This is a genomic window from Pseudomonas sp. Marseille-Q5299, assembly GCF_943737035.1.
Taxonomy (GTDB): domain Bacteria; phylum Pseudomonadota; class Gammaproteobacteria; order Pseudomonadales; family Pseudomonadaceae; genus Aquipseudomonas; species Aquipseudomonas putida_E.
The window spans coordinates 1-112470 of the sequence record NZ_CALSFR010000012.1 but is presented as its reverse complement, the minus strand read 5'-3'; the positions used below and the strand labels follow the sequence as shown (position 1 = coordinate 112470).

Below are 112470 nucleotides of genomic sequence, written 5' to 3'. Positions count from 1 at the left end.
AGTTGTCTGGTAGCGCCAGCCTGCCGGCAGAACAGGCACCGATCGCCCTGCTGCTCAAGGGCAAGGTAGATGCCAAAGGGGCGAACGTTCAGGCGTTGGACCTTTCTGCCAGCGACGCTCAGCACGTGAAGCTGCAGGCCAGCGCCGACTGGCAGCAAGGCCTGGTGGCCGATGCTCAGCTCGACTGGCAGGATTTCCCGTGGCTACGTCTGTACCCGTTGGACGCGCCGCCAGATGTCACGCTCAAGCGCTTCAACGCGCAGGTGCAATACCGCGATGGCAGTTACCAGGGTACTTTCAATGGCGACCTCGACGGCCCAGCCGGAGCCTTTACGTTGGCCAGCCCTTTCGAGGGTGACCTTGGCCAGGTGCGCCTGCCGCAATTGGCCCTGACCGCCGGGCAAGGCAAGGCAGCCGGCAGTGTCGCGGTGCGCTTTGCCGATACCCTGGCCTGGGATGTCGACCTGCAGTTGTCGGCACTCGACCCCGCCTACTGGCTCGCCGAACTGCCCGGTACCCTGGCCGGTCCGTTGCGCAGCAAAGGTGAAATGAAGGGTGAGCAGCTCACCCTCGATGCCCAGCTTGATCTAAAGGGCCGCCTGCGCGGCCAGCCTGCGATGCTCAAGGTACAGGCCGAAGGCGCCGGGCAGAACTGGACCCTCGGTGCGCTGGCCGTGCAGTTGGGTGACAACCGCATCAACGGCAGTGGCAGCCTGCAGCAGCGCCTGGCCGGGCGTGTCGACCTCGACCTGCCCCGGCTCGGGCAACTGTGGCCCGGGCTGCGAGGCCAGGCCAAAGGGCGGCTGGATGTCAGCGGCACGCTGAGCGCTCCCCAGGGTACCCTCACCCTGCAAGGCCAGCAGTTGGCGCAGGAGCAGAACCGTATCCAGCGGCTTGACCTCAATGCACGCCTGGACAACGCCCAGCGTGGCGTGATCAACCTCAAGGCCAATGGTATTCGCCTGGGCGATACGGCGTTGGGCACCTTGCAGGCCAACGGCAAGGGCGATATCCGCCAGCAAGCCCTGACCCTGGGCCTCGATGGCCCGCAGTTGAAGCTTGACCTGGGGCTCGACGGCCAGTTGAACAAGGGGGATTGGCGTGGCCGGCTGGCCAGCGGCAGAGTCCAGGCCGGTGGCCAGGACTGGCAGTTGCAGGCGCCGGCCCGCCTGCAGCGCCTGGCCAGCGGCCAACTGGACTTCGGTGCCCACTGCTGGCGCTCCGGTCAGGCCAGCCTGTGTGGCGAGGATCAACGCCTGGCACCAGAGCCACGCCTGCGTTATCACCTCAAACAGTTCCCGCTGGACAGCCTGGCCCAATGGCTGCCGAAGGATTTCGCCTGGCAGGGGCTGCTCAATGCTGACGTCAATCTGGACATTCCAGCCAGCGGCCCCAAGGGTGTCGTGCGTATCGATGCCAGTGGCGGCACCCTGAGGGTGCGGGACAATGGGCGCTGGATCGATTTCCCTTACCAGGCGCTGCGCCTGGACAGCACCCTGGCGCCTCGCCGCATCGATACACGGCTGAATTTCCGTGGCGAGCGCCTCGGCGAGTTGAGCCTGAACGCCCGTCTCGACCCGCTGGGGAAAGACAAGCCGCTGTCGGGTGACTTCCGCCTCGCCGGTCTGGACCTGTCGGTTGCCCGGCCTTTCGTACCGATGGTCGAGCGCCTGGCAGGCCAATTGAATGGCAGTGGCCGATTGTCCGGCACCTTGCTGGCGCCAAAGGTCAACGGCAACCTGATGCTCAGGGGTGGCGAGGTCAGTGGTGCTGAGCTGCCCGTCAGTTTGCAGGACCTGTCGCTGCAGGCCTTGATCGCTGGCGAGCAGGTTCAGCTCAACGGTGGTTGGCGCAGTGGCGAGGCGGGCCGTGGCCGGCTGAGCGGAGACCTGACCTGGGGCCAGGCCCTGGGCATGAACCTGCGCCTGCAGGGCCAGCAGTTGCCGGTTACCGTCGAACCCTACGCAACACTTGAGGTTGCGCCGGACCTGAGCCTGCGCCTGATCGACGACAAACTGGCGGTGACCGGCAAGGTGCTGGTGCCCAAAGGCAAGATCACGGTGCGCGAACTGCCGCCATCGACCGTGAAAGTATCGGACGACACCGTCATTGTCGGCCACCAGACCGAGGAAGGCAAAACGCCCATGGCGATGGCCATGGACATTGATGTAGAGGTTGGGCAAGACAAACTGTCGTTCAGCGGTTTTGGGCTTACCGCCAACTTGCTCGGTCATGTACACATCGGCGACAACATGGACACCCGTGGTGAGTTGAGCCTGGCTGACGGACGCTACCGCGCCTACGGTCAGCGCCTGACCATTCGCCGTGCGCGCTTGCTGTTCGCCGGGCCCATCGACCAGCCTTACCTGGACATCGAAGCCATTCGGCAAGTTGATGACGTGATCGCCGGTATTCGCCTGAGCGGCAGTGCCGAGCAGCCTACTACCAAGGTGTTTTCGGAGCCGGCGATGAGCCAGGAACAGGCGCTGTCCTACCTGGTGCTGGGCCGACCGCTGGGCACTTCGGGCGAGGACAACAACATGCTTGCCGAGGCGGCCCTGGGCCTGGGCCTGGCTGGCAGCGCAGGAATCACCGGCAGCCTCGCGTCAAGCCTGGGTATTGACGATTTCCAGTTGGACACTGAGGGCTCGGGCAACTCCACCAGTGTGGTGGCTAGCGGTAACCTGACCGAGAAACTGAGCTTGCGATATGGGGTAGGGGTGTTCGAGCCGGCCAATACCATTGCGTTGCGCTACAAGCTGAGCAAGAAGGTCTACCTTGAGGCGGCGAGTGGCCTGGCCAGTTCGCTGGATATTTTCTACAAGCGCGACTTCTGAAGGGGCGCCATCACCGCACGGTGGCGGCCTCGATGAACTCATTGGTTTCAGGGGCAGGCGCAGTGGGCGGCTTGCGGGTGGGGTTGATCAGCTTGGTATATTCCTCGATCAGCCGGTTGAGCGCCTCGGGTGGCTCGCTGGCTTGAAACTGCATGCGGATCTGTACCTCGTCCGGGTCTCGCGTTTCCCCCTGGCGGCCCTGGGCGCCAATGGTGACCTTGAAGGCCGCAGCGCCGCCGGCCTCCTCATTCGCCTGCATCGCACGCAGCGCCTCCGTGCCATTGACCCGCACAGAGAGGTCGACCTGCATGCGCTCCAGAGCCAGCCCCTTGGGTGAAACCAGGGCGAACAACGGCACGCGTATCACATGCTTGTCGTCCATGGCGACCTCGACCATCTTGGCTTTCATAGGAGCCCCGAGCGCCTGCGGATCGATGTCGAAAAAGTGATCGAACAGATTGATGTACTGCTGGGCAATCAGGCTATTGGTTGCCGCAGCGGCTTCCTGCAGGCCACGGGTGATATCCCGCAGGTCAATCGCGGTCATGGGGGCAGGGTGGTTGTCCACTCACTTGTCTCCTTGGTACACGGGGAGCCCCGCTGTGTTCAGCGAGGCGGACATTTTGAGACAGGGCGAAGGATCAGGGAGTGGTGGCACCTGCAGAGGCGGTGCTCGCTGTATCGTCCTTCAGTACGTCAGCATCGGAAATCGCATCCGTGCTTATCAGGGTCGAGTTGGGTACCACCGTCGGTTTGGTGGCAGCATCGGTGAGGAAATCGATGACCCTCATCACCGCCTCTGGTGGATCCTGGCGGCGCAAGGTGGTGTTGAATGCATAGCGGGCACGGGTATCGGACTTGCGGGTCTGCGTGGACTTGTGGCTGATACTGCCCTTCATGTCCAGCTTGAAAGGGCCCCAGCCCAGCGAGGCGGCCATGTCACCACCTTTGCTGGACTCACTGAAATCCTCGGCCGCTTGGCTGATGGTCAGTTCGAACTCGACCTTGCCTTCTTCAATGACAATGTTCGGGTGGGTAATGGCCGCCAGCAGCGGGACCTTCATGGACTTGCTGACGACGCCTTTGTATTCGCCCTGTTCGTTGACGATGGTCTCGTCATAGTCGAACTGGATGGCAACCGCTTTGCCATCCTGTACGCAGACCTGCATGAGGAAGTCCGCATAGGATTTGCTCGCAGTGACCTGAGCCTGAACCATGGCTTGTAGCGGCCCGGCGATCATACGGTCCATGGGCAAGGCGTTGATGACCGATCCGATAAGGCTGTTGTCTAGGGACATTGCTGGATTCTCTTTCTCTGTTGGATGATGCAAATACGGCCGTCAATGCGGCCGGGTGGGGGTCGTCAGCGCGTGCAAGGCTCCTGGCGACGGATATTGCCGATCTGGCGCAGGCTCAGGCCGTACTTGTCGGCCAGCAGGCTGCGTGACAGCCCTTCAGCGCTTTCTTTCTGGATTTGCAGGTTGCGCAACTGCCGCAGGAAGTGGTCTGGCTTGGGGATTTCCAGTGCTACACCGGCAAACCGCTTGATCAGGGCGTCCAGAGCTTCGCCAGGGAGCACGTCGGCGAGCTTGGTGCGCTCACGATGCTTGGGGATGTATTTGGGCCTTCCGCCGAAGGCGCAGGTCAGTTGGTAGGCGTTTTCTATGCCGATACATTCGATCAGTGACTGCAACGAGTGCGGCAGAAGGCTGATGTCGATGGCTGTGAGATCTGGCAATTCCATGTGGTGCTCCCTCGCGGTAGATGGGGCGCGATGCTTTGATGAGCCGCAATGGCGGGTCAGCGATTACCATCGGCGTTCTGTCGTTGGCGTGAGAGGATTGTCAGTGAGTGACGAATAACGTCGCTAGGCGCCAAGTGGTCCAGCTGTTGTAGCCTCGGGGAGCAAGATTTGAAGGCAACGATTTCGCGTGTTGTAGGACATCGCTCTGGCGTTGCCCTACAGCCGTTGATACTCAGGGGGGCACTTTTCCGTGAGGCAACTGGGTGCCAGTACCCTCAACCGCAGGGGTAAACATGCATCAAGCTCACGTTGCGCAGGTAGGCGTGGGGCCAATCGGCCATTGTTTGAGGCAGACTGCGCCAGTCGACCACGAGGCAGAGGGCACTGAGAGATTGCTTATCGTGCCGGCCCAGCACTTTACCGGGGAAGGATCGGCGATAGAGCGCAAGGGTCTTGCCCACTGCTTCGACTTGTCCGGCGTTGGCCAAGGTTTCGTAGGCGAGCCTTGGCAACTGCGGCTGCTCGATTGTGAAATGGGCGTGGCCGGGCCTTGCGAGCAGGTGCCCGGCTGCCCTTGTTCGATGCCATAACTGTTGCCATTGGTTGCTGCCGGCGTAGTCCGCCAGTTCGCGGCCCATTTTGAGCAATTGCTCAGGTGGTATCTGGCGGATATCCAGGGCGTGGGTGGGGAGAGAGGGCAGTAACAACAGAATGAGCAGGGCGGGCTTGAGCATGGAGCCTCCAGCATGGGCGGTAGGGAGGCCAATGCTTTCAGGCTTGAGGTGCCACGCTAAGCAGGAAATGCAGCGCCGAAAGCCATGGGCGTTGTATCATTGGCCCGGCTCGTTGCGAGCCATTTGCCCCCGATGTTGCAAGGAACTATCGATGACACACGTGCAGCGCCTCAAATATTCGATTCTTATCATCCTGGTGGTGCTGGGCCTCATGCTGGGCCTGTCACATCTGCAAAAACAGGGCACCATCAGTGAACAGACTTTCCAGCTGCTGGCCATCGCCATTGCGGTAGTGGTGGTCGTGATCAACGGGATCCTGCGGCGCAAGGTCAAGCCCTGACCCGTACCGGCCGGCCAGGTATGGCCGGCCATGCGCTCAGCGTGCAGAGGGTTGCTCGAGCACGGCGCGCGCTTGCGGGTTGAGGCTGTAGCACTTGTCGTTGCCCAGGTTGATCACGCCCTCTGCGCACAGCCGCTTGAGCACCTCCCGCACACTGAGAAACGACAGCGGAATATCCAGTTGTTCCAGATGCGCGTGCACACCGCGCACGCCAATGCTGCGGCCGGAGCGGCCGGCGCTGTGCAGGGCGTCGATCACTTTGAGACGAATCAGGCTGGTACGCAGCCCATAGGTGCGCAGCAACTCGCGGATCTGTTCGTTGCCGACACGCTCTTCCCCGCAGGCGTCCTGTCCATTGGCCGCTTTGGCCGGGGTTCGCCCGGTCTGAAGTGAGGATTGCGGGTTGTACATGTGAATGCTCCTTTTCGTGGACTTTCCCGAAATATGGGTGCCTCACTTACTAGGACGAATGAGAACGGAGAATCTGCAGCCTTTGCGCAAAAAAAAGATTCTCTGCCGGTCTCATGAAGACGAATCTGTTTCTCCTTGTGCGTAAAATTTTCATGTGGGCGTTCGTCTGATTGGGAATGATCCCAGAAGCCGAGGAGTGCCCGTGCTCTCAATTTCACGTCCCATGACCTGCGCTGGCCTTGCGGCCGCGCTGGTTGTCTCCAGCATGGCCGCGCAGGCGTTGGAACCCAAGTCTGATGCCACTGCGCAAATTCGCCGTACAAGTTTCGGCGTGCCGCATATCGTGGCCAAGGATGAGCGCGGCCTGGGTTACGGCATCGGTTATGCCTATGGCCAAGACAATCTGTGCCTGCTGGCCAATGAAGTGCTGACGGTCAACGGTGAACGTTCGCGCTTTTTTGGCGCGCAGGGCAAAACCCTCGAGCAGCGCGATAACCTGACCAGCGACCTGTTCTTCACCTGGTTCAATACGCCGACTGCGGTCAACAGCTTCCTGCAGGCCCAACCTGCTCAGGTGCGTGATTTGCTGGAGGGCTATGCCAGTGGTTTCAACCGCGCCTTGGCCGAGCGTCGTAGCCAAGGGCTGCCGGCAGAGTGCGGGGATGGTCAGTGGTTGCGGCCGATCACCAGCCTGGACCTGGTCAAGCTGACCCGCCGTCTGCTGGCTGAGGGTGGGTTGGGCCAGTTCGCCGAAGCGCTGGCGGCTGCCCGGCCGCCGCAGTTGGCGAGCCAGCAGGCAGCGCCCACGTTTGGCGAGGCACTTGCCCAGCAACAGCGCTTCGCTTCGGAGCGCGGCAGCAACGCCGTTGCAGTGGGTGCGGAGCGTTCGGCCAACGGCCGCGGGCTGTTGCTGGCCAACCCGCATTTCCCTTGGATGGGCGGGATGCGCTTCTATCAGATGCAACTGACCATCCCTGGCCGACTGGACGTCATGGGCGCCGCACTGCCTGGCTTGCCGGTAGTGAACATCGGTTTCAACCGTCACCTGGCCTGGACCCACACGGTCGATACGTCCAAACACTTCACCCTCTACCGACTGCAACTGGACCCCAAGGATCCGACCCGCTACCTGCTCGATGGCAAGTCCCTGCCGCTGACGCGCCAGGCTGTGAGTGTCACGGTCAAGGCTGAGGATGGCACGCTGAGCCAAGTGCAGCGCCAGGTCTACAGTTCGAGCTTCGGGCCCGTGGTGCAGTGGCCAGGGCGCCTGGACTGGGACAGCAAAGCGGCCTACAGCCTGCGCGACGCGAATCTGGAAAATACCCGCGTGCTGCAGCAGTGGTATCGCATCAACCGTGCCGATAGCCTGGCGGCACTGAAGGGCTCGGTCGAGCAGTTGCAGGGCATCCCCTGGGTCAATACCTTGGCCGTCGATGCCGGTGGCCAGGCGTTGTACCTTAACCAGTCGGTGGTGCCTTATGTGGACCAGCAGTTGCTGAGCCAGTGCAGCAACCCGGCGGCGCAAGGGCCGCTGGTGGTGCTCGACGGTTCGCGCAGCGCCTGCCAGTGGAAGGTCGATGCACAGGCAGCGCAGCCTGGCATCTTCCCGGCGCATCTGTTGCCCAGCCTTGCGCGCAACGATTTTGTGCAAAGCTCCAACGATCCGGCATGGATGACCAACCCCGCCCAGCCGTTGACGGGGTACTCGCCGCTGATCAGCCGCAGCGACCAGCCCTTGGGCATGCGCGGGCGCTTCGCGCTGGAGCGCCTGCAAGGCAAGGCCAAGCTGGGTATGGAGGACCTGCAGCGTATGGTGATGGATGACGAGGTCTACCTGGCCAGCCTGGTGCTTCCAGACTTGTTGCAATGGTGCAAAGGCGCTGAGGCCGATTTGCAGGCACTGTGTACGAGCCTGGCGAGCTGGGATGGCAAGGCTGACCTGAACAGCGGCATTGGCCTGGTGCACTTCCAGAACATCGTCGACGCCTTGGCCAGGTATCCGCAAAGCTGGCGTGTGGCCTTCGACCCGGCAGACCCGCAACACACGCCGCGTGGGTTGGCAGTGGAGCAGGCGGCGGTGCGCAAGTTGCTGCGCGAAGCGGCGCTGGCCTCACTGCAGCAGGTAGCCAAAGCCGGCGTTGCTGAAGACAGCCGTTGGGGGCAGATCCAGCAGGCGGCCGATGGCACACCGGTGCCGGGCGGCCCGCAGGGCTTGGGGGTGTATAACGCGATCTACAGCGTCCCGCATGGGCCGGGCAAGCGGCTGGTGGTCAGTGGCACCAGTTACTTGCAACTGGTCAGCTTCACCGATAAGGGGCCCCAGGCGCGCGGGTTGTTGGCCTTCTCGCAGTCCAGCGAAGCCGCATCGGCGCATGCGAGCGACCAGACCAAAGCGTTCTCGGCCAAGCAGTTGGCGCACATCCCGTTCACCGAGGCGCAAATCAAGGCTGACCCCGAGTATCGGCAGTATGTGATCAGTGAGCGGGACAAGGGGGCAGTGGCGAGCCAGCCTTAAGTTACAAACCTGTACCGGCCTCATCGCCGGCAAACCGGCCCACAGGTATCAAGGATAGTGGCGTACCTGTAGGCGCCGGCTTGCCGGCGATGAGGCCGGTATGGCGAAGCTATCAGTTTCAGGAAAACTCGAACGGCTCCAGCTGAAAGCCCTGCGCATCCACCTGCAGGGTCCAGCCGCGACGGTCCCAATCGCCCAGCACGATGCGCCGGGCAGGCTCCCCGTTCACCACCAGCTTGTGGATCGCCGGCCGGTGAGTGTGGCCATGCACCAGCGTTTTCACGCCATGTGCCGCCATCACCGCTGGTACTTCTTCTGGTGTGACATCGACAATTTCGGTGGCCTTCATGCGCGTTTGTGCACGGCTTTCGTTACGCAGCTTGCGCGCCAGCTTTTGCCGGGTGGCAAGCGGCAAGTGCCGCAGAATCCACAGGCTCAACGGGTTGCGCAGATAACGGCGCATTTTCATGTAACCGATGTCGCGGGTGCACAGGGTGTCGCCATGCATCAGCAAAACCTGCTCGCCGCCCAGGCTGATCACGCAGGGGTCGGCCAGCAGGGTGCAGCCGGCGGCCTTGCAGAAAGCCTCGCCAATCAGGAAGTCACGGTTGCCGTGCATCAGGTACACGGCGGTGCCGCTGTCGCTAAGCTGGCGCACGGCCTGGCAGATCGACTGCTGGAACGGCGTCATGGCATCGTCGCCGATCCAGGCTTCGAAGAAGTCGCCGAGGATGTACAGCGCCTTGGCATGGCGTGCGCGGCCGTCGAGCAGATCAAGAAACGCCCGGGTAATGTCCGGGCGTTCTTCTTGCAGATGCAGATCAGAGATCAGCAGTATCACTCAACGATCTCGGCTTTCTCGATGATCACGTCGTCTTTTGGTACGTCCTGGTGGCCAGCCTTGGAACCGGTGGCGACCTTTTCGATGGCGTCGACGATTTCACGGCCTTCGGTCACTTCGCCGAATACCGCGTAGCCCCAGCCCTGGGTGTTCTTGCCGCTGTGGTTGAGGAAGTCGTTGTCGGAGGCGTTGATGAAGAACTGGGCCGAGGCGGAGTGCGGCTCCATGGTGCGGGCCATGGCAATGCTGTACTTGGTGTTCTTCAGGCCGTTGTCAGCTTCGTTCTGGATGCTGGCGCGGGTTTTCTTCTGGCTCATGCCCGGCTCGAAGCCGCCGCCCTGGATCATGAAACCCTTGATCACACGGTGGAACACGGTGCCATCGTAGTGACCGTCCTTGACGTACTGAACGAAGTTTTCCGTGGTGAGCGGCGCTTTCTCGGCGTCCAGTTGCAGGACGATAACGCCGTGGTTGGTGGTCAGTTTGACTTTGGACATGCTGGAATTCGCTCTTTCAAGGCATTCGGGAATTAGGGTGCGCAGTGCGCCTGTAGTCACCTGACGCAGGATCGGGCGACCGCGACACATGGCGCGCACTGGCCATTTTGCCAGGCCGCGACAAAAAGCTGCGATAAAATCACGGCAGTTTGTCCGAGCCTGGCTGTCAGCAGCTTGACTGCTTCGGCTATGATAGGCCCTTTGATTCAATCGGCCTACCCAGGCCGGACACGTGCATTCAAGGATCCTATGAGCAAGCCCACTGCCGACAACGCGCCCAACGCCGCTGCCAAAGGCGCCCCCGCCGTCCCTGCGAACTTCCTGCGGCCGATCATCCAGGCCGACCTGGACTCGGGCAAGCACAGCAGCATCGTCACTCGTTTTCCGCCGGAGCCCAATGGCTACCTGCACATCGGCCATGCCAAGTCGATCTGCGTCAACTTCGGCCTGGCCAAGGAGTTCGGCGGCGTCTGTCACCTGCGCTTCGACGACACCAACCCGGCCAAGGAAGACCAGGAGTACATCGATGCCATTCAGCGCGACGTCAAATGGCTGGGCTTCGACTGGGCCGGCGACGTGCGTTATGCCTCGAACTACTTCGACCAGTTGCACGACTGGGCCGTTGAACTGATCAAGCGTGGCAAGGCCTATGTCTGTGACCTGACCCCTGATCAGGCCAAGGCCTACCGTGGCAGCCTGACCGAGCCAGGCAAGAACAGCCCGTTCCGTGAGCGCAGCGTCGAAGAGAACCTCGACCTGTTCGCGCGCATGAAGGCCGGCGAGTTCAAGGATGGCGAGCGCGTGCTGCGCGCCAAGATCGACATGGCCTCGCCGAACATGAACCTGCGCGACCCGATCCTGTACCGCATCCGTCATTCCCACCACCACCAGACCGGTGACAAGTGGTGCATCTACCCCAACTACGACTTCACCCATGGTCAGTCCGATGCCATCGAAGGCATCACCCACTCGATCTGCACCTTGGAGTTCGAAGGCCATCGGCCGCTGTACGACTGGTTCCTGGACAACCTGCCGGTACCGGCGCATCCGCGTCAGTACGAGTTCAGCCGCCTGAACCTGAACTACACCATCACCTCCAAGCGCAAGCTCAAGCAGCTGGTCGACGAGAAGCACGTCAGCGCCTGGGACGACCCGCGCATGTCGACCCTCTCGGGCTTCCGCCGTCGCGGCTACACCCCGGCCTCGATCCGCAACTTCTGCGAGATGGTCGGTACCAACCGCTCCGACGGTGTGGTCGACATGTCGATGCTCGAATTCAGCATCCGTGACGACCTCGACCGCACCGCGCCGCGCGCCATGTGCGTGCTGCGCCCGCTGAAGGTGGTCATTACCAACTACCCTGAAGGCCAGGTCGAGCAGCTCGAGCTGCCGCGCCACCCCAAGGAAGACATGGGCGTGCGCGTGCTGCCCTTCGCCCGCGAGCTGTACATCGACCGCGACGATTTCATGGAAGAGCCGCCAAAGGGCTACAAGCGCCTGGAACCGGCCGGTGAAGTGCGCCTGCGCGGCAGCTACGTGATCCGCGCCGACGAAGCGGTCAAGGACGCCGAGGGCAACATCGTCGAGCTGCGCTGCTCCTACGACCCGGACACACTGGGCAAGAACCCCGAGGGCCGCAAGGTCAAGGGCGTGATCCACTGGGTGCCGGCAGACGCCAGTGTCGAATGCGAAGTGCGCCTGTACGATCGCCTGTTCCGCTCGCCGAACCCGGAAAAGGCCGAGGAGGGCGCCAGCTTCCTCGACAACATCAACCCGGACTCGCTGCAAGTGCTGACCGGCTGCCGTGCCGAGCCGTCGCTGGGCCAGGCGCAGCCTGAAGACCGCTTCCAGTTCGAGCGCGAAGGCTACTTCTGCGCCGACCTCAAGGACAGCCAGCCGGGCCGCCCGGTGTTCAACCGCACCGTCACCCTGCGTGACTCCTGGGGCAGCTAAGGAACCACCGTGCTTACCATTTACAACACGCTGAGCAAAACCAAGGAAGTCTTCAAGCCGCTCGATGGCAACAAGGTGCGCATGTATGTGTGCGGCATGACCGTGTACGACTATTGCCACCTGGGCCATGGCCGCAGCATGGTGGCCTTCGACCTGGTCACCCGCTGGCTGCGCAAGAGCGGCTATGAGCTGACCTACGTGCGCAATATCACCGACATCGACGACAAGATCATCAACCGGGCCAACGAGAACGGCGAAACGTTCGACGCGCTGACGGCCCGCATGATCGATGCGATGCATGAGGACGAACGGCGCCTGAACATCCTCAAACCGGACCAGGAACCGCGTGCCACCGACCATATCGCCGGCATGCACGCGATGATCCAGACCCTGATCGACAAGGGCTACGCCTACGCGCCGGGCAATGGCGACGTGTACTACCGGGTCGGCAAGTTCGTCGGCTATGGCAAGCTGTCGCGCAAGAAGATCGAGGACCTGCGCATCGGTGCCCGCATCGAGGTCGACGAGGCCAAGCAGGACCCGCTCGACTTCGTGCTGTGGAAGGGCGTCAAGCCGGGCGAACCGTACTGGGATTCGCCCTGGGGCCCAGGCCGTCCGGGCTGGCACATCGAGTGCTCGGTGATGTCCACCTGCTGCCTTGGCGAGAGCTTCGACATCCACGGTGGCGGCAGCGACCTGGAGTTCCCGCACCACGAGAACGAAATCGCCCAGAGCGAAGCGGCGACCGGCAAGCAGTACGCCAACGCCTGGATGCACTGCGGCATGATCCGCATCAATGGCGAGAAGATGTCCAAGTCATTGAACAACTTCTTCACCATCCGTGACGTGCTCGATGTGTATCACCCGGAGGTGGTGCGCTACCTGCTGGTGGCCAGCCACTACCGCAGTGCCATCAACTACTCCGAAGACAGCCTGCGTGATGCCAAGGGCGCCCTGGAGCGCTTCTATCACGCGCTGCGTGGCTTGCCACGTGTGGCGGCCAAGGGTGGTGAGGCATTCGTCGAGCGCTTCAGCGTGGCGATGAACGACGACTTCGGCACCCCCGAAGCCTGCGCCGTGCTGTTCGACCTGGTGCGCGAAATCAACCGCCTGCGCGACAGCGACCCGGATGCGGCTGCCGGCCTGGCCGGTCGCCTGCGTGAGCTGGGTGATGTGCTGGGTGTACTGCAGCTGGAGGCCGATGACTTCCTGCGTGCAGGGGCCGAGGGCAAGGTCGATGCGGCTGAAGTGGAAGCACTGATCCAGGCGCGCCTGCAGGCGCGTGCCGATAAGAACTGGGCAGAATCCGACCGTATCCGCGACCAGCTGACCGGCATGGGTGTGGTGCTGGAGGACAGCAAGGGCGCGACTACCTGGCGTCTGGCTGACTGATGATGTGAAGGGGCCGCTTTGCGGCCCCATCGCCGGCAAGCCGGCTCCCACAGGTAGTGCGCAGGGCTTGAAGGTTGCGCGGTCGTAGTGAGAGCCGGCAAGCCGGGGACAGGTATTGCGCAGGGCTTGAAGGTTGTGCTGTCGTGGTGGGAGCCGGCTTGCCGGCGATGGGCTGCATAGCAGCCCCCGCTTTTACCTGGGCAACCCCGCCAACGCGCAATGCAACACCAGCTTAGCCCCACCCAGCTCACTGTCACCCACCTCCAGCCCAAACCCATGCAGGTCGACGATCGCCGCAACGATCGACAAACCCAGCCCGAACCCCGGGTGGCGGTGGCCTTCCTCGCTGCGATAAAAGCGCTTCAGCACGGCAGTGCGCTCTTCTTCCGCAATCCCAGGCCCACTGTCCTCGATAGCGATATGCACGCCTGCTTCGTCCTGCGTAGCCGTAATGGCCACCTGGCCACCTTCTGGCGTGAACTTGATGGCATTGCCCACCAGGTTGGCCAGCGCTTCGAACAGCAATTCACGGTCCCCATGCAGCGCCGGCAAATGCTCAGGCTGTTGCAGGTGCAGGCGGATACCGCCATCTTCGGCCAGGGGCAGGTAGAAATCGTGCAACTCCACCAGAAGCTCACGCGGGTCCAGCTGAACGAAGCCGGCGCGGCGCTGGCGATCCTCCAGTTCACTGATGCGCAACAGGCCGCGAAAACGTGCCATCAGGGTATCGGTTTCGCCGATGGCCTGGTCCAGTGCCTCGGCTTGTGCCGAGTCCAGCCCGGTCTGCTGGCGGATGCGGTACAGCTGTGCACGCAGGCGGGTGAGTGGTGTGCGCAGGTCGTGGGCAATGTTGTCGCACACGCCCTTGACCTCATGCATCAGCCGTTCTATCCGGTCAAGCATGGCGTTGACGATGGCGGCCAGCATGTCCAGCTCGTCGCGGCGGGCCGACAGCGGCAGGCGGTGGGTGAGGTCGCCGGCGACGATCAGCTCTGCCTGCGCCTGTATGGCCCGAATGCGTTTCAAAGGCCTGCGGCGCAGCAGGTACCAGCCGGCGAAGCCTGGGATCAGGGTCAGCGAGATGCCCCATAGCAAGGCGTGCAGGATGATGCGTGTCACTACAAACAACGAGCCGTTGTCGCGCAGCAGTACCAGCCAGCGGCCGTCCTGAACCTTGATTGCCACCGCGTCGCAGCTGTCACGCGGCATGTGCGGGTCATCGGCGTCCAGGCACCGCTCGAGTTCATGCACCTTGCCGTCCAGGCCGAGTTCCGGCGGAATTGCACGGATACGCCCGCCGATCGGGTTGAGCTGGGCGTCGAACAGGCCGTAGGCATCAAAGGCGCGCTCCTCGAACGCCTGGCTGGCGATCAGCGCGTCGTCCAGCTGCTTGCCGCTCATGTGCGCGAACAGGTGCTGGCGCTGCAGCATGGAGTGGCGGGTCAGCTTGTTCAGGTAGCTGGACACCTCGAAGTACAGCACCCCCATGAGGATGCTGCTCCAGGCCACGAAGAGGAAGCTGTACAGCGCCAGCAGGCGGCTGGTCGAGGAGCTCCAGCCCTTAGACGGGTTCAGCAATGGCATAGCCGGAGCCCCGTACGGTACGGATCAGCGGCGACTGCCCGGGGGCATCGATCTTCTTGCGCAGGCGGCCGATATGCACATCGATCAGGTTGGTGCCAGGGTCGAAGTGGTAGCCCCAGACTTCCTCGAAGATCATCATCCGCGTGATCACCTGGCCGCTATGGCGCATCAGGTACTCCAGCAGCTTGTACTCGGTGGGCAGCAGGTTGAGCGTCTGTTCGCCGCGGCGGGCCTCATGGCTGATCAGGTCCAGTTGCAGGTCGGCGACCTGCAGTCGGGTCTGGGTCATCGGCACGCTATTGCGCCGCAACAGCACTTCCACCCGTGCGGCCATCTCGTCGGAGGCGAATGGCTTGGTCAGGTAGTCGTCGCCACCGGCACGCAGGCCTCGCACACGCTCATCGACGTCGGACAGCGCGCTGATCATCAGGATGGGCGTTGCGATTTTCAGGTTGCGCAGGGTGGTGACGATGGTCAGGCCATCGACCTCTGGCAGCATGCGGTCCAGGGTGATCAGGTCGTAGCCGCCGCCGATGGCCTTGGCCAGGCCTTCACGGCCATTGTCAGCCCAATCCACTTCCAGACCGTGGCTGGTGAGTTCGGCGACGATTTCCTGGCCGGTGACGGCGTCGTCTTCGATGGTCAGTACGCGTGGCATGCTGGTTCCTGGGCGTCTAGTGGAGGCTTGATTGTGCCAAAGAATAGACTGCCGGGAATTTAAGAAAAATTCATCTGGCTGCAGTTCGTTTGCTGCGGGGCAAACTGTCTTGCTCAACGTCTAAAGATGACGCAATCCCTGTGGGCCGGCTTGCCGGCGATGGGGCCGGAACGCTCAGCCAAAAAAAGGGGCATGCCAGCGTCTGACATGCCCCGTGGTTCAGCGTGGCGCGATGGCTCAGGCGACCTTGACGATCCAGCCCGCCGGCGCTTCGACGTCGCCGCTCTGGATACCGGTCAGCTCGTTGTAGAGCTTCTGGGTGACCGGGCCGACCTTTTCCAGGTCGTGGAACACGTGCAGCTTGCCGTTGTACTCGATGCCACCGATCGGGGTGATCACTGCGGCGGTACCGCATGCACCGGCTTCGATGAAGCGGTCGAGCTTGTTGATTTCGACATCGCCTTCGATCACCTTCAGGCCCAGGCGCGAGGACGCCAGTTCCATCAGCGACAGGCGGGTGATGCCTGGCAGTACCGAGGCCGATTTCGGCGTGATGAATTCGTTGTTGGCGGTGATGCCGAAGAAGTTGGCCGAACCGACTTCCTCGATCTTGGTGTGGGTCAGCGGATCGAGGTAGATGGCGTCGGCAAAGTTGGCCTTCTTGGCTTCAGCGCCTGGCTGCAGGCTTGCCGCATAGTTGCCGCCGACCTTGGCGGCGCCGGTGCCTTGCGGGGCGGCGCGGTCAAAGCTGGAAATCTGGAAGTTGTGCGGTTTCATGCCGCCTTTGAAGTACGAGCCAACCGGGATGGCGAATACCGAGAAGATGAACTCGGGGGCGGTGCGCACGCCGATGTTGTCGCCGGTGCCGATCACGAACGGGCGCAGGTACAGGGCACCCTTGCCGTGTGGCGGGACGAACTTCTCGTTGGCCTTGACCACTTGCTTGCAGGCCTCGATGAACACATCGGTCGGCACGTGCGGCATCAGCAGGCGGGCGCAGCTGCGCTGCATGCGGGCGGCGTTCTGGTCAGGGCGGAACAGGTTGATCGAGCCGTCCTTGCAGCGGTAAGCCTTCAGGCCTTCGAAACACTGCTGGCCATAGTGCAGGGCAGTGGAGCCTTCACTGATGTGCAGCACGTTGTCTTCAGTCAGGGTGCCTTTGTCCCACTCACCATTGCGCCATACGGACAGGTAGCGCTTGTCGGTCTTGATGTAGTCGAAACCCAGCTTGTCCCAGTTAATGCTTTCGTTACTCATGACACCCTCGATTGTCTTGCAAGTGCCCGATCGCTCGGGCTGCTGTTATATGCGCACCTCGCCACGATAATACATCCGCTGCGGATCGGGAACGGCCAGTCACGAATTGGCGGCTATCTGGATCATGGTGACGCCGATGGCAGGTGCAGGTAAGCGTCCAGCGCCAGTTGCTGGAGAAACACTGAATCATGGGAAGCCACCAGCATCGCCCCCTGAAACTGCCGTAGCATGGCCTCCAGCGCTTCAAGCGACGGCAGGTCCAGATGGTTGCCGGGCTCATCGAGCAACAGCAGGTCCACGCCGCGTTTGCGATAAAGCACACCAGCCAGCGCTGCCTTGAGCCGCTCGCCGCCGCTGAGCAAACTGCTGGGCAGCTCGATGCGTGCGGCATCGAGGCCCAGTTGAGCCAGCCGCATGCGCAGAACGCCGGATGGCAGTGTCGGGTTAGCCTCGCGCAGGTGTGCCAGAACGGTCTGCTGCCCAGGTAATGAACTGCAGTGCTGGTCGAGCATCGCGACTTCGCCGCTCATCCGAGCGCTGCCGGCCTGGATGGGCAGCGCTTCGCACAGCACCTGAAGGAGTGTTGACTTACCACTGCCGTTGGGACCGACCAGTCCGAGCCGTTGGCCCAGGCAAAGGCGCAGGTCGATCGGTTCGGTACTGCCGCGAGGCAGCACAAGCCCCTGCAGTGCCAGCACTTCGCGACCAGGGTGCGATTGAGGTGTCGGCGCATGAAGAATGATCGCGCTGTCGCGCTCTACCTGGCGCGCCGCTTCCTGCACCTGCGTTTGCAGGGCCTGCAGGGCATCGTTGTGATCGCGACGCTGTTTGCCAGCCGTGGCCTGGCTACGTTGCTGCTGGCGGTCGATGAGTATCTTGGCCTGGTTGGCGTTCTTGGCGTGGTGGCTGGCACGTGACTGGTGGCGTTCAAGGCGCTCCCGTTGTTCGTGCAACGTTTTGGCGGTGAGTTGGTGCTCATGCTTTGCGCGGACCAGTTGTTGCTGAGCCTGTTCGCGCTGTTCGGCCTTGCGCTGGGCATAGAAGCTGTAAGGCCCCCCGAATGCCTGCAAGCCAAGGCTCGACAGTTCGACGATGCGCGACATGTGTTCGAGCAAGCTACGGTCATGGCTGATAACCAGCAAGCCCCGGTCCCAAGCCGTGATCATGGCCAGGAGCTGAGCGCGGCCTTCGCTGTCCAGGTGGTTGCTGGGCTCATCCAGGATCAGGTAATCGCTATCGCTGAGCCAGGCACCGAGCAGGGCGACGCGCATAGCCTGGCCGCCGCTGAGGTCGGTAGCGGGGTAATCGGGGGTGAGGTGACCCAGGCCGTGGCGATCCAGCAGGATGTGCAGCCGCTCACGAATGTCCCATTGATCGCCCACCGTGTCGAAATCGTAAAGGTCGATGCTACCTTTTTCGATATTCTGCAACGCAGCGATCACCTGCCCGACCTGGGCTAGATCGGCGACGGTGGCACTGTGCCGGATCACTTGCTGGTCCAGGTGATGAACCCTGCCATGGCGCGAGCAGCGGCCGCTGTTGGGCAACCGCTGGCCGGCGAGTATCTGCCCGAGCAGGCTTTTGCCCACGCCATTTCGCCCGACCATGCCGGTTGGGCGTTGGTCAAAACACGCGCTGAGGTCGGTAAACAGTGGCTTGCCATTGGGCAAAACCAGGGAGACGCTGTCCAGCGTCAAGAACGACGTATTCGTCATGCACAACTCCACTCATGCCGCGACATCTCCGGAGCAAACCAGAGGCTGAAGGCTGGCCGTCGAAGGGACGGCGGCATCAATGGCGCATTGGACGAATACCTCCTGTAGTGAGATGCAAGAGCCTAGCGCAAAGGCGAGGGGAGGTAAATCACCGCTCGCCGGTTGGCCTCAACGCCCCTGCAAGCGCTTGTTCCAGTCGCCTGCGTGGCTTCGTTCGCAGGCTTCTTCACTGTCGAAGCGCACATGCCATGCTGGGTGATCCAGCCTTATACCTGCCTCGTCCAGCGCCTGGGCCGTCAGCTTGAGCATGCGTACCTTCGCATCACCCGCCAGCGCTGCGGCCTTGTCGACCTCGCGCTCGAATACCCAGGTAATGCGCAAGCTGGCAGGGAACTGATCAGGGTCCAGGCGATGGGTCAGCCAGCTGAACCCGATGATTTGCGCCTTGGCCGTTTCGCAGGCGTCGGTCAGGCACGCCACCAGTTCACGCTCAAGGCGCGCCAATTCGCGTTTGCCCAATGCTTTCATTGCGCGGCCTCGTCATCGATCTGCTGGCAGAAACGCAACAGGTTACCGAACGGGTCACGTATCTGCATCTGCAGGCCCCAGTCGACACGCTCGGCCTGAGGGCGGGCGTAGCTGTACTGTTTGTCCAGCAGTTCACGTTCCAGCGCCAGCAGTTCATCGGTACGGGCAAACACCGTCGAACCTGGGCAGGCGTCGCCGTGATGCTCGCTCAAGTGCAGGACCAGGCCGTCGCGGTGGATTTGCGCATACAAAGGCAGGTCCGGGCTGAAGCGGTGCTCCCAGTCCAGGGTGAAGCCGAGGAAATCGAGGTAGAACTCCTTGGCCTTTTCGACCGAGAAAATGCGCAGGATGGGGATGGCTGGGGCGAGAGGCATGGCTGTTCCTTGGCCGTGGGCGGTACTCAAGTGGATTGCCAGTCTACTGATTGTCACGGCGGACTGTCTTGTTCGCGGCGCAATACCCTGGCTGATTCGAGCACCGAAACAGGGCTGGTGAGTGCCCTCGTGTCGTGCGTCATGACCCGGCATGCCCCACGCCAGAGCCTCGCGCAATATGTTTCATGTGGCTTCACCTGCGTAGTTGGCCCGCAAACTGCTATATCCCAGCCAATCGAATTTGATCGAGTGGTCAAGCCTGCAGCACGTCAGTGCGCGGCGGTGATCCTTTTAACGGCCGCCAGGCCGTGGATATCAGGGGCTATAGGATGTTGCTGGCCGAGCGCGTCGAACAATCTGAACAGGATGCAGGCTGGAGTGCCCACCTGCAGTTGCGCTTTGTCGAGCGTGGTGGTGTGACTCGTCTTGGTGCGCGCCGACATTTCGGCCCGCTTTTGGTGCAGCGACCGTTCTACCCGGAAGGTGCGCCGTGCCACGTCTATGTGCTGCACCCGCCAGGGGGCATCGTTGCCGGTGACCGCCTGGAGCTGGATATTCAGCTAGAGCCTGGCAGCCATGCATTGCTGACCATGCCCGGCGCCAGCAAGTTTTATCGAAGTATCGGCCCAACCGCGTGGCTGACCCAACGTTTCCATCTGCAAGCGGGCAGCACCCTGGAGTGGCTGCCCCAGGACAGCATTTTCTTTTCCGGTGCTCGCGCCAGCCTCGACAGCCGCTTCACCCTTGAGCCCGGTGCCCGCCTGCTGGCCTGGGAAACGCTGTGCCTGGGCCGCCCGGTGATGGGCGAACGATTCGATCAGGGCGCGCTGGACAGCCGTCTGAGCATCGAGTTGCCCGATGACCCTGGCTTGTGCGAACGCCTGCGCCTCACCGGTGGCCAGCTCGACAAGCTCGGCGGCCACCCGTTGCTCGCTACCTTCTGTGCGTCCCCGGCAGACCCATCCGTGCTGGAAAGGGTGCGGCCTCTGCTTGAGGAACTGAAAACGCCCGCCGGCGCCACCTTGCTGGGTTCGCTGCTGGTGATTCGCCTGCTGGACCACGACAACCAACATCTGCAACACACCCTGCAGCGCCTCTGGCACGTGCTGCGGCCGGCCGTTCTCGGCCTGCCGGCGTGCCCGCCGCGCATCTGGGCCACCTGAGAGAGCGCCATGGAGCTAACCCCGAGAGAGAAAGACAAACTGCTGCTGTTCACCGCCGCACTGTTGGCGGAACGGCGCCTGGCCCGTGGCCTGAAGCTCAACTACCCGGAGGCGGTGGCGCTGATCAGTGCCGCCGTGCTCGAAGGCGCCCGTGATGGCCGCACGGTAGCCGAGCTGATGAGCCTGGGCCGCGAAGTGATCGGCCGCGATCAGGTCATGGACGGTGTTCCCGAGATGCTCCATGACGTGCAGGTCGAAGCCACCTTCCCTGACGGTACCAAGCTGGTGACCGTACATGACCCCATCGTCTGACCTGGCCGAGGAGCCCAGCATGATCCCAGGTGAAATCCAGGTCGCCGCCGGCGACATCGAACTCAACGTCGGCCGTGCAACGGTCAGTGTCAAAGTGGCCAATCATGGCGACCGGCCGGTGCAGGTGGGCTCTCATTACCATTTTTACGAGGTCAACGAGGCACTGGTGTTCGACCGCGAGCCTAGCCGCGGCTTTCGCCTCGACATCCCGGCCGGCACTGCCGTGCGCTTCGAGCCGGGCCAGGCGCGTACCGTGCAATTGGTAGCCTACGCCGGCAAGCGCGAGGTGTATGGCTTTCAGGGCAAAGTGATGGGCGCACTGGAGGGCCAGGCATGAGCCGCATTTCGCGTCGGGCCTATGCCGACATGTTCGGCCCTACCGTTGGCGACCGCGTGCGCCTGGCCGACACTGCCCTGTGGGTGGAGGTCGAGAAGGACTTCACGGTTTACGGCGAAGAGGTCAAGTTCGGCGGTGGCAAGGTCATCCGCGACGGCATGGGGCAGGGCCAGATGCTTGCAGCCCAGGCCATGGACCTGGTGCTGACCAACGCCCTGATCATCGACCACTGGGGCATCGTGAAAGCCGATATCGGCGTCAAGCACGGGCGCATCGCTGCCATCGGCAAGGCCGGCAACCCTGACGTGCAACCGGGCGTCACCGTGCCGGTCGGCCCGGGCACCGAAGTGATCGCGGCCGAAGGCAAGATCGTCACCGCCGGGGGCATCGATTCGCACATTCACTTCATCTGCCCGCAACAGGTGGAAGAGGCGCTGACCAGTGGCGTCACCACGTTCATCGGCGGCGGCACCGGGCCGGCCACCGGTACCAACGCCACCACCTGCACCCCGGGGCCCTGGTACCTTGCGCGCATGCTCCAGGCGGCCGACAGCCTGCCGATCAACATCGGCCTGCTGGGCAAGGGCAATGCTTCGCGACCTGAAGCGCTGCGCGAGCAGATCGCTGCAGGCGCGGTGGGCCTGAAGCTGCACGAGGATTGGGGGTCTACCCCGGCAGCCATCGACTGCTGCCTGAGCGTCGCCGAGGAAATGGACATCCAGGTGGCGATCCACACCGATACCCTCAACGAGTCCGGTTGCATTGAAGACACCCTGGCCGCCATCGGTGATCGCACCATCCATACCTTCCACACCGAAGGGGCCGGCGGCGGCCATGCACCCGACATCATTCGCGCGGCGGGGCAGGCTAATGTGCTGCCGTCCTCGACCAACCCGACCCTGCCCTATACGGTCAACACCGTCGATGAACACCTCGACATGCTGATGGTCTGCCACCACCTGGACCCGAGCATCGCCGAGGACGTGGCGTTCGCCGAATCGCGCATCCGCCGTGAAACCATCGCCGCCGAGGACATCCTGCACGACATGGGCGCCTTCGCCATGACCTCGTCCGACTCCCAAGCCATGGGCCGCGTCGGCGAGGTGGTGCTGCGCACTTGGCAAGTCGCCCACCAGATGAAAGTGCGCCGCGGCCCGCTGGCGCCGGACAGCAGCTACAGCGACAACTTCCGGGTCAAGCGCTACATCGCCAAATACACCCTCAACCCTGCGCTCACCCATGGTATCGCCCATGAGGTGGGGTCGGTGGAAGTGGGCAAGCTGGCTGACCTGGTGCTGTGGTCGCCGGCTTTCTTCGCGGTCAAGCCGGCGCTGGTCATCAAGGGCGGGATGATCGTCACAGCGCCCATGGGCGACATCAATGGCTCGATCCCGACGCCACAGCCAGTGCATTACCGGCCCATGTTCGGCGCGCTCGGTGCCGCCCGCCATGCCACGCGCATGACCTTCCTGCCCCAGGCCGCCATGGACCGTGGCCTGGCCCACGAACTGGGTTTGCAGAGCCTGATCGGTGTGGCCCACGGCTGCCGCCGGGTGCGCAAGGCCGATATGGTCCACAACACATTGCAACCGGTGATCGAAGTCGATTCGCAGACCTACCAGGTGCGCGCCGACGGCGAACTGCTGGTTTGCGAGCCGGCCAGCGAACTGCCGCTGGCCCAGCGTTATTTCCTGTTCTGAAGGAGCGAAGATGATTGTCCTGAACCGCCGGATCGATGCATCCGACACTATCACCGGCACCGTTACCCTGGACGTCGACAGCCGTATCAAGAGCCGCCTGCGCGTAACCCTCGACGATGGCCGCGAGGCCGGCCTGATGCTCGAACGCGGCCACCTGCTGCGCGGTGGCGAACTGCTGGCCGACGCCGCCGGCAGCCAGGTGGTGCGCGTACTCGCAGCGCCCGAGGCAGTATCGACCGTGCGCTGCAGCGACCCGCACCTGCTGGCGCGTGCCGCGTACCATCTGGGCAACCGCCACGTCCCCCTGCAGATCGAGCCGGGCCTGCTGCGTTACCAGCACGACCACGTACTCGACGACATGCTGCGCGGCCTGGGCCTGACGGTCGAGGCCGAGCAGGCGCCGTTCGAGCCGGAAGCCGGTGCCTACCAGAGCGCACCGCATAGCCACAGCCACAGCCATGCGCATGATCACCCCTTCGTGCGCCTGCCAGCCCACTCCTGAACTGCCCCTTGGAGCCCACAATGAAAAAAACGCTCGCCCTTGCCCTGCTGCTGGTTGCGCTGCCGGCCTTCGCCCACCCGGGCCATGACAGCAACCCGCTGCACGATGGCCTGCTGCATCCGCTGACCGGCCTTGACCACTTGTTGATGCTGTTGGGGACTGGCGTGCTGGCGGCCTTGACCCGGCGCAACCTGGCCTTGCCGCTGGCAACCCTGGCAGCAATGTTCGCTGGTGCGCTATGCGGCCACCTGTTCGGTGATGTGCTGGGCATGGAAACCATGATCGCCGTGTCGGTGCTGGTGGCTGGCGTTGCCGTACTGCTGCCTAGCCGGCAGTTGCTGCTGGCGCTGGCCATGCCGGTGTTTGCCCTGTTCCATGGCTGGGCCCACGGCGTGGAAGCCACACCCAGCGCCTTCTGGCTGTTCAGCGCCGGCTTCGTCACCGTGAGCGGCTTGCTGCTGGTAGTGGGCTTCGCTGTCGGTTGCCTGCTGCGCCGCCACAGCGCCCTGCAGAAAGCCTTTGGTGGCGGCATGCTTGCCGGCGCCGCTGTTGTGCTGGCCGGTTGATGAACAGCGATCTGGCACTGCTGCGCTTGTTGCAGCTGGCCAGCCCCGGCTTGCCGGTGGGTGGCTTTACCTACTCACAGGGCCTTGAGTGGGCCGTCGAGGCGGGTTGGGTGCGTGACATCAAAAGCTTCAGCGCCTGGCAGCGCGAGCAGATGCACGACACCCTCGCTTACCTGGACTGGCCGGTGCTGGCGCGCCTGTACCACGCGTGCAAGGCCGATGATGCCGACGCGTTTGCGCGCTGGAGCCGCTTTCTGCTGGCCAACCGCGAAACCGCCGAGCTGCGCCTGGAAGAGCAGCAGCGTGGCGCGGCCCTGGCACGCTTGCTCGATGGCTGGCAGCTGGGCCAGGCCCCGGCCTGGCGCCCAAGCCTTGAGCTCAGCCAGTTGGGCGGCATGGCCTGGCTGGCCGTGCACTGGTCGATCCCGTTGCGCCAGCTTGCCCTCGGGCATGCCTTCGCCTGGCTGGAGGGCGCGGTCATGGCTGGGGTCAAACTGGTGCCCTTCGGCCAGCAGGCGGCCCAGACCCTGCTGCGCGACCTGGGCGAGATACTGCCCGGCGTCATCGACCAGGCCCTGGCGCTTGGCGACGACCAGCTCGGTGGCGGCCTGCCGCTATTGGCCATTGCATCATCGCGTCACGAAACCCAATACACCCGTTTGTTCCGTTCTTGAGGACTGCCTTAATGCAAAGCTATCAGCAACCCCTGCGCGTCGGCGTCGGCGGCCCGGTCGGCTCCGGCAAGACCGCGCTGCTCGAATGCCTGTGCAAAGCCATGCGTGATCACTACCAGATCGCCGTGGTCACCAACGACATCTACACCAAGGAAGACCAGCGCATCCTCACCGAGGCTGGCGCCCTGGAGCCCGAGCGCATCGTTGGCGTCGAAACCGGTGGCTGCCCGCACACCGCCATTCGCGAGGATGCCTCGATGAACCTTGCAGCAGTGGAAGCGCTGGCACGCAAGTTCGGCAACCTTGAAGTGATCTTCGTGGAGAGCGGTGGCGATAACCTTAGTGCTACCTTCAGCCCAGAGCTGGCCGACCTGACCATCTACGTGATCGATGTCGCCGAAGGCGAGAAGATCCCGCGCAAGGGCGGCCCCGGCATCACCAAGTCCGATTTCCTGGTGATCAACAAGACCGACCTTGCGCCCTACGTCGGCGCCTCGCTGGAGGTGATGGAGCGCGATACACAGCGTATGCGCCCGGAGCGCCCTTGGACTTTCAGCAACCTGAAGAAAGGCGAGGGCCTGCAGGCGGTGATCGATTTCATCGTGGAGCGGGGGATGCTGGGGGTGAGGGGCTGAGGTCAAGCACTTCGACGCGGTTGCGGCCGCTGTGCTTGGCCTTGTACAGCTGCTCGTCGGCTTGCTTGAGCACGCTGTCGGCCTGCTGTGTATCGGGCCGGCGGCAGGCAACGCCAATCGACACGCTAAGCTTGCCCACATGGGGTGAGTCAGCCTGTTCGACTGCGCTGCGTATCCGTTCGGCAATGCGCCGGGCATCGGCCAGGCCAGTGTCCGGCAGCAGCATGGTGAATTCCTCGCCGCCGACCCGGCAGGGCAGATCATCCTGGCGTGAATTGTGACGCAGCAACTCGGCGAGGTGCTTGAGCACCTCGTCGCCGGCATCGTGGCCAAAGGTATCGTTGACCCGCTTGAAGTGGTCGATGTCCAGGGCCAGCACGGCAAATGCTCTAGAGCTTTGCATCAAGGCATCCAGCGCCAGTTGCATGGCACGCCGGTTGGCAAGGCCGGTGAGGGCATCACTCTGAGCCTGCTGGCGCAGCTTGCCAAATTTTTCCTGCAGCAATTGCTCGCCTGTCAGCAAGGCGCGGCGGATGGCTGCGACCTCTACGTACCACGCGTCGATACGGCGCAGCTGTTCGCCGGTCTGGGTGGCGGACAGGTGGCTGGCGCTGTGTGCCAGTTGGCGTAACGGCAAGGTCAGGCGGTAGGTCATCCATAGCATCAATAGCAAGCCGATAATGCTGACCGGCAGGATATAAAGCAGCACCTTGCGGGTCATTTCGCCCAGTGGTGCCAAGGCCAGATCCCGCGGTGTCTGGACCACCACTGCCCAGTGCGCTTCAGGCACCGGGGCAAAGCCTGCGAGCATGGGAACGCCGATATAGTTGGGCACTTCAAGGGTGCCTGCCTCGCCACGCAAGGCCGCGCTGATCGTCGGGCTGCTGCTGACCTGGGTGCCAATGCGCGCATGGTCGGGGTGGTGCAGCAGGCGTCGATTGGCGTCGGCGACGAAAGCGAAGGTACCGTCCTGCTGGTAGTGCAGGCCAATCAACGTATGCAGTGCGCTTTCTTTCTTGAGGAACACCGAACCGCCGACAATGCCCAGGTAACGGCCATCGGCGGCAAAGACCGGCTGCGAAACGAATATCACCAGTTCGCCCCCCCGCGAGGTGTAGGCGGAACTGACCCACGGCTGACGGGCTTGCACGGCTTGGCGGATTTCACCGGAGTGCTGGTGGTGGCTGGTGACCTGTTCAATGTTCGGATAAGCCACCAGCACCTGACCTTGGGCGTTGACGATGACGATGGAGTTGAAGTCCTTGTCCTGCACCTGCAGGCGCTTGGCTTCCTTTTTCAGCATGGTCATGTCGTCCAGGCCACCGTCCAGTTGCCCGGCGGTGTAGGACAGGTGGTTGTGTGCCGAGCGCAGGAACTCGTTGATATCCGATGCCAGTTTGCTCGCATAGGCTTGGTTGGCCTTCAGCTCAAGGTCTACCAAGGCGCGGTGCTGTACCCGGTAGGCGACAGCGAGGGTGTTGCACAGGGTTGCCAGGCACGCCAGCACGACAATGCCGACAACCAGGGTTCGTAGGTGGAACATGGGCAAGCGCTTGAGCATGGGGGGCCTGTAATGCAAGGGCGACGGGCTCAAGTATGGCCGTATTCTGCCGAACTGCAGCCATTGTGCCGCCTGGGCTGTTCAGCCATGGCACAGGCGGCACTGTGGCGTGTTCAGTCATGGCAGCAATGAGGTTTGCCGGGCTGGCCTTCGTAGCGATCATGATGCCGCACCCAATCCATGGTACCAGCCTCGTTGCGCCCCAATGGCGCGATGTCGAGGAAATTGTAGGTATTGACCAGGATGTCGAGCCCGCGGGCATAGGTGGAGTAGGTATGAAAGATTGTGCCGTCCGGGTCCCGGTAGAAGGCGCTCAACCCAGGCAGCTCGCTTTCGTTGCCGGTATAGGGTTCGTAGTTGTATTGGCTGTTGCCTTCAGTGGCGACACTGACGCCGAAATCTTCATTGAAACTGCTGCCGTTTGACGAGTACCAGGGAAAACGCCAGCCCATGCGCTGGCGAAATGCCTGGAACTCAGCGTGGGGTGCACGCGAAACGGCGACCAGCGAAACATCGTGATGCGCCAGGTGCAGGTTGGCACCGTCGAAATGGTCGGCGAGGAACGAACAGCCTGGGCAACCTTCGCTCCAGCCTTCGGCGAACATGAAGTGGTAGACCAGCAATTGACTGCGCCCGGCGAACAGGTCGGCGAGGCTCAGCTGGCCGTCCGGGCCTTGAAAACGGTAGGGCTGTTCCAGCTTGACCCAGGGCAGGGCGCGGCGGGCGGCGGCCAGCTCGTCGCGCTGGTGGGTGAAGGCCTTTTCATGCAGCCATAGCTGACGGCGGGCGGCCAGCCATTGGCTGCGCGAGACGATATCGGGCTTTTGAGGGTTCATGAGGGTGACTCCGCACGGGGGTTCAAGTGTGGTCGAGCGGGGCGGGGTGAGATCGACATCAGGCCCAGTTGCTGCGACGAATGGTTGTGCGCCGCGCCACCCCAGTCACACCATGAGGCTCAATCGCCACACTGCATCGCTTCAATGACCTCCCACAACCGTGGATCGTCAAAATCATCCACCACCAGCCTGGCCCCCGCAGCCATCAGCCGTTCTGCCGTCTGTGTAGTCGCCACCCCCACGGTGAAGATCCCGGCACCGCTCGCCGCGTTCACGCCCGGCAACGAATCCTCGAACGCCAGCGCTTGCTCGGCCGTTGCCCCCAGGCGCTGCAGGCCGGTCAGGTACGGCAGCGGGTCAGGCTTGGGCCGTTCCAGCTCTTCGGCCACCAGTACATGCTCGAAGTGTGCGCCAAGGCCCATTGCATTGAGCATGTGCTCGGCATTGAGCCGGGGTGCATTGGTCACCACGCACATGTCGATACGGCTCGCCTGGGCATAGTCCAGCAGGCGCAGCAAGCCCGGCATGGGTTCAAGGGCAGGGGCCAGCTCGCGGAACAGTGCTTCCTTGCGATCAGCCAGCGCCAGGCATTCATGCGCGCCGGCGTTTGGAAACAGCTCGGCAAACAATGGCCCATTGGCCCGGCCACTGATCTGCGAATCGAACTGGGCCTGGGTCAGTTCACGGCCGTCATGGTCGCGCAACAACTGACGGAAGGCCTGCAAATGCAGGGTGTCGGTGTCGGTAAGGGTCCCGTCGAGATCGAACAGCAGTGCAGTCAGCATCAGGCATCCAGGCAGTAGAAAACTCATGTCAGGGGATGATAACCAAACCTGGCGACGAAGGGGGCTGTTCAGCCTTCGACGAAAAGAGTACAAATGTGCTCCATGGACAATCTCACCCCCAAACGCCGCGCAATCCTCGACTTCATCCGTGAACGCATCACCGATCATGGCCAGCCGCCGAGCCTTGCCGACATCGCCATCCGCTTCGGCTTTGCCTCACGCAGCGTTGCGCGCAAGCACATCACTGCCCTGTGTCAGGCCGGCTACATCGACGTCACGCCCAACCAGGCACGGGGCATCCGCCTGGCCGCACCCTTGCGCCGCCCGGAAATTCTCGAAGTGCCCGTGTTGGGCCAGGTGGCTGCAGGCGCGCCGATTGGCCCCGACCTTGGCATTCACGAGCAGTTGCTGATTGACCCCAGCCTGTTCCGACGCACACCGGACTACCTGCTCAAGGTGCGCGGCGACTCCATGATCGATGACGGTATCTTCGACGGTGACCTGGTGGGCATCCGCCAGCAAGGCGAGGCCCGTGATGGCCAGATCGTGGTCGCCCGCCTCGACGGTGAGGTCACCATCAAACGCCTGCAACGCCAAGCGGGCGGCTACCGGCTGCTGCCACGCAACCCTGCCTATGCGCCGATCGATGTGGGGCCTGAGCGCGAATTCTTCATCGAAGGCGTGTTCTGCGGCCTGTTGAGGCGCGACTGATGGGCGCGGTGGTCGATCTTGACCGGTTGCTGGACCAGCGCCAGGTCTGGCGCGGCCGGCAGGCCCGGGTACGGCCGACCGGGTTGCAGCCCACTGGCCATGCGGCGCTTGATCAACGGTTGCCGGAGGGTGGCTGGCCCGCGGCTGCGCTGAGCGAGTTGCTGCTGGCCAGCCCCGGGTGTGGCGAACTGCAACTGCTGTGGCCCTCGTTGGCCCGGCTGACCGCCGATAGCGGGCGAGTGGTGCTGGTGGCGCCCCCTTTCATTCCCTACGCACCGGCCTGGCAAGCGGCCGGGGTGGACTTGCGCTGGCTGGTCCAGGTCGATGCCGAACAGGCCGACGCGCTCTGGGCTGCCGAGCAGTGCCTGCGCTCTGGCAGTTGCGCCGCCGTGCTGTGCTGGCCGGAGCGTGCCGATGACCGTGCGCTGCGGCGCTTGCAGGTGGCGGCAGAAACCGGGCAGGCGCTGGCTTTTGCCTGCAGGCCGCAACAGGCCGCGCACAATCCATCACCGGCCGCGGTGCGCATCGCCATCGACGCGCGGCCCGCACAATGGCGTGTGCTCAAGTGCCGGGGCGGTTTACCGCCGGCTGCAGCCATAGCCTGTGCCGGGCAGGGTTGATGCAACATGCTCTGGGCCTGCATCTTATTGCCACAGTTGGCGCTGGACTCGATCCTGCGTGAACGCGATGACGCCGATGCGCCACTGGTGCTGATTGGCGGGCCTGTGCAGCGGCGTGTGGTGCAAGCCGTAAACCCCGCTGCGGCGGCGCTCGGTCTGCGCGCTGGGCTAACCCTGACGGCCGCCCGCGCCTTGGCCGACGGTTTCACCTGTGTTGAAGCAGACCCGGCGCGCATCGAGCAACTGCAGCAATTGCTGGCGGCCTGGGCCTACCGCTTCAGTGCCCAGGTCAGCCTGCACTACCCGCGTGCCTTGTTGCTGGAAGTGGGCTCCAGCCTGCAACTGTTCGGCCCCTGGCCGGTATTCGAGGCGCGCCTGCGCGGGGAACTCGCAGCCCTGGGGCTGCGTCAGCGGATTGTCCTGGCCACCAACCCGGTGGCGGCGCGCATGCTTGCCAACGGCCATGACGGGCTGGCATTGAGCTGCCCGCAAGAAACCCGGGCGGCGCTTGCGCGCATGCCCATTGCGCGGGTGGGTTTACCGCAGGACGCCGCCGAAGCGTTCGCCCGCATGGGGCTGCATCAGCTCGGCCAGGTACTGGCCTTGCCGCGTGATGCATTGGCCAGGCGCTTCAGTGCCCAGGTCCAGTTGCACCTGGACCAGTTGCTGGGCCTGCGTACGCTTGGCTTGGGTTTCTATCAGCCGCCGGACCGTTTCGAAACGCGACTGGAGCTCAACTTCGACGTCGAATCGCACCAGGCGTTGCTGTTCCCGTTGCGGCGCATGCTCAACGACCTGGCCGCTTTCCTCGCCGGGCGAGACTGCGGTGTACAGCGGTTTTGCCTGTACCTGGAGCACGCCGAGGGGCCGGACACGCAACTGCAGGTCGGCTTACTGGCTGCAGAACGTGATGCGGCAATGCTCTTCGAGCTGGCGCGTGGGCGCCTGGAGCCTCTGCGCATTCCGGCACCGGTGCGTAAACTGCGCCTGGTGGCCGATGACTTGCCGGCTTTCGTGCCCCAGCACCACGCGCTGTTCGACCCACGCGCCCAGCAGGCCCAACCCTGGGAGCAACTGCGTGAGCGCTTGCGTGCCCGGCTTGGCGACGACGCGGTCAAGGGCCTGCGCGCTGAAGCCGACCACCGCCCCGAATGTGCCTGGCAGTCCGCCGAGCAAGGCGGGCAGGGCAGCCTGCCCGCCTTGCCTGGGAGCCGCCCAGGCTGGCTGTTGCCCCAGCCAATGGCACTGGACGCCAGCGTTCACAGGGTGCTGGGCCAGGCCGAGCGTATCGAGTCGGGCTGGTGGGATGGCGGTGATGTGCGCCGCGACTATTACCGCATTGAAACCCGAGAAGGCCTGCGCGGCTGGGCCTATCGCGACCTGGCCCAGCCCGGCCCCTTGTGGCTGCAGGGCTGGTTCGCATGAGCGCACCGGGCTACGCCGAACTGCATTGCCTGTCCAACTTCAGCTTCCAGCGCGGTGCATCCAGCGCCGAAGAGCTGCTGCGCCGGGCGCGGGAACAGGGTTACCAAGCCCTGGCGATTACCGATGAGTGCACCCTGGCCGGCATCGTGCGTGCCTGGCAGGCTGCCAAAGCGCAGCAGATACGCTTGATCGTCGGCAGTGAAGTGCGCCTGCACGACGGCCCGAAGCTTGTGTTGCTGGTACAGGACCTTAGTGGTTACCAGAACCTGTGCGCCTTGATTACCCGCGCCCGTCGGCGAGCGGAGAAGGGCAGCTACCAATTGTTCCGTGACGACCTGCGCGAACTGCACCAAGGGCTGCTGGCGTTATGGCTTGCCGAGGACTCCAGCGACCTGGTCACCGGCCAGTGGCTGCATGCCCTGTTCGGCGAACGCTTGTGGCTGGGTGTGCACCTGCATCGGGGCAGCGATGACCAGGCCCGCCTGGCCCGGCTGCGCGGCCTGGCTGGGCAACTGGGCATTCGCGCCGTGGCCTGCGGTGATGTACACATGCACATACGCGGCCGGCGGGCCTTGCAGGATTGCATGACCGCTATCGGCCAGCATTGCAGCGTCGCCGAGGCAGGTCGGTTTCTCTTCGCCAATGGCGAGCGTCACCTGCGTACGCTGGAGCAACTGGCCGAGCTTTATCCGCCCGACCTGCTGAGCGAAACACTCTGCATTGCCGAACGCTGTCAGTTCGACCTCGGTGAATTGCGCTACCAGTATCCGCGTGAACTGGTGCCCGAGGGGCAAACCCCGGCCAGTTGGTTGCGCCAGCTGTGCGAGCGTGGCCTGGCGCAACGCTGGCCGTCGGGGCCGAGCGACAAGGTGCGCGAGGTGCTGGCCAAGGAGCTGGCCTTGATCGCAGAGCTTGGCTACGAAAGCTACTTTTTGACCGTGCACGATATCGTCGCCTTTGCCCGCAGCCAGCACATCCTTTGCCAGGGCCGCGGTTCGGCAGCCAACTCGGTGGTGTGTTTCGTGCTGGGTATCACCGAGCTCGACCCGATGAAGCATCGTCTGCTGTTCGAGCGTTTTCTGTCACGCGAGCGCAACGAGCCACCGGACATCGACGTCGACTTCGAGCACGATCGTCGCGAAGAAGTGATCCAGTACGTGTTCCGGCGTTATGGCCGGCACCGCGCAGCGCTCACCGCAGTGGTCAACACCTATCACGCCGCTGGCGCGGTGCGTGATGTCGCCCGTGTGCTGGGTTTGCCTGCCGATCAGGTCGATGCCCTGGCCAAGTGCTGTGGCCGCTGGAGCGATCGCATCCCGGACGAGCAACGCCTGGCCGAGGCCGGCTTCGAGCCCGGCAGCCCTTCGTTGCGGCGCATTCTGGTGCTGGCCGCGCAGCTGATAGGTTTTCCCCGTCATCTGTCTCAGCACCCAGGCGGCTTCGTCATTTCCGAGCAACCGCTGGACCACCTGGTGCCGGTCGAAAACGCCGCCATGGCTGAACGCACGGTCATCCAGTGGGACAAGGACGACCTGGACATGGTCGGCCTGCTCAAGGTCGACGTGCTCGCCCTGGGTATGCTCAGTGCCTTGCGCCGCTGTTTCGACCTGCTGCAGCAGCACCGGGGCCGGCACCTGACCCTGGCGACGATCCCCCCCGAAGACCCGGCCACCTACGCGATGATCAGCCGCGCTGAGACCATGGGCGTGTTCCAGATCGAATCACGCGCTCAGATGGCCATGCTGCCGCGGCTCAAGCCCACCACCTTCTATGACCTGGTAATCGAAGTCGCGATCGTGCGCCCGGGGCCGATTCAGGGCGACATGGTCCACCCCTACTTGCGCAGGCGCTTGAAGCAGGAGCCGGTGACCTACCCATCGCTCAAGCTCAAGGAAGTCTTCGAGCGCACCTTGGGCGTGCCGCTGTTCCAGGAGCAGGTCATGGAACTGGCCATGGTGGCGGCAGACTACAGCCCCGGCGAGGCTGACCAGTTACGCCGCAGCATGGCCGCCTGGAAGCGCCATGGCGGCCTGGAGCCACACCGCGAACGGCTGGTGCAGGGCATGCTGCGCAACGGCTACGACCTTGCGTTTGCCGAGCGCATATTCGAGCAGATCAAGGGTTTTGGCAGTTATGGCTTCCCGGAATCGCACGCGGCCAGTTTCGCCTTGCTGTGCTATGCCAGCAGTTGGCTCAAATGCCATGAGCCGGCGATTTTCACCTGTGCGCTGGTCAATAGCTGGCCGATGGGCTTCTACAGCCCCGACCAACTGTTGCAGGAGGCACGCCGCCAAGGGATCGAGGTACGGCCGGTGGATGTAGGCCACAGCCAGTGGGATTGCACACTGGAGCCAGTCGCCGAGGGTGCCTTGGCCATCCGCCTGGGGTTGCGGCAGATCCGCGGTTTCGCCGAAGCCGATGCTCGGCGGCTCGAAGCGGCGAGGGCGGTCAGGCCGTGGCGCGATGTCGAGGACCTGTGCTTGCGTGCCGGCCTCGACAGCAAAGCCCGCGCCCGGCTGGCCGATGCCGGTGCGTTGCGCGCCCTGGCACAGGATCGCCACCAGGCACGCTGGCAGGTCGCGGCGGTGCAGCCGCAACTGCCCCTGTTCGCCGAACTGCAGGCAACGCCCGAAGCCGCGGTGGCATTGCCTGTGCCTACTGTCGGCGAAGACCTGGTGGCCGACTACGCCACCTTGGGCACCACGCTGGGGCCCCACCCGCTGACGTTGCTGCGCCAGCGCCTTCGGGTGCTGGGCTGTCGCAGCTCGCAGGAACTGGCGGGCGTTGAGCATGGCGATGCAGTCGCCGTGGCTGGGCTGGTGGTGGGGCGGCAACGGCCACAGACCGCCAGCGGGGTGACGTTCGTGACCCTTGAGGATGAATTCGGCATGGTCAATGTGGTGGTTTGGCGCGAGCTAGCCGAACGGCAGCGGCGCGCGCTGGTGGGGTCTCAATTGCTCAAGGTGAGTGGCCGCCTGGAACAGGCGAACGGGGTGCGGCACCTGATTGCACGGCGGTTGGAGGATGTCAGTGTGTTGCTGCAGGGGCTGGATGTGAGGAGCCGGGACTTCCATTGATTTGGCCGGCGAACGGGCTGCAAAGCAGCCGCAGTCGCCGTTGTTGGCCGAGTTGTCAGACCATTGCCAGGTGCTGTTTGCGTGTTGGCGCCGGGAATGCCCTGTCAATGGCCCGCAAGTCCTCACTGGTCAAAGTCAAGCCTGCGGCGGCCGCATTCAACCGTACGTGCTCCGGCGCCACCGCCTTGGGAATCGCTATGACCCCGTCTTCGCGCGTCACCCAGGCCAGGCAGACCTGCGCCGGGGTGGCCCCATGGCGCTCTGCAATCTCGTGCAATAGCGGATGCTGCAGCAGCTGCCCGGCCTGGGCCAACGGGCAGTAAGCCATGGTCGGCAGCCCGCGTTGCCGGCTCCAGGGCAGCAGGTCGAACTCGATGCCACGCTGCACCGGGTTGTACAGCACCTGGTTGGTGGCGCAATCAGGGTTGTCCAGCTCGCGCAGGTCGTCGACATCGAAGTTGGAAACACCCCAGTGGCGAATCTTGCCCTGTTCGCGCAAGCGCTCGAACGCCTCGACGGTTTCTTCCAGCGGGTATTGGCCACGCCAGTGCAGCAGGTACAAGTCGATGACATCGGTGCCCAAGCGAGTGAGGCTGCGGTCACAGGCAGCGGGTACGCCGCGCCGGCTGGCATTGTGCGGGTACACCTTGCTGACCAGAAAGACCTGATCGCGCCGCCCGGCAATGGCCTGCCCGACCACTTCCTCGGCGCCACCTTCGGCATACATCTCGGCCGTATCGATCAGGTTCATGCCCAGGTCGATGCCTTGTTGCAGGGCGGCCACCTCGTCAGCCCTGCGTGCCGGGTCTTCGCCCATGTACCAGGTGCCCTGGCCAATGGCCGGCACATTGCAACCTGCCAGTTTCATGTAACGCATGTCACCTCCGGAGTCTGTGTGTGGGCAAGCAGTACCTCGAGCAGCGCCTGCGCTGCAGTGGAAAGTTTATGGTCGCTCAAGGCAATTACGCCGATCCGCCGTTCTACGGTGGGCGCTACCAGGGTAATGCAACGCGCGCCAAGCTCCTGCATCTGGTTGATGCACAGCGCCGGCACCGCACTCACGCCCAGCCCACTGGCGACCATGCGGCCAATGGTCGAGAGCTGGTGGCTTTCGAACGCCACCGCCAGCTTGCCGTGCAGTGCCGCCACGTTCTGCTCCAGCAGCAGGCGCACGGCCGAAGGGCGCTGCAGGGCGATGAAATCCTCGGCCAGCAACTGCGCCCAGCTGACTTCGGCCAGCTCGGCCAACGGGGAGTCGGTGGGCACCACGGCAACGAAACGGTCCAGGTACAGCGGGTGGAAGCTCAGGCCGTCTGTGTTTTCCGGTTCGAAGCCGATGCCCAGTTCGACGCGGCGGTGGCGCACCAGTTCCAGTACCTGCTCGTTGATCACGTCGTGCACCGTGACGTTGACCTTCGGGTAACGTTGGCGAAACACCTTGAGTGAGTGGGGCAGCAGGTTGCCGGCAAAAGCCGGCATGGCCGCCACCGACACCCGCCCCAATTGCAGGGTGAAACGCTGGCGCAGCATCTCCTCGGTGTCGTCCCAGTCGGCCAGCAGGCGCCGGGCCAGTGGCAGCAGTACCTCACCTTCGGCCGTCAGGCTGACGCTGCGCGTGGTACGGGTGAGCAGGGCGCCGCCAAGGTTGTCCTCCAGCGCCTTGATGGTAAGGCTCAATGCCGGTTGCGAGACATGCAGGTGTTCGCCGGCCTGGGCAAAACTCTGGTACTTGGCCACGGCGACGAAGGCGCGTAGTTGCTTGACGTTCATGGCGGGCTCACAGGTTGTTTTGAAAAAGTTATCAATCGATGACGAAAACAAAATTAACAAATCAGTCGCCAGCGGTGAAGATGCCTGCACACGCTCACCGACAGCCTCGTCGGTCAACAACTACAAAAGGCGGATCAGCATGGCCGGACTGGACAAGCGCGTAGCAACCTATGAACAGGCCCTTGAAGGCCTGACCGACAACATGACGGTACTGGCCGGCGGCTTCGGCCTGTGCGGCATCCCGGAAAACCTCATCGCCGAAATCAAGCGCCGTGGCGTCAAGGGCCTCACCGTGGTTTCCAACAACTGCGGCGTCGATGGCTTCGGCCTGGGCGTACTGCTGGAAGAGCGGCAGATCCGCAAGATGATTGCCTCCTACGTAGGCGAGAATGCCGAGTTCGAGCGCCAGTTGCTCAGTGGCGAGCTGGAAGTGGAACTGACCCCGCAAGGCACCCTTGCCGAAAAAATGCGCGCCGGCGGCGCCGGCATTCCGGCCTTCTATACCGCCACCGGCTATGGCACGCCAGTTGCCGAAGGCAAGGAAGTGCGCGAGTTCAAGGGCCGCAAATACATCCTGGAAGAATCGATCACCGGTGACTTCGCCATCGTCAAAGGCTGGAAGGCTGACCACTACGGCAACGTGGTTTACCGCAACACTGCTCAAAACTTCAACCCGCTGGCTGCCACCGCCGGCAAGATCACCGTGGTCGAAGTGGAAGAGATCGTCGAGCCAGGCGTGCTGCTGCCCAGCGAGATCCACACCCCCGGCATCTTCGTCGACCGGGTCATTGTGGGCACCTTCGAAAAACGCATCGAAAAGCGCACCGTCAAGGCCTGAGCGCCGTCCTCCAGAACAACAAAGAGATTCTCACCATGGCACTGACCCGCGAACAGATGGCACAACGCGTCGCACGTGAACTGAAGGACGGCTTTTACGTCAACCTCGGCATCGGCATCCCCACCCTGGTGGCCAACTACGTCCCTGCTGACATGGATGTGATGCTGCAGTCGGAAAATGGCCTGCTGGGCATGGGCGAATTCCCCACCGAGAGCACGATCGACGCCGACATGATCAACGCCGGCAAGCAGACCGTCACCGCCCGCCGCGGCGCCTCGATCTTCGATTCGGCACAATCGTTCGCCATGATCCGTGGCGGCCATGTCGACCTCACCGTGCTCGGGGCCTTCGAAGTGGACGTCGAGGGCAACATCGCCTCGTGGATGATCCCGGGCAAGCTGGTCAAGGGCATGGGCGGCGCCATGGACCTGGTAGCCGGGGCCGAGAACATCATCGTCACCATGACCCACGCCTCTAAGGATGGCGAGTCCAAGCTGCTGCCGCGCTGCAGCCTGCCGCTGACCGGTGCCGGCTGCATCCGCAAGGTGCTCACCGACCTGGCCTACCTGGAAATCGACAACGGCGCCTTCATCCTGCGCGAAACCGCGCCCGGGGTGAGTGTTGAAGAAATCATCGCGAAAACCGCCGGCAAGCTGATCGTGCCGGATGATGTGAAGGAAATGACCTTCTGATACACCCCCCCAGCCCTGTGGCAGCGGCGGCAGCTACGAATGCGATGGTCAATGCACCAACGCTTTCGCGGGTGCCGTAGCTGCCACAGGGTTTTGTGCGTTGTGCTTGAAACGTAGCCCCCCATAAAACCAATAAAAGGACGTTACCGTGGCCGCTGAAATCCAAGACAGCCGCTCCGCCCGCTTTGCCCTGCGTTGCTCCAACTGGGCCGAGCGCTGGTTCCCTGATTCCTGGGTGTTCGCTGCCCTGGCAGTGGTGCTGGTATGCCTCGGCGCCATGGTCATGGGCGCCAAACCTACCGATACCGCCAAGGCCTTTGGCGATGGCTTCTGGAGCCTGATCCCTTTCACCATGCAAATGGCCTTCGTGGTCATCGGCGGCTACGTGGTGGCCAGCTCACCCCCTGCCGCACGGCTGATCGACCGCCTGGCGCGGGTGCCGAAGAACGGCCGTTCGGCGGTGTGCTGGGTGGCGCTGATCTCGATGCTGGCATCCTTGCTCAACTGGGGCCTGTCCTTGGTGTTCGGTGGCCTGCTGGTGCGCGCGCTGGCACGGCGCAGTGACCTGAAGATGGACTACCGCGCCGCCGGTGCCGCTGCTTACCTGGGCCTGGGGGCGGTCTGGGCCTTGGGCCTGTCGTCTTCAGCGGCGCAGTTGCAGGCCAACCCGGCCAGCCTGCCGCCGTCCATTCTGTCGATAACCGGCGTGATCCCGTTCACCGAGACCATCTTCCTCTGGCAGTCCGGGGTGTTGCTGGCCGCGCTGGTCATCGTCTCGCTGGTGATCGCCTACGCGACCGCACCCGGCCCGAACAGTGCGCGCAGTGCCGAAGACTGCGGCGTCGACCCCAGCTTTACCGCGCCGCCCGCACCCCAGCGCACTCGCCCGGGTGAATGGCTGGAATACAGCCCGATCCTGATCCTGCTGATGGTGGCGCTGGCCGGCGGCTGGCTGTACCAGGAGTTCGCCACCAAACCGGCCATTACTGCAATCTCCGGGCTCAATACCTACAACTTGCTGTTCATCATGCTCGGTGCCTTGCTGCACTGGCGCCCACGCAGCTTCCTCGACGCCGTGGCGCGTGCGGTGCCGACCACCACCGGGGTGTTGATCCAGTTCCCGCTGTATGGCTCGATCGCCGCCATCCTCACCCAGGTGAAGGGGGTCGATGAGCAAACCCTTGCCCACCACATCTCGCTTTTCTTCACCCAGATCGCCACCCATGACACCTATGCCGTACTCATGGGCGTGTACTCGGCGGTGCTGGGTTTCTTCATCCCTTCGGGCGGTGGCAAGTGGATCATCGAGGCGCCCTACGTGATGCTGGTGGCCAACGACCTGCAGTACCACCTGGGCTGGGCAGTGCAGATCTACAACGCCGCCGAAGCGCTGCCGAACCTGATCAACCCGTTCTACATGCTGCCGCTGCTGGGGGTGCTGGGCCTGAAGGCACGTGACCTGATCGGCTTTTCGTTCGTGCAGTTGCTGGTGCATGTGCCGCTGGTGCTGGTGCTGCTGTGGGCGTTGGGTACGACTTTGCAGTACGTGCCGCCGGTGATGCCTTGAGCTGAACTTTCATAGAAGGCGCGGCTGAACACACCTTTTACGGGTGTGTATGATGGCGAGCCGGGTACGAAGCGTGGCTCTTGTCGCGCAGGCGTTAGCGTCTGAGCACAGGCCCGGCTACAGCAGCAGGTGAGGGCAGGGCGATGATCGAGGTGTCGCGGTTCTGGCGGGATTCGGCGTTGCCTTTTGTAGAAGCGAGGCGCGTTGGGGATGGGCGTCAGGTGTGCTATGCCGCCCATTCCCATGAGAGCTTTTCGCTCGGCGTGATCACCGGGGGGCGCAGCACCTACCTGAGTGGGACCAGCCAAGTCGAAGTGGGCGCTGGTACCACGGTGCTCATGAACCCCGGTGTGGTCCACACGTGCAATCCGATTGCAGGGCAGGGGTGGTCGTACCTGATGCTGTTCGTCGACATGCCGTGGCTGAAGGCGCTGGGTTTCAACTTGCCGGCGCAAGCCTGCAGTACCTCGCCGGCACTGTACAGTGCCGTGCTGCAAGTGTTTGCCGACCTGTTCGACGGCAACCTGGATGACCGAGAGGCCCGGCTGGCGTGTTTTTTCAATGCACTGCCAGACTACCTGCAGGCTGCTACCGGCAAAACGCAAGCTCATCACCCGCAGCTGGAGGCGGCAGCTGCGTTCATCCGGGCCCACCGCACCGACCCGCTGACGCTGCAAGACATCTGTGCCGCCAGCGGGTTGTCCCGCTCTTATCTGATCCGTGCCTTTGCCCAGCGTTTCGGCTTGACGCCGCATGGCTACCTGCTGGATCAGCGCGTGCAGTATGCCCGCGCGCAACTGCGCACGGGGCGGGCGATTGCCGAGGTGGCACTGGAGGCAGGGTTTGCCGACCAGGCGCATCTGCAGCGTGCGTTCAAGCAACATCTGGCGACGACACCCGGGCATTATCGCAAGGCCTGAAGGCCCGGCTCAGCGAGCATCAAGCGAGCAGATACAGCGCACTGATCACCAGCAGTAACGCCAAGCCTCGGTTGAACATCTGCAGGTAGCGCGGCTTGCGCAAGTACTGCTGAATCATGCTGCCTGCCCAAGCCCAGCTGGCCACCGAAACAAAACAGATCGGCCCATAGATCCAGGTGAACAGCCACAGCATCTGCTGCTCGCCACCGGTATAGGCAGCCACGCCCGCCACCGCCGCCAGCCAGGCCTTGGGGTTCAGCCACTGCATGGCTGCGCCCTCCCAGGCCGAAGGTGCACGTTGCTGCTGCTCACCACCCAACTGGCCGTCATCACTGGCCAGCTTCCACGCCAGGTACAGCAGAAACGCCACGCCGCCCCAGTGCAGCGCCACGCCCAGCAACGGCCAGCGCAACAACAGGGCGTGCAAGCCCAGGCCCACCAGCACCAGCAGCAGGCAAAAGCCCAAGGTCGCCCCGGCAACATGCGCGAGGCTGGCGCGCAGGCCGTGACGTGCGCCGCTGCCAAGGGCGACGATGTTTACAGGGCCAGGGGATATCGATGCTGCCAGCGCAAACGCAGCCATTGAAAGGTACAGGCTCATCGGAAATGTCCGTGTGAAGGGGGTGTTTGCCATGCTGCCCAGAAGCCAAACCAAGATATTGAAGAAAAGTCCCCCAAAACTGCATACAGGTTTTGTAATAGTTTGGCGCTATCAGAATATTGTTCTGCTCTTGTAGGATCATTTTCCCTATTTTCTATCAAGGTCCCCATGAGCACCTTCGCGGAACCCCCCAGTTTTCGGCCGTCCTGGTCATCCTTTCCCCGTCTTCGTGACGCTTGCTTCGTGAGTACTCGCTAATGGAATGGCTAGCCGACCCTACGGCCTGGCTGGGCCTGTTGACGCTTATCGTCCTCGAGCTGGTACTGGGTATCGACAACCTGGTGTTCATCGCCATCCTGGCCGACAAACTGCCGCCGCATCAGCGCGATCGCGCGCGTGTGATCGGTCTGAGCCTGGCGCTGATCATGCGCCTGGGCTTGCTGGCGAGTATCTCGTGGATGGTCACCCTGACCGCGCCGTTGTTAGAGGTGTTCGGCAAGAGCTTCTCCGGCCGCGACCTGATCATGCTGTTCGGCGGTGTGTTCCTGCTGTTCAAGGCCACCATGGAATTGCATGAACGCCTCGAAGGCCATGTCACGCAGGCCAGTGGCGCGGTGCGCCATGCCGCGTTCTGGCCCATCGTGGCGCAGATCGTGGTGCTCGACGCCGTATTCTCGCTGGATGCGGTGATTACTGCCGTCGGCATGGTCGAACACCTGTCGGTGATGATGATCGCAGTGATCTTCTCGATCGGTATCATGATCGTCGCCAGCAAGCCGCTGACCCGCTTCGTTAATGCCCACCCGACGGTCATCATGCTGTGCCTGGGCTTTTTGATGATGATCGGCTTCAGCCTGACCGCCGAAGGCCTGGGCTTCCATATCCCCAAAGGCTATCTGTATGCGGCCATTGGTTTCTCGATCCTCATCGAGCTGTTCAACCAGCTCGCCCGTGCCCGCCGCAAGCAAAGCCTGCAGCAGCATCGGCCATTGCGTGAGCGTACCGCGCACGCCGTGCTGCGCTTGCTCGGCGGGCGCAGGGTGGAGGCTGACGAGGTCGGCGAGGAGATCGCTGACCTGGTCGCCGGTGGTGAAGAACATGTGCTGTTCGACCGCCGCGAACGGGTGATGATCAGTGGGGTGCTGAACCTGGCCGAGCGGCCGATCCGCACGGTAATGACTGCCCGTACCGAAGTCGACGTCCTCGACCTGGCGCAGCCTGCTGCAACCATTACCGAGGCGTTGGCCAACTCACCTTACTCGCGCCTGCCGCTGATTCGTGACGGCCGCATCGATGAGCCGCTGGGCTTCGTGCACAAGAAGGAGCTGCTCAAAGAGCTGCTCTCGGGCAACCAGCCGGACCTGGAACGCATGGCCCGGGCACCGCTGAACCTGCTGGAGAGCTTCAGCATTCTCAATGCGCTGGAGCAGATGCGCGGGCAGTCGACGCACATCGCCTTCGTGGTGAACGAGTTCGGTGACTTCACCGGCCTGCTGACCATGACCGATATCCTCGAGTCGATCGCCGGTGAGCTGCCTGATGCCAGCGAGGTGGAAGGCCCGGCGATCGTCGAGGACGGTGACGGCTTCGTCGTCAGCGGTGCGCTGAACCTCAGCCAGGTGCAGGCGCGCACCGGCTTCAGCGCGCGTGCCACCGAAGACTATCAGACCCTTGCAGGCCTGGTGATGAGCCTGCTCGACCGCCTGCCGGTGGTCGGTGACCACCTGGCCTGGAACGGCTGGAGCATGACTGTGGTGGCGGTGGAGGAACGGCGGGTGCGCCAGGTGCGGCTCAAACCGAACGGCGACGTTGGCGCAGCAGGTGCCTGAAACCCTCAAGCACCAGCACCAGGACCGCGGCCCAGATCGGCAGGTAAGTCAGCCACTGATCCGGGCCGATGGTTTCGCCCAGCAGCAGCGCAACGCCCACCAGCAGCACCGGTTCGACATAACTGAGCAGGCCGAACAGGCTGAACGGCAGCAGTCGGCTGGCCAGCACGTAGGCGATCAGGGCTGACGCGCTGATCGCACCCAGCAGCGGAATCAGGCCGTAAAGGCCTGGGTGCGTGAGCAGGTCAGCGCTGGACAACGGCCCCTGGATGACGAAGTACAGGGCCCAGGGCAGCAACAGGCACATGTCGCACCACAAACCGCCCAGGTGGTCGGTGCGGCAGCGTCGGCGCAGCACGAAGTAGACGGGGTAGCCGACCATCACCAGCATGGTTTCCCAGGCAAAGCTGCCGTGCTGGTAAAGCTCATGCGCCACGCCCAACGCAGCGCAGGCCACTGCCACTTTTTGCAGGCGTGACAGGCGTTCGCCGTAAACCAGGCGGCCCGTCAGCACCATCGCCAGCGGCAGCAGGAAGTAGCCCATCGAGACCTCGAGGCTGCGCCCGTGCAGGGGCGCCCAGAGGAACAGCCACAGTTGCACGCCCATCAGCCAAGAGGTGCCGACCATGCCCAGCAGCAGCACTGGGGTCTGGCGCACGCGCGCCAGCAAGTCACCGACCCGTTTCCAGTCTTTGCTGGCCAGCATGAACAGCGTCAGGCAGGGCAGCGTCAGCAGCGTGCGCCAGCCGAAGATCTCTTCGCCATCGAGCGGGGTGAGCAGGGAGGTATAGAAGTACATCACGGCGAACAGGCAGGAGGCCATGACCGAACAGAGAATGCCTTTTGACACGAATGCCTCGAATAGCGGGATGGGCGGCTGGATCAGCCGCGCATGATCTCAGGGGCCGCGTCATGCGGCAACTGTCTCACGCCGGGGCGCGTGGCCAGTGCCTGAAGAAATTGCGCGGCCGGCATTGGCCTGGCGAACAGATAGCCTTGCTGAAAATCCACGCCATAACGGGCCAGATAGTCGCGCTGCACTTCGCTTTCCACGCCTTCGGCGACGATGCCCAGGCCTAGCTTCGCCGACAGCTCGATGATGCTGTCAAGGATGTGTTGCGACAGTGCATCACCTCCGATCATTGCCACGAAGCTCTGGTCGATTTTCAGGTAGTCGACCTTGAACTGGCGCAGATAACTGAGGCTGGACTGGCCGGTGCCGAAGTCATCCAGTGCGATCATCACGCCCATTTCGTGGAGTTTTTCGAACAGTTCGAGGGTTACCCCGGTGGCCTCGATCAGTTTGCGTTCAGTCAGCTCCAGCGTCAGCACCACGCGCCCGGGGGGGAAGTGCTCGAGGAATGAGCGGCAGTCGTCGATCAGGGCGAGGTCACGGCAGTGATCGGCCGTAATGTTGATGCCGATATGGAAGCCGTCTTCCAGCAACGCAGCGTAAGGCGCCAGGCTGTGCGCCGTGTGCTGCATCAACGCACGGGTCATGTCGACGATCTGGCCACTGTGTTCGGCATAGGGAATGAACAGGTCGGGGCGCACCAGGCCCTCGTGCGGGTGGTTCCAGCGCATCAGCACTTCGGCGCCAGCCCAGCGATAATCGCCTTTGCGCACCACCGGCTGGAAGTACGGCAGGAACTCGTCAGCTTCCAGCGCACGGCGCAGTTCGGCGCGTGGAGAGTTGGCGCGGCGGATTTGCCAGCGACAAGTGCAACCTGCTGCAACACCGAGCAACAGCAGCAAGCTGAGCAGTGCCGGGTAGCGGCTGCGCAGCACTTCGCCTCGCTTGTCGGCGGCATAACCGCCGTGAACGCTGAAAGGGTAGTGCGTCGATCCGAGCGTCACGTCGCCAATGGCTGCGGTGGGCGGTAGGCCTTGATGCACCACGCCATCCTTGCCCATCCACGCCGTGCCGACACGCAATTGCAGCGCCTCGCTGGGGCCGATAAGGCGCAGTGCGGTCAGCAGATGGTCGCCATCCACGGTGGTGATGGCGCCTCGGTCGCCGTCACTGGCCCGATACACCAGCAACGGGTGCCCGGGTGTCACCGAATTGCCGTCCATCAGCCACAGCTTGCCATCGGTGTAGTCGCGGGCGTCTACCGGCTCGTCGAACTCGCCGAACAGAGAGGTGCAGTACAGCGTGTCTTGCCGGAACAGGTTGGTCGAACGCACAAAGGCGTTGCGCGTCACTTGCCCACGCAAGGCCAGTTCGACTTGCCCGCACGGGCTGCCAGCCAACGGCAGCAAGGCCTGAGCGGCACCGGAAAGGCTGTCGAGAATATGCTCGACCTGTTCGACCACTTGCCGCGTGGTGGCCTGGCTGCTGGCGCGCAGTTCGCGCTCGATTTGCCAGTTCATCACGATCAGGCCGAACGCCAGAGGCAAGATGCCAACGCCCCAGGGGAGAAGGGTGCGCCAGCTCCAGCGGGCGGGACTTTTACTGCGCAGGGGCATGTTGGCGTAATCTTTACATGAAATGACTGAGGATAGCCGTTTGTCGGCGCGGGCGGAGAACTAATGCGCGACAAAGAAATTTACGCACTGTAGAATCGGTTTACGATTACAACAATAAGGTCTTTCTTCATTGAAGGATCAACCCCACCGAGAATGGGACTATATGACAAACCAAGGGTTCAAGCTGATCATTGGTGACTTCCTCGCCAGAAGCGTGCGCGGCATCCCCTGCTCGCCGCCATTTTCGTACCACATCCCACGCACTCAATAATTTTCGCTGCAGATGAGGACACGAACATGGCTGATATCTTCGACAATCCTATGGGCCTGATGGGCTTTGAATTCATTGAACTGGCTTCGCCAACCCCTGGCGTTCTGGAGCCGGTGTTCCAGATGCTCGGTTTCACCAAGGTGGCGACACACCGCTCCAAGGACGTGCACCTTTATCGTCAAGGTGGCATCAACCTTATTCTCAATAACGAGCCGAAAAGCATCGCCTCCTACTTTGCAGCCGAGCATGGTCCGTCGGTGTGCGGTATGGCGTTCCGGGTACGCAACGCTCATGAAGCCTATGCCCGTGCCCTGGAGTTGGGCGCCCAGCCAGTCGAGATCGAAACCGGCCCGATGGAACTGCGCCTGCCGGCGATCAAGGGCATCGGCGGCGCTCCGCTGTACCTGATCGACCGCTTCGAAGAAGGCAGCTCGATCTACGACATCGATTTCAACTTCATCGAAGGCGTCGACCGCCACCCGGCGGGCGCAGGCCTGAAGATCATCGATCACCTGACCCACAACGTGTATCGCGGCCGTATGGCTTACTGGGCCGGCTTCTACGAAAAACTCTTCAACTTCCGAGAGATTCGTTACTTCGACATCAAGGGCGAGTACACCGGCCTGACCTCCAAGGCCATGACCGCTCCGGATGGCATGATCCGCATCCCGCTCAATGAAGAATCGTCCAAAGGGGCGGGGCAGATCGAAGAATTCCTGATGCAGTTCAACGGTGAGGGCATCCAGCATGTGGCCTTCCTCACCGATGACCTGCTCAAGACCTGGGATGCGCTCAAGGGCTACGGCATGCGCTTCATGACTGCGCCGCCGCAGACCTATTACGAAATGCTCGAAGAGCGCCTGCCAGGGCACGGTGAACCGGTCGACCAATTGCAGGCTCGCGGCATTCTCCTGGACGGCGCTTCCGAGGCAGGCGACAAGCGCCTGCTGCTGCAGATTTTCTCTGAAACCCTGCTCGGGCCGGTATTCTTCGAGTTCATCCAGCGCAAAGGCGATGACGGCTTTGGCGAAGGCAACTTCAAGGCGCTGTTCGAGTCGATCGAACGCGACCAGGTTCGCCGAGGCGTGCTCGACGTTCAATAAGTGAAGTGTACCGCCGTCATGCTTTTCGGGCGGCGGTACAGTCACGCTTACCCCATTGCCTGAACAGCCCCCAGTAGAAGATCGAACCTGTGATGATGCCGATCAACGCAAGTGACGGCAGGATCTGCATCAGCATCTGGCGCCTTTCATCAGCGGCAAAGCCGTCGGGATAGCCGACCTTCACGGTGTAGCCGTACTTGTCCGATTTCCCGCTCATGAAGAACTCGGATTGAGAGGGGCGGGCAGGGTCTCGGCTGTCGCCATCTGCCCAGATGTAAAAATCTTGGAACTCCAGCAGCAACACCAGCCCGGTTTGAAATGCACGCAGTTCGTTGCGCAGCTCCATGCCGTAGGTTGACGCTATCACACCCAGATTTTCGCGGCGAAGCTGGTAGGCGACAAGCACTGCATTGGGTGCTGCAGGAGAATCGAAGATCAGTTGTACCGGTGCCTCGGAGCCAGTCGCAAACCTGTTTTTCGCACGGGGAGGAACCAGGGTGTCACAGTAGATACGGGCATCGGTGGTCAATGCCAGCGCTCGCAGGTAACGGACGTCTTGAACCTGTTTCAACAGGTGCGCCTTGGCTGTCTCGCAAGCGCTGCCAGCCAGCGGCATTGCCACCAAAGCAGCGTCGTGCAAGCGGTTAAGGGACATATCAATGGAAAAGATGGCTTCCTTCAACGATACGCGAGCCGTCTCTTTGAGCTTGTTGTCATGCTGATAGACCATCACCATCAAGCCTGACGCAACAGGTATCAAACTGATCGCCAGTGTCAGCAGCAGCGCCATCATGCTGCGACCGAGAACCCTGAATTTTGACATGGGACTGCAGCCCTCCTGATCCGAGTTGTCCGGGATGGACAGTTGACCGAAGAGCCTATGTATTCAGGGGTGCCCCTACTGTAATCCGCAACCGTGTCTGACTGAGGATTTGCATTGTCGAGACGTAAGAAGGATTACCCATTGAGCGTCTGAATTACCTTCTCTGCCAGTAAACGCGTAGAGGCGGGGTTTTGTCCCGTGATCAGGCGGCCGTCACAGACTACAAAAGGCTTCCAGGGATCATCATGCTTGCTGTAAATACCCCCTCGTGCTCCCAGTTCGTTCTCGGTGAGAAACGGCACCACCTCCTCGAGTTCGGCAAGCTTTTCTTCAGTATTGGAAAAACCGGTGACCTGGCTGTCCTTGAGCAGCAACTTGTTATCGCTGAGCTTGATGTTCAGCAGGCCTGCCACCCCGTGGCAGACAGCGGCCACAACGCCATTCTTTTCGTATATCTTGCGCGCCAGCTCCTGCAATTGCGGGTTGTCAGGGAAGTCCCACATAACGCCATGGCCACCGGTGTAATAGATGGCACAGTATTCGTCTGCTGTGACCTGGCCGGGGCTTAGCGAGGCGCCCAGCCGGTTCATGAAGGCCTTGTCGTTGTAATAGCTCCAATCCAACTCGGGGGCCATCTGCAGGCTGTGCGGATCGATTGGCACGTAGCCGCCGCCGGGGCTGACGTAGTCGACCGTAAAACCTGCCTGCTGAACCACATCGACAAAATGCACGGCTTCACCCAGCCATAAACCGGTTGCCCTGCTCAGGGTCGGATATTTGGCGGTATTGGTCAGCACCACCAGAATTTTCTTGCTCATTACTAAACTCCTGCCTGTAATCAAACGGGAAGTCAGCTCATGGCACGCAAAGCCTATAGAGCATAGCTGGCGTTTGCGGGCAAGCGTATGGGGAGTGGCCTTGTGCTGCTTCCTGCGCTGGCCGATGTTGTTTGCACTGCCCGCTCTTGGGTGCCAGAGTGCAGGCGTGGTGCCAAAGGCCTATTGCAGCAGTTAACCGGGGAGCCGATGATGCAGGATCACTTCGTCAGTCTTGAGCAACAGTGGAACCATCACTTTGGTCGCTAACAGCACACCTTACGATCCCTCGCCGAACGGCGTATTACTGACCCCTACAAAAGAGTCGGCTGGTGGCATGAGGGAGAGGATCGTGCAGTTCGACTGGCGGCATACGGACCTTGGGCCCTTGCCGCACTGGGAGCCTTCGTTGCGCATTGCGATCGACATGATGCTCCTTTCCTCTTTCCCCAGTGCCGTGGTCTGGGGGCCCAATATGACCGTTGTTCACAACGATTCCTATGTGGCGCTGCTGGGTGGCCTGGATCAGGCACTGGGCAGGCGCTTCGATTCGTTGTGGAGCGACGTTTGGGACGATATCGGTCCATGGGTGTTCAAGGCACTGCAGGGTGGTACCAGTTTTGTCGATGATCAGCCTTATGAGATCAAGTGCGCAAAGACGGGGGGGCAGGCGTGGTACGTCTTCAGTTATGCGCCAATTCGTGACGAGCACCATGAAGTTGTAGGTATGCTTCACACCGTGATCCAGAGCTCCGCCGGTGTGGCTGCACATGGCAAGTGGCGCGAGCAGGCGCAGACATTCGAGCGTCAGATAGCGCGATACATGGCTGACCGCGACTACATGTGGCGCCTGTCGCGCGATGCCATGATCACCGTGAGCCTGGACCTGAAGATGCTGGCAGCCAACCCGGCCTGGCATCGCGCCCTGGGGTGGAGCGAGGTTGAGGTGCGGGGCATGTCGATCCTGGAACTGGTTCATCCGGCCGACAGGGAAGAAGTTGAAGCGGCTGCAATCGATTTCGTCAACGACAGAGGGCCTGCAGAGCTCGAAACACGTGTGCGCCATGTCGACGGGCATTACCGCTGGTTCCACTGGAGTGGCAGCTTCGACGGCTCGGTGCTGACTGCCGTTGGGCGAGACATTACAGGCGACCGTGAGGCGGCCATGCGTCAGTCTCAGGTCCTGCTGCGCAACACCCAGAGGCTGGAGGTGGTCGGTCATCTGGCCGGGGGCATGGCCCATGAGATGAACAACCTGTTGTCGGGTATTGGCGGCAGCCTTGAATTGTTGCAGCGGCGTCTGAGCCAGGGGCGCATGGAGCGTATTGACAGTTACGTGGCGTTGGCGCGCGACTCGGTGCAGCGGGCCATGAACCTGACCCACCGCCTGTTGGTTTTCTCCCGCCATCAGCCTTTGGCCCCGGCACCGCTGGACATGAACCGCCACCTGGCTGCCATGGAACCGATGTTGCGCCATGCAGTTGGCACTGAAATGAGTTTGTCCTGGGAACTGGATGTCGACCCATGGACCGTGTGTCTGGATGTCGGCCAATTGGAAAGCAGCCTGATCAACCTGTGCGCCAATGCGCGAGAAGCCTGCCTGGGCCGCGGCAACGTTGCGATTCGCACGATCAACACCAGGCTGGCCTCGGCCTTCCCTGAAGAGGGCGGTCTGGCGCCAGGTGACTATCTTGGCTTGCAGATCATGGACGATGGCCATGGCATGCCGGCCAAGGATGTGGCCAAGGCCTTCGAGCCATTTTTTACCACCAAGCCCACTGGGCGCGGCTCAGGGATGGGGCTGGCGATGGTGCATGGCTTCGTCGGCCAATCTGGCGGTTACGTATGGATCGAGTCGTCACCGGGCCAAGGTACGAAGGTCTGCATGCTCTTCCCCCGATGCCTGGAAGCGATACCGCAAACGCCTGCTGCGGCGATGCCCCAGGTTTCCCTGGCCAGTGGGCGGCGTGTGTTGTTGATCGACGACGAGCATAACCTGCGCACGGTCATGGGCGAGTATCTGCGCGAGCGAGGTTTTACGGTGAGTGATGTGGCCGACGCCAATACCGCGATGGAGCGCTTTCGTCACGATGGCCCGTACGATCTGGTCATCACCGACATCGGGCTACCTGAAGGCTTCAGTGGGCAGCAATTGGCCAAGGTCATGCGTACGGTCAACCCTTGCCAGAAGATGCTGTTCATCACCGGCTATACCGATCAACCGCTGGAACCTGGCCTGTTGCAAGTGCCAGGCACGGCGCTGCTGATCAAACCCTTTGAATTGTCGACCTTGGCCAACCAGGCACTGCTGTTGCTGGACGACTGAGCCCGTCAGGTCTCACCGAGAATCTGCATTACTCGGGCATGAAATTGCGCCAGTTCGAATGGTTTGCACATCAGTTGCATGCCGGCGCCGAGAAAACCCTCCCGGGCCATTGCCGTTTCGGTGTAGCCAGTGATGAACAATATGGGCAGGTGAGGGTGCAAGGTACGGGCGATCTCTGCCAGTTGCCGCCCGTTCATCCCCGGCAGGCCAACGTCACTGACCAGCAGGTCGATTGCCTTGGATGAGCGCAATACCTGCAGGGCCTCACTGGCGTTGCAGGCACTGCAACACGGAAAACCCTGCTCCTGCAGGGTCTGGCACAACAACTGGCGCACATCCGGATCATCCTCGACCACCAGTACCGTGCGGCCGCCACCCTGTGAACGTGGTGGGGCTGCTTGCACCTGGGTTTGCTCCTGCTCCAGGTGGCGCGGCAGGTAAAGGTCCACGCGGGTACCTTGGCCTATCTGGCTATGCAGTACCACATGCCCCTGGGACTGTTTGCTGAAGCCGTAGACCATCGAAAGGCCCAGGCCGATACCTTGGCCCACCGGCTTGGTGCTGAAGAACGGCTCGAAGGCATGTTCGAGCGTGCTCTGCGACATGCCTTGGCCTTCGTCAGTGACGCTCAGGCACGTATAGTCGCCCACCGCCAGGCTGCCATCGGCGAACTGCGTCGCTGCTACCTCTCGATTGCTGGCTTCTACACGCACCTTGCCACCGTTGGGCATGGCTTCGCAGGCATTGAGCAGCAGGTTGTCCACGGCTTCTTGCAATTGTGTGTCGTCGCCGGCCACTGGCCAGGTGTGTTCAGGTATTTGCAGTTGCAGTAATACGCCATGCTGCAGTACGGCCTCCAGCCGTTGTGGCTGCAGCAGCGCCCGTAAGTCGATGCGACGGCTGTGCAGCGATTGTCGGGACGAAAACGCCAACAGCCGATGGGTGAGGCGCGCTGCACGCGAAACGGCTTCCTGCCCCCTGCTGAGCAGGCCTTCCAGCCCCTTGGTGCTGCCTTGTTTCAACCGCCTGTCGATCAGTTCGAAGCTCCCCCCGATACTGGTCAGCAGATTATTGAAATCGTGAGCCACCCCCCCGGCCAATTGCCCGATGGCGTCCATCTTGCGGGTCTGGTGCATAGCCTGCTCGGTGCTGTGCTGTGCCTCGCTGTGTCCATCCAGGCGTTGCTGCAGATCGATTAACTGGTCGCGAGCCAGGTATTGCCGGCGACGTTGACGCAGCGCCAACTTGATCAGTTCAAGCAACTGTTCATCTTCGAACGGAATAGCCAGCAGTGTCAGGTTACCCAGTGGATGGTCGGCGGGCGTACAGGGGCTGGCTGAGGCTTGTGGGGTTTGCGTGAGCAGCACGATGGGGAGGTCCGACCAGGGCGGTTGCTGGTCGATAAAAGCCTGCAGCAGTTCATTTTGGCTGCTGTTGAGCGTGTGTTCGTCGACGACCAGCAAGCCTGCGCCTCTGTCCAGCCCGTCCCGCAGATGGGTGATGTCGCGCGAACACACGCAATCGATGCCAGCGCTCGTCAGAAACGTCGAGGTGTGCGTGGCAAGTTGCCTGGGTGCCAGAATCAAGGCACGTTCGTCCAGCGACAGCGAGCTGGCCAATGTGATTCTCCTTAAGGGCTGCCATGCCTGGCCAAGCCGTGAGTGGTCCGTTACCCACTGGACCGCAGGCAAACCCCCAGGGTTCAACGTATCTAAAGTCCTTGCTGCAGAAATGGGTCATCCGGGTTTTGCCGCTCCAGTTCGGCAAGCAGCACCTGAACGTTCTGCAATTGACCTGTTTCTTTCCAGTATCGAATCAGCAACACCCGTGCCCGCCGGTTGGCCGGTTGCCGGCTGAGCAGGGTTTCAAGCTGCTTTTGCGCTGCATCGGACTGTTCCAGGTCGTGCAGGGTCACTGCCAGGTTATAGCGATAGTCGGCATTGTCCGGCTCCAGCTCGACCGCGCGGGACAACGCGAGCAGGGCGAATTCGCGCTGGCCATGGCGGATCAGCCAGCGCCCCAGTTCGTGTTGCAGGAAGGCCGAATCCGGTCGCAGCGCCAGTGCCTGGGCCAGTACCTGCCGGGACTGGTCGTGATGGCCTTGACGTTCGAGCAAGCGTACCTGGGTCGCCAGGGCGTCGAGGTTGTCCGGATTTGATGCAAGGCTGCGGTGCAGGGCGGCTGCGGCCTCGGTGTAGTCATTCTCATGCAGATACAGGCGTGCCAGGTGCACCTGGGCCGCCGCATCCTCAGGTTGTTTTTCCAGCGTTTGCTGGTATTGCTCCAGTGCCGCCTGCAGTGGGCCGAAGTACAGACCAATGGCGTCGGGGTCCAGGCCAAGCAAGGCATCGACGGCGGCAAAGCGTACGCTTTGCTCGTCATCATCGAGCAGGGGGCCAAGAACCAGGCTGCGTTGTGCGGCGGGCAGCAGGCGGCGGATGCTGGCGATGGCCGCGCGACGGACCAAGGGCTCATCGTTTTCCAGGTCCATGCGGGCCAGTTTCAGCGCTTGTGGCGAGGGGTAGTTGGGCAGCTCTGCGTACAGGGCTGCGCGGCGGATCGGCGCCAGGTCGTTGCGTTGCAGTTGCTGGTAGAGCACCCGCGCAGCGCCCGGTTGGCCTTCATGCGCCTGGCGCAGGGCTTTGGCGTAGCTGTGCGGGGGTAGTGTCGGTTGTGCTGGCGGGGTATCGCGGCGCAGGTAGGCGATGCCGACTGATACCAGAATCAGCAGTAAAGCAGCGATCAGGTAGCGGTGGCGTGTGGGCATCGGAGGGGGCCATGGCAGGGGAAGTGGAAGCTTGGGGCAGATTGGCGTGGGCTGCAAGGGCAGCACAGCAATCAAGGCATGCGCCCGGCCGCACCATCAGCGACCTGTAAACAAACCAAAAAAAGCCCCGCAAGCCAAGGCCAGCGGGGCAAACGGTTGGGGGAGGAGCCAACCAAAGGAGTCGTTTAAAAAGTGGGAAATCAGCGCACGCTGGCCACCGAGTCCGGCTGCCAGCCGCCGCCCAGCGCCTTGTAGATCGAGACAATGCCGCGATACAGGTCAACCTCGCCCTGCGCCTGTGCATCTTCGGCGCTCAGCCGCTCACGCTCGGCATCGAGCAGCACCAGATAATCCACCGTACCTTCGCGGTAACGCACCGAAGCCAGGTCAGCCGCCTTGCGGCTGGCCTCGCTCTGGCGCATCAGCGACAGCAGCCGCTGCTGGGTCTTGTCATAGTCGCTGAAGGCGTTGGCCGACTCTTCCAAGGCCAGCAGTACCTGTTGCTCATAGTTGGCCAAGGCCCCTTCGGCATCGGCTTTGGCACCGCGCAGTCGGGCCCGCACGCTGCCCAGATCGAACGCAGCCCAAGTGATGCTTGGCCCCAGCCCCCAGGCGTTGGCTGCCGACGAACCGATCTGCGAACCGCGCGCGGCGGTAAAGCCTAAAAAGCCGCTCAGGCTCACCCGCGGGAACAGGTCGGCAGTCGCCACGCCCACATTGGCGGTGGCTGCGGCCAGTTGGCGCTCGGCACTACGGATATCCGGGCGGCGGCGCAGCAGCTCACCCGGATCGCCCACCGGCAGGGCCTTGGCGATAGCCGGCAAGGCCTTGGGCGAGAGGTCCACGCTCAGGGCATCCGGGCGCTGGCCGAGCAGGGTGGCAATCCGGTGGCGAGCCCGTGCCTGCTCGGCCTGCAGTTGTGGCACGGTGGCTTCGACCCCGGCCAGGCGGGCGTCGGCGCGCACCACATCGAGCTCGTTGCCGACCCCGGCGTCGCGCAGGGTCACCGTGATGCTGCGCGACTCCTGCTGGGTCTTGAGGTTGGCCACGGCGATCTTCTCGCGCAGTTGTGCACCCCGCAGTTGGCCATAGGCATCGACCAGTTCGGCGATCAGGCTGACCTGCAGCTGTTGCAGGTCGGCCTGGGCGGCCGCTGCCTGAGCGTCGCTGGCCTCGATCTGGCGCTGGATACGGCCGAACAGGTCGAGCTCCCAGGCCATGTCCAGGCCCAGGTCGTAACGCTCGCTGTTGACCCGTTGATCGGTCTGGCCGGGTACCTGGCCCTTGCCGATCTCACTGCTGGCGCGGCTGGTGACCACCGGCAACTGGTCATTGGCGGCATCATCGCGGATCGCCCGCGCCGACTTGAGCCGTGCAAAGGCCACGCGCAGGTCGCGGTTGCCGTCCAGCGAAGCCTGCACCAACTGGTTGAGTACCGGGTCATCGAACTGCTTCCACCACACGCTTTCGAAGCGGCTACGGTCGAAGGCCTTGGCCTGCACGTCGCTGGCCAAACGCGCAGGCTCAGTGTCCGGCGCTTTGTAGTCCGGGCCTACCGCGCAGGCCGCCAGGGCCAGGGCCAGCAGGCTCGGGGTCAGGGGTTTGAGCAGCTTCATGCGTGGTTCTCCAGCGATTGAACGCGTTCGGCCTTGCGGGCCTGGCGACGTTCGACGAAACGGCGAATCAGGAAGAAGAACACCGGTGTCAGGAACAGGCCGAACACGGTCACGCCGATCATCCCCGAGAACACCGCGACGCCCATCGCATGGCGCATTTCCGAGCCGGCACCGGAGGAGAACACTAGCGGCACCACGCCCATGATGAACGCAATCGAGGTCATCAGGATCGGCCGCAGGCGCAGGCGGCAGGCTTCCAGCACCGCAGCCAGCGGGTCGAGGCCCTTGGCCTGTTCGTCCTTGGCGAACTCGACGATAAGGATGGCGTTCTTGCACGCCAGGCCCACCAGTACGATCAAACCGATCTGGGTGAAGATGTTGTTGTCGCCACCGGAGACGATCACTCCGGTAATCGCCGACAGCAAGGTCATCGGCACGATCAGGATCACCGCCAGCGGCAGGCTCCAGCTTTCGTATTGGGCCGCCAGCACCAGGAACGCCAGCAGCACGCACAGCGGGAACACCAGCAGCGCGGTGTTGCCGGAGAGGATCTGCTGGTAGGTCAGGTCGGTCCACTCGAAGGTCATGCCGTTGGGCAGTTCCTCGTTCAGCAGTTTCTCGATGGCCGCTTCGGCCTGGCCGGAACTGTAGCCCGGGGCAGCCGCGCCGTTGATTTCCGCAGTGATGAAGCCGTTGTAGTGCATCACGCGATCAGGCCCGGAGGTGTCGCTGACCTTCAGGAAGGTCGCCAGCGGGATCATCTCGCCCAGGTTGTTGCGCACCTTCAACTGGCCGATCTGCTCGGCATCGAGGCGGAACTGCTGCTCAGCCTGGACGTTGACCTGGTAGGTGCGGCCGAAGCGGTTGAAGTCGTTGGTGTACAGCGAGCCCAGGTAAACCTGCAGGGTGTCGAAGATGTCGGTGATCGCCACGCCGTGGGTCTTGGCCTTTTCCCGGTCGATGGCCGCATCGACCTGCGGCACGTTCACCTGGTAACTGGTGAACAGGCCAGCCAGCTCCGGCACGTTGTGGCTCTTGGCGATGATGTTCTGGGTTTCCTTGTACAGCGCTTCGTAGCCCAGGTTGCCACGGTCTTCGATCTGCAGGCGGAAGCCGCCGATGGTGCCCAGGCCTTGTACTGGCGGTGGGGGGAAGATCGCGATGTAGGCATCCTGGATGTCGGCGAACTGGGCGTTCAACGCCGCAGCGATGGCCGCTGCCGACTGGCTCGGGTCCTTGCGCTCATCGAACGGCTTGAGCGGGGTGAACACGATGCCGCTGTTGGGGCTGTTGGTGAAACCGTTGATCGACAGGCCCGGGAAGGCTACCGAGTCGGCCACGCCGGGTTGCTTCAGGGCGATTTCGCTCATGCGCTTGATCACCGCCTCGGTGCGGTCGAGGCTGGCGGCGTCAGGCAACTGGGCGAATGCCACCAGGTACTGCTTGTCCTGCGCTGGGACGAAACCGGTCGGCGTGGACGAGAAACCCAGGTAGGTCAGGCCCATCAGGCCGGCATAGACGAACAGGGCGATGCCGCTGGAGCGGATGACCCGGCGCACGCCACCGACGTAACTGTGGCTGGCGCGGTCGAAGAAGCGGTTGAACGGGGCGAACAGCCAGCTGCCCAGCAGTTTTTCCAGCAGCCGCGAGAAGCGATCCTTAGGTGCGTGGTGGTCCTTGAGCAGCACGGCGGCCAGGGCCGGCGACAGGGTCAGCGAGTTGAACGCCGAAATCACCGTCGAGATGGCGATGGTCAGGGCGAACTGTTTGTAGAACTGCCCGGTAAGCCCGGAGATGAACGCGGCGGGCACGAACACTGCGCACAGCACCAGGGCGGTGGCGATGATCGGCCCGGTCACTTCGCCCATTGCCTTTTGCGTGGCCTCCAGCGGTTTGAGGCCCAGCCCGATGTTGCGTTCGACGTTTTCCACCACGACGATGGCGTCGTCCACCACGATACCGATGGCCAATACCAGCCCGAACAGCGACAGGGCGTTGAGCGAGAAGCCGAACAGGTGCATCACCGCGAAGGTCCCGATCAGCGACACCGGTACAGCCAGCAGCGGGATGATCGAGGCGCGCCAGGTCTGCAGGAACAGGATCACCACCAGCACCACCAGCACCAGCGCTTCGAACAGGGTGTGCACCACCGCTTCGATGGAGCCACGCACGAAGATGGTCGGGTCATAGACGATGCTGTAGTCCATGCCTTCAGGGAAATCTTTCTTCAGCTCGGCCATCTTCGCCCGTACTTCGTCGGAGATCTCGATGGCATTTGAGCCCGGGCGCTGGAAGATCGGAATGGCCACCGCCGGCTGGTTGTTCAGCAGCGAGCGCAGGGCGTACTGGCTGGAGCCCAGCTCGACCCGGGCGATGTCCTTCAGGCGAGTGATTTCGCCATCGGCACCGGCGCGGATGATGATGTTCTCGAACTCTTCCTCGTTCACCAGCCGGCCCTGGGTGTTGATCGACAGCTGGAAGCTGGTCGAACCGGGGGCGGGCGGTGCACCCAGCTGGCCCGCGGCAACCTGGCGGTTCTGTTCGCGGATGGCCGCGACCACGTCACCGGCGGTCAGGTTGCGCGAAGCGGTCTTGTTCGGGTCGAGCCACACCCGCAGCGAGTAGTCGCCCATGCCGAACAGTTGCACATCGCCCACGCCGCCCAGGCGCGCCAGTTCATCCTTGATGTTGAGGATGGCGTAGTTGGACAGGTAGAGCATGTCGTAGCGGTTGTCCGGCGAAGTCAGGTGCACCACCATGGTCAGGTCGGGCGAAGCCTTGTCGACGGTGATACCGATACGGGTCACTTCTTCCGGCAGCTTGGGCTGGGTGCGCGTGACACGGTTCTGTACCTGCACCTGCGCGTTGTCCAGGTCGGTGCCCAGGGCGAAGGTGATGGTCAGGGTGAGCTTGCCATCGGCAGTGGATTGCGAGGACATGTACAACATGTTCTCGACACCGGTGATGGCCTGCTCCAGCGGTGCGGCGACGGTTTCGCCGATCACCTTGGGGTTGGCACCCGGGAAGTTGGCGCGCACCACCACGGTAGGCGGCACCACTTCCGGGTATTCACTGATCGGCAACTGGAACAGCGAGATGGAACCCGCGATCAGCAGCACCAGCGACAGCACCGCGGCGAAGATCGGCCGGGTAATGAAGAATTTCGAAAAGTTCATCGGTGTTGTCCCTTAACCGCGCGGCGCTTGGGCGCCGGCGACTTTTGCATGGGTGCCGGCAACCTTCGGCGCCGGGTTGCTGGCTTCCAGAGCCTGGCGCTGCTGGGCGAGGGCGGCGAGGGTCTGCTCGCTGGCCATGGGCGTTTCTTGCGGGGTGACTGGCGAGCCAGGGCGTACCCGCTGCAGGCCCTTGACCACGATGCGGTCATCCTTGCCCAGGCCGCTGCGTACGATGCGCAGGCCTTCGAGCTTGGGCCCCAGTTCCACGGTGCGGTAGGTCGCCTTGTTGTCCTTGTCCATGACCAGTACGAACTTCTTGCCAAGGTCAGTGCCCACGGCTTCATCGTTGATCAGTACCGCGTCGTACTGGGCGCTGCCCACCAGTTTCAGGCGGGCATACAGGCCAGGGGTGAACTGGCCGTCGCGGTTGTCGAACACGGCGCGGCCACGGATGGTGCCGGTGCGCGGGTTGACCTGGTTGTCGACGAAGTTCATGTGGCCCAGATGCGGGTTGCCGGTTTCGTTGGTCAGGCCCAGGTAGACCGGGGTGGCCTGGCCGCGCTGGCCTTCACGCGCCAGCTGGGTGTACTTGAGGTACACGCGCTCGTCGGTATCGAAGTAGGCATAGACCTTGTCGGTGGAGACCACGCTGGTCAGTGGCGTGACATCGGCAGTGACGATGTTGCCGGCGGTGTACTGGGCGCGGCTGACACGGCCGCTGATCGGCGCGGTGACGCGGGTGAAGCTGAGGTTCAGGCGGGCCAGGTCAAGCTCGGCCTGGATCGCATCGACCCCGGCGCGGGCCTCGGCGGCAGCGCTGCTGCGCGACTCGGCAAGCTCGGCGGAGATGGCGTTGCTGTCACGCAGACGCTCGCCACGGCGAGCTTCATTGGCGCTGCGGATGGCGGTGGCCTTGGCCTGTTGCAACTGGGCTTCGAGGCGGCGCACTTCAGCCTGGAACGGGCGTGGATCGATCTGGAACAGCAGGTCGCCTTTCTTGACCTGGGCGCCTTCGGTGAAGCCCACCAGGTCGATCTGGCCGGACACGCGCGGGCGCACTTCGACGGTTTCCGGGGCCTCGAGGCGGCCAGTGAATTCGTCCCATTCGTTGATCGGCTGCTCGATCACCTTGGCGACGGTGACCTTGGGCGCGGCGGGAGCCTGCACGGCATCTGGGGTGCGGCCACAAGCGCTGAGCACCACCACTGCCAGGGCAGCGAGGGGGAAGCGCAAGGGTTTGAGTGAGTGGTCCATGGAGAACTCCGCCAAAGTATTAGTAGTGGGCGGAGTGTGAGTGCCTTGCGCGTGACGCACGAATCGAACGCAGCGAAGGTTATTATCACGCCCAATGATATGTCGGGATATTTCATCGATGGCGAGCATGGTAGGGTGCCGGCTCTGATCCTCCCCCGTATGTGAACCAAGGCCCGATCGTGAACAGCTCCCCGCAACTCCCCGGGCCCCTCGGCATCGTCTGCCTGGGCATACTGCAAATCCTGGTCTGGGGCGGTTCGTTCTTCCTCATGGCGGTGATGGCCGAGCCAATCAGCCGCGACACTGGCTGGCCCAGCCAGTGGGTGTACGGTGCGCTATCGCTGAGTTTGATGGTCTCGGCGCTGTTTGCCCCGCTGTCCAGCCGCCTTGTTGCACGCTACGGTGGCCGTCCGCAGATGGCAGCCAGTGGCGCCGTGGTTGCGGTGGGCTTGCTGATCATGGCAGCCAGCCAGGGCCTGGGGCTGTTTTTGCTGGCTTGGGTGGTGATCGGGGTCGGCATGGCGATGGGGCTGTACGAGGCACTGTTCGCCACCCTTGGCGGGTTGTATGGCGAGGGTGCGGGCAAAGCCATTACGGGTATCACCCTGATCGCCGGTTTCGCCTCGACCCTGTCTTGGCCGACCGTGGCCTTGGCCATCGAACACCTGGGCTGGCGCACCACTTGCGGCTGCTATGCGCTCGTGTTGCTGTTGGTGGTGGCGCCTCTGTATTGGCGCGTGTTGCCGGCCGGAGGGCGGGTTGAGGTACGCAAGGCACAGGATCAAGGCACCGCGACCGGGGTCGACCGCCAGCTTTACCTGCTGTTGACCAGCATGTTCGCTATTGGCGCGATCATCATGACGGCAATTGCCGTGCAACTGGTAGCCGTGCTCCAGGGCCTTGGGCACTCGCTGCCGGTGGCAATTGGCCTGGCGGCGATGCTCGGTCCCAGCCAGGTGGCCTCCAGGGTGTTGCAGATTCTGGCCGGCCAGCGCCATCCGATCTGGACGGCCTTGGCTTGGGTCAGCCTGGTGCTGGTCGGTCTGCTGCTGGTGACACTGGTGCCGGCGGCCACGGCCGTGGGCCTGCTGGTGTTCGGTTGTGGTAATGGCTTGCGGGCGATCGTGCGCGGGCTGTTGCCCTTGGCGATGATGCCGCCTGCGCAATACGTGCTGTTGATGGGGCGCATGTCGCGGCCGTCGCTGATCGGCCAAGCGTTGACGCCGCTGGTGGGGGGCTACCTGTTCGAGCACTTTGGCGCGATGGGGGTGCTGGTGACCTTGTGCCTGTTGGCGCTGGTCAATGTGGTGCTGGTGGGGGTGGTGATGCATCGTGTGCGCAGCGGCGCGTGACGGCCGGCTCCCACTGGGTTAGCGCTGAGCTTGAGAGCAGCGGGGTACCTGTAGGAGCCGGCTTGCCGGCGATCACCGGCAAAGCCGGTGCCCTGCACCGCAGCGTCTGCATCGCGGCAAGCCCACACAGGTTACCGATCAACCGCGGGCAAACTGCAGCAGCCTGTCCCCATCCAGCCGGTACCGCACCCACTCATCCTGCGGCTCGGCCCCCAGCGATTTGTAGAACCCGATCGCCGGTTCATTCCAGTCCAGCACACTCCACTCCAACCGCCCGCAGCGGTTCTCTACGGCTTCGCGGGCAATGTGCCGCAGCAGGTCGCGGCCCGCGCCACCGCCGCGCTGTTCAGGCGTGATGTACAGGTCTTCCAGGTAAATACCGTTGCGCCCCAGCCACGTCGAATAGCTGTAGAAATACACGGCAAACCCCACTGCCTGGCCATCGCGTTCGCAGATCAGGCTGTGCACCGTGCTGCCCTCATCGAACAGGCTGTGCTCGATATCGGCAAGGGTGGCGACCACTTCATGGCGGGCACGCTCGTACTCGGCCAGTTCGGTGATGAATGCAAGAATCTGTGCGGCGTCAGTGCGTACTGCGGGGCGAATGGTAAGGCTCATGCTGGGCTTCCTTGATAAGCAATGCGTCGTATCGATACAGTCATGTGTATCTGCGTAATTTAAGGTAACTGTACCGGTTGTACGGAAGGCGACTGCCGTAGTGTGACAGCACTCATTACCATTCTGGAATGCCTGCCATGCTCGCCTCTTTCGACCTGCTGATGGCCTTTGTGCTGTTTGCCTTCGTTTCCTCGATAACCCCAGGCCCCAATAACACCATGCTGTTGGCATCAGGGGTGAATTTTGGCGTGCGTCGCTCCATCCCTCACGCCCTGGGCATCAGCATCGGTTTCATGGTCCTGGTGCTGGCCGTTGGCCTGGGCCTTGGCGAGGTGTTCAAGGCCTGGCCTGCGTTATACACCGTGCTGCGTTACGTGGGCGCCGCCTATTTGCTCTACCTGGCCTGGAAAATCGCCACCTCCGGGCCGTTGAGCGCCGATTCGGCCAATGCCCGCAAGCCGCTGGGCTTCTGGGGGGCAGCAGCGTTCCAGTGGGTCAACCCCAAAGCGTGGGTGATGGCGGTAGGGGCGATCACCACCTACACACCGGTCCAGGGCTATGTGATGAACGTGATCGTCATCGCGGCAGTGTTCGCCTTGGTCAATCTGCCCAGCGTCGGCGTGTGGGTGATGTTTGGTAGTGCGCTGCGCAACCTGCTGCAGAACCCGCGTTGGCTGATGCTGTTCAATGTCCTGATGGCCTTGCTGCTGGTGATATCGCTTTACCCGCTGCTGTTTGTAGAATCGGCGTTTTCGTAACGCGTAGAGTACGGCAAACCGATGCAGTTGATTCCCTGGTCTCACGAATGCTCCGAAGGTTTCACCTTGCGCGGCTGGCGCTCGCCGGCCAGCGGCAAGCCGCTGCTGCATTTTTTGCACGGCAATGGCTTCTGCTGCCTGGCCTACCAGCCGATGCTGGCGCGCCTCGGCGAGCACTTCGACCTGTGGCTCAGTGATGTTCAGGGGCATGGCGACAGTGACCATGGCGGTGTGTTCCGCGGCTGGAACCGCACAGCTGAGTTGGCAGTGGAGGCTTTCGAAACGGGCCGTGGCGAGTATGGCGACGTACCTCGCTATGCACTGGGGCACAGCTTTGGCGGCGTGCTCACCGGGCTGATCCTGGCCAGCAGGCCGGCGTTGTTCGAGCGCGCCGTATTGCTTGACCCGGTATTGTTCAGCCGGCGCATGATCGGGGTCATGGGGGCTGCTGCGCTGGTGGGCCTGCACCGCCGGCATGCCCTGGCGCGCAAGGCCGCCAACCGCCGCAACCATTGGCCCGACCGCGAAGCGGCAACGGCTTCGCTGCAGGGGCGGGGCATCTTCAAGGGCTGGAGCGATGCAGCGCTGCAGGCCTACATCGAACACGCAATCGGCGATTGCGGTGAGGGCGTGGTGCTCAAGTGCCGGCCCAGCCGTGAAGTGGAAATTTTCAGCTCCTTCCCTGCGCGCATGTGGGCGCATCTCGCCGCCATCCAGGTTCCGACCTGTGTGTTGTATGGCGAACAGACCTATCCTTTCGTGCCGCATTCGGTGCAGCGGCTGGCCGCGATCAACCCCAAGGTCCAGGCTCGTCAGGTCGCCGGAGGTCACTGCTTCATGCAGGAGGATCCGGCCGCGGCGGCGCAACAGGTACTGGAGCACCTCAAAGGCTGAGCAACGATCACATGGGCGGGGGCGCTCGACGTCATTGGCACTGTTTATGCGCTACCCGCCCCGCGGTCGCCAGCGCTGACCGCCTGTCGTGAAGTGCCTCGATTGGATCGAACGGTAAGAGGGCTTGCCGGTTCTTCCACTAAGGTGCTAGTTGATCTTGCGCATCATCAATTGCCCCGGCGCATGGGCGGCCGCCCGGGCATGGGTATTATCAATTGGCACCCTGCCTGCCAAAGGCGTACTCCGATAAACAGGCCATCCACTCAAGAGAGGGTCTTAACATGTCGTTGATAGGTGTTTCGATGCTGGAAATGCGCCAACTGATCGAACAGGCCTGCCTGCCTGATCTTTGTGAAGTGAGTTGCCTGGATGGCACAAGCCTGACCATTCGCTTGGGTCAGGGGCCAAACATGGAGCAGGGTGTGACGCTTACAGGCGTTCCATTGCAGAACCTGAACAGTTGCCGTGACGTGGTGAAACTGGTTGACCAGTTGCATGCGCTGCGTGACAGCCAGCCAGCGTCGCTGAAGGCGATCGCCTGACCACCCAGGGGCACCGGTCAGCCGAAGCTGGCCGGGCGCCATATTCTGCCGTCAGCCCACCTCGCCGTCGTTGATCGGCTCATTGCAGCTCCAGCAGCAGGTTCAGCCCGCCATCACCACACTTGCCTTGGTCACGGACCACACCATGGTAACTGCGGCCATCCCACACGAAGGCCACGCTGTGCGCCCGCTCGACTTTGTCCGGAAGCGGCGGGCAGATGTGCAGGCGCAGGGCAGGGCGCCCCTGCACGTTCAGTGCAGCGAGTTGGCACTGGCATTCAACGCTCATGGCAATCGGGCCGAACAGCGTGTCGCGCACATAGTCCAGTTGCACGTTGGCGTTGGGGGCACGGCCGGGCATCTTCATCGTTGCGGGGCTCCTGGAAGTTGACGTCGATCAGCATGTGGAAAGCAACTGAGTGCGGACGTTCAACTTTTTATGGGGCCTGTTTACAGGTCGTTTACCCACCCCTGCGGCAAACCATGAGTACCCCATTTTCTGGTGACCCACACCCCCCGCAATGACAACGAATACCATCCCCTGATGTGGGGGGCGCAGCGGGGAATCCACCCCAATCCGGTTCGATTGATCGTCCAAGCCATTGAATAAAAAGGATATTTGCTTCTGGCATACACCTTGCTGACCCTCTTGCACAGTTCCTGTGTCCCGGAGGTGCAGCATGTCGACCCCCAACAAAGGCCCCGTCCTCACATCACTTGTACTGGCCCTGCTGGGCTGGACAGCGACCAGCGAGGCGGCTGTGCAATGCCAGCGCACCTTGGTGGCCAACGTGATCGCCCTGGACCAGCCCCTGATGTTCAACCGCCTTGGCGCGCAAAACGCCAACGGCATGATGTTCGCCCTGCGTCAGGATGTGGTGGACGAGCACCTGGTACCCTTGAGCAAGGGGGGCGCCGCAGTGCCGGGCAAGGTGACCCTGCGCCCGGACAAACGCCCACGTCCCATCGTGCTGCGGGTTGCCGCCGGTGATTGCCTGACGGTCAACCTGACCAACCTGTTGGCTTATCAGGCCAATCCCAACAAGCACGGTATCGACCATGATGAGAACGAGTTCGAAGGTGTAGAGGGAGAAGAAGCCGAAGAAGGCGATGAAGCCGAAGAAGCTGCAGAAGTGGAGAATGACGGGGGCGAGCACTTCGTCGCCGACGAGCAGGTCACTGATCGCCACGTCGGCTTTCAGGTCAACGGCCTTCAGGCCGTCAACAGCATCGGCGACATTGCCGCCAACACCGGCCGCAATGGCAACTTCCTGATCGCCCCGGGCGCTACCCGCAGCTACACCCTCTACGCCGAGCGCGAAGGTGCCTTCGCCGCCACCAGCCAGGGTGCCACGTTCGGCGGCCAAGGTAACGCCGGCAACGTCGCCAATGGCCTGTTCGGCCAGGTGGTGGTGGTGCCCAAAGGTGGGCGCACCTATCGAAACACCCTGACCGAAGAGGAAATGCGCCTGGCCAGTACCGGCCGTGCCGCCACCGGCCAGCCCGTGGTCGACTACGAGGCCCGCTACCCACAAGTTGAGCCGTGGATAGCCGAAGGCAAGGCCGGCAAGCCGATCATCGCGATGGTCGACGGCAACGAAATCCTCAGCAGTGAAACCGACGCCATTGTCATGGGGCCCAACCCGGACGGCAGCTTCCCGCGTTCCACCTACCCACTGGAAAGCATCAACAAGCGCAACCCGGCCTTGCCCAACCGCTTGGAAGCGTTCCGCGATTTCGCCTCCCAGTTCGCTGATGAAGTGGCGGCCACCCAGGCCTTCCCCGGCTACTGGGCCGACCCGGTGATGGGGCATGTGCTGGAGCCTGCGCGCGACGCGTTCATGATCAACTACGGCTCGGGGGGCATGGGCGCGGAAGTCGTGGCAAACCGCCTGGGGGTCGGGCCGATGCATGATTGCCTGTCCTGCGCCTATGAAGAGTTCTTCCTCAGCGCGCACACCGTGGGTGATATCGGCACCCTGGTGGATGTGCCGGCCAACATCGGCCTGGAACACATTCGCCCAGGCGAAACCCCACCGGCAAACGCCATTGGCGTCAAGGCCAGCATGGCCCTGTACCCGTCGGAGCCTGCCAACGTGCACCACAGCTACATTGGCGACTTCACCAAGTTCCGCAACACCCACAACGGCCATGAGCAACACATTTTCCACCTGCACGGCCACCAGTGGCTGTTCAACCCCAATGACGACAACTCCGACTACATCGACGCCCAGGGCATAGGCCCAGGTGTGGGGTACACCTACGAGATCGCCAATGGTGGCTCGGGTAACCGTAACCGTGTGGCGGGTGATGCCATCTACCATTGCCACTTCTATCCGCACTTCGCCCAAGGCATGTGGGCCATGTGGCGGGTGCACGATGTGTTCGAAGAGGGCACCCGCCTGGAAGTCAGCGGGCAGGGTGAGAATGGCTTCCATGACACGCCATTCGCCTTGCGCAGCGGCAAGCCGGCGGCCGGCGCACGGGCGCTGCCGGACGGCGAAATCATCGCAGGTACGCCGATCCCGGCGATCGTGCCGCTGCCAGGCAAAGCCATGGCGCCGATGCCGGGCAAGGTCGTGGTCGTGCCGAAACTGGCGCAAGAGCTGATCGCCGAGGATGACGATGATCATGATGACCCAGAGCACGGCGATGACGATCACAGCGACGCGCCAGGCGCAGCCAAGGCTGTAGGCTCGCTGGCACTGGTCGACCGCAGCGAAACCAACCGCAACGCTGATGGCACCCTGAAAAACCCAGGTTACCCCTTCTGGATCGGTGGTATGGAAAGCAGCGTCGGCCAGCGTCCGCCGACCCCGCCGCTGGACATGCTCGACCCGGCCATGGCGCGCCAGCTCAAGGACAGCGGCGCAGCACTGTGGGCCAACCTCGATGGCAACCAGGTCGACGGTTGGGACGGCGGCCTGGGCCGTCATGCGCTCGATGGTGTGTCCGCTGGGGGTGAAGCCGTGACCACCACCACCAAGCTGGATTTCTCCAAGGTGGTAGAAAAGGCCAAGCCGATCTACCTGCCCGAGGAGGGCACCGACGTCGAGCAGGCCGCCATGCAGTTCCACGCCAAGGCCGAGCACCCAAGCTTTGCCCTGATCCCTGGCAGCCAACCGGTGGCCAAGGCGTTTCGCACCAATGGCGCACTGCCAACCGCCGGCGCCCCCTTCTTCGAACCCTGCATGGATGACCGCGGCAAACGCCTTACCCAGGCCTCGTCCACGGGCGAATACTTCAGCGGCGAGAGCCTGGGTGGTATCAACTTCCGCGGTGCCTCCACGTTCACCGCCGACCGCCCTCGCATCTACAAGGCGGCCAACATCCAGTTCGACGCGGTGTACAACAAGGTCGGCTATCACTTCCCGCAGGCGCGCATCCTTGCGCTGTGGGAAGACGCCTGGCCGGTGATCACCAAGCAGCGCCCGCCAGAGCCGCTGGTGATGCGCATGAACACCTTCGACTGCACCATGTACCAGCAGACCAACCTGATCCCGGCGTTCTATGAAATGGACGACTACCAGGTGCGTACACCGACCGATGTGATCGGCCAGCACATCCACCTGCCCAAGTGGGACCTGACCGCAGCCGACGGTTCGGCCAACGGCTGGAACTACGAGGACGGTGTGCTCTCGCCCGGCAGCGTGGTGGAACGCGTGAACGCCATCCGTGCTTTCAATGGCTGTTCACAGGGCGACAGCCGCGACGGCACTGCCGCCTGCCCGACGGCCAAGCTGCACCCGTACTTCGGCCGCTTTGGCCGGGCCGACTGGGTGGGGGCGCGCACAGCCATGCAGCGCTGGTTCGCCGACCCGCTGATCAACGTGCACAACGTCGACCGCGGCCTGGGCACCATCTTCACCCATGACCACTTCGGCCCATCGACCCACCAGCAGTTGGGCCTGTATGCCACTGTGCTGGCCGAGCCTGCCGGCTCCACCTGGCACCACGCCGAAACCGGCGAGCAGCTGTACAACCCCGCACTGCGCCAGGACGGTGGCCCGACCTCGTGGCAGGCGGTGATCAGTACCGGCGACAACGACGGTGATGGCAAGAACGACAGCTATCGCGAGTTCTTCCTTGAGTACAGCGACTTCCAGCATGCCTATGAAGCGGGCGTGTATGTGGGCGCCGGCCCCGATGGTGTGCCCAACGCCCAGGCCTACCCAGCCACGGCCGACAGCTTCCGCTACGCCATCAACCCGCCCGTGCGGCAGAAGGCTTCGAACCTGCTGGAGTCGATCGTCGAATCGCGCGGTGGCCTCAACCCTGGTTGCCCGACCCGGCCATGCCCACAGGCGATCTCCGTGGATGACCCGGGCATGTTCGTCGTCAACTACCGCAACGAGCCGTTGGCCTTGCGCGTGTTCGACCCGAACAAGGTCGCGCCGGACGGCAAACGCGGCATGCAGGCCGACGGCCTCGGTGGCGACCTGGGATATGCCCTGCAGAGCCGGACCGACCGTGCCATCCCGGCCATGAACCTGGCGCCCTCGGCGATCAACTCTGCGGTCGGCCCTACGGGTGGCACCACCTTGTTCCCGCCGCACATCAACACGGCAGGCAGCGAGCCAGGCGACCCGTTCACCCCGATGCTGCGCACCTACTCTGGCGACAACGTGCGGTTGCGTATGCACGCTGGCGGCTACGAGGAGGAGCACAACGTCACGATGCACGGCGTCAAATGGCTGCAGAACGGTACCGGCTACGGCAGTAGCTCCAACTCGGGGTGGAAGGCCTCGCAGATGATCGGCATATCCGAGCAGCTGGGCTTCCTGGCGCCGGTGTCGATGATCTCCAGCTCCGCGGCCACCAATGGCGACTACCTGTATTCGCTGGACGCGGCCCTGGAAGGCTACTGGAACGGTATCTGGGGCGTCATGCGCAACTACACCACGCAACGTGCCGACCTGTTCGCGCTGCCGAACAACCCGCAGCCGGTGGCCATGCGCAACACCATCAACTTCGATGGCATCTGCCCGAGAACCACGGCCAACCCCAGCGGCGTCGGCAGCCGGCCAACGGTCAAGCGCAACTACGAAATCGTTGCCGCGCTGGCCAACGACATCCTCGAAAACCGCAACGGTGTCAGCATCAACGATCCGGCCGGTATCGGCCAGCACGTCGGAGGCCCGCTGAAGGCCAATGGCGGCACCCTGGTGTTCAACAGCCGTACCACCAGCATCCCGCAGGTGACGGTGACCGACGAGGAGGATGGCACCACCTTCACCGTTGGCGGGCACAGCGCGCCACTGCACGACCCGACCGCAGTGCTGTACGTGCGCAAGGCCGACCTGGATACCAGCACCGGCAAGCTCAAGGCCGGGGTGCCGGTCGAGCCTCTGGTGCTGCGCGCCAATGCCGGCGACTGCATAAGCATCACCCTGGAGAACCGCCTGCCGCTGGTGATGCCGGACCTGCCCAGCACGGCGGTGATGCAGAATGTGGTCAAGCGCGATCGCAACGACAGCGAAGGCGCCACCGCCTTCAACAACAACCTGATACGGCCCTCCAGCCACGTTGGCCTGCACGCACAGCTGCTGGCCTATGACATCACCAAGTCCGATGGCGTCAACGTCGGCCTCAACCCGGAGCAGACCGTACCGCCGCGCAGTGGTAACAGTGGTGCCTACCCGACCAGGGTGTACCAGTACTATGCCGGGCACCTGGAACGCGAAGGCAAGCCGGTGCTGCAACTGGGCCGCACGGTGGACAACATCCGCACCACGGCAATCGAGTTCGGCGCCCTCAACCTCACCCCGGCGGATGTCATCAAGCAACCGCAGAAAGGCCTGGTCGGTGCCATGAGCATCCTGCCGCAGACCGCGACCTTTACCGAGGACGTGGCCAGCCGGACCCAGGCCACGGTCAAGGTCAGTGGCCAGCCCGACTACCGCGACTTCGTCACCGTCTGGCAGCGTGCGCTGAACATGCGTTGGGCCGACGGCCGCCCTGTGGAGGGGATCGCCACCGAAGGCAACGGTGTGCCAGGTGACCCGAAAGACAACGGCAACATGGCCATCAACTACAAGACCGAGCCGCTGTGGTTGCGCTTCGGCCTGGCGCCGGACGCTCCGTTTGGCCGTGCCGATGGCTTTGGCTTCGCTGATGTACCCAACGCGCACATGGCCTACAGCAATGCCCTGGTGGGCAGCGACCCGCAAACCCCGGTGCTGTATGCCAAACCCGGTCAACCCGTGCGCAACCATGTGGTGATGCCCAGTGGCGGCAGCCGTGGCATCACCTACCAGCTTGACGGGCACCTGTGGCCACTGCATGCCTACCAGGCCGAGAAAAACGACCTCGACGGCTACCCGATGAAGCAGCCTGGTATCGGTTCGGTGCGCTTTGGCTACAACCCGATGTCGATGTACATCGGTGCCCAGGAGAGCGTGCTGCCCGCCGCGCACTTCAGCTTCATGTTGCCCAGCGCCGGGGGCGCCAACGCGGTGCCGGGCGACTATCTGTTCCGAGACTACGCCGCCTACGGCAATACCTCGGGGCTGTGGGGGATTCTGCGGGTTACCGACGACGCACCGCCGGCAACGGCGCCGGCACAATAAGAAAAGGGGCGCACCAATATGCATAACAGGAAAATCCGCCCCGCCGTGCTGGGGGTATTGCTGGGCACGGCGTTGATCGGCCTGGGCGTGGCGTACGAGGAGCTCTGGTGCGACCCGCGCGAGCTGCTGCAGGAGCCTGCCGACCCGCAGGCGCTGCACCGGCTCAGCCGGGATGGGGTGACCGTGGAGTTCGAAGCCCGGCCCCTGGCCGGCAGCGAGCTGCGCGAAGGCGCCTTCGCCAATATCCGCTTCAAGGTCACCGACCAGAACAGCGGCCAACCGCTGTCGGGGATGGCGCCAGGGGCGTGGATCGACCCGGCGCAGTCGGCCCCACTGGAAAGCAGCCGTGACCAGAGCTGCAAGGCCCGGGTGGCGCTGTTTCTCAAGAGCAGCATCGGTGCCAGGCCGCTGCTGGACCTGAACAGCTACTTCCTTTTGGTGCTGAACAAGGATGCCAGCCTGACCGTGATCGACCCGACAGTCTCGGTGGGCGGTGTTACCAGCACCCTGGCACGTATCGATTTGCCGGGTCGGCCCATGGATTGGGTGGCTACCGGCGATGACAAGCAGGTATTCGTGTCAATTCCCGAACGCGGCGAGGTCGCGGTGATCGACACCGAAACCTTTACCCGCGTGGCCACCTTGAAGGCCGGCGAGATGCCGCTGCGCGTGGCCCTGCAGCCGGACCAGCGCCGGTTGTGGGTCGGCAACAACAGCGACGACCCGGCCAAGGGCGGGGTGACGGTGATCGATGTGCATAGCCGCACCACGCTCAAGAGCTTCGCCACCGGCTCCGGGCACCACGAAATCGCCTTCAGCGCCGATTCGCGCTACGCCTACGTCAGCAACCGAGACGGCGGCACCCTGAGCATCATCGACATCCCCGAGATGCGCCTGGTGAAAACCCTCGAAGTTGGCCCGCATCCGTTGGCAGTGGCCTACTCGGCGCTGTCCCAGGCGGTGTACGTGAGCGATGGTTCAGAAGGCACGGTGCGTGTGTACGATGCTCGCAGCCATCAGTTGCGCCATACCGTCCAGGCCGAGCAGGGCCTGGGGCCGATGCGCTTCAGCAGCGATGGCCGTTACGGCATCGTCCTCAACACCCTGGAAAACCAGGCGCTGGTGATCGATGCCAGTACCGACAGGTTGATCCACCGCATCCCGGTGGCGGCCGAACCGTACCAACTGACGTTCACCAAAGGTTATGCCTACGTGCGCGGCCTGGCGTCTTCGAAGGTCAGCATGATCAACCTGAGCAGTCTGGGCGAAGGCCGTCAGCCGATCATCCAAGGCTTCGATGCCGGCCCCGCCGCGCCGCGCCAGGCCGGGGACCTGCCATTGGCCCAGGGGTTGTCGGTGTCACGGGACGACAATTCGGTATTCGTGGTCAATCCGGTGGACAACACCACGTACTTCTATACCGAAGGCATGAATGCCCCGATGTCGGGTTACAACAACCGCGGCCACCAGGCCCGCGCCGCCATCGTCATCGACCGCAGCCTGCGCGAACTGGCCCCGGGGGTGTATGGCTCGACGGTGAAGATGCCGGCGTCAGGCAAGTTCGACGTGGCGTTCCTGCTCAACCAGCCGCAAATCATCCACTGTTTCAGCACCGACGTGGCTGCCGCCCCGGATGCGGTCAAGCGCAAGGGCGCGCATGCCGAGTTCATCGGCCTGGACCAGCCCTTGCCACAGCACCGCGCCATCACCGCCAAAGTGCGCATCCTCGGTGACGACGGCCGCCCGCGCCTTGGCCTGGACGACCTGACCCTGCGCTACTTCCTGGCGCCGTCATCGATGCCGCGCAACCTGCGCCTGGAAGAGGTGGGCGAGGGTATTTACCAGGCTGCACTGATGCTGCCTGAAGCCGGCGCGTGGTACCTGCATGTGCAGTCGCCGTCGCTGGGGCACAAGTTCGCCGAAGAAAACTACACCAGCCTGCGTGTCCTGCCGGCTGCAGCGTCTACTGCTTCCCAGACTGAAGTGAGGAATGTGCAATGAACGCCAGACATTCTTGCAAGCTGCTCGCACTTTCCATGGCCATGGCCAGCCAGCTCGCCCTGGCCCACGCGGGCCATGACCACAGTGGGCATGCTCCGCAGCCGCCAGCGGCACATCAGGAGAAAGCCAGTGTGCGCTTTGCCGATGTTTCACTGCTCGACCAGGATGGCATGCCGGTGCGCCTGGAAAAGGACCTAATCGGCGATCATCTGGTGGTGATGGGCTTCATATACACCAGTTGCACCACGGTATGCCCGGTAGTGTCTTCGATCATGGGCAAGGTCCAGCAGCAACTCGGTGGCCGGGTAGGCGAGGAAATCCGCCTGGTGTCGATCAGCGTGGACCCGCAGCGTGACGACTCCAAACGCTTGCAGAGTTACGCCAAGGCGTTCCAGCACGGCCCTGGCTGGAGCTGGCTGACCGGCTCGCCCTATGCCATCACCGAGACCCTCAAAGGCCTGGGCAGCTTCAGTGCCGACCTCAGCCAGCACCCCCCGCTGATCATGGTGGGTGACGGGCACAGCGGCCACTGGACGCGCTATTACGGTTTCACCGACCCGGCCGTGCTGATCGACGAAATCAACCGCCTCAGCGCCCGTCGGGTGCATGCCAAGAGTACGGCCATCGCTGAACACCAGGAGGTGCAACCATGAGCAGCCAAGCGTCCTGTCGCGTCGGCATGCGCAGCTTCGACTGGCTGGCCCTGGCCGGTTGCCTGTGGATCTTCGCGTCGGTCGCCATGGCCCACGAAGGCCATGCACCGAGTGCTCCCAGCCCGCAGCCTTCGCCCCCGGTGATGGCCAGTGGCGAAGGCACCCGCGATGCGCACACCTGGTTCACCGACACCGTGCTCCAGGACCAGAATGGCCGCGCGCTGCGCTTTTACAGTGATGTGCTCAAAGACAAGGTGGTGATGCTCAACGTCATCTTTACCCACTGCACCGATGCCTGCCCGCTGATCACCCGCAAGCTGCGTGAGGTGCGCGAGGCCATGGGCCCGGAGCTGGCCAGCCAGGTGACCTTCGTGTCCATCAGCAGCGATCCGCTCAACGACACCCCGGCAGCGCTCAAGGCCTTTGCTGAAAAACAGGGGGTGGACAGCGCCAACTGGCTGTTCCTCACCGGCGACAAGGCCAGCGTCGATCTGGTGCTGGGGCGTATCGGCCAGTTCCTGCCCAGCCCCGAGCAGCACTCGACCCAACTGATAGCCGGTGACGTGGCGGGCAAGCGCTGGAGCAAGATCCGCCCCGATGCACCGCCAGCGGCCATTGCCCAGCGCATGCAGTTGCTGACCCAGCCGTTGGCCGGACGATAAGTGCACTCACAGGATCTGCGCAGCTGCGCAGAACACAGTGGCAGCACTGACAGGATCTGCGCAGCGGCGCAGAACACAGTGGGAGCCGGCTTGCCGGCGATGAGGCCAGAATGAACACAGCGAGATTACTTTGCTTGGCGCTGGGCCTGACCTGCTGCGTTCAGGCGCTTGCCCTGGACCTCACCGCCCACGAGCAAGCCGGTAAACGCCTGTACCGCCAAGGCCTATCCAGCAGCGACGCACAATTACTGGCCCGCGTAGGTGCCAGCGACATGCGCGTGCCCGCCAGCGTGTTGCCCTGCGCCAGTTGCCACGGCAATGATGGCCGTGGCCGCGCCGAAGGCGGGGTGCGCCCGCCCAGCCTCGACTGGCAGCGCCTGGCCCAAGGCCAGGGCGCACGCCAGAGCAACGGCCGCAGCTACCCAGCTTACACCGACAACAGCCTGGCCCGCGCCATCCAGCACGGCCTGGACCCGGCCGGCAACCGCCTGGACCCGGCCATGCCTCGCTTTGAACTGACCCTGGCCGACCAGCGCAACCTCACCGCCTACCTCAAACGCCTGGCTGATGAGCGCGACCCTGGCGTGGAAGAAGGGGTGCTGCGCCTGGGTACCCTGTTGCCCGCCAGCGGGCCATTGGCCGAGGCCGGGCACGTGGTGCGCGCGGTGCTTGAGGACGGGGTGGCCCAACTCAATCAGCAGGGCGGCATTCATGGTCGGCGCCTGGAGCTGGTGGTGGTCGACCCCGGCAGCGACCTGGCCAGTGCCGAGCATGCGTTGCAGCAGTTGCTCGAGCAGCAGCGGGTATTTGCGCTGATCAGCCCGCTGGCACCGATGCTCGACCCGCGCCTGGCCCTGCTGCTCGAACAGCACGGCGTGCCACTGGTTGGCAGTACACCGCGCGGTGGCGGCAGTGCGCAGATATTCGACCCCATGCCAGGTATCGCCACGCAATTGCTGAGCCTGGCCGTGCATGCCCGCGACACCTTGGGCCTGGCGCCAGATGGCTTGCGTGTGGTGTATGCCGGCGATGACCAGGCAATGCAAGCCGAACAGCTGCGCGAGCGCCTGCAGCAGCTGGGTTGGGCGCCAGCGCCGATCGAGGCCTTCAAAGGCCAGCCGGTGCAGGGGCAGGGCATTGTTTTTCTAGGGCGCGCCCAGGCCTTTGCCGAGCTGACCACGGCGTTGCAGGCGGCAGGCCGTGCCCCCTATCTGCTCGCCACCTCCAGCCAGGTGGCCGGTGCCGTGGCCTCGCTCCCGGCCCAGTGGTCGCAGCGGGTGTTTCTGGCCTATCCGTTCGTGCCCGCCGACTGGACCGAGCAAGGCATGGCGACCTTGGCCGGCCTGCAGCAGCGTCAAGGCCTCGACACGCGTCAGGCCTCGCTGCAAGTCAACACCCTATGTGCCCTGCGCCTGCTGGGCGAAGCCCTCAAGCAGATCGGCCGTGACGCCAGCCGCGAACGCCTGGTTGCGGCGCTGGAGGGGCTGCATGACGTCGATACCGGCCTCACCCCGCCGCTGGGTTTTGGGCCAGGCCAGCGCCAGGGCCTGGCCGGCGCCCATGTGGTCGCGGTGGCTCTGCCTGGGCCACGCTTTACAACTGTCGCCCCGTATCGGCCTGTACCGGTCAGCCCTTGAGTGGAGGTTGCCATGCGTATCCTGTTGCTGTGTGTGTTGCTGCTGGTCGCCAAGGCGGGTTGGGCCGATACCCCGGCGGCGAGGGTCAATGGTGTGGACATCGGGCTGCTGCGCCTGGAGCGCTATTTCAGCGAGTATCTGCAGGCACAGGGCCGGGCGGTGAGCAGCATCCGCAACCCCGCGCTGTACAAAAGTCTGCGCAGCCAGGCCCTGGACGAGCTGATCGACAAGGAGTTGCTGTGGCAAGAAGCCCAGCGCCGCGGTATCGCCATCAGCGATGAACAGGTGTCAGCACAGCTCGGCGAAGTCGAGGCGGCATTCTCTAGCCCGGCGCTGTTTGAAAGACGGCTTGCAGAGGCAGGGTTCGACCGCGCAGCATACGCTGACTACCTGCACCGGGAGCTGGCAGCGCAACAGGTGTATGCCCAGCTCAGCGCGGTAGCCGAACCCACCCAGGCCGAGGTGGAAGCGTTTTATCAGGCCAACCAACAGAGACTGCAAGGAGCGCAGAACCAAAGTGATAATTCTTCGGTCATACGCGAACAGAGCCTGGTGCTGGCCAGGGCCTCGCTCATCAGCCAATTGCAGGCACAGTCCCGGCAAGCGGCGCGCCAACGTTTGCGCGAATCCGCTAAAGTGGAAATCGCTGACTGAAGCCTGCGATGGCGTTTCCCCAAAGCTGGGGAATAACGGCTTGGCAAAGTGCCATCAGGTGCCCCGGATGTGGGGCAGCGAGCCTGAGCCTGTTCGTAGGGCTATCAAAGGTGCCAGCAAAATCAATAACTTGACGTGGTGCAACATGACTATTCATGCCTGGCACGAAGCCTGCTCAAGCCTTACCAAGGCCGCACTTCGCAGACCGGGGAACCGGGCAGTTCTTGGGAGTCGACCTTGGTGAACAGAGTATTGGTAGTCGATGACGAACAGACCCTTGCGCAAAACCTGCAAGCGTACCTGCAGGCGCAAGGCCTGGAAGTCCATGTTGCCCACGACGGTGCCAGTGGTATCGGCCTGGCTGAGTGCCTGGCACCGGATGTGATCGTGCTGGATTACCGCTTGCCCGATATGGAGGGTTTTCAGGTCCTGGAGACTGTGCGCAAGAACAGGCAGTGCCACTTCGTGCTGATCACCGCCCACCCGACCGCCGAGGTCCGTGAGCGAGCCGCCGAACTTGGCGTGACCCATGTCCTGTTCAAGCCGTTCCCGCTGTCGGAACTGGCGCGCCCGATCTTCGACCTGATGGGCATCGAGCGCCGGCGCAGGGCCACGGACAACCCGGCAGAAGGGTTCGTCGAACGACGCCAGAACAGGAACGAATCGTTCCCCTTGCAGTTGTTCGATGGTAGCTGGGTACTGGCCGACCGCCGCCGTAATGGCGCCAAGCCCCCTGGACCCGACGACGACCAACTGCTCACCGGGGAATAGCGGCGCCCGCAGCCCTCACCGAGCCTGCGACGCGCCCCCTGAGCGGAGTCGCAGGCCATGTCAGATGTATTCGACCACAGCGTTTCGGCCTCATCGCCGGTACAGGCTCCGCCAGCCTCAAGCTACCCCCGCGATCTCATGGCCCAGGCCCGCCTGCAAGCCAGCGGCGAGCGCCTGCTCAACTGCCTCGAACGCCTCGCCTGCGACACCCCCGACACCTTCATCCGCCGCCTGGGCAGCACCCTGCATTACCCGGTACTGGACAGCCAGAGCCTGTTGGCCAGCACCCCTCGTTTCGACAAGATCAGCCTGGCCCAATGCCTGAAGCGCGAGTTCGTGCTGATAGAGCAGGGCGGTGAACTGCGGGGTGTGTTCGCCGACCCCTTCGACCACGCCCGCCTGGCCTGGATCGACGATGTGCTGCAAGGCGCGCCTTTGTACCTGGCCCACGCCGCCGACCTTGCCACCTTCCTGGCCCGCCACGAAGAAAGCTTTCACGCCGTCGATGCCCTCGATCACGACGCCGAAGCCAGCAGCGAAAGCGACCCGCTGCAACGGCTGTCGCTGACCAGCATCAGCGAAGACCAGAGCAAGGTGGTCAAGCTGGTCAACTCAACCCTTTACGACGCCCTCAAGCAGCATGCCAGCGATATCCACCTGGGCATGACCGGCCAGGGCCTGACCATCAAATACCGCATCGACGGCGTGCTCAACGCGGCCGGCAAAGCCAGTGGCAGCGCCTTCGCCGACCAGGTGATTTCGCGCATCAAGGTCATGGCCGAGCTGGACATCGGTGAAAAGCGCGTGCCCCAGGATGGCCGCTTCAAGGTTGCCGTAGGCGAGCGCCAGATCGACTTCCGGGTGTCGATCATGCCCAGCATCTTCGGTGAAGACGCCGTGCTGCGGGTGCTCGACAAACAGGACCTGTCCGACCGTGTCAGCGGCGTGCAGCTGCAGGCCCTGGGCTTTGCCGATGAAACCCTGCGCGCCCTGCGCCGCCTGGCCGCCGAGCCCTACGGCATGATCCTGGTCACCGGCCCCACCGGCAGCGGCAAGACCACCACCCTCTACGCCATGATCAGCGAGATCAACCACGGTGTGGACAAGATCATCACCATCGAAGACCCGGTCGAGTACCAGTTGCCCGGCGTGCTGCAGATCCCGGTCAACGAGAAGAAGGGTTTGACCTTCGCCCGTGGCCTGCGCTCGATCCTGCGCCACGACCCGGACAAGATCCTGGTCGGCGAAATCCGCGACCCCGACACCGCGCAGATCGCCGTGCAGTCGGCACTGACCGGCCACCTGGTGTTCACCACCATCCACGCCAACAACGTTTTCGATGTGATCGGCCGCTTCAGCCAGATGCAGGTCGACCCCTACAGCTTCGTCTCCGCCCTCAACGCTGTGCTGGCCCAACGCCTGATCCGCCTGGCCTGCCCGCATTGTTGCACGCCGTGCGAGGCCGATGACGAAACCCTGGCCGCCTCCGGCCTTACCCGTGACGCCGTGCAGGGCTGGACGTTCGTCCGCGCCCAGGGCTGTGGCCAGTGCCGCGGCAGTGGCTACCGCGGCCGCAGCGCCATCGCCGAACTGCTGCACCTGGACGACGACCTGCGGCAGATGATCGTCGAACGACGCCCGCTGGCGCAGATCAAGGCGCTGGCTTGCCAACGCGGCCTGCGCCTGCTGCGCGCATCCGCCCTGGACCTGGTCCGCGAGGGCCGTACCACGCTTGAGGAGATCAACCGTGTCACATTCATTGCGTGATCATGCCTCTACCCGTTACTGCGCCGTGCTCGGCGCCGAAGGCGTCGGCCTGGGCCGCTGGCACGGCAACCAGCACCAATGGCTGGGCAGCCGCGCCTTCACCGGTGACGCCGGGCAACCGGCCTGGGATGCAGCCCTGCAGGCCCTGGCCGCGCTGCTGGGCGAGCATGCCGTGCGCGGTGGCCAGTGCCAGGTGCTGCTGTCGGCGCGCTACAGCCGGTTCTGCCTGGTGCCTTGGAGCGCTGCCATCAGCCATCCACGCGAGCTTGAGGCCTACGCCCGGGCCTGCTTCGAGAACCTCTATGCCCAGCCGCTCGACGACTGGCGCATCGCCCTTTCGCCAGAGCCGGCCGGCGCTGCGCGTATCGCCACAGCGCTGCCTGAGGCACTGCTGCAGGGGCTGCAGGCACTGGCCCGGGAAAATCGCTTGCGCCTGCGTTCGGTGCAGCCGTACTTGATGGCTGCCTACAACCGCTGCTCATCGCAGCTGCAGGCGGGCGATTTCCTGTTTGTCCTCGCCGAGCCACGGCGCAGCGTGCTGCTGCTGGCCGCCGGTGGCGCCTGGCAGCAGGTGCTGACGCAGGGTTGCGCCGACAGCGACCAAGCCCTGCAGGCGCTGATCGAACGGACCTGCGAGCTGTATGGCGAGCACATGCCGCAGGTCTACCTGCATGCCCCGGGCCGGGGCGACGTGCCGCAACTGGCGGCGGTGCAGCTGTGCCAGCCGGCCAGCGAAGCCGACCCGCTGTGCGCCATGTGGCGGGCGGTGGCCTGACATGCGCCGCCTCGACCTGGAATTCCAGCCCCGGCGCAGCAGCCCGCTGGCCTGGTCGCTGCTGGCCCTGGGCGGCGCGGTGGTGGCCGTGCTGGTACTGCTGCAACAGCACCTGCAAGCCGAGCAGGTTCACCTTGAGGCCCGGCTGCACAGCCTGGAGCTGCAACTGGGCCGCCGCCCGGCCACGGTCGCCCCGCAGAACAGCGCCGCCAGCCGCGAGCAGGCCGAACGCCTGGCGCAGATGCGCAGCGTTTCACAGCAACTGCAACGGCCCTGGCAGCAACTGTTCGCCATGCTTGAAGCGCAACCCCAGGAAGACGTGGCCCTGCTCAGCCTGACCCCGGATGCCCGCAAGGGCCAGGTGCGTATTGCCGCCGAGGCCCGCAACCTGGAAGCGATGCTGCAGTACCACCACCGCCTGGAACAGAGCACCGAGCTCAGCGATGTATCGCTGCTCAACCACGAGGTAGTGGCGGGCCAACCCGAGCACCCGGTGCGCTTCACCCTTACCGCCACCTGGGAGACCGGCCATGCGCGCCCCTGACTCGATAAACAGCCTGATCCTTCAGGAGCAGTTGCGCCGTATCGGCCCGGTCGGCCTGGCCGGCGCCGCAATGGCCGTCCTGGCAGTCGCTGTAGCGCTGGCCGGGGTGCTGCCGCAGTGGCAGGCCCTGCGCGAGCTGCGCGCCAGCGAGGCCGATGCCAGCGCCCAGGTCGAGCGGGTCAGGCGCGGCGAACTTAAAGTCGCCGTCAAGCCTGAACAGCAAGCGCTGGACAGCCTGCGCCAGCAACTGCCAGGGCAACCTGAAGCCAGCGAGCTGATCGAGCGCCTGTACCACCTGGCCAGCGCCCAACGAATCAGCCTGGCCCGTGGTGAGTACGCCCTGGGTGTCGACCCCAAGACCCAGCTGGCGCGTTACCAGATCGTCCTGCCGGTACGCGGCAGCTATCCGCAGATCCGCGGCTTTGTGCGCGGCCTGCTGGGCCAGTTGCCGACCCTGGTGCTGGAAGACCTGGAGCTGCAGCGCAAGCGCATTGGCGACAGTGAACTCAATGGCCGCCTGCGCATGACCCTTTACCTGTCGAGGTCGTGATGAACACTCAGCGTGCAGTGGTGTGGGTGGGGTTTCTGGGGCTTGCCGGGGCGTTGGCCTGGGCGCCTGGGCACTGGTTCGGCGAGGACAGCGAGGAGGCCCTGATCGCCGGCAAGCCGGCGCCCACACAAGCGGTTTCAGAGAGTGCCGGCGTACCGGTGATGAAGCCAGAACAGGCCACGCGCGACCTGTTCCCCCGCCAGCAATGGACCAAACCCAAGGCCCTGGCCACGGTCACCGAACAACCTGTGGTCGCCACCTCGGTGGTAGCCGCTGCCCCCGCAGCCCCGGCGCTGCCTTTCCAGTTCGTCGGCCGCCTGGGCGATCGCGATGACCTGCAGGTCTTCCTGCGCAGCGGCGAAAAACTCTACGTCGTGCGCCAGGGCGACGTGATTGACGACACCTACCGCCTCGATCGGGTTTCGGCCAATGAGCTGGGCCTGGTCTACCTGCCTTTGCACCAGTCACAGACTCTGTCTGTCGGGAGCGCACCATGAAGCCATCGAAGTTGTGCAAGCCTGCTCCGTTCATGCTGCTGGCGCTCTGCGTGGCCATTGCCGGCTGCGGTTCGAGCGCGGTGCGCAAGGACAGCCAGGCGCTGATGAAAGAAGGCCAGTACGAGGCCGGTATCGCTCGCCTGGAAGAGGCGCTGCGCGACGACCCGCGTGACACCGACCTGAACATTGCCCTGGCCCAAGGCCGCCAGCACGCGGTCGAGGCGCTGCTTGGCCAGGCCGACAGCGACCGCATCCGCCACGACTTCGCCGGCGCGCGCCTTGGTTATGGCCGCGTGCTCACCCTGGAACCGAACAACCGCCGCGCGCATGAGGGCATCCGCCAGCTGGAACTGATGCGCACCCTCGATGACCGTGTTGCGCTGGGCCAGGCTGCGCTGCGCCAGGGCGACCTGTTCGGTGCCGAGCGTTACATGCGTGAGGTGCTGCGCCTGGACCCGCAAAACCAGAAGGGCATCATGCTGCGCAGCGATATCGAGAACGTCCAGGCCCGCACGGCGCAGCCCTTCCCGCAACTGCGCAGCAAGCTGGAACGCCCGGTGACCCTGGAGTTTCGCGATGCCGAGCTCAAGGTCATTTTCGAAGTGCTGTCCCAGGTGGCCGGCATCAACTTCATTTTCGACAAGGACCTGCGCCCGGACATGAAGGCCACCATCTTCGTGCGCGAGGTGCGCATCGAGGATGCCATAGCCCTGTTGCTGGAACAGAACCAGCTGCGCCAGAAGATCGTCAACGACAACACCTTGCTGGTCTACCCCGACTCGCCGCAGAAGACCAAGGACTACCAGGAACTGGTCATGCGCACGTTCTACCTGACCAGCATCGATGCCAACACCGCACTGAACATGGTCAAGACCATGCTCAAGACCCGCGATGTATTCGTTGATGAGCGCCTCAATACCCTGACCATGCGCGACACCCCCGACGCCGTGCGCATGGCCGAGAAGCTGCTGCAGTCGCAGGACCAGTCCAACCCTGAAGTGGTGCTGGAAGTGGAGGTGATGGAGGTGGCCCGCTCGCGCATCCTCGACCTTGGCCTGCAATGGCCCAATACCTTCGGGGTGCTGAGCGATGAGGGCAACCCGGTCAGCGTGCTGGACCAGTTGCGCGGCATCAACTCCGGGCGTATCAGCATCTCGCCGGCGCCCCAGGCCAAGATCAACGCCCAGGACAAGGACATCAACACGTTGGCCAGCCCGGTGATCCGCGTCAGCAACCGCGAGCAGGCGCGCATCCACATCGGCCAGCGTGTGCCGATCATCAGCGCCACCTCGGTACCTTCCACCCAAGGGCCGGTGATCACCGAAAGCGTCACCTACCTGGATGTCGGTCTGAAGCTTGAAGTGCAGCCTACCGTGCACCTGAACAACGAGGTGGCGATCAAGGTGGCGCTCGAGGTCAGCAACGCCACCCCGCTGGAGCCGACCCGCCAGGGCACCATCCCGGTCCAGGTCGACACCCGCAACGCCCAGACCAGCCTGCGCCTGCACGACGGCGAAACCCAGGTGCTGGCGGGGCTGGTGCGCAACGACAAGACCTCCAGCGGCAACAAGATCCCGGGCCTGGGCGACATCCCTGGCCTGGGCCGGCTGTTCGGCAGCAACCGCGATGACATGAGCAAGTCCGAACTGGTACTGGCGATCACCCCGCGGATCGTACGCAACCTGCCTTACCAGAGCCCCTCGGACATGGAGTTCGCCACCGGTACCGAATCGAGCATGCAGGTGCGCCAACTGGCCCTGCCTTTGCCAGCCGGCGCGCTGCCGGCCGATGAGCCGGGCCAGGCGCCTGGCGATGCACCGGTTGTCGACAGCCAGATGGCGGTGGTGCCTGCCAGCAAGGGCCCACGGCCATGAAACGCCGCGTGCAAGGCTTCAGCCTGATCGAGGTGGTGCTGACCCTGGCATTGCTCGGGCTGCTCGCCAGCATGGCTGCACCGCTGACCGAAACCGTGGTGCGCCGCACCAAGGAGCAGCAATTGCGTCAGGCGCTGTACCAGATCCGCGATGCCATCGATGCCTACAAACGGGCCTTCGACGCAGGTTTCATCGAAAAAGGCCTGGATGCCAGTGGTTACCCACCAAACCTGCAGGTACTGGTCGACGGGGTGCGCGATGTACGCAGCGCCAAGGGCAGCAAGTTCTACTTCCTGCGGCGCATCCCGCACGACCCGCTAGTGGCGGCAAAAGACGATGACGGTGGTGGCTGGGGCTTGCGCGCCTATGACAGCGGGCCGGACAACCCACGTGACGGCCAAGACGTTTACGACGTGTATTCCAAGGCCCGCGGCAAAGGCCTCAACAACATCCCTTACGGGCAATGGTGACAGCCATGAAACGCAGCCGAGGTTTCACCTTGATCGAACTGCTGGTGGTGATGGCGATCATCGCCACGCTGATGACCATTGCCATGCCACGTTACTTCAACAGCCTGGAAAGCTCCCGCGAGGCTGCCCTGCGCCAGAGCCTGGCGGTGCTGCGTGAGGCGCTGGACCATTACTACGGCGACACCGGTCGCTACCCGGATTCGCTGGAGCAACTTGTCGAGCAGCGCTACCTGCGCAACACACCGGTCGACCCCATAACCGAACGCAGTGATGCCTGGCAACTGCTGCCACCGCCTGAAGGGGTAGCCGGTGGCGTGGCCGACATCAAGAGCGGTGCAACAGGGAGGGCACGTGATGGCAGCCACTTCGCACAATGGTAAGGCCTGCAACGGCTTCACCTACCTGGGTGTATTGCTGCTGATCGCAGCCAGCAGCGTGGCCCTGGCGTCCAGCGGCACGCTGTGGTCCAGCGCGGCGCAGCGCGAAAAGGAGCGTCAGTTGCTGTGGGTGGGTGGCCAGTATGCCCAGGCACTGCGCAGCTATTACCGCGCTTCGCCAGGCCTGGCGCAGTACCCTCAGGCGCTGGCCGACCTGCTGGAGGACAACCGCTTTCCAGAGCCGAAACGGCACATCCGCCGGTTGTACCCGGACCCGGTCACCGGCAGTGATGAATGGGGGCTGTTGCGTTCGATCGACGGGCGCATCACCGGGGTGCACAGCCGCTCCGACGCCACCCCGTTCAAACGCAGTGGTTTCGACACTCAGTGGTCCGGCTTCGAAGGCCTCGAGCACTACAGCGATTGGCAGTTCGTCGCCGAGCAGGCCTTCAGCGAAAGCGCCAGTGGCGCACAGACCCACAGTAGCCCGGGGGATGCGCCATGAAACGCCTGAACGTGTTTTGCCTGAGCCTTGGCCTGTTGCTGGCCGCCGGGGTATCCGATGTGGCACGGGCCGACGCCGAAGATGAGATGAAGGGCTTTATCGTCGACAACACCATCTCGCACATCGGCCACGACTTTTACGCCTACTTTGCCGACCGCCTGCGCGCCACCAGCCGCCTGGATTTCAACCTGGTGGTGCGCGAACGCCCGGATGCCCGCTGGGGCAGCCTGATCACGGTGGAATTCGAGCGCGATGTGCTGTACCGCCGCTTCCTGCCGCCCAATGTCACCCAATTGAAAGAAGAGGCCATCGCGGCCGCCGACCTGGTCAAGCAGGAGGTCATTCAGCGCAAGCTGCAGCGCCTGCTCCAGGACACCACTGATCTGGAGAGGGACGAGCTATGAACACGCGTATTCCCCACTGCATCGCCGCCTGTCTTGTGGCCTGCGCCGTTACCGCCCAGGCCACGGAATTGGTGTACACCCCGGTCAATCCGGCGTTCGGTGGCAACCCGCTCAACGGCACCTGGTTGCTGAACAACGCCCAAGCGCAAAACGACTATGACGACCCCGACCTCAAGGACCGCACCTCCGCCTTTGGCGGTACCTCGGCCCTGGAGCGCTTCAGCAACCAGCTGGAGTCGCGGATGTTGTCGCAGTTGCTGGACAACATCAGCAATGGCCAGACCGGCAGCATGGCCACCGATGCCTTCCTGATCGATGTGATCGATGACTCCGGTGCTTTGAGCATCAAGGTCACCGACCGCGTCACAGGAGAAATTTCGATCATTGAGGTCAGCGGCCTGAACCCCTGAGAGGGACGGGTTGTTATCTGGGGAGAGAACACCATGAAACGTCTGCTGAGCACTTTGCTGATCCTCGCCGCCCTGCAAAGCCTCCAAGGTTGCGGCCTGCGCGAACCGATGTCGGCCGAACAGGACTCGGAAACCCCGACCCTGACCCCGCGCGCTTCGACTTACTACGACCTGATCAACATGCCACGGCCCAAGGGCAGGTTGATGGCGGTGGTGTATGGCTTCCGCGACCAGACCGGGCAATACAAGCCGACCCCGGCCAGCTCGTTCTCCACCAGTGTTACCCAAGGGGCGGCGAGCATGCTGATGGACGCTCTCAATGCCAGCGGCTGGTTCGTGGTGCTGGAGCGTGAAGGCCTGCAGAACCTGCTGACCGAACGCAAGATCATCCGTGCGTCGCAGAAAAAGGCCGATGTACCGGAGAACATCCAGACCGAGCTGCCGCCGCTGCAAGCGGCCAACCTGATGCTCGAAGGCGGCATCATCGCCTACGACACCAATGTGCGTAGCGGCGGGGAAGGGGCACGCTACCTGGGCATTGACATCTCCCGCGAGTACCGGGTGGACCAGGTCACAGTCAACCTGCGTGCGGTGGACGTACGCACCGGGCAGGTATTGGCCAATGTGATGACCAGCAAGACCATCTACTCGGTGGGGCGTAGCGCCGGGGTGTTCAAATTCATCGAGTTCAAGAAACTGCTCGAGGCAGAAGTGGGCTACACCACCAACGAACCAGCACAGTTATGCGTGCTGTCGGCTATCGAGTCGGCGGTAGGGCATTTGCTGGCACAAGGGATCGAGCGGCGGTTGTGGCAGGTGGCGGGGGATGCAGGGGATGGCAAGGCTGCGGTGGACAAGTACCTGAGCCAGTCTCAGGCGCAATGACAATGGAGACGAGACCGCCCCTCACAGGTACAGCGGCGTCCGAGCGCGCGCCGTACCTCGGGGTGCCATCCTTGCCCATGTAAAGCCTGCCTTCAGGATGTAGCCTTGGGACGCTCCGGGATCCATGTTTTCTGCGTTTCACACTGAACGCCGATCTGCAGGTTGGTTTCTTCCGTATAGGGGTTCCCTTTTTCGTCGACCAGGTAGAACACCTCATGCAGGTACTGCTTACCCTGCTTATCCCGGTAACATCTGAACGCCGTGTTGTCAGGGAAGACCTCGCGAATCTTCGAGAACTCGGTAGCGTGCCCTACCATCGCCTCGAACGCGTCATTGTCAAAACTGACCACCTTGTTCAAGTCGACGAAGTCCTGAAAGTACTCCTGCATACGCTTGCCCGAGCAAGTGCCGTGTTTTTGCCATTCATGCGCGAACAGCTTCTCGGGTTCGCTGGTAACGATGGCCCGCAGGGCTTTGTTGGCAAGCACTGCACTCATCTCATCGGCCCTCATTGCACAGGCTTCGCCGTTGGTGCAGTCAGGGGAATTGGTGCAGTACTGGGGGTGACGATTGGTCAGGTTGCCAATGCTTTCGCTGTAGGGCCAGATACCGTGGGTGAGAAAGCGTTCCGGTGCCTCCTCACAGCCTGGCGTCGAGGGCTTCATGAGGCAGAAAGTGGGTTGCCAAGTGACGGAGTAGACCAGGTACTTGGAGGGAGGTGCATTGACGTGGGCCTCTTCATTGGCATCCAGTGCCATCACACGGCTTGCCCCTAAGAGGGTCAGCAGTAGCAAGATTGTTATCATCAAGCGCATGGGTTCGCTCCCTTGAACGGGACCGCTCTGGTAGTGGCGGCGTCAGATCAATTAACCGGGAGCAGGCGGGCGCGCGTCTACTGGCAGAAATGTCGGGTGGCTATTTGATTGCATTACCCGGCCTTGCGCAAAGTCAGGTTGATCCGCCGCTCGCCCATCCGCGGATGCACGCCCGGCTTGATCGGCAATACCCCATGAAAGCGCAACCGGTCCTCACCTCCCCAGACCAGCACATCGCCATGGCTCAACGCTATTCGCCGGGTCTTGTCCGAGCGCTGGAAACCACCCAGCAGGAACACCGCCGGCAACCCTAGAGATACCGACACGATCGGCTGGCCGAAGTCAGCTTCGTCGCGATCCTGGTGTAGGCTCAGGCGGGTACCGGGCAGATAGTGGTTGACCAGGCAGGCATCAGGTACGAACGCGTCGAAGCCTGCCGCGGCCGCAGCGCGCCCGGCCAGCTCAAGCAGAGCTTCAGGCAGGGCTGGCCAAGGCTCGCCGCTGACGGGGTCGGTCGGGCTGTATCGGTAGCCTTTGGCGTCGCTGACCCAACCCAGCGAACCGCAGTTGGTCAAGGCCACCGCCATGTGCAGACCGCCGGGCGTACGCATGTGCCGGAAGGGGGCTGCGCGAAGCACAGGGCGCAGGGCGTCGAGCAGCTGCTCGACTTGCGCAAGGGCAAAGCCGGGCAACAGCACGGTGTGGCTGGCCAGTCGTTGTGGCTGGGGGCCGAACAGGTCGAGATCGGACTGGATCATGGTCGTGATGTCGAGGGATGGGTGTGGCCATTCTAACCCGCTCAGCAGGCAGGCCAGGGTTTTTCACTGCTATAGAACACGGCGAGCCACACGGTATGGGTGCCTTGTGCGGTCCATTCCACGCGATGGCGGCAATGGGCCGGGATGTCCAGGCAATCACCCGGGGCCAGCAGCCGTGTGTAGGCTTCATGCTCGAGGCGCAGGCCGGCACTGCCGCTCAGCAGCACGATCCATTCGCCTTCGGGCTGGTCGTACCAGAACCCGGGAGGGCTGCACTGGCCGCTGGAAACAATGCGCTCGATACGCAGGCCCGGGCGTTTGAGGAGGTCATCGACCCGTTCCGGTGCGCCAGGATCACAGGGTGGGAGGTGGATCAGCACGTTGGCAGGTGTCATGGCAGATCTCGCTGTATGGGAGGTATTTCACTATGGACTGGATCGAAATAACGCGCGCTTCTTGACCACCTATCTCGAATGTAAGACTTTTCTGAGACCAAATGCCAAAGGACTCATATGGACAAGCTTCTGGCAATGAGGATGTTCGCTGCCACCGTCGACGCTCAGGGCTTTTCCGCCGCAGCGCGCAAGCTCGGCGTGGCCACCTCGTCGGTGACGCGCCTGGTCGATGCTCTGGAATCGGCGCTTGGGGCCACCTTGCTTAACCGCTCCACGCGCCAGGTCACCCTTACAGAAGCAGGTGCCCGTTACTACGCCCGTGCACGTGAAATTTTCGAAGCGCTTGATAAAGCCGATGCCAGTGTCGCCGACCGTGGCGAGGAGCCGGTAGGTGTGCTGCGCTTATGCCTGCCGGTTGAGTTCGGCCGTCGGGTGATTGCGCCACACCTTGGGCAGTTTCTGGCGCGCCATCGTGCTCTGGAGCTGGACATCGACATGAGTGACCGGGTCGATGACCTGCTTGGCGGTCGTTACGACTTGTCGATCCGGCTTGGCGACCCTGCGCCCAGCGAGGAACTGGTGTGCCGGCAACTGGGCCGCTTCGAGCGCTGGCTGGTGGCAAGTCCTGACTATCTGGCCGGTTGCGAGCCCTTGCAGCACCCCGGTCAGCTGCTTGATCACGCCTGCCTGCGCTTTAGCTATGGGCCGATGGTGCGCCCTTGGCGCTTGCGGCTGGGCGATGAAGTGCTGGAGCTGGATGTCAGGGGCCCACTGCGCAGCGCCAACGCTGATCTGCTGCGCGAAGCTGCGCTGGCCGGTAGCGGCATCGCGCTGCTGGCTGACTGGCTGGTCCGCGAGGATGTCGCAGCCGGGCGCTTGCGACGTCTGTTCGATACCTGGCAGATCAGCCCGGGCACCGCCAACGCCAGCATCAATGCCTTGTATCTCCCCAACCATCGCGGTTCGCGACGCGTGCAGGCATTCATAAGGTTTTGCGAAGGGCTGCTGGAGCCTTGAGAAACTTGCGTTGCGCAGGATGCAAAGCCCCGTTGCGTCGAGGCCGGATTCTCTTGCCGGGCATGTACCGCTAATGTGCCCGGCATATTCCACCCAATGCCGAGGAACCTCGCATGAATCCCTCTCTAGCTGCTGCGCAGGCTACAGCTCCAGTACTGAGTCGTGCCCTGATTACGCTGCTGGCGTTCTGTTGCGGCGCTATCGTCGCCAACATCTATTACGCCCAACCTATCGTCGGGTTGATTGCTCCGGACCTTGGGCTGTCTGCAGAGCGAGCCAGCCTGATCGTTTCGTTGACCCAGTTGGGTTATGCGCTGGGTCTGCTGCTACTGGTACCGCTGGCCGATCTGCTTGAAAACCGTCGGCTGATGATCTTCACTGCCGTGCTCGCTTGCGCAAGCCTTGTGTTGGCGGGTACCAGCAGCCATGGCCAAGGTCTGTTATTCCTCGGGTACGCGCTGTTGATCGGTTTCAGTTCGGTCGCAGTACAGATGCTCATTCCGCTGGCAGCGCACCTGGCGCCGGAGCAGCAGCGCGGGCGTGTGGTCGGCAATATCATGGGCGGCCTGTTGTTGGGCATCCTGCTGGCGCGGCCGGTGTCGAGCCTTGTGGCTGACCATTTCGGCTGGCGCATGGTGTTCATCGGTGCAGCGAGCCTGATGTTGGCGATCATCTTGCTGTTGGTGTTGACCCTGCCGCGTCGGGTACCCGACCACAAGGCCAGCTACGCCGCACTGATGGTCTCGTTGATTGCATTGTTGCGACAGTACCCGGTGTTGCGCCAGCGCTCGTTGTATCAAGCATTGATGTTCGGGGCGTTCAGCCTTTACTGGACGGCGGTGCCGCTGGTCCTGGCGCAAGAGCATGGCCTTTCGCAGAGCCAGATCGCGTTGTTTGCCCTGGTTGGGGCAGTCGGGGCCATCGCCGCGCCACTGGCTGGACGCCTGGCCGACGCCGGCCATGCCCGCGCCGCGTCACTGCTTGCCTTGGTGTTGGCGCCTGTGGCATTGCTGCTGGGGTTGACCGCACCGGGGTATAGCGTCATCGGCCTGGCAACGACAGGGGTACTGCTGGATTTTGCGGTGCAGATGAACATGGTCATCGGCCAGCGCGAGGTCTATGCGCTGGACCCGGCTAGCCGTGGGCGGCTCAACGCGCTGTACATGACGAGCATTTTCCTCGGTGGTGCACTGGGTTCGGCCGCGGCCAGCGCGGTGTTTTCCGACTACGGATGGCAGGGCGTGGCCGCACTGGGGGCTTTGTTACCGGGCCTGGCGTTGGCGGCATTCCTTCTGGTTGCGCGGCGCGAACCTGGCCATTGACCCGCTAGCGGCCGAGCGGTAGCGCCACCCCGATCAACGCGAACAACCCCCCACAGCACCGATTGAAACCCTTGCCACCTCTGGCCAGCCAAGGCCTGATACGGAACGCCAACCGCGCCAGCAGGTATTCGACCACGAACTCCACGCTGGCGAAGGTGGCAGCCATGATCACAAACTGCATGAGCAAGCCGCGCTGCGGGTCGATGAACTGCGGCAGGAATGCGCCATAGAACAGCAGCACCTTGGGGTTGGCCATGGCCGACAGCAGGCCCTGGCGGAACAGGCCGGCATTGCTCGACTGCACGGCGCGCGTGTTCATCTCAAGGTGCAAGGGCGGGCTGCGCCAGAGCGCAATGCCCAACCACACCAGGTAGGCGCCGCCCACCCACTTCAATACCGTCAGCAATGCCGCTGACGTTTGCAGCAGGGCCGTCAGGCCGAACATGGCCAGGCCGATCAGCGCACTGAAGCCGAACACGCCGCCAACGATGGTGAACAAGGTGCGGTGAGCGCCATACAGCGCGCCATGGGTCAGTGCCAGCAAGCTGTTCGGCCCAGGGGTCAGCGACAGGCCGATGCTTGCCAGCAGGTAAATGAGCCAGATATCCAGAGCCATATAACGCGCCTTTTTCGATCAGTGTTCAGGTGTCCAGTCTAAGCGACGGCGTGGTTGGGGCAGGGTATTATCTGGACATTCGAAGGTACTTTTTGGACATCCTTGCATGGCCCCCGATATTCGCCTGCTGATCCTGCCCTTGCCGGATTTCGCGTTGCTGCCCTTCGGCGCATTTCTCGACAAGCTGCGTTTCAGCGCCGATGACGAAGACTACAGCCGCCAGCGCTACTGCAGCTGGACACTCGGCGGGCTGGCCGGGGAACCTGTGGTTTCCAGCAGCGGCGCGGTGGTGCAGGTGGAGGCGATTACCGATTCGCTGGCGCTGGAGGGTTTCGATTACCTGGTGCTGTTCGGCAGCCGCAACGCGCAGGCCACTGCCGGGTTGGCTCCTCGCTATAAAAGCCTGCTCAGGCGCGCGGCCAAAGCTGGTGTGAAACTGGTCGCCATCGACAACGCGGTTTTCCTGCTGGCGGCCTGTGGTTTGCTGGAGGGGCACAGGGTGGTTGTGCACTGGCGTCACGAAACCGAGTTCCGGGCAATGTTCCCGCACCTTAAGGTACTGCGCGAGCAGCTTTACAGCATTGATAGGGCCCGAATTACATGCGCTGGTGGCACGGCAGCCATCGACCTGGCGGTGGCGCTGCTGTCAGATGCCTGTGGCCGCGCTCGCGCGCTCAAGGGGTTGGCCGACATGTTGGTGGATGAGTCCCGTGACAGCCGCCATGCCCTGCGCTCGCTGGAGGCCGGCGCAGGGCAGGGGCGCCAGGTGCAGCGCGCGCTGGCGTTGATGCGCCACCACATGGGGGCGCGCCTGTCCATCGAGCGATTGGCGGCAGAGCTGGCTATCAGCCGACGGCAACTGGACCGCCAGTTCCAGGCCAGCCATGGTATGAGCGCCAAGGCCTGGTGGCTGGAAATGCGCCTGCAACAGGCCCGCTGGCGGCTGTGCAACTCCAGCCATGGCCTGGCGCAGATTGCCGAGGAGGTAGGGTTTGCAGATGCCAGTTACCTGGGCAGGCGCGTACGACAGCGCTTTGGTTGCACCGCGCAGGCGCTGCGCAAGGGGGCTCACTGCGGCGTGCCGAACAACCCTGTCCAATAGATGCCCGCATCACTCTTGGGGTCCACTGCATAGGCAGCCCCCATTTCGCGGAAGTCTGGGTTCATCAAGGTTGCGCAATGCCCAGGGCTGGCCAACCAGCCATCTACCACCTTTTGTGCCGAGTCACGCCCGGCTGCGATGTTCTCGCCAATCTGCTGGTACAGGTAGCCGGCCAGTTCGGCACGGTCACCCGGGGTGCGGCCGTCGTGGTCGATGTGGTCGAAGAAATTCTGGTTGGCCATGGCCCGTGTATGGTTGGCCGCCACCCCCGCCAGCGCGGTGCTCCAGCCAAGCGCGGGTGCTGCGGCGAAGGGTTGGCCGCCGCATTGTCGCGGTGCCTTGCGCGCAGCGTTGATCGCCTGCAGCACATTTTGCCCCTCAGCCTGCCAGTCGCCCAGGCGCCCGCTGAGCAATGGGCGCGCCAGTACGATGCGCCAGTCGCGGCCTTCCTGGCTGACGCCAATGTCGACGAACTGCGGGTCGAGCACCACCTGGCAGAAGCTTTCCTGGATCGCATGCATGGCGGCGCGGGCGTCGCGTGGGCCGGACAGGCTGATCGCCTGTACGTTGACCATGGGGTAGGCCGCGCGGGTCATGGCCTGCTGGAGGTCGCGTGTACCTTCGGGCGACAGCGCCAAGCGGGTGTCGCTGTTGAGCGGCGGCAGCTCGAGCGATGCTCCATCGCCGCAGGGTTGGGCCTGGCTGCGGTAGGCATTGATCGAATCGATCAGTTGCGCCTCTTCGCCGTTGGCAGCCAGGCTCGAAGTCGAAACGGCCAGGCTTAACGACAAGGCGGCAACGGATGACAGGACGCGCATGTGGATCTCCCTGTGACTGGCAGCGTCTTGGTATGCGCTGCTCATCCTACACAAGCCCAAGGCTTTTGGCCCGGTGTCGTGCAAAGCAATGAAAACAAAACACCAGCAATGGCTTGCAGGCGACAAAAGAGGTGGTAGACCGCGGGTTGCCTGAAAAGTGCGATGCGTTGCCCATCATTGTCGGGGCTTGAGTTTGACTGCGCGCTGTGTGCAAACGTTCGCCGGTGTCAGGGGCTGCGCAACAGTCACCCGGCTCAGCGCGCCAACGCCGGGTTGGGTTTGTAGAACAGAAAGAGCCTTGTCTGGGCGGTCCTGCGGTAGGCTTTGGCCCAGTCGGGGCGCACTGTGCGGTCATGGAAGTAAAGCGCGCCGCCGGTGGTGTCTTTGAGCTGCTGGTTGAGCGCCTTGCGCGCGATCTCCTTGGCGATGTCGTAGCGCTGCGGCTCCTCGACCTGGTCGGAGCGCCCGTCACACCACCAGGAAAACTGGCAGGACTTGCTTTCAACCCCTTGCTTGACCACACCACAGATGGTGTTGGGGAAACCGTCCTTGCCAAGGCGGTTGAGCACCACGCTGGCCACAGCGCTCATGTCTTTTTCATCGGCACCTTTGGCTTCCCAGTAGATCGTGCGTGCCAGGCAGGTGATGCTGTCGTCCAGCGGCGCCTGGCCTGCGGGGTCGACTGCCTTGACTTCACTGGGCGTCAGGGTTTCGGCTTTTTTCGGTGCTGGCGCATCGTCGGCCACCTTCTCTTCAAGCACCTCGGCCTTTTCCTCGGCAACAGTGGCCTTGGCAGTGTCGGCGGCATTCAATGGGCCTGCGAGCAGGGCCGAGGTGAAGCCGATCACCATCCACGATAGGCGCATGGTCCAGGTTCCGAAGTGTTTGCTGATCCTCAGTCTAGCCAAGCGTTTTCAATTGAGCGAAAGCATTAACATCAAGGGTAGGGTCACCGCGGCGGCCACGGTCTGCAAGGCGATGATGGTCGCCATCAACGGTGCGTTGCCGCCCATTTGCCGCGCCATGACATAGGACGACGATGCTGTAGGCAATGCCTGGAACAGCACCGCCACCACCGCCGCCTGGCCGCTCAGGCCGAGCAGGCGGCACAGGCCCCAGGTGGTCAGCGGCATGACCAGGAACTTGAACGTCGAAGCCGCCAGCAGCGGGCGTACCTGTTGGCCGACGCTGGCGCCGCCCAGTGCTGCGCCGACACACAAAAGGCCCAGGGGCAGGGCGGCCTGGCCCAGCGCCTTGACTGTCGGCTCGATGCCGGCAGGGAGCCCCAACCCGGTGACGCGCAGCAGCAGCCCGCCAGCACACCCCACGATCAACGGGTTGGCGAAGATCGCCCGCAGCACGGTGACCGGGGAACTGTGGCGTGCGCTGAAACGGGCGAACACCAGCACGCAAAGCAGGTTCACCAATGGCACGATGGCGGCGTTCGCCACCGCCGCCAGGGCAATGCCCGCACTGCCGTAGAGCCCGGCGGCCAGGGTGGCGCCAATATAGTTGTTGAACCGCACGCCACCCTGGAACACCGAGGTGAAGTCTGCGCCATCGTGGTTCACCGCACCTTGATACAGCACCAGCAGCGCGGCGCCGAGCAAGGTAGAGAGCATCAGCACGCCGACCATGCCCAGCACCGGCACCCCGTCCAGGTTGGCGGTGGCCAGGCCATGAAGGAACAGCGATGGCAGCAGCACGTAGTAGCTCAGGCGCTCGGCACCAGGCCAGAAGGTTTCAGCCAGAAAACCGCGTACGCGCAAAAATGTGCCCAGGGCGATCAGCAGGATGATGGGAGCCAGCGTGGTCAGCAGGAGGTGGAGCATGGGCGGGGTCCGTGGCCGGGTAACGGCCACAGGTTAGCGCGGCTGGCGGGTTGGTAAAAACGCTTATTTGGGCTTTGCAGAATACGCTGACCGGTTCTGGTAGGAAGTATTTCATTCTGTGGCTGGATTGAATGCCTGCCAACCTGTGCAGTCCCACCTGTTATGTGGGTATGACACCCGCTCACCTCAAACCATGGAGATACATCATGAAAGCACTGGTATTCAGCGCCTTGCTGGCCTCGGCCGGCCTCGCCCAGGCAGCGCAGACCGTGGAACTGAAGCTGGCCGCCGCGGACGGCCCGGGCAAAGTGATCGGCACCGTCAGCATCGAGCAGAGCAAGTACGGCGCCGTGCTCACCCCGGACCTCAAAGACTTGCCACCGGGTGTGCACGGCTTCCACCTGCACCAGAAGCCTTCTTGCGCACCTGCCGAGGAAAATGGCAAACCTGTGCCTGCAGGTGCAGCGGGCGGCCACTGGGATCCGGACTCGACCAATGCACACAAGGGCCCTTACGACGATAGCGGCCACCGCGGCGACCTGCCGGCGCTGTATGTGGGCGCAGATGGCAAGGCCACCTACCCGGTACTGGCGCCACGCCTGAAGGCTTCGGACTTCAAAGGGCACGCGCTGATGGTGCATGCAGGGGGCGACAACCACAGTGACCACCCCGAGAAGCTCGGTGGCGGCGGTGCACGGGTCGCTTGCGGGGTGGTTCAGTAGGCTGCCTCAAGGCTGGCGCTCGGCCACGGCCCGAAGGGTGCGCAGCGTCACTACCGGCGCATCCACCACGAAGCGGTTGGCCAGCCAGCCTGGCACATCCCCGGCCGGATCGGCCTGTAGCTCATAGGTCACCTCGGTCGTGCGCTCGCCCAGCGGTTTCATGACCCACTCGCCACTGAGGTGCTGCACACGGATCAGCCCCGGCTGCTCCGGCAACTTGTTCGGCTCGGCACTCAAGTGGCGTACCAGGGTGCCGTCGTCGAGCCGTTCGCTGGTGACTTTGAGAATGACGTCGCGCGGCAGGGTAGGCCATGGCAAGTCGGTGGTCAGGTAGACCCAGGTGCTGTCGCCCGCGACTTCCAGCAGGCGCATCTGCGCGCAGGCATACAGCCATTTACAGGCGACACGTAGATTTTCCTGCAGGTCGGTGAGGGTGCGCACGCTGGCCTGCATGGTGCTGACCCCGCGGAACTGCTGATAGGGTGAGCCGGTCACGCCGCGCAGGTACACGCGAATGCCTTCGCGGTCGTAAGCCAGGCTCCAGTCATCAGCAGCTTGCACGCAGGTGAAGGCCAACAGGGCAGCAAACAGGGTACTGCGGTTCATGGCGTGCACCGCGAAGTGGGTAGGCCCTTGAGTATGTGCGGCAAACACAAAGCCCGCCAGGTGGCGGGCTCTGCTACAGCATTCAGGCCTTAACGCTGCGGGTTCAGCGTCAGGTGCACGTGACGGTTCACGTCTTTGTACAGCAGGTAGCTGAACTTGCCTGGGCCGCCGGCGTAGCAGGCTTGCGGGCAGAATGCGCGCAGCCACATGAAGTCGCCCGCTTCCACTTCAACCCAGTCCTGGTTCAAGCGATAGACCGCCTTGCCTTCCAGCACGTACAGGCCGTGTTCCATGACGTGGGTTTCAGCGAACGGAATCACACCGCCCGGCTGGAAGGTCACGATGTTGACGTGCATGTCGTGGCGCATGTCGGCCATGTCGACGAAGCGGGTGGTGACCCAGCGGCCTTCGGTACCCGGCATTTCGATGACGGTGGCGTTGTCGCGGTGGGTAACGAACGACTCAGGGATATCCAGGCCTTCAACCTTCTGGTAGTGCTTGCGCAGCCAGTGGAAGGTGACGTTGGACTTGCTGTTGTTGCGCAGGCTCCACTCGGCGCCCGGGGCAAGGAATGCGTAACCGCCCTGGCCCAGGGTGTGGTGCTTGCCTTCGACGGTGATGTCGATTTCGCCTTCGACGACGAATACGACGGCTTCGGCATTGGGGTCCAGTTCAGGACGCTCGCTGCCGCCTTCCGGGGCCACTTCGACGATGTACTGGGCGAAGGTTTCGGCAAAGCCGGTGAGTGGGCGGGCGATGACCCACATGCGCATCTTGTCCCAGAACGGCAGGTGGCTGGTGACGATGTCACGCATCACGCCTTTGGGAATGACGGCATAGGCTTCGGTGAACATTGCACGGTCAGTCAGCAGCTCGGTTTGAGCCGGGTGCCCACCGTGGGGGGCGAAGTAGGAGTGATTCGACATGAACGATCTCGACTTGTTGTTCTCTCCCCATGCCTTGGACCACACCGGCCGGTGCGTGCAGGGGATGCACTGACAGCATAGGGGCCAGCCCCACACATCCACAAATTAAATGTTGGAATGCTCGGTATTTGGTTGCTGAATGCCAGGCCGCTACGCTGTGCTTGCCCTTGCCCAGGGTTTCCCCGGGCTGTCGGCACAGTCAATCAACCCGCTCAGCCACCAGTAGCAATGACTGCGGCCCTGTACTCTGTGGGTGTTGCGGCTCCTGCAGGCTCGCCAACCTGAAACCTGCCATTTCCAGCGCGTTCAACCAGCTGGCCAGGGTGCGGAAGTACCAGGGCATCGGCTGCCACTTGCCGGCAACACCGGCAAACGATTCCTCGCGCCAGCCATCCTGGTAATCACCGTGCGCCTCACTCCATGGGTGCAGTGTCTGGATCACCAGCGCACCGCCGGGTGCCAGCAGTGCGCCAAGCGCCGCCAGCAGGGGGATGATGTCTTGTTGCAACAAGGCGAAGTTGCTGCAGATCAGGTCGTAACCGCTGCCAATCTCCACCGCGCGATTGCACAGCTGCTCATAGCTTGCCAGGTGCACCTGTGGCGAGCCGGCTACCCGTGCCGCCTCGACCAGCGAAGCATCGCCATCCACCCCGGTGGCGTCGATACCACGCTCGGCCAAGGCGCGCAGCAGCCACCCTTCACCACAGCCCAGGTCGAGAACATGTTCGGGCCGGCGGCCGAGTATGGCCACAAGGATGGCTTGATCGGTAACTTGCCGGCGGCTTTCGATGGCGCCGCTGCGCACGGCTTCGATCCAGGTTTTGGCGTTTTGCTGCCAGCTGAGGCACAGGGCTGTTTCAGGTGAGGGCATGGTGGCCTCCGGGTTTGCCTGCGAAAAAAACGGCGCCTTCAACCTCAATGTCCATACCGGCCAACAAGGCTCTGCGCACCCAAGGCATGCCCTTGCAGCAACTCCATCAGACCATTGCGGTCCAGCCCCTCGGGCAATACGCCGATGGGTATGTCAGTCGCTATCAGTGTCAACGCATAGTGGTGCGGGTTGTCCCCGGCTGGCGGGCACGGCCCACGGTAGGTGAGGGTGCCGCGCGAATTGCGGCCCACGGTCACACCCTTGGTGGTCAAGGCGTACTTGCCTTCTTCCAGGCTACCCAGTTCAGGGTCGATGTTATAAGCGACCCAATGCACCACCCCGATACCCTTGCCGCCGTCCGGGTCGAACATCACCAAGGCCAGCGAGCGCGTGCCGGCAGGCAAATTCGTCCAGCTCAACTGCGGGGTACGCTGCTCGCCAGCACCGCAGGCCGGGTCGGGCCCGACCTGCTGCAGGGCGATGACGCCGCCATCGGTGAAAGACGCGGAGCTGATCGACAGCGCACCGGAGCCGCTGCCCACGGCCAGTGCAGTGCAGGGCAGCAGCGCGGCGAACAGCCAGGGTTTAAGGTTCATGGCGATTCCTTGGCAGGGCGACTCGCCGCAGTGTAGCCCAGGCTGCTGTCAGCGGCTGTCCTGGTCTTCGGCGGTGCCACCGGTATGCCCGGCGCCAGACCCCGTTGCTTCACCAGTGCTGTTGGAGCCGCCTGCGGCGCCATCGGCCGCATCACCACCGGTGTCGGCGCTGTCGTTGTCCTGGCTACTGCCGGGGCTGTTGACGCTGCTGCCCTCACCGGCAGTCTTGCCGCCTTGCTGGTCGGTTTTCGGGTAGGTGTCGGTGTTGGTGTTGGAGGTATCGGAAGCAGCGAAACTGGTGGCCGAGCCCAGGCCCAGGGCGAGCGTGAAGAGCAGGGTGAGGGGACGAATGCGGATCATGGCGAATCTCCTGTGCGGATGATCTGTCATTCGTTTGGCTGGCCAGTGATGGTGGGGTGCCCTTGGGGCGACGGGCGGTCACCATCAGGGGCTGCCCTGCAGCCCCTGGGTTCAGTGCGCGTTGACGCCTGAGGCCTGAGCCTCTGCCGGCTCCAGCGGCGGGTGCTCCTGCGCCGCCTGCTTCAGGTCTTCGGTCACCCGTAATTCGGCGCCAGTCGGCGAGAACGTGGTCGAGGCGGTGAACGGTGCCGGGTGCTCCGCCGCCGGGCGTTTGCCCCGGCGCCACAGGAAAAAGCACACCATGCCCAGGTTGACCACTGCAAAGGCCCAGAACAGCCCCGCCTCGCCAAACTCGGTCATGGCCGGCGAAATCGCCAGCGGGGCCATGGCCGAACCCAGCGAGTTGATCAGCAGCAGGCCCTGGATCATCGGCACCAGCGCATCGGACGGGGCCCGGTCGGCCGCATGGCTGACCGCCACCGGGTACAGCGTGAACACCCCACCACCGAGCAGGAACAGCATCACCGGCAGCAACGATGACTGCGACGGCAGGAACACGGTGATCAGCGACAGCACCACGCAAAGCGCTGCCAGCGCGATCAGCACATCCTGGCGGTCCCTGCGGTCGGACCAGCGCCCCACCGGATACTGCAGCAGCATGGCGCCGAGGATCACCCAGGCCATCATGTTGCCGACTTCGCCCACGTCCAGGCCGATGCGCTGCAGGTACAGCGGCAGCAAGGCGTAGATCCCGGCGATGGCCACGCCTGAGCCGAAGCAGCCGACCAGCCCGGACGGCGCCACACCGAGCAACTGGCGCGGCTTCAACGGTTCGACCTGGTCCAGCAGCGGCGATACCCGCGGCAGGATCACGATCGGCAGCACCGACAACGCGGCGAGCATGCCGGCCAGCATGAACGGAGCGCTATCACCCAGGTGAGTGATTTCGCCCAAACCGGCCTGGGCAATCACCCCGGCGCCGTAGAAGGCAATCATGTACAGCGCCAGCAACCGGCCGCGGATTTTCGCGTCGCCGGCCAGCAGCAGCCAGCTCTCGATCACCAGGAACACACCGACCGCCGCCCAGCCGTTGATCAGGCGCAGGATCGACCACCAGGTGGTGTCGTAGAAAAGGCCCTGCAGCAGGATGGTCGCGGCGATCAGCGCGGCGAAGCTTGAGTAGGCGCGGATATGGCCGATGCGCAGGATCAGCCGGTCGTTGAAGATCGCGCCCAGGGTCAGGCCCAGGAAGTAGCTCGACGACACGATACCGATCATCGTTGCCGATTCACCGGCAGCGCCAAGGCGCAGGGTCGTCAGGGAAGACATGAAACCGTTGCCCAGGGCAATGATGAAAAGCCCGAGCAGGGGCGCCAGCGCCATGGCCAGCAAACGCGCAGACATACAAACCTCAAGTTGGAGTGGCGGTTGGGAGCGCCTTTTCGAACGCGCACGCCAAACAGGCCCAATGAGGGCCGCAAGGCTGCACGGGTGTGCCTGGGCTGGATGCGACCTGGGCAAGACTCAACCGCTGGCCGCACAAAGAGCTGGGCCGGGCGGGGTCGGTTGAGCCTATTTCACATGGACGGGCATGTGGTCAGGCACGGACTCTGTCGTTGCTGCCGGTTGCCACCGTTCAAGGCGACGGGCGAAAAGGAGGCGCGATTCTACGGCCTTCGAGGGGTTTGCCCAAGGGGGGGTAGAGTGCGACGGGACGCCGCAGGTCGGAATACTTCGGCTTTGTGTCTGGAGCCGACATTGTGTGGGGCTGCTTTGCAGCCCAATCGCTGGCAAGCCAGCTCCCACCCCGACAGCGTGATCCCAAGCATACTGCTGTCCCTGTGTGCCGGCTTGCCGGCGATAGGGCTGCAAAGCAACCCCGCGATGTTGAAGGCTGCGGCATAATGTCGCCCAAACGCTCCAAGGAAGGCCTACCCCATGCTCGCTTCACTGTTCGCCGTTCTGGCCCCGGTCTTCATCGTCGCCGGCATCGGCTACGCCTGGGCCCGCAAGGGCCTGGACTACCCCACCGCATTCGTCGCCCGCATGGTGATGACGGTGGGCACCCCTTCGCTGGTACTGTCGACTCTCAGCCGCACCGAGCTGGATCCGGCAGCCTTCACCAGCATGGCAATCGCCTGCCTGCTGTGCACGCTGGCGATGGCGTTGGGCGGCTGGCTGGTGTGTCGTGCCTCGGGCCAGCACTGGCGCGTGCTGATGCCGGCGTTCATGTTCCCCAATACCGGCAACATGGGCCTGCCCATCAGCCTGTACGCCTTCGGCGAGCATGGGCTGGCGTTGGCGGTAGCGTTCTTCCTTACCCTGTCGATCGTGCAGTTCACCCTCGGCATGGCCATCGCCGGTACGGCGGCCTCGTTCAAGGCGCTGCTGCGCAACCCCATCGTCATCAGCCTGGCTGGGGCCATGCCAATCATCTTCCTGGACTTCGAGCTGCCGCGCTGGCTGGCCAACACGGCAGACCTGCTTGGTGGCATGTCGATCCCGCTGATGCTGCTGACCCTGGGTGTATCGCTGGCGAGCATCCGCGCGCAGCACATCGGCAGCGGCCTGGTGCTGGGCGGCCTGCGCATCGTGCTGGGGGCGGCGGTGGGTTGGGCAGTGGGCATGGCACTGGGGCTGGAGCAGTTGGAGCGCGCGGTGCTGATGCTGCAGTCGGCGATGCCGGTGGCGGTGTTCAACTACCTGATGGCAGTGCGCGCCAACCGGGAGCCGGAGCAGGTAGCCAACCTGGTGATGTGCTCGACAGTGCTGTCGTTTGCCTGGTTACCGCTGGTGCTGGCCTGGTGGCTGTGACGGGACCGGCCCCGCGAAAGGGCCGGTAGGCACCCTCATTTATCAAACAGGCGCTCGTGCACCCAGCCCTTGTTGGTCAGCACCATCGCCCGTGTCTCCTTGGCCGGGGTCTGGTTGGTGGCCACGGCCTCACGCAGCGGGGGGATGTTCGCTTGCACTTCGTTGTTAGCCGCCCAGGCCGGCAGGCCGGTGATCGTGTAGGCATAGGTGACGTTGGAAATCGTCTGGCCCATCACTTCACCCGGCTCGGTGAAACGCTCGATCGCAGTGACCTGCGCCTTGCCGAAACACAGCCCGCCGCGGGTGCTGCCGTTGAGCATCTTCTGCGCATCGGCCTTGTAGTACTTGCGGCCTTCAGCGGTAAGGTCGTAGGCGTAATAGATGTCGGTGCGTGCCGGCTGCCACAGGCGTTCCGGCACTTCGGTGCGGGAGATTTCCTTCTCGCTGACCACGCCGACTTGCGCCAGCGCATGCAGCGCCTTGTTGGTGCCGTTGGTATCGAAGTCCTGGGTCTTGGCGGGGAAAGATGTGACCACGAAGCAATGGGGGTACTGGGTGTCGAGGTAGGCCTGCGCTGCTTTCTGGAAATGGGTTTCGCTGGTGTCCGTGGTGTCCGAGCAGCCGGCCAGAGTGGCCAGTAGCGCCAGCGGTACGAGCTTCCTGTACATGATCAAGCGTCCTTGGATGGCGAAGATAAAACCGGTGGGTCAGAATTAGAACCCACGGGCTAGAGCGGCGCAATCGTGGCAGGACGGCATCTCGACGCGGTTCTCAGATTCACCCCGCGCGGGGCCAGTCATTTTTCATCACGGGTATCGATACTCACCACCACCGACATCCCTGGGCTCAGGCGCCTCGCCGCTGGCTGGTCGGCATCGACAGTGATCCGCACGGGTATCCGCTGGGCGATCTTGACGAAGTTGCCGGTGGCGTTGTCGGCCTGCAGCAAGGCGAACTCGGAGCCTGTGGCCGGTGAAATCTGCTGCACATGGCCCCGCAGCTTCAGGTGGTTGAGGGCGTCCACGGTGAAGGTCACCGGCTGGCCGATGCGCACATTGGCCATTTGGGTTTCCTTCATGTTGGCAATCACCCACACGGTATCGGGCACCAGCGCCATCAGTTGTGCGCCGGAGTTGACGTAGGCGCCCAGGCGGGTGCCGATCTGCCCCAGCTGGCCATCACGCGGCGCAGTGACCCGGGTGTTGTCGAGGTCGATGCGGGCCAGCTCCACGGCCGCCTTGGCGTTTTCAACCGAGGCCTCCAGCGCGGCGCGGTTGACGATGACCGTCTCGCGGTCCTGGCGGGCGATGGCCAGCGCGGCCTTGGCCTGGGCCAGGGTGGCGACGGCGGCAGCCTGGCTGGCGCGGGTAACGTCCAGGTCGCGGCGCGACACCGAGCCATCGCTGACCAGCGCCTGGTTGCGGCTGAGGTCGGCGCGGGCCTTTTCCGCCTGGGCCTTGGCATCGCCAATGGCGGCCTGACGCTGGGCGATGGTGGCTTCGGCGCTATTGCGCTGCTGCAGGTTGTTGGCCAGCGCCGCCTGCTCCTGTTGCAGTTGGGCGATGGCCTGGGCCAGGCGCTGTTTGTAGATGCGGTCGTCCAGTTGCACCAGCAAGTCGCCGGCCTTGACGAACTGGAAGTCATGCACAGGTACATCGACCACATAGCCGCTCAGTTGCGGCCCGATGATGGTGACCTGGCCGCGTACCATGGCGTTTTCGGTACTTTCTATGGCACTGCCGAACGGCGGCAGGCGCCAGGCATAGAGCACCAGCAGGATGCCGGCCAGAGCCACGCAGGCGAACATGACCGAAGACAGGATGCGCACCCGTCGCGTGCGTACCGGGCTGGTCGGTTCGCTGGGCGGTGCGGCGCCTTCCGGGGTTTCGGCAAGGGCAGTGGTGGTGGTTGTGCGGGTTTGGTCGGTCATCGGTTGGCAGTACCGCTGGTGGAGTCGGGTGAAGCGGCCTGGCGGGCTGTGTACCACAGCCAGGAACCGCGGATGCAAATCCAGATCATGGTGAGGATAGCGATGCTGCCGATCAGCATGAACACATCGTTGTAGGCCATGACGTTGGCCTCACGCGTGGCCGCGTTGGCCAATACGCGCAGCCCGGCCTCGCTGCGCAGGGCCGGGTCGGCGAGGATGCCGGCATAACCACCGCCACCGCTTTGCACGCGGGCGTTGACCAGCGGCTCGAGGTAGCTGAGGCGGTCGACCAGGTGGCTGGAATGGAATTTTTCGCGCCAGGTCTGGAAGGTACCCAGCAGCGCGGCGCCGATCAGGCCTCCGAGGTTGTTGCAGATGCCGAACAGCACCGAGAAGCTCACCAGGTTGCGCGGGTTGGCGCGCACGTGGCTGATGCCCAGGGCCATGGACGGGCCGAGGAAGAAGGTACTGCCAAAGGCCAGCAGGAACTGGCTCAGGTACATCTGCGCCGGCCGCGTGAGGTTGCTCGAACTGCTGTCCATGAACGCCCCGGTGGCCATGGCCAGCAACGAGATGAACAGCGGGATCACCAGGTGGTTGGGGCTGATGGTCAGCGCGCTGCTGGCCAGGCCCGCCACCGCGCCGAGCAGCATCACCCAGTACAGCGTGCGCATCTGCTCGCTGCCCATGTTCAGCACTTGCAGAAAACCCACGGCGCCGGTGGACTGCTCGGAGGTGACCATGCGGATCAGGATCACGCACAAGCCCAGGCGGATGATCGCGCCGCTGCCCAGCCACCGCGTCATCAGCAGCGGGTTCTGGCGGTTGTGCTCGATGGCCAGGCCACTGAACACCAAGGCGATCGACGCTGCCAGGGCGACCCCGATCCATGGCGCCTCCAGCCACCACTCGATGCGCCCCAGCGACAGGGCGGCGCAGAGCAGGGCGGTGCCGCCGGCCATCAGGGTGAAGGTCAGAAAGTCTAGCGGCTCGAAGGTTTTGAAGCGGTCGCCCGGGGGCAGCTTGAGCAGCAGAACGCAACCCAGCGCGGCCAGCGCCAGGCCCAGTTCGAACAGGTACAGGCCGCGCCATTCAGCGATTTGCAGCAGGTCTTCGGAGAAAATCCGCGCCAGCGGCAGGGCCAGCTGCGAGGCGCCCAGGCCCAGCACCATGGCCTTGAGGCGCCACTGCGCCGGGAACGCCTGGATCATGTAGTACAGGCCCAGCGAACTCAGCGCGGCACCCACCATGCCGTGGGCGGCCCGCACGGCGATGGCCGAGTTGAGGTCGTTGACGAACAGGTGGGCGAAGGTGACCAGTGCATAGAGCACCAGAAACACTTCGGTGAAGGCGCGCAGGCCGAACTGCTGGCGAAACTTGACCAGCAGCAGGTTGATCGACACGTTGGTCATCACGTAGGCGGCAGGCAGCCAGGCCATTTCTGCGGTGGTTGCGCCCAAGGCACCCTGCAGAAACACCAGGTTGGCGGTGACCAGCGCATTGCCCAGGCCGCCGGTGATCGCCACCAGCAGGCCGACCACACCGAAGGCCAGGCGTTTGGCCGGGGTATGCAAGGGCGTGGAAGGGGAACCGGGCAGGCTCGGCTTTTCGTGCGGGAGCCACTGGTGAGGGGTGTATTTATCCATGGCGCAGACTGTACCCACAGGCCCTACGGCCAGCAAGCCGGCTCACTGGGTTTGCGCTGAGCTTGAGAGCAGCGGGGTACTTGTGGGCCGGCTTGCCGGCGATAGGGCCAGTACAGGCGCTATAGGGCTCTGGCCAGAAACTCGGCTGTGCGGCTTTCACCGCACCCCGCAACATCCCGAGGCGTACCACTCACCACCACCGTGCCCCCCGCATCCCCAGCCCCCGGCCCAATGTCGATCACCCAGTCGCTCTGCGCTACCACGCGCATGTCATGCTCGACCACCACCACACTGTGCCCGCCGTCGACCAGGCGGTTGAGCTGCACCAGCAAGCGGTCGATGTCCTGCGGGTGCAGCCCGTTGGTGGGTTCATCCAGCACATACAGCGTGGCGCCGCGGGCGGTGCGCTGCAGTTCGGTGGCCAGCTTGATCCGCTGCGCCTCGCCGCCGGACAGCTCGGTGGCCGGCTGGCCCAGGCGCAGGTAGCCCAGGCCGATGTCCTGCAGCACCTGCAGGCAGCGCCGGGCCGAGGGCTGTTCGGCAAACACTTCAAGCGCCTGGTCGACGGTCAATTGCAGTACCTGGGCGATGGTCATGCCTTGCCATGTCACGGCCAGCGTCTGGGGGTTGTAGCGTGCGCCGTGGCAGGTCGGGCAGGGCGCATAGACGCTGGGCATGAACAGCAGTTCGACACTGACGAAGCCTTCGCCCTCGCAGGTCGCGCAGCGGCCCTTGGCGACGTTGAACGAGAAGCGCCCGGCATCGAAGCCAAGGGCCTTGGCCTGTTCGGTAGCGGCGAACAGTTTGCGCACATGGTCGAACAGCCCGGTGTAGGTGGCCAGGTTGGAACGTGGCGTGCGGCCGATGGGTTTCTGGTCGACCTGCACCAGCCGCTTGATGCGCTCCAGCCCCGCGCTCACGCGCCCGCTGCTGGGCTGCTCGGGCGCGTCTTCAAGGCTCTGTTCCTCGGCCTCGGCCGGCTGTGCGGCATGGCCCAGGTGTGCACTCACCAGCTCCAGCAAGGCCTGGCTGACCAGGCTCGACTTGCCCGAGCCGGAAACGCCAGTGACCGCGGTGAAGCAGCCCAGCGGAAACTGCGCACTGAGCTCACGCAGGTTGTTGCGGGTAATGCCTTCAAGCCGCAACCAGGCTTGCGCCGGGCGCGGCGTGCGGCTGGCCGGCTGTTGCCCGGCGAACAGGTAGGCGCCGGTGCGCGACGCCGCAACCTGTGCAAGGCCCGGTGGCGGGCCGCTGTAAAGCACCTGGCCGCCGTGTTCACCCGCCGCAGGGCCGACATCTATCAGCCAGTCGGCCCTGCGCATGGTGTCCAGGTCGTGCTCCACCACATACACCGAGTTGCCCGCCTGTTTTAGCCGCTGCAGCGCCTCGAACAGCGCCTCGCTGTCGGCCGGATGCAGCCCGGCCGACGGCTCGTCGAGCACATAGATGACGCCAAACAGCTGCGAGTTGAGCTGGGTGGCCAGGCGCAGGCGCTGCAGTTCGCCGGAAGAAAGCGTCGGTGTGCTGCGCTCCAGGGCCAGGTAGCCGAGCCCCAGGTCGATCAGCGGCGCGATGCGCTCCAGCAACTCGTGGGCGATGCGCTGTGCGGCCAGGCGTTTTTCCAGCGTCAGGGTGTCTTCATGCTGCTCCAGGTAACCGGGTGCCGCCACTGTGCGCAACACCTCGGCCAGTGCCTGCAGCGGCAGGCGCGACAGCTCGCCGATGTCGCGGCCGGCGAAGGTGACTGCCAGCGCTTCACGCTTCAGGCGTTTGCCCTGGCACAGCGGGCAAGGGCTGGGGCGCATGAACTGGGAGACGCGTTTGCGCATCTGCGCACTCTGCGAATGCATGAACGTGTGCATCACATAGCGCCGGGCACCGCTGAAGGTGCCCTGGTAGCTGGGTTCGAGCTTGCGCTTGAGCGCGGTGCGGGTCTGCGCCGGGGTGAGGCCGGCGTACACCGGTACGGTGGGTGTCTCGTCGGTGTAGAGGATCCAGTCGCGTTGCTCTTGGGGCAATTCACGCCAGGGGATGTCGACGTCGTAGCCCAGGGTCACGAGAATGTCGCGCAGGTTCTGCCCCTGCCAGGCCATTGGCCAGGCTGCCACCGCCCTTTCACGTATGGTTAGCGACGGGTCGGGGACCATGGTCGCCTCGGTCACCTCATAGACCCGGCCCAGGCCATGGCATTCGGGGCAGGCGCCCTGTGGCGTATTGGGCGAAAAGTCCTCGGCATACAGCATCGGCTGGCCCGCCGGGTAGCTGCCGGCGCGGGAGTAGAGCATGCGGATCGAACTGGCAAGGGTGGTGACGCTACCCACCGACGAGCGCGCACTAGGGGTACCGCGTTGCTGCTGCAGGGCCACGGCTGGCGGCAGGCCCTCGATGGCGTCGACATCCGGCACGCCGACCTGGTCGATCAGGCGCCGGGCATAGGGCGCGACCGATTCGAAGTAGCGGCGCTGGGCTTCGGCGTAGAGGGTGGAGAAGGCCAGCGAGGACTTGCCTGAGCCAGAGACGCCGGTGAATACCACCAAGGCGTCGCGGGGGATGTCGACGTCGATGTTCTTGAGGTTATGCTCACGGGCGCCACGTACGCGGATGAAGCCTGGCGGGGTGGGGTGGCGTGGTGGCATGGGGCGGTCCTTGGCGGCGGATTCAAGCTCAAGTTAACAGGATTTCCATTGCCAAGGGCGTACGTGCTTTTGTTTGTGGAGTGGGTGCTTCTGGGTAGACTGTGCCCTTTTCAAGGGGCAGCGCCCGCGCATGACGCTTTTGCAATCTCGGTTGGCTCGCCGCATCGGTTTCACATCCATCAGTATCGCCGTTGTGGGCGTGCTGTTCTCCCTGTATGTGGCGCTCGACTCAGGCGGTCACGCCCCCATGCTCATTGGCAGCTCCTCCGTCATGTGGGCTTTGACGTTCCTTTGGCTCACCAACGTGATCACCTTGGTACTGAACGCCGTGGTCTGGCTTTTTGGGCGCCGCCCCAGATGGCTCTGTTGGACCTTGGGGGGGCAAATGCTGTTCACGATCGGGCTGCTGTTCGTGGAAGGGTGATTGCTACAGGCGTTTGAAGCTGCTCGTCACGCTGTCCCAGAACTGAAGGGCTTGTGCGTCGCTGCGATACCCAGGACCACCGTCCACTGCATTCAGGTCCAAACGTCCCACCGGTGCTCACGGTCAGGTGCTTGCCGCTGTGCAGGTGGGTGTTCTGCGGGGTGGCCGTGGCGATGTCGGCCGGGGAGGAGGCGATCAGCAGCGGCTTCTGGTAACCCTCGCTGACGTCGAACTGGGCGCCTTCGGCTTTGCTGCGCTTCCAGGTGCTCAGGTACAGGCCTTGCCGGGCGCGCAGGGCGCCGTAGGCGTCGGTGCGCAGCTCGAAGCCGGTGCCGCGCAGGCCGCCGCGGTTGTTGCCGCGCTGGTCGATCAGGTAGCCGAGGTTGAGCTGGGTGTGGCCGTGGCTGCTGTGGATCTGTGTGCGGACCTGACCAGTGGAGTCGTCCATGACCCACTGGTTGAAGCCGCCACCGCCGACTTCCTTGCTCTTGTAGCCGCTCATCAGGCCGCTGGAGTGCCAGGCGGGTTTGTGGCCGCCGTAGACCTGGCCCATGACCAGCGGGCGGTCGATGTCGTTGTCGAGGAAGGTGACCACCACTTCTTCGCCGGCACGTGGCACGTGCACGCTGCCCCAGTCGGGGCCGCTGCTCGGTTGCAGCATACGCAGCCAGCAGGAAGAGAGCTCGCCGTCCTGGCTCAGGCGGTCCCAGTGGAAGCGCACGCACAGGCGGTTGAGGCTGTCGGTGAACACTTCGTGGCCGCTGGGGGTGACCACCACGGCGGTCTGCGGGCCGGGGCTTGTGGGCTTGGCGTGCTCGAACGGGCTGCGGTAGGGCGCGCTGTGCAGCTGGCCTTCGAAGGTGCTGAGGAAGAAGCCGTAGGAGGCTTCGCTGAGCTTCGAGCCGAGCAGGGCATCGTCCGGCGCCGGGCGTACCGATTTGAACAGCGGTGCCAGGCTGCCGGGCGCATCACGGCGCTGCTGGGCCATGGGCAGGTTGCTCTCGGCAAAGAACTGCACCTCGATCAGCAGAAACTGCCGGGCTTCGGCGGCTTTGCGTTCGTACAGCGGGTGCTGGGTCAGCTCGAACCAGCGCCCGGCCTGCAACTGGCGCACGCCACCCTGGCCGTGCACGCGGCGGGCCTGGGATTCACGTTGTTCGATCTGCACGCGGCTCAGCCAGTCGCCGCGCTCCTGCTTCTGCCAGTTGTACTGGCCCTGGTATTCGTAGCGTTCCAGAGCAGCGGGGGCGGAAGCAGCTTCAAGCGCCGGCATCACGCTTTCGCGCGGTTGGCTGTGCGCCAGGTAATCCACGCTGCGCCAGTTGAGCTTGCCGCTGAGCAGCTGCGAACCGGTGCTCCACTGGGTGATGCCGTCCTGTTTTTCGGTGACGCTCTGGGTGTGAAACGGCACGCTCTGCGGGATGAGGGCGGGCAGGGTGTCGACGCTGTCGGTGAAGACGATGCAGTGGCTGTCGGGCGTGTGCTCGACGTACCAGAAGAGGCCTTCGAGCTCGCACCAGCGTTGCACGAAGTTGGCGTCGGTTTCGTTGAACTGGGTGACGTAGGACAGCGGGGCGTACTCGCGGCGCAGGTCGAGGCGGTAGTTGCCCTTGGCCTGTTCGTACTGGGCGAAAACGGCCTCCAAAATCGCCGGCACGTTCTTGTCCTGCCAGATGCGGCAGTCGCTGCGGTACTCGAGCAGGCTGAACCAGGGCGCGAACACCAGTTGCCAGTCGTGCAGGCCGCCGTCGCTGCCCAGGTAACGCACGCTCTCGACCAGGTCATGGCGCGGGGCCTGAGTGCCGTCGTCGCAGAGCAGTGCCAGGGTGACGGGTTGGCCGATGAGCTTCTCCGGGTCGTATTCGGTGTCGTGAACCAGCACGTCGAGGGTGTAGCGCGGGGTGCGGCCGATGCGCTCGACGCCGTGGGCGCGCAGGGCCTGGAGCTGGTCGGCACCCAGTGGGGGGGGCAGCTGCAACAGGCGGCCGCTTTGCGAAAACGGGTTGCCGAAGGTCAGGTCCATGACGGGGCGGCCATAGGGGACGTTAATCAAGAGAAAATAGGGGAATCAGCGTAAATATCACCTGCACAAAAATAAGAGACTTCAACCACCTTGGCTGGCGTCGATAGAGGAAATAGATTGAATTTAATAATAAAGTTATGAGATTTGTCAGCCATACAGCAGCAAGTGCAAATACCGTTTGGTATCCGCCTATTCCAGGCATAGTCCCATAGCTGCGTCCGGCTAGTAAGCACAGGGCGACGGTTAACCCAGAAGCGGCAACACATATACTGATTGCGCCTACGGAGCGCATAGTACTTGGCGATTCGAAAGTCATAAAATGATGTACTGTTGGGTTGTATAAGTCAATTTAGTTTGCTCAAGCGGCGAGTGCGCTTAAAAATTTCGTTATTGAGGTGCTGCGCCCCATGCCTTAGATCATGGGGTCAATGGTTTTAAACTTGCGCTATATGGAGGTTAGTGAGTTTAAGGCTTGATTCCAAATCCTCATGAATTGTGCCTCAGTGATCGAATTTGGCTGATCTTGGCCAGGAAACGCTGCTCCATTTTTCGGCTTTCTTGTCGTTTTATAACTGTAATCTAAATCGAAACGAAGCTCAGGTTTTTCATCGCTGTTTGGTACGCCTGGATAATACCAGACGGCATTTATTTCAGTCAGGTAACCTTCACCGGACTTTTCTGTGCTTGCCTCAATGATTTCCTCTCCTATTAGATGATTAACTGCCCGTTCTGTTTTGCGGTAGGTACGATGCTGGAAGTCAGATTTTATTATCCATGCGGCTTCATCGGTTGCTGAATAAGAGCTGCTGCTTCTTTGTGATAGGGGTTGATTAGGTGCTCCGCCATATTGTTTGGATGTGAATTTCGCTCTCAGGTCCGGGTGTTCTGCGAAACTAAAGTCCACGTAAACGCCTTCATTACCCTGCTTGTGAGGTAAGCACCCGTTGACATAGCAGATGCTTTTGTGGTCGTAAATATCTCTGGATTCAATTGAATCAAGGATTGTTCTGATCTGTTCTTCCTTGTTCAGCGTGCTGTCGTTGCCGAGTACAAACATCATATTGTTAGACCACTGATACGCCACGGTGGAATGCATTATTTTATTTATGGCTTCGCCGTCAAGTCCTTCTCCTGTGATTCGCGTATGGTCATAGCTGTAAATCAATGACCCGTTTCCCAATATTTCTTTGGTGGCTTTATGTTCTGCGTTGTTAAGGTTGCGGCTTTCAATGGATAGCCATTTTTTTTGTGCTTCTCTCTCTACGCGTGGTTTTATGTAGTTTGGTGTAATGGATACGGGCACCCCATTCAGTTCAAGTAAGGCGCCGCTAAAAACGGCGTCGGTTGGAAGGTCAAGGCTAAACCGACCTACCCGGACAGTCTTCGAAAGGTTTTCAGGTGATTCCATCGTTTCTGTTGCTCCTGATTTAATAGGGGAAATCAACAAAGCGGTCAGCAAACCACAGCTAATGAGGGCCGTTAGCCCGCGTTTATAAAAATTATTATGCACTAGCATAGCTGTTTTGCGCCCTTAGCAAGGCTTATAATCGAATGCAGTGTAATCGCACGAGCCGATTTATCATTGTATGACGCACTATGTTCAAAGCCAGAAAGACGGGCTGAAAACTTAATATGATCCGTGACAGCGGCAGCAGAATGCGATGGCACTGTGCCGTCGCCGGTATCATCCTGGGAAGCCATAGCCGCATGATAGGCGTCCCCGCTATAATCAGCACCAATGACTGCTGGGCCTTGCAGTGGTTGATAGGCTATTTTTCCGGCAGTTTGTGCATTATTGAGTGTTATATAATTTATTCTGTTATCTGTGCTTAGTCGTAAGTTTGGAGTCGTTTCTTTCGATGATATGGGTGAGAATTTACCTGTCATATTCCGAAATGCCTTAAGAATCCAGTCTACCTTGTTCCAAGCGGGGAACTTGCTGTCCGATCCAAAGTGCGCATATGTATCAGGGAAGTAATAAGTGCCTAAGGATGAGTGGAAGCTTTGAGCCATTTTCAGATTTTTCAAATATAAGTTCCAGCCATCTTCAAGCTCTTGTCTGTTTTGTGCGCGCGGTTCTACCAGGCGTGGGTCGCATAGGCGCCACCAGGCAGTTGTTTTCGAATAGATTTCGTCTTAGGGGTTAGAGTTTCGAGGTAGCGACATCAAAATCGGGCCGTCTTTCTTTTCCCAACGAACATTAAGCCAATCGTTGCCATATAAATGATTAGGTAGTAGCTGTAGCGGGCCTGGGGCACCAAACACCGGTGTGACTTCGTCAGCATTTGCTCCTATCGCCATACGGCCCGTCCAGTCTTCCCACCCGGCTCTTACGCGTCGATACGCGGTACCGGCACCGATTGCCGGTTGCACGCCGTGGACAACCCCCAATATATTCTGGGGATATTTTTGTGCGCACCGCCTCCCTACCAGCCCACCCATTGAGTGAGTAACAAGAATGACGTTATCGCACTTCAAATTTAACCGCGTTCGGCAGTCATTGAGTACAAACTGGATGTAGCGCGCCAGGTCATCAGCGGACTCTTCATTGCTCCTCAACCAATTGTAGCCGCAAGCATAAACGGGATAGCTCCATGAAGAGGCCTTCTTATAAGCATCGAGATCTAATGCTTCATATCCCTTGATCGACTGAATGCTGCCCTCAAATGCAAGCATGGCTCCTTTTACCCGGGGTTTGGTTTTGCCATCATCATGGTAGAGGCTTCTGAGCTCCGCCTCGAGAAAGCTCAAGATCGGGCCGTAGCCACCAAGATCGCTCAAGAGAACCGTGCCCCAGCCACGCTTTTCGATTTCCTCCTTGGGTAGTGGGCATGTTTCCAAATCGAACCCAGAGAAATCCGCTTCACCCAGCGCGCTAGGGACTTTTGTGTTTTCGGGGTCTAATAGGATTTTCTTTTCGGCGGGGCTAAGACGATTGAACCCCCCGATGA

General features: G+C 63.2%; 103 protein-coding genes and 1 pseudogene (1 of these 104 only partly in view). 53 read left to right on the top strand and 51 right to left on the bottom strand.

The window, feature by feature from the left end; genetic code table 11:
* On the top strand, positions 1–2837 hold the 3' portion of the coding sequence (locus NGJ21_RS24360) for a translocation/assembly module TamB domain-containing protein (protein WP_115275034.1). It extends 838 nt beyond the left edge of the window; the window shows 2837 of its 3675 coding nt (coding positions 839–3675); its start codon lies off the left edge, out of view; its stop codon occupies positions 2835–2837.
* Positions 2838–2847: 10 nt separating this feature from the next.
* On the opposite strand, the gene NGJ21_RS24355 is transcribed toward NGJ21_RS24360, so the two are convergent.
* The 4 genes from NGJ21_RS24355 to NGJ21_RS24340 form a co-directional block, all read right to left on the bottom strand.
* On the bottom strand, positions 2848–3405 hold the full coding sequence (locus NGJ21_RS24355; RefSeq protein WP_115275033.1) for a DUF2589 domain-containing protein: 558 nt from the start codon (positions 3403–3405) through the stop codon (positions 2848–2850).
* A gap of 73 nt (positions 3406–3478) precedes the next feature.
* Positions 3479–4135, bottom strand: a complete 657-nt coding sequence (locus NGJ21_RS24350; protein ID WP_115275032.1) for a DUF2589 domain-containing protein — start codon at positions 4133–4135, stop codon at positions 3479–3481.
* 65 nt (positions 4136–4200) lie between these two features.
* Positions 4201–4581: a transcriptional regulator gene (locus tag NGJ21_RS24345; RefSeq protein ID WP_115275031.1), complete on the bottom strand. Its 381-nt coding sequence runs from the start codon at positions 4579–4581 to the stop codon at positions 4201–4203.
* 275 nt (positions 4582–4856) lie between these two features.
* Complete coding sequence (locus tag NGJ21_RS24340) at positions 4857–5315, bottom strand: hypothetical protein (protein ID WP_046785436.1); 459 nt, start codon at positions 5313–5315, stop codon at positions 4857–4859.
* Between the two features lie 151 nt (positions 5316–5466).
* On the opposite strand from NGJ21_RS24340, the gene NGJ21_RS24335 reads away from it, so the two are divergent.
* Positions 5467–5655: a hypothetical protein gene (locus tag NGJ21_RS24335; protein WP_012314261.1), complete on the top strand. Its 189-nt coding sequence runs from the start codon at positions 5467–5469 to the stop codon at positions 5653–5655.
* A gap of 36 nt (positions 5656–5691) precedes the next feature.
* Here the strand turns inward: NGJ21_RS24335 and NGJ21_RS24330 are convergent, their stop codons facing one another.
* A complete protein-coding gene (locus tag NGJ21_RS24330; protein ID WP_115275028.1) occupies positions 5692–6066 on the bottom strand; it encodes a fe2+ zn2+ uptake regulation protein in 375 nt (124 codons plus the stop codon).
* 223 nt (positions 6067–6289) lie between these two features.
* Here NGJ21_RS24330 and pvdQ point away from each other — a divergent pair, with 223 nt between their 5' ends.
* Complete coding sequence (pvdQ, locus tag NGJ21_RS24325) at positions 6290–8581, top strand: bifunctional acylase PvdQ (protein WP_237858967.1); 2292 nt, start codon at positions 6290–6292, stop codon at positions 8579–8581.
* A gap of 118 nt (positions 8582–8699) precedes the next feature.
* On the opposite strand, the gene NGJ21_RS24320 is transcribed toward pvdQ, so the two are convergent.
* Positions 8700–9422, bottom strand: a complete 723-nt coding sequence (locus tag NGJ21_RS24320; RefSeq protein ID WP_046785432.1) for a UDP-2,3-diacylglucosamine diphosphatase — start codon at positions 9420–9422, stop codon at positions 8700–8702.
* The gene (locus tag NGJ21_RS24315; RefSeq protein ID WP_039603152.1) at positions 9419–9919 is read right to left on the bottom strand and encodes a peptidylprolyl isomerase; all 501 of its coding nucleotides are present in this window, start codon (positions 9917–9919) and stop codon (positions 9419–9421) included. The genes NGJ21_RS24320 and NGJ21_RS24315 overlap by 4 nt, the downstream gene beginning before the upstream one ends.
* Positions 9920–10168: 249 nt before the next feature.
* Here NGJ21_RS24315 and NGJ21_RS24310 point away from each other — a divergent pair, with 249 nt between their 5' ends.
* Positions 10169–11872 (top strand): glutamine--tRNA ligase/YqeY domain fusion protein, encoded by a 1704-nt coding sequence (locus NGJ21_RS24310; RefSeq protein WP_251962816.1) that lies wholly within the window; start codon positions 10169–10171, stop codon positions 11870–11872.
* Positions 11873–11881: 9 nt separating this feature from the next.
* Positions 11882–13264 (top strand): cysteine--tRNA ligase, encoded by a 1383-nt coding sequence (gene cysS / locus NGJ21_RS24305; RefSeq protein WP_251962815.1) that lies wholly within the window; start codon positions 11882–11884, stop codon positions 13262–13264.
* A 192-nt stretch (positions 13265–13456) separates the two neighbouring features.
* Here cysS and NGJ21_RS24300 read toward each other — a convergent pair whose 3' ends face one another.
* The 6 genes from NGJ21_RS24300 to NGJ21_RS24275 all read right to left on the bottom strand — a co-directional run bounded on the left by NGJ21_RS24300 (position 13457) and on the right by NGJ21_RS24275 (position 19380).
* Entirely contained in the window at positions 13457–14848 is a 1392-nt protein-coding gene (locus tag NGJ21_RS24300; protein WP_161871477.1) for a sensor histidine kinase, read from the bottom strand.
* Positions 14826–15506, bottom strand: coding sequence for a response regulator transcription factor (locus NGJ21_RS24295; protein ID WP_046787707.1), 681 nt, complete (start codon positions 15504–15506; stop codon positions 14826–14828). The genes NGJ21_RS24300 and NGJ21_RS24295 overlap by 23 nt, the downstream gene beginning before the upstream one ends.
* 237 nt (positions 15507–15743) lie before the next feature.
* Complete coding sequence (locus tag NGJ21_RS24290) at positions 15744–16763, bottom strand: branched-chain amino acid aminotransferase (RefSeq protein ID WP_046787706.1); 1020 nt, start codon at positions 16761–16763, stop codon at positions 15744–15746.
* Positions 16764–16885: 122 nt separating this feature from the next.
* Positions 16886–18478, bottom strand: coding sequence for an ATP-binding cassette domain-containing protein (locus tag NGJ21_RS24285; protein WP_251962814.1), 1593 nt, complete (start codon positions 18476–18478; stop codon positions 16886–16888).
* A gap of 168 nt (positions 18479–18646) precedes the next feature.
* Complete coding sequence (locus tag NGJ21_RS24280; RefSeq protein WP_119688939.1) at positions 18647–19006, bottom strand: hypothetical protein; 360 nt, start codon at positions 19004–19006, stop codon at positions 18647–18649.
* Positions 19003–19380 carry a glyoxalase superfamily protein gene (locus NGJ21_RS24275; RefSeq protein WP_115275020.1) on the bottom strand — a complete coding sequence of 126 codons (378 nt, stop codon included), beginning with the start codon at positions 19378–19380 and terminating at the stop codon, positions 19003–19005. The genes NGJ21_RS24280 and NGJ21_RS24275 overlap by 4 nt, the downstream gene beginning before the upstream one ends.
* Before the next feature lie 329 nt (positions 19381–19709).
* Here NGJ21_RS24275 and NGJ21_RS24270 point away from each other — a divergent pair, with 329 nt between their 5' ends.
* The 8 genes from NGJ21_RS24270 to ureG are packed head-to-tail and all read left to right on the top strand — an operon-like array spanning position 19710 to position 25269.
* Positions 19710–20543: an urease accessory protein UreD gene (locus tag NGJ21_RS24270; protein ID WP_115275019.1), complete on the top strand. Its 834-nt coding sequence runs from the start codon at positions 19710–19712 to the stop codon at positions 20541–20543.
* 9 nt (positions 20544–20552) lie between these two features.
* Positions 20553–20855, top strand: a complete 303-nt coding sequence (locus NGJ21_RS24265; protein ID WP_046787702.1) for an urease subunit gamma — start codon at positions 20553–20555, stop codon at positions 20853–20855.
* A gap of 19 nt (positions 20856–20874) precedes the next feature.
* The gene (locus tag NGJ21_RS24260; protein WP_039602758.1) at positions 20875–21192 is read left to right on the top strand and encodes an urease subunit beta; all 318 of its coding nucleotides are present in this window, start codon (positions 20875–20877) and stop codon (positions 21190–21192) included.
* Entirely contained in the window at positions 21189–22892 is a 1704-nt protein-coding gene (ureC, locus tag NGJ21_RS24255) for an urease subunit alpha (RefSeq protein WP_119688942.1), read from the top strand. Before NGJ21_RS24260 ends, ureC begins: the two co-directional genes overlap by 4 nt.
* Positions 22893–22902: 10 nt before the next feature.
* Positions 22903–23394 (top strand): urease accessory protein UreE, encoded by a 492-nt coding sequence (gene ureE / locus NGJ21_RS24250; RefSeq protein WP_039602760.1) that lies wholly within the window; start codon positions 22903–22905, stop codon positions 23392–23394.
* Between the two features lie 20 nt (positions 23395–23414).
* The gene (locus NGJ21_RS24245; RefSeq protein WP_046787700.1) at positions 23415–23960 is read left to right on the top strand and encodes a HupE/UreJ family protein; all 546 of its coding nucleotides are present in this window, start codon (positions 23415–23417) and stop codon (positions 23958–23960) included.
* On the top strand, positions 23960–24634 hold the full coding sequence (locus NGJ21_RS24240) for an urease accessory protein UreF (RefSeq protein ID WP_046787699.1): 675 nt from the start codon (positions 23960–23962) through the stop codon (positions 24632–24634). Before NGJ21_RS24245 ends, NGJ21_RS24240 begins: the two co-directional genes overlap by 1 nt.
* 11 nt (positions 24635–24645) lie before the next feature.
* A complete protein-coding gene (ureG, locus tag NGJ21_RS24235; protein ID WP_119688944.1) occupies positions 24646–25269 on the top strand; it encodes an urease accessory protein UreG in 624 nt (207 codons plus the stop codon).
* Here ureG and NGJ21_RS24230 read toward each other — a convergent pair.
* From NGJ21_RS24230 to NGJ21_RS24220, 3 genes are all read right to left on the bottom strand, one after another.
* Positions 25232–26812: a sensor domain-containing diguanylate cyclase gene (locus NGJ21_RS24230; protein ID WP_237858316.1), complete on the bottom strand. Its 1581-nt coding sequence runs from the start codon at positions 26810–26812 to the stop codon at positions 25232–25234. The two genes, ureG and NGJ21_RS24230, sit on opposite strands and share 38 nt — an antisense overlap.
* A 131-nt stretch (positions 26813–26943) precedes the next feature.
* A complete protein-coding gene (locus tag NGJ21_RS24225; RefSeq protein ID WP_039603983.1) occupies positions 26944–27666 on the bottom strand; it encodes a DUF899 domain-containing protein in 723 nt (240 codons plus the stop codon).
* A 119-nt stretch (positions 27667–27785) separates the two neighbouring features.
* Complete coding sequence (locus tag NGJ21_RS24220; RefSeq protein ID WP_174141488.1) at positions 27786–28451, bottom strand: HAD family hydrolase; 666 nt, start codon at positions 28449–28451, stop codon at positions 27786–27788.
* 102 nt (positions 28452–28553) lie between these two features.
* Here NGJ21_RS24220 and lexA point away from each other — a divergent pair, with 102 nt between their 5' ends.
* From lexA to NGJ21_RS24200, 4 genes are read left to right on the top strand one after another with little or no spacing between them, the layout of a single operon-like run.
* The gene (gene lexA, locus NGJ21_RS24215) at positions 28554–29162 is read left to right on the top strand and encodes a transcriptional repressor LexA (RefSeq protein ID WP_115275561.1); all 609 of its coding nucleotides are present in this window, start codon (positions 28554–28556) and stop codon (positions 29160–29162) included.
* The gene (imuA, locus tag NGJ21_RS24210; RefSeq protein WP_046787694.1) at positions 29162–29782 is read left to right on the top strand and encodes a translesion DNA synthesis-associated protein ImuA; all 621 of its coding nucleotides are present in this window, start codon (positions 29162–29164) and stop codon (positions 29780–29782) included. Before lexA ends, imuA begins: the two co-directional genes overlap by 1 nt.
* Positions 29783–29788: 6 nt before the next feature.
* Positions 29789–31207, top strand: coding sequence for a Y-family DNA polymerase (locus tag NGJ21_RS24205; protein ID WP_115275014.1), 1419 nt, complete (start codon positions 29789–29791; stop codon positions 31205–31207).
* A complete protein-coding gene (locus NGJ21_RS24200) occupies positions 31204–34284 on the top strand; it encodes an error-prone DNA polymerase (protein ID WP_251962813.1) in 3081 nt (1026 codons plus the stop codon). The genes NGJ21_RS24205 and NGJ21_RS24200 overlap by 4 nt, the downstream gene beginning before the upstream one ends.
* Positions 34285–34339: 55 nt before the next feature.
* Here the strand turns inward: NGJ21_RS24200 and NGJ21_RS24195 are convergent, their stop codons facing one another.
* Both NGJ21_RS24195 and NGJ21_RS24190 read right to left on the bottom strand, forming a co-directional pair.
* The gene (locus NGJ21_RS24195) at positions 34340–35161 is read right to left on the bottom strand and encodes an aldo/keto reductase (protein ID WP_046787691.1); all 822 of its coding nucleotides are present in this window, start codon (positions 35159–35161) and stop codon (positions 34340–34342) included.
* Positions 35149–36054, bottom strand: a complete 906-nt coding sequence (locus NGJ21_RS24190; RefSeq protein WP_251962812.1) for a LysR family transcriptional regulator — start codon at positions 36052–36054, stop codon at positions 35149–35151. The genes NGJ21_RS24195 and NGJ21_RS24190 overlap by 13 nt, the downstream gene beginning before the upstream one ends.
* Before the next feature lie 139 nt (positions 36055–36193).
* On the opposite strand from NGJ21_RS24190, the gene NGJ21_RS24185 reads away from it, so the two are divergent.
* The 4 genes from NGJ21_RS24185 to NGJ21_RS24170 all read left to right on the top strand — a co-directional run bounded on the left by NGJ21_RS24185 (position 36194) and on the right by NGJ21_RS24170 (position 40071).
* A complete protein-coding gene (locus tag NGJ21_RS24185) occupies positions 36194–36892 on the top strand; it encodes a CoA transferase subunit A (RefSeq protein WP_046787715.1) in 699 nt (232 codons plus the stop codon).
* A 35-nt stretch (positions 36893–36927) separates the two neighbouring features.
* Entirely contained in the window at positions 36928–37584 is a 657-nt protein-coding gene (locus tag NGJ21_RS24180; protein WP_046787689.1) for a CoA transferase subunit B, read from the top strand.
* Between the two features lie 148 nt (positions 37585–37732).
* Positions 37733–39151, top strand: coding sequence for a short-chain fatty acid transporter (locus NGJ21_RS24175; RefSeq protein WP_012314293.1), 1419 nt, complete (start codon positions 37733–37735; stop codon positions 39149–39151).
* A 143-nt stretch (positions 39152–39294) separates the two neighbouring features.
* Positions 39295–40071, top strand: a complete 777-nt coding sequence (locus NGJ21_RS24170; RefSeq protein WP_115275011.1) for a helix-turn-helix domain-containing protein — start codon at positions 39295–39297, stop codon at positions 40069–40071.
* 19 nt (positions 40072–40090) lie between these two features.
* On the opposite strand, the gene NGJ21_RS24165 is transcribed toward NGJ21_RS24170, so the two are convergent.
* On the bottom strand, positions 40091–40672 hold the full coding sequence (locus tag NGJ21_RS24165) for a LysE family translocator (protein ID WP_125923049.1): 582 nt from the start codon (positions 40670–40672) through the stop codon (positions 40091–40093).
* 257 nt (positions 40673–40929) lie between these two features.
* Here NGJ21_RS24165 and NGJ21_RS24160 point away from each other — a divergent pair, with 257 nt between their 5' ends.
* Positions 40930–42501: a TerC family protein gene (locus NGJ21_RS24160; RefSeq protein ID WP_046787686.1), complete on the top strand. Its 1572-nt coding sequence runs from the start codon at positions 40930–40932 to the stop codon at positions 42499–42501.
* On the opposite strand, the gene rarD is transcribed toward NGJ21_RS24160, so the two are convergent.
* Positions 42464–43351: an EamA family transporter RarD gene (gene rarD, locus NGJ21_RS24155; RefSeq protein WP_115275009.1), complete on the bottom strand. Its 888-nt coding sequence runs from the start codon at positions 43349–43351 to the stop codon at positions 42464–42466. The two genes, NGJ21_RS24160 and rarD, sit on opposite strands and share 38 nt — an antisense overlap.
* Positions 43352–43383: 32 nt before the next feature.
* A complete protein-coding gene (locus NGJ21_RS24150; protein WP_115275008.1) occupies positions 43384–44970 on the bottom strand; it encodes an EAL domain-containing protein in 1587 nt (528 codons plus the stop codon).
* A gap of 297 nt (positions 44971–45267) precedes the next feature.
* Here NGJ21_RS24150 and hppD point away from each other — a divergent pair, with 297 nt between their 5' ends.
* A complete protein-coding gene (hppD, locus tag NGJ21_RS24145; protein ID WP_046787683.1) occupies positions 45268–46344 on the top strand; it encodes a 4-hydroxyphenylpyruvate dioxygenase in 1077 nt (358 codons plus the stop codon).
* Positions 46345–46360: 16 nt separating this feature from the next.
* Here the strand turns inward: hppD and NGJ21_RS24140 are convergent, their stop codons facing one another.
* Positions 46361–47167, bottom strand: coding sequence for a CSS-motif domain-containing protein (locus NGJ21_RS24140; RefSeq protein WP_115275007.1), 807 nt, complete (start codon positions 47165–47167; stop codon positions 46361–46363).
* A gap of 134 nt (positions 47168–47301) precedes the next feature.
* Positions 47302–47985: a type 1 glutamine amidotransferase domain-containing protein gene (locus NGJ21_RS24135; RefSeq protein WP_115275006.1), complete on the bottom strand. Its 684-nt coding sequence runs from the start codon at positions 47983–47985 to the stop codon at positions 47302–47304.
* A gap of 334 nt (positions 47986–48319) precedes the next feature.
* Between NGJ21_RS24135 and NGJ21_RS24130 the strand changes: the two genes are divergently transcribed.
* The gene (locus NGJ21_RS24130) at positions 48320–50308 is read left to right on the top strand and encodes a PAS domain-containing hybrid sensor histidine kinase/response regulator family protein (RefSeq protein ID WP_115275005.1); all 1989 of its coding nucleotides are present in this window, start codon (positions 48320–48322) and stop codon (positions 50306–50308) included.
* 5 nt (positions 50309–50313) lie between these two features.
* Here the strand turns inward: NGJ21_RS24130 and NGJ21_RS24125 are convergent, their stop codons facing one another.
* The 5 genes from NGJ21_RS24125 to mexE all read right to left on the bottom strand — a co-directional run bounded on the left by NGJ21_RS24125 (position 50314) and on the right by mexE (position 59121).
* The gene (locus NGJ21_RS24125) at positions 50314–51927 is read right to left on the bottom strand and encodes a response regulator (protein WP_251962811.1); all 1614 of its coding nucleotides are present in this window, start codon (positions 51925–51927) and stop codon (positions 50314–50316) included.
* 92 nt (positions 51928–52019) lie between these two features.
* Positions 52020–53075, bottom strand: coding sequence for a tetratricopeptide repeat protein (locus NGJ21_RS24120; protein ID WP_115275003.1), 1056 nt, complete (start codon positions 53073–53075; stop codon positions 52020–52022).
* 200 nt (positions 53076–53275) lie between these two features.
* Positions 53276–54691 (bottom strand): efflux transporter outer membrane subunit, encoded by a 1416-nt coding sequence (locus NGJ21_RS24115; RefSeq protein WP_115275002.1) that lies wholly within the window; start codon positions 54689–54691, stop codon positions 53276–53278.
* A complete protein-coding gene (locus tag NGJ21_RS24110) occupies positions 54688–57867 on the bottom strand; it encodes an efflux RND transporter permease subunit (protein WP_012314307.1) in 3180 nt (1059 codons plus the stop codon). The genes NGJ21_RS24115 and NGJ21_RS24110 overlap by 4 nt, the downstream gene beginning before the upstream one ends.
* Before the next feature lie 12 nt (positions 57868–57879).
* Positions 57880–59121, bottom strand: a complete 1242-nt coding sequence (gene mexE, locus NGJ21_RS24105) for a multidrug efflux RND transporter periplasmic adaptor subunit MexE (protein ID WP_115275000.1) — start codon at positions 59119–59121, stop codon at positions 57880–57882.
* A 230-nt stretch (positions 59122–59351) separates the two neighbouring features.
* On the opposite strand from mexE, the gene NGJ21_RS24100 reads away from it, so the two are divergent.
* The gene (locus NGJ21_RS24100; RefSeq protein ID WP_182445340.1) at positions 59352–60473 is read left to right on the top strand and encodes an MFS transporter; all 1122 of its coding nucleotides are present in this window, start codon (positions 59352–59354) and stop codon (positions 60471–60473) included.
* A 138-nt stretch (positions 60474–60611) separates the two neighbouring features.
* Here NGJ21_RS24100 and NGJ21_RS24095 read toward each other — a convergent pair whose 3' ends face one another.
* Positions 60612–61091, bottom strand: a complete 480-nt coding sequence (locus tag NGJ21_RS24095; RefSeq protein WP_046787675.1) for a GNAT family N-acetyltransferase — start codon at positions 61089–61091, stop codon at positions 60612–60614.
* A 128-nt stretch (positions 61092–61219) separates the two neighbouring features.
* Here NGJ21_RS24095 and NGJ21_RS24090 point away from each other — a divergent pair, with 128 nt between their 5' ends.
* The 3 genes from NGJ21_RS24090 (at position 61220) to NGJ21_RS24080 (ending at position 63285) form a co-directional block, all read left to right on the top strand.
* Positions 61220–61849: a LysE family translocator gene (locus tag NGJ21_RS24090; protein WP_251962810.1), complete on the top strand. Its 630-nt coding sequence runs from the start codon at positions 61220–61222 to the stop codon at positions 61847–61849.
* A 21-nt stretch (positions 61850–61870) separates the two neighbouring features.
* Positions 61871–62743 carry an alpha/beta fold hydrolase gene (locus NGJ21_RS24085; protein ID WP_251962809.1) on the top strand — a complete coding sequence of 291 codons (873 nt, stop codon included), beginning with the start codon at positions 61871–61873 and terminating at the stop codon, positions 62741–62743.
* A 281-nt stretch (positions 62744–63024) separates the two neighbouring features.
* Positions 63025–63285 (top strand): DUF1652 domain-containing protein, encoded by a 261-nt coding sequence (locus NGJ21_RS24080; RefSeq protein WP_046787672.1) that lies wholly within the window; start codon positions 63025–63027, stop codon positions 63283–63285.
* Positions 63286–63364: 79 nt separating this feature from the next.
* On the opposite strand, the gene NGJ21_RS24075 is transcribed toward NGJ21_RS24080, so the two are convergent.
* The gene (locus tag NGJ21_RS24075) at positions 63365–63652 is read right to left on the bottom strand and encodes a hypothetical protein (protein WP_046787671.1); all 288 of its coding nucleotides are present in this window, start codon (positions 63650–63652) and stop codon (positions 63365–63367) included.
* Positions 63653–63965: 313 nt separating this feature from the next.
* On the opposite strand from NGJ21_RS24075, the gene mnxG reads away from it, so the two are divergent.
* The 19 genes from mnxG to NGJ21_RS23980 all read left to right on the top strand — a co-directional run bounded on the left by mnxG (position 63966) and on the right by NGJ21_RS23980 (position 85290).
* Entirely contained in the window at positions 63966–69854 is a 5889-nt protein-coding gene (mnxG, locus tag NGJ21_RS24070; RefSeq protein WP_251962808.1) for a manganese-oxidizing multicopper oxidase MnxG, read from the top strand.
* Positions 69855–69872: 18 nt separating this feature from the next.
* Positions 69873–71855 carry a cytochrome D1 domain-containing protein gene (locus NGJ21_RS24065; RefSeq protein WP_251962807.1) on the top strand — a complete coding sequence of 661 codons (1983 nt, stop codon included), beginning with the start codon at positions 69873–69875 and terminating at the stop codon, positions 71853–71855.
* Positions 71852–72508, top strand: a complete 657-nt coding sequence (locus NGJ21_RS24060) for an SCO family protein (protein WP_251962806.1) — start codon at positions 71852–71854, stop codon at positions 72506–72508. Before NGJ21_RS24065 ends, NGJ21_RS24060 begins: the two co-directional genes overlap by 4 nt.
* On the top strand, positions 72505–73170 hold the full coding sequence (locus tag NGJ21_RS24055; protein ID WP_046787667.1) for an SCO family protein: 666 nt from the start codon (positions 72505–72507) through the stop codon (positions 73168–73170). The genes NGJ21_RS24060 and NGJ21_RS24055 overlap by 4 nt, the downstream gene beginning before the upstream one ends.
* Positions 73171–73280: 110 nt before the next feature.
* Positions 73281–74807: a cytochrome c/ABC transporter substrate-binding protein gene (locus NGJ21_RS24050; RefSeq protein WP_251962805.1), complete on the top strand. Its 1527-nt coding sequence runs from the start codon at positions 73281–73283 to the stop codon at positions 74805–74807.
* 12 nt (positions 74808–74819) lie between these two features.
* The gene (locus NGJ21_RS24045; RefSeq protein ID WP_251962804.1) at positions 74820–75461 is read left to right on the top strand and encodes a SurA N-terminal domain-containing protein; all 642 of its coding nucleotides are present in this window, start codon (positions 74820–74822) and stop codon (positions 75459–75461) included.
* A gap of 237 nt (positions 75462–75698) precedes the next feature.
* Positions 75699–76232 (top strand): response regulator, encoded by a 534-nt coding sequence (locus NGJ21_RS24040; RefSeq protein ID WP_204917861.1) that lies wholly within the window; start codon positions 75699–75701, stop codon positions 76230–76232.
* A 57-nt stretch (positions 76233–76289) separates the two neighbouring features.
* Positions 76290–77999, top strand: a complete 1710-nt coding sequence (locus NGJ21_RS24035; protein WP_080952182.1) for a GspE/PulE family protein — start codon at positions 76290–76292, stop codon at positions 77997–77999.
* On the top strand, positions 77980–78774 hold the full coding sequence (locus NGJ21_RS24030) for a hypothetical protein (protein ID WP_046787663.1): 795 nt from the start codon (positions 77980–77982) through the stop codon (positions 78772–78774). Before NGJ21_RS24035 ends, NGJ21_RS24030 begins: the two co-directional genes overlap by 20 nt.
* Before the next feature lies 1 nt (position 78775).
* Positions 78776–79318, top strand: coding sequence for a PilN domain-containing protein (locus NGJ21_RS24025; RefSeq protein WP_012314325.1), 543 nt, complete (start codon positions 78776–78778; stop codon positions 79316–79318).
* A complete protein-coding gene (locus NGJ21_RS24020; RefSeq protein ID WP_046787662.1) occupies positions 79305–79868 on the top strand; it encodes a GspMb/PilO family protein in 564 nt (187 codons plus the stop codon). The genes NGJ21_RS24025 and NGJ21_RS24020 overlap by 14 nt, the downstream gene beginning before the upstream one ends.
* Positions 79868–80365 (top strand): hypothetical protein, encoded by a 498-nt coding sequence (locus tag NGJ21_RS24015; RefSeq protein WP_125923070.1) that lies wholly within the window; start codon positions 79868–79870, stop codon positions 80363–80365. Before NGJ21_RS24020 ends, NGJ21_RS24015 begins: the two co-directional genes overlap by 1 nt.
* Complete coding sequence (locus NGJ21_RS24010) at positions 80362–82239, top strand: secretin GspD/PilQ domain-containing protein (protein WP_115274983.1); 1878 nt, start codon at positions 80362–80364, stop codon at positions 82237–82239. Before NGJ21_RS24015 ends, NGJ21_RS24010 begins: the two co-directional genes overlap by 4 nt.
* On the top strand, positions 82236–82709 hold the full coding sequence (locus NGJ21_RS24005; protein WP_012314329.1) for a type II secretion system protein: 474 nt from the start codon (positions 82236–82238) through the stop codon (positions 82707–82709). Before NGJ21_RS24010 ends, NGJ21_RS24005 begins: the two co-directional genes overlap by 4 nt.
* Before the next feature lie 5 nt (positions 82710–82714).
* Positions 82715–83089 carry a type II secretion system protein gene (locus NGJ21_RS24000; RefSeq protein WP_012314330.1) on the top strand — a complete coding sequence of 125 codons (375 nt, stop codon included), beginning with the start codon at positions 82715–82717 and terminating at the stop codon, positions 83087–83089.
* Positions 83064–83591 carry a type II secretion system protein gene (locus tag NGJ21_RS23995; RefSeq protein WP_012314331.1) on the top strand — a complete coding sequence of 176 codons (528 nt, stop codon included), beginning with the start codon at positions 83064–83066 and terminating at the stop codon, positions 83589–83591. The genes NGJ21_RS24000 and NGJ21_RS23995 overlap by 26 nt, the downstream gene beginning before the upstream one ends.
* Positions 83588–83995 carry a curli production assembly/transport protein CsgE gene (gene csgE / locus NGJ21_RS23990; RefSeq protein WP_251962803.1) on the top strand — a complete coding sequence of 136 codons (408 nt, stop codon included), beginning with the start codon at positions 83588–83590 and terminating at the stop codon, positions 83993–83995. The genes NGJ21_RS23995 and csgE overlap by 4 nt, the downstream gene beginning before the upstream one ends.
* The gene (locus tag NGJ21_RS23985) at positions 83992–84405 is read left to right on the top strand and encodes a curli assembly protein CsgF (protein WP_012314333.1); all 414 of its coding nucleotides are present in this window, start codon (positions 83992–83994) and stop codon (positions 84403–84405) included. Before csgE ends, NGJ21_RS23985 begins: the two co-directional genes overlap by 4 nt.
* Before the next feature lie 33 nt (positions 84406–84438).
* Positions 84439–85290 (top strand): CsgG/HfaB family protein, encoded by an 852-nt coding sequence (locus NGJ21_RS23980; protein ID WP_012314334.1) that lies wholly within the window; start codon positions 84439–84441, stop codon positions 85288–85290.
* Between the two features lie 92 nt (positions 85291–85382).
* On the opposite strand, the gene NGJ21_RS23975 is transcribed toward NGJ21_RS23980, so the two are convergent.
* From NGJ21_RS23975 to NGJ21_RS23965, 3 genes are all read right to left on the bottom strand, one after another.
* Complete coding sequence (locus tag NGJ21_RS23975) at positions 85383–86105, bottom strand: ribonuclease T2 family protein (RefSeq protein WP_251962802.1); 723 nt, start codon at positions 86103–86105, stop codon at positions 85383–85385.
* 113 nt (positions 86106–86218) lie between these two features.
* Complete coding sequence (alkB, locus tag NGJ21_RS23970) at positions 86219–86863, bottom strand: DNA oxidative demethylase AlkB (protein WP_012314336.1); 645 nt, start codon at positions 86861–86863, stop codon at positions 86219–86221.
* Positions 86864–86904: 41 nt separating this feature from the next.
* On the bottom strand, positions 86905–87258 hold the full coding sequence (locus NGJ21_RS23965; RefSeq protein ID WP_012314337.1) for a cupin domain-containing protein: 354 nt from the start codon (positions 87256–87258) through the stop codon (positions 86905–86907).
* Positions 87259–87375: 117 nt separating this feature from the next.
* On the opposite strand from NGJ21_RS23965, the gene NGJ21_RS23960 reads away from it, so the two are divergent.
* Both NGJ21_RS23960 and NGJ21_RS23955 read left to right on the top strand, forming a co-directional pair.
* Positions 87376–88275: a LysR family transcriptional regulator gene (locus NGJ21_RS23960; protein WP_012314338.1), complete on the top strand. Its 900-nt coding sequence runs from the start codon at positions 87376–87378 to the stop codon at positions 88273–88275.
* Between the two features lie 113 nt (positions 88276–88388).
* The gene (locus NGJ21_RS23955; protein WP_251962801.1) at positions 88389–89597 is read left to right on the top strand and encodes an MFS transporter; all 1209 of its coding nucleotides are present in this window, start codon (positions 88389–88391) and stop codon (positions 89595–89597) included.
* Between the two features lie 4 nt (positions 89598–89601).
* On the opposite strand, the gene NGJ21_RS23950 is transcribed toward NGJ21_RS23955, so the two are convergent.
* Entirely contained in the window at positions 89602–90213 is a 612-nt protein-coding gene (locus NGJ21_RS23950) for a LysE family translocator (protein WP_251962800.1), read from the bottom strand.
* 106 nt (positions 90214–90319) lie between these two features.
* Between NGJ21_RS23950 and NGJ21_RS23945 the strand changes: the two genes are divergently transcribed.
* Complete coding sequence (locus NGJ21_RS23945) at positions 90320–91315, top strand: GlxA family transcriptional regulator (RefSeq protein ID WP_251962799.1); 996 nt, start codon at positions 90320–90322, stop codon at positions 91313–91315.
* On the opposite strand, the gene NGJ21_RS23940 is transcribed toward NGJ21_RS23945, so the two are convergent.
* The 3 genes from NGJ21_RS23940 to NGJ21_RS23930 all read right to left on the bottom strand — a co-directional run bounded on the left by NGJ21_RS23940 (position 91282) and on the right by NGJ21_RS23930 (position 93965).
* Positions 91282–92133: a CAP domain-containing protein gene (locus NGJ21_RS23940; protein ID WP_251962798.1), complete on the bottom strand. Its 852-nt coding sequence runs from the start codon at positions 92131–92133 to the stop codon at positions 91282–91284. The genes NGJ21_RS23945 and NGJ21_RS23940 overlap by 34 nt on opposite strands.
* Positions 92134–92387: 254 nt before the next feature.
* Positions 92388–92999: a cell wall hydrolase gene (locus NGJ21_RS23935; protein WP_046787649.1), complete on the bottom strand. Its 612-nt coding sequence runs from the start codon at positions 92997–92999 to the stop codon at positions 92388–92390.
* A 48-nt stretch (positions 93000–93047) separates the two neighbouring features.
* Positions 93048–93965: an AEC family transporter gene (locus tag NGJ21_RS23930; protein ID WP_046787648.1), complete on the bottom strand. Its 918-nt coding sequence runs from the start codon at positions 93963–93965 to the stop codon at positions 93048–93050.
* Positions 93966–94171: 206 nt separating this feature from the next.
* On the opposite strand from NGJ21_RS23930, the gene sodC reads away from it, so the two are divergent.
* Positions 94172–94687: a superoxide dismutase family protein gene (sodC, locus tag NGJ21_RS23925; protein ID WP_046787647.1), complete on the top strand. Its 516-nt coding sequence runs from the start codon at positions 94172–94174 to the stop codon at positions 94685–94687.
* A 6-nt stretch (positions 94688–94693) separates the two neighbouring features.
* On the opposite strand, the gene NGJ21_RS23920 is transcribed toward sodC, so the two are convergent.
* From NGJ21_RS23920 to NGJ21_RS23895, 6 genes are all read right to left on the bottom strand, one after another.
* Positions 94694–95293, bottom strand: coding sequence for an START domain-containing protein (locus NGJ21_RS23920; protein WP_251962797.1), 600 nt, complete (start codon positions 95291–95293; stop codon positions 94694–94696).
* Between the two features lie 89 nt (positions 95294–95382).
* Positions 95383–96219, bottom strand: coding sequence for a bifunctional allantoicase/(S)-ureidoglycine aminohydrolase (locus NGJ21_RS23915; protein ID WP_012314347.1), 837 nt, complete (start codon positions 96217–96219; stop codon positions 95383–95385).
* A gap of 199 nt (positions 96220–96418) precedes the next feature.
* Positions 96419–97090, bottom strand: coding sequence for a class I SAM-dependent methyltransferase (locus NGJ21_RS23910; RefSeq protein ID WP_115275559.1), 672 nt, complete (start codon positions 97088–97090; stop codon positions 96419–96421).
* Positions 97091–97134: 44 nt separating this feature from the next.
* On the bottom strand, positions 97135–97686 hold the full coding sequence (locus NGJ21_RS23905; RefSeq protein ID WP_115274976.1) for a YbhB/YbcL family Raf kinase inhibitor-like protein: 552 nt from the start codon (positions 97684–97686) through the stop codon (positions 97135–97137).
* A 48-nt stretch (positions 97687–97734) separates the two neighbouring features.
* Entirely contained in the window at positions 97735–98046 is a 312-nt protein-coding gene (locus tag NGJ21_RS23900; RefSeq protein WP_119688968.1) for a hypothetical protein, read from the bottom strand.
* Positions 98047–98157: 111 nt separating this feature from the next.
* Positions 98158–99450, bottom strand: coding sequence for an MFS transporter (locus tag NGJ21_RS23895; protein WP_251962796.1), 1293 nt, complete (start codon positions 99448–99450; stop codon positions 98158–98160).
* Between the two features lie 534 nt (positions 99451–99984).
* On the opposite strand from NGJ21_RS23895, the gene NGJ21_RS23890 reads away from it, so the two are divergent.
* Entirely contained in the window at positions 99985–100860 is an 876-nt protein-coding gene (locus tag NGJ21_RS23890) for an AEC family transporter (RefSeq protein ID WP_115274973.1), read from the top strand.
* 35 nt (positions 100861–100895) lie between these two features.
* On the opposite strand, the gene NGJ21_RS23885 is transcribed toward NGJ21_RS23890, so the two are convergent.
* The 4 genes from NGJ21_RS23885 to uvrA all read right to left on the bottom strand — a co-directional run bounded on the left by NGJ21_RS23885 (position 100896) and on the right by uvrA (position 107072).
* Entirely contained in the window at positions 100896–101528 is a 633-nt protein-coding gene (locus NGJ21_RS23885) for an SEN1982 family lipoprotein (RefSeq protein ID WP_115274972.1), read from the bottom strand.
* A gap of 128 nt (positions 101529–101656) precedes the next feature.
* The gene (locus tag NGJ21_RS23880; protein ID WP_115274971.1) at positions 101657–102790 is read right to left on the bottom strand and encodes an HlyD family secretion protein; all 1134 of its coding nucleotides are present in this window, start codon (positions 102788–102790) and stop codon (positions 101657–101659) included.
* Positions 102787–104436 carry an MFS transporter gene (locus tag NGJ21_RS23875; RefSeq protein ID WP_251962795.1) on the bottom strand — a complete coding sequence of 550 codons (1650 nt, stop codon included), beginning with the start codon at positions 104434–104436 and terminating at the stop codon, positions 102787–102789. The genes NGJ21_RS23880 and NGJ21_RS23875 overlap by 4 nt, the downstream gene beginning before the upstream one ends.
* Positions 104437–104555: 119 nt before the next feature.
* Entirely contained in the window at positions 104556–107072 is a 2517-nt protein-coding gene (gene uvrA, locus NGJ21_RS23870) for an excinuclease ABC subunit UvrA (RefSeq protein ID WP_251962794.1), read from the bottom strand.
* A 130-nt stretch (positions 107073–107202) separates the two neighbouring features.
* Between uvrA and NGJ21_RS23865 the strand changes: the two genes are divergently transcribed.
* Entirely contained in the window at positions 107203–107496 is a 294-nt protein-coding gene (locus NGJ21_RS23865) for a hypothetical protein (protein ID WP_125923084.1), read from the top strand.
* Positions 107497–107605: 109 nt separating this feature from the next.
* On the opposite strand, the pseudogene NGJ21_RS23860 reads toward NGJ21_RS23865, so the two are convergent.
* The 4 genes and pseudogenes from NGJ21_RS23860 to NGJ21_RS23845 form a co-directional block, all read right to left on the bottom strand.
* Positions 107606–109519, bottom strand: a pseudogene (locus tag NGJ21_RS23860) (type VI secretion system Vgr family protein); the annotation flags it as partial.
* Positions 109520–109964: 445 nt separating this feature from the next.
* The gene (locus tag NGJ21_RS23855) at positions 109965–110927 is read right to left on the bottom strand and encodes a T6SS immunity protein Tli4 family protein (RefSeq protein WP_251962793.1); all 963 of its coding nucleotides are present in this window, start codon (positions 110925–110927) and stop codon (positions 109965–109967) included.
* Positions 110928–111028: 101 nt separating this feature from the next.
* Positions 111029–111547 carry a hypothetical protein gene (locus NGJ21_RS23850; RefSeq protein WP_251962792.1) on the bottom strand — a complete coding sequence of 173 codons (519 nt, stop codon included), beginning with the start codon at positions 111545–111547 and terminating at the stop codon, positions 111029–111031.
* Positions 111548–111655: 108 nt separating this feature from the next.
* Positions 111656–112470 (bottom strand): alpha/beta fold hydrolase (locus tag NGJ21_RS23845; RefSeq protein WP_251962791.1); only part of this gene is annotated, 815 nt, incomplete at its 5' end.

What these genes read in the sequence shown, in the direction of transcription:
- NGJ21_RS24195 (WP_046787691.1), bottom strand. Translation starts at nt 35,161, where the DNA reads ATGCGTTACATGAAACTGGCAGGTTGCAATGTGCCGGCCATTGGCCAG.
- NGJ21_RS24045 (WP_251962804.1), top strand. Translation starts at nt 74,820, where the DNA reads ATGCGTATCCTGTTGCTGTGTGTGTTGCTGCTGGTCGCCAAGGCGGGT.
- NGJ21_RS24200 (WP_251962813.1), top strand. Translation starts at nt 31,204, where the DNA reads ATGAGCGCACCGGGCTACGCCGAACTGCATTGCCTGTCCAACTTCAGC.
- sodC (WP_046787647.1), top strand. Translation starts at nt 94,172, where the DNA reads ATGAAAGCACTGGTATTCAGCGCCTTGCTGGCCTCGGCCGGCCTCGCC.
- NGJ21_RS24205 (WP_115275014.1), top strand. Translation starts at nt 29,789, where the DNA reads ATGCTCTGGGCCTGCATCTTATTGCCACAGTTGGCGCTGGACTCGATC.
- NGJ21_RS23880 (WP_115274971.1), bottom strand. Translation starts at nt 102,790, where the DNA reads ATGACCGACCAAACCCGCACAACCACCACCACTGCCCTTGCCGAAACC.
- NGJ21_RS24335 (WP_012314261.1), top strand. Translation starts at nt 5,467, where the DNA reads ATGACACACGTGCAGCGCCTCAAATATTCGATTCTTATCATCCTGGTG.
- NGJ21_RS23930 (WP_046787648.1), bottom strand. Translation starts at nt 93,965, where the DNA reads ATGCTCCACCTCCTGCTGACCACGCTGGCTCCCATCATCCTGCTGATC.
- ureE (WP_039602760.1), top strand. Translation starts at nt 22,903, where the DNA reads ATGATTGTCCTGAACCGCCGGATCGATGCATCCGACACTATCACCGGC.
- NGJ21_RS23915 (WP_012314347.1), bottom strand. Translation starts at nt 96,219, where the DNA reads ATGTCGAATCACTCCTACTTCGCCCCCCACGGTGGGCACCCGGCTCAA.
- NGJ21_RS24180 (WP_046787689.1), top strand. Translation starts at nt 36,928, where the DNA reads ATGGCACTGACCCGCGAACAGATGGCACAACGCGTCGCACGTGAACTG.
- NGJ21_RS24090 (WP_251962810.1), top strand. Translation starts at nt 61,220, where the DNA reads ATGCCTGCCATGCTCGCCTCTTTCGACCTGCTGATGGCCTTTGTGCTG.
- NGJ21_RS24190 (WP_251962812.1), bottom strand. Translation starts at nt 36,054, where the DNA reads ATGAACGTCAAGCAACTACGCGCCTTCGTCGCCGTGGCCAAGTACCAG.
- NGJ21_RS23920 (WP_251962797.1), bottom strand. Translation starts at nt 95,293, where the DNA reads ATGAACCGCAGTACCCTGTTTGCTGCCCTGTTGGCCTTCACCTGCGTG.
- NGJ21_RS24075 (WP_046787671.1), bottom strand. Translation starts at nt 63,652, where the DNA reads ATGAAGATGCCCGGCCGTGCCCCCAACGCCAACGTGCAACTGGACTAT.
- NGJ21_RS23945 (WP_251962799.1), top strand. Translation starts at nt 90,320, where the DNA reads ATGGCCCCCGATATTCGCCTGCTGATCCTGCCCTTGCCGGATTTCGCG.
- NGJ21_RS24350 (WP_115275032.1), bottom strand. Translation starts at nt 4,135, where the DNA reads ATGTCCCTAGACAACAGCCTTATCGGATCGGTCATCAACGCCTTGCCC.
- NGJ21_RS23875 (WP_251962795.1), bottom strand. Translation starts at nt 104,436, where the DNA reads ATGGATAAATACACCCCTCACCAGTGGCTCCCGCACGAAAAGCCGAGC.
- NGJ21_RS23885 (WP_115274972.1), bottom strand. Translation starts at nt 101,528, where the DNA reads ATGTACAGGAAGCTCGTACCGCTGGCGCTACTGGCCACTCTGGCCGGC.
- NGJ21_RS24065 (WP_251962807.1), top strand. Translation starts at nt 69,873, where the DNA reads ATGCATAACAGGAAAATCCGCCCCGCCGTGCTGGGGGTATTGCTGGGC.
- NGJ21_RS23940 (WP_251962798.1), bottom strand. Translation starts at nt 92,133, where the DNA reads ATGCGCGTCCTGTCATCCGTTGCCGCCTTGTCGTTAAGCCTGGCCGTT.
- NGJ21_RS24080 (WP_046787672.1), top strand. Translation starts at nt 63,025, where the DNA reads ATGTCGTTGATAGGTGTTTCGATGCTGGAAATGCGCCAACTGATCGAA.
- NGJ21_RS23985 (WP_012314333.1), top strand. Translation starts at nt 83,992, where the DNA reads ATGAACACGCGTATTCCCCACTGCATCGCCGCCTGTCTTGTGGCCTGC.
- NGJ21_RS24115 (WP_115275002.1), bottom strand. Translation starts at nt 54,691, where the DNA reads ATGAAGCTGCTCAAACCCCTGACCCCGAGCCTGCTGGCCCTGGCCCTG.
- NGJ21_RS24050 (WP_251962805.1), top strand. Translation starts at nt 73,281, where the DNA reads ATGAACACAGCGAGATTACTTTGCTTGGCGCTGGGCCTGACCTGCTGC.
- NGJ21_RS24035 (WP_080952182.1), top strand. Translation starts at nt 76,290, where the DNA reads ATGTCAGATGTATTCGACCACAGCGTTTCGGCCTCATCGCCGGTACAG.
- NGJ21_RS23890 (WP_115274973.1), top strand. Translation starts at nt 99,985, where the DNA reads ATGCTCGCTTCACTGTTCGCCGTTCTGGCCCCGGTCTTCATCGTCGCC.
- lexA (WP_115275561.1), top strand. Translation starts at nt 28,554, where the DNA reads ATGGACAATCTCACCCCCAAACGCCGCGCAATCCTCGACTTCATCCGT.
- NGJ21_RS23900 (WP_119688968.1), bottom strand. Translation starts at nt 98,046, where the DNA reads ATGATCCGCATTCGTCCCCTCACCCTGCTCTTCACGCTCGCCCTGGGC.
- NGJ21_RS24275 (WP_115275020.1), bottom strand. Translation starts at nt 19,380, where the DNA reads ATGCCTCTCGCCCCAGCCATCCCCATCCTGCGCATTTTCTCGGTCGAA.
- NGJ21_RS23935 (WP_046787649.1), bottom strand. Translation starts at nt 92,999, where the DNA reads ATGCGCCTATCGTGGATGGTGATCGGCTTCACCTCGGCCCTGCTCGCA.
- NGJ21_RS24330 (WP_115275028.1), bottom strand. Translation starts at nt 6,066, where the DNA reads ATGTACAACCCGCAATCCTCACTTCAGACCGGGCGAACCCCGGCCAAA.
- NGJ21_RS24160 (WP_046787686.1), top strand. Translation starts at nt 40,930, where the DNA reads ATGGAATGGCTAGCCGACCCTACGGCCTGGCTGGGCCTGTTGACGCTT.
- NGJ21_RS24165 (WP_125923049.1), bottom strand. Translation starts at nt 40,672, where the DNA reads ATGAGCCTGTACCTTTCAATGGCTGCGTTTGCGCTGGCAGCATCGATA.
- mexE (WP_115275000.1), bottom strand. Translation starts at nt 59,121, where the DNA reads ATGGACCACTCACTCAAACCCTTGCGCTTCCCCCTCGCTGCCCTGGCA.
- NGJ21_RS24150 (WP_115275008.1), bottom strand. Translation starts at nt 44,970, where the DNA reads ATGCCCCTGCGCAGTAAAAGTCCCGCCCGCTGGAGCTGGCGCACCCTT.
- NGJ21_RS24315 (WP_039603152.1), bottom strand. Translation starts at nt 9,919, where the DNA reads ATGTCCAAAGTCAAACTGACCACCAACCACGGCGTTATCGTCCTGCAA.
- NGJ21_RS24230 (WP_237858316.1), bottom strand. Translation starts at nt 26,812, where the DNA reads ATGTTCCACCTACGAACCCTGGTTGTCGGCATTGTCGTGCTGGCGTGC.
- NGJ21_RS24120 (WP_115275003.1), bottom strand. Translation starts at nt 53,075, where the DNA reads ATGCCCACACGCCACCGCTACCTGATCGCTGCTTTACTGCTGATTCTG.
- NGJ21_RS24340 (WP_046785436.1), bottom strand. Translation starts at nt 5,315, where the DNA reads ATGCTCAAGCCCGCCCTGCTCATTCTGTTGTTACTGCCCTCTCTCCCC.
- pvdQ (WP_237858967.1), top strand. Translation starts at nt 6,290, where the DNA reads ATGACCTGCGCTGGCCTTGCGGCCGCGCTGGTTGTCTCCAGCATGGCC.
- NGJ21_RS23950 (WP_251962800.1), bottom strand. Translation starts at nt 90,213, where the DNA reads ATGGCTCTGGATATCTGGCTCATTTACCTGCTGGCAAGCATCGGCCTG.
- NGJ21_RS24310 (WP_251962816.1), top strand. Translation starts at nt 10,169, where the DNA reads ATGAGCAAGCCCACTGCCGACAACGCGCCCAACGCCGCTGCCAAAGGC.
- NGJ21_RS24245 (WP_046787700.1), top strand. Translation starts at nt 23,415, where the DNA reads ATGAAAAAAACGCTCGCCCTTGCCCTGCTGCTGGTTGCGCTGCCGGCC.
- NGJ21_RS24130 (WP_115275005.1), top strand. Translation starts at nt 48,320, where the DNA reads ATGAGGGAGAGGATCGTGCAGTTCGACTGGCGGCATACGGACCTTGGG.
- NGJ21_RS24225 (WP_039603983.1), bottom strand. Translation starts at nt 27,666, where the DNA reads ATGAACCCTCAAAAGCCCGATATCGTCTCGCGCAGCCAATGGCTGGCC.
- NGJ21_RS24060 (WP_251962806.1), top strand. Translation starts at nt 71,852, where the DNA reads ATGAACGCCAGACATTCTTGCAAGCTGCTCGCACTTTCCATGGCCATG.
- NGJ21_RS24270 (WP_115275019.1), top strand. Translation starts at nt 19,710, where the DNA reads ATGTTGCTGGCCGAGCGCGTCGAACAATCTGAACAGGATGCAGGCTGG.
- NGJ21_RS24010 (WP_115274983.1), top strand. Translation starts at nt 80,362, where the DNA reads ATGAAGCCATCGAAGTTGTGCAAGCCTGCTCCGTTCATGCTGCTGGCG.
- NGJ21_RS23955 (WP_251962801.1), top strand. Translation starts at nt 88,389, where the DNA reads ATGAATCCCTCTCTAGCTGCTGCGCAGGCTACAGCTCCAGTACTGAGT.
- uvrA (WP_251962794.1), bottom strand. Translation starts at nt 107,072, where the DNA reads ATGCCACCACGCCACCCCACCCCGCCAGGCTTCATCCGCGTACGTGGC.
- NGJ21_RS23905 (WP_115274976.1), bottom strand. Translation starts at nt 97,686, where the DNA reads ATGAACCTTAAACCCTGGCTGTTCGCCGCGCTGCTGCCCTGCACTGCA.
- NGJ21_RS23975 (WP_251962802.1), bottom strand. Translation starts at nt 86,105, where the DNA reads ATGCGCTTGATGATAACAATCTTGCTACTGCTGACCCTCTTAGGGGCA.
- NGJ21_RS24265 (WP_046787702.1), top strand. Translation starts at nt 20,553, where the DNA reads ATGGAGCTAACCCCGAGAGAGAAAGACAAACTGCTGCTGTTCACCGCC.
- NGJ21_RS24085 (WP_251962809.1), top strand. Translation starts at nt 61,871, where the DNA reads ATGCAGTTGATTCCCTGGTCTCACGAATGCTCCGAAGGTTTCACCTTG.
- NGJ21_RS23980 (WP_012314334.1), top strand. Translation starts at nt 84,439, where the DNA reads ATGAAACGTCTGCTGAGCACTTTGCTGATCCTCGCCGCCCTGCAAAGC.
- NGJ21_RS24285 (WP_251962814.1), bottom strand. Translation starts at nt 18,478, where the DNA reads ATGACGAATACGTCGTTCTTGACGCTGGACAGCGTCTCCCTGGTTTTG.
- NGJ21_RS24170 (WP_115275011.1), top strand. Translation starts at nt 39,295, where the DNA reads ATGATCGAGGTGTCGCGGTTCTGGCGGGATTCGGCGTTGCCTTTTGTA.
- hppD (WP_046787683.1), top strand. Translation starts at nt 45,268, where the DNA reads ATGGCTGATATCTTCGACAATCCTATGGGCCTGATGGGCTTTGAATTC.
- NGJ21_RS24290 (WP_046787706.1), bottom strand. Translation starts at nt 16,763, where the DNA reads ATGAGTAACGAAAGCATTAACTGGGACAAGCTGGGTTTCGACTACATC.
- NGJ21_RS24220 (WP_174141488.1), bottom strand. Translation starts at nt 28,451, where the DNA reads ATGCTGACTGCACTGCTGTTCGATCTCGACGGGACCCTTACCGACACC.
- NGJ21_RS24135 (WP_115275006.1), bottom strand. Translation starts at nt 47,985, where the DNA reads ATGAGCAAGAAAATTCTGGTGGTGCTGACCAATACCGCCAAATATCCG.
- imuA (WP_046787694.1), top strand. Translation starts at nt 29,162, where the DNA reads ATGGGCGCGGTGGTCGATCTTGACCGGTTGCTGGACCAGCGCCAGGTC.
- NGJ21_RS23965 (WP_012314337.1), bottom strand. Translation starts at nt 87,258, where the DNA reads ATGACACCTGCCAACGTGCTGATCCACCTCCCACCCTGTGATCCTGGC.
- NGJ21_RS24110 (WP_012314307.1), bottom strand. Translation starts at nt 57,867, where the DNA reads ATGAACTTTTCGAAATTCTTCATTACCCGGCCGATCTTCGCCGCGGTG.
- NGJ21_RS24000 (WP_012314330.1), top strand. Translation starts at nt 82,715, where the DNA reads ATGAAACGCAGCCGAGGTTTCACCTTGATCGAACTGCTGGTGGTGATG.
- NGJ21_RS24185 (WP_046787715.1), top strand. Translation starts at nt 36,194, where the DNA reads ATGGCCGGACTGGACAAGCGCGTAGCAACCTATGAACAGGCCCTTGAA.
- NGJ21_RS24005 (WP_012314329.1), top strand. Translation starts at nt 82,236, where the DNA reads ATGAAACGCCGCGTGCAAGGCTTCAGCCTGATCGAGGTGGTGCTGACC.
- NGJ21_RS24140 (WP_115275007.1), bottom strand. Translation starts at nt 47,167, where the DNA reads ATGTCAAAATTCAGGGTTCTCGGTCGCAGCATGATGGCGCTGCTGCTG.
- NGJ21_RS23865 (WP_125923084.1), top strand. Translation starts at nt 107,203, where the DNA reads ATGACGCTTTTGCAATCTCGGTTGGCTCGCCGCATCGGTTTCACATCC.
- NGJ21_RS24055 (WP_046787667.1), top strand. Translation starts at nt 72,505, where the DNA reads ATGAGCAGCCAAGCGTCCTGTCGCGTCGGCATGCGCAGCTTCGACTGG.
- NGJ21_RS24280 (WP_119688939.1), bottom strand. Translation starts at nt 19,006, where the DNA reads ATGAAAGCATTGGGCAAACGCGAATTGGCGCGCCTTGAGCGTGAACTG.
- NGJ21_RS23910 (WP_115275559.1), bottom strand. Translation starts at nt 97,090, where the DNA reads ATGCCCTCACCTGAAACAGCCCTGTGCCTCAGCTGGCAGCAAAACGCC.
- ureG (WP_119688944.1), top strand. Translation starts at nt 24,646, where the DNA reads ATGCAAAGCTATCAGCAACCCCTGCGCGTCGGCGTCGGCGGCCCGGTC.
- alkB (WP_012314336.1), bottom strand. Translation starts at nt 86,863, where the DNA reads ATGATCCAGTCCGATCTCGACCTGTTCGGCCCCCAGCCACAACGACTG.
- NGJ21_RS24020 (WP_046787662.1), top strand. Translation starts at nt 79,305, where the DNA reads ATGCGCGCCCCTGACTCGATAAACAGCCTGATCCTTCAGGAGCAGTTG.
- NGJ21_RS23960 (WP_012314338.1), top strand. Translation starts at nt 87,376, where the DNA reads ATGGACAAGCTTCTGGCAATGAGGATGTTCGCTGCCACCGTCGACGCT.
- NGJ21_RS24295 (WP_046787707.1), bottom strand. Translation starts at nt 15,506, where the DNA reads ATGCCACGCGTACTGACCATCGAAGACGACGCCGTCACCGGCCAGGAA.
- NGJ21_RS24345 (WP_115275031.1), bottom strand. Translation starts at nt 4,581, where the DNA reads ATGGAATTGCCAGATCTCACAGCCATCGACATCAGCCTTCTGCCGCAC.
- NGJ21_RS24240 (WP_046787699.1), top strand. Translation starts at nt 23,960, where the DNA reads ATGAACAGCGATCTGGCACTGCTGCGCTTGTTGCAGCTGGCCAGCCCC.
- NGJ21_RS24025 (WP_012314325.1), top strand. Translation starts at nt 78,776, where the DNA reads ATGCGCCGCCTCGACCTGGAATTCCAGCCCCGGCGCAGCAGCCCGCTG.
- NGJ21_RS23855 (WP_251962793.1), bottom strand. Translation starts at nt 110,927, where the DNA reads ATGGAATCACCTGAAAACCTTTCGAAGACTGTCCGGGTAGGTCGGTTT.
- NGJ21_RS23995 (WP_012314331.1), top strand. Translation starts at nt 83,064, where the DNA reads ATGGCAGCCACTTCGCACAATGGTAAGGCCTGCAACGGCTTCACCTAC.
- NGJ21_RS23895 (WP_251962796.1), bottom strand. Translation starts at nt 99,450, where the DNA reads ATGTCTGCGCGTTTGCTGGCCATGGCGCTGGCGCCCCTGCTCGGGCTT.
- NGJ21_RS24260 (WP_039602758.1), top strand. Translation starts at nt 20,875, where the DNA reads ATGATCCCAGGTGAAATCCAGGTCGCCGCCGGCGACATCGAACTCAAC.
- ureC (WP_119688942.1), top strand. Translation starts at nt 21,189, where the DNA reads ATGAGCCGCATTTCGCGTCGGGCCTATGCCGACATGTTCGGCCCTACC.
- csgE (WP_251962803.1), top strand. Translation starts at nt 83,588, where the DNA reads ATGAAACGCCTGAACGTGTTTTGCCTGAGCCTTGGCCTGTTGCTGGCC.
- NGJ21_RS24095 (WP_046787675.1), bottom strand. Translation starts at nt 61,091, where the DNA reads ATGAGCCTTACCATTCGCCCCGCAGTACGCACTGACGCCGCACAGATT.
- mnxG (WP_251962808.1), top strand. Translation starts at nt 63,966, where the DNA reads ATGTCGACCCCCAACAAAGGCCCCGTCCTCACATCACTTGTACTGGCC.
- NGJ21_RS24300 (WP_161871477.1), bottom strand. Translation starts at nt 14,848, where the DNA reads ATGCCATTGCTGAACCCGTCTAAGGGCTGGAGCTCCTCGACCAGCCGC.
- NGJ21_RS24015 (WP_125923070.1), top strand. Translation starts at nt 79,868, where the DNA reads ATGAACACTCAGCGTGCAGTGGTGTGGGTGGGGTTTCTGGGGCTTGCC.